At 42.2% G+C, this 115,343-nt stretch carries 107 protein-coding genes, 1 tRNA gene and 4 pseudogenes (1 of these 112 running past the window's edge); 64 read left to right on the top strand and 48 right to left on the bottom strand.

Going from position 1 to position 115,343, the window contains the following annotated elements; all coding sequences use genetic code 11:
- Window positions 1-627, bottom strand: the 5' portion of a protein-coding gene (locus CYLST_RS00530) for a hypothetical protein (protein ID WP_015205749.1). Its footprint begins 45 nt before the window's first position; 627 of the gene's 672 nt are visible here — the first part of the coding sequence; its start codon is at window positions 625-627; the stop codon falls past the left edge of the window.
- Window positions 628-662: 35 nt separating this feature from the next.
- Here CYLST_RS00530 and CYLST_RS00525 point away from each other — a divergent pair, with 35 nt between their 5' ends.
- Together CYLST_RS00525 and CYLST_RS00520 are read left to right on the top strand one after the other, a co-directional pair.
- The gene (locus CYLST_RS00525; RefSeq protein ID WP_015205748.1) at window positions 663-1,415 is read left to right on the top strand and encodes a TVP38/TMEM64 family protein; all 753 of its coding nucleotides are present in this window, start codon (window positions 663-665) and stop codon (window positions 1,413-1,415) included.
- Between the two features lie 219 nt (window positions 1,416-1,634).
- The gene (locus CYLST_RS00520) at window positions 1,635-3,182 is read left to right on the top strand and encodes a mercuric reductase (protein ID WP_015205747.1); all 1,548 of its coding nucleotides are present in this window, start codon (window positions 1,635-1,637) and stop codon (window positions 3,180-3,182) included.
- A 108-nt stretch (window positions 3,183-3,290) separates the two neighbouring features.
- Here CYLST_RS00520 and CYLST_RS00515 read toward each other — a convergent pair whose 3' ends face one another.
- Together CYLST_RS00515 and CYLST_RS00510 are read right to left on the bottom strand one after the other, a co-directional pair.
- Window positions 3,291-3,548 (bottom strand): hypothetical protein, encoded by a 258-nt coding sequence (locus CYLST_RS00515; RefSeq protein WP_015205746.1) that lies wholly within the window; start codon window positions 3,546-3,548, stop codon window positions 3,291-3,293.
- A gap of 213 nt (window positions 3,549-3,761) precedes the next feature.
- Window positions 3,762-4,619: an SDR family oxidoreductase gene (locus tag CYLST_RS00510; protein ID WP_015205745.1), complete on the bottom strand. Its 858-nt coding sequence runs from the start codon at window positions 4,617-4,619 to the stop codon at window positions 3,762-3,764.
- 680 nt (window positions 4,620-5,299) lie between these two features.
- Here CYLST_RS00510 and CYLST_RS00505 point away from each other — a divergent pair.
- Window positions 5,300-6,901 (top strand): peptide ligase PGM1-related protein, encoded by a 1,602-nt coding sequence (locus tag CYLST_RS00505; RefSeq protein ID WP_015205744.1) that lies wholly within the window; start codon window positions 5,300-5,302, stop codon window positions 6,899-6,901.
- A 295-nt stretch (window positions 6,902-7,196) separates the two neighbouring features.
- Here CYLST_RS00505 and CYLST_RS00500 read toward each other — a convergent pair whose 3' ends face one another.
- From CYLST_RS00500 to CYLST_RS32090, 3 genes are read right to left on the bottom strand one after another with little or no spacing between them, the layout of a single operon-like run.
- Entirely contained in the window at window positions 7,197-7,628 is a 432-nt protein-coding gene (locus CYLST_RS00500; RefSeq protein WP_041232898.1) for a hypothetical protein, read from the bottom strand.
- Window positions 7,629-7,639: 11 nt separating this feature from the next.
- Window positions 7,640-7,843 (bottom strand): hypothetical protein, encoded by a 204-nt coding sequence (locus CYLST_RS00495; protein WP_015205742.1) that lies wholly within the window; start codon window positions 7,841-7,843, stop codon window positions 7,640-7,642.
- Between the two features lie 20 nt (window positions 7,844-7,863).
- Window positions 7,864-8,280, bottom strand: a complete 417-nt coding sequence (locus CYLST_RS32090; protein WP_015205741.1) for a helix-turn-helix domain-containing protein — start codon at window positions 8,278-8,280, stop codon at window positions 7,864-7,866.
- A gap of 390 nt (window positions 8,281-8,670) precedes the next feature.
- Here CYLST_RS32090 and CYLST_RS00485 point away from each other — a divergent pair, with 390 nt between their 5' ends.
- Window positions 8,671-8,940, top strand: a complete 270-nt coding sequence (locus CYLST_RS00485) for a hypothetical protein (RefSeq protein WP_015205740.1) — start codon at window positions 8,671-8,673, stop codon at window positions 8,938-8,940.
- 136 nt (window positions 8,941-9,076) lie between these two features.
- Here the strand turns inward: CYLST_RS00485 and CYLST_RS35415 are convergent, their stop codons facing one another.
- Window positions 9,077-9,229: a hypothetical protein gene (locus CYLST_RS35415; protein WP_216595229.1), complete on the bottom strand. Its 153-nt coding sequence runs from the start codon at window positions 9,227-9,229 to the stop codon at window positions 9,077-9,079.
- Window positions 9,230-9,523: 294 nt separating this feature from the next.
- On the opposite strand from CYLST_RS35415, the gene CYLST_RS00475 reads away from it, so the two are divergent.
- The 3 genes from CYLST_RS00475 (at window position 9,524) to CYLST_RS00465 (ending at window position 13,506) form a co-directional block, all read left to right on the top strand.
- Entirely contained in the window at window positions 9,524-11,248 is a 1,725-nt protein-coding gene (locus tag CYLST_RS00475; protein WP_015205739.1) for a serine/threonine protein kinase, read from the top strand.
- A gap of 409 nt (window positions 11,249-11,657) precedes the next feature.
- Window positions 11,658-12,833 (top strand): M20 family metallopeptidase, encoded by a 1,176-nt coding sequence (locus CYLST_RS00470; RefSeq protein ID WP_015205738.1) that lies wholly within the window; start codon window positions 11,658-11,660, stop codon window positions 12,831-12,833.
- Window positions 12,834-13,185: 352 nt separating this feature from the next.
- Window positions 13,186-13,506, top strand: coding sequence for a hypothetical protein (locus CYLST_RS00465; RefSeq protein WP_015205737.1), 321 nt, complete (start codon window positions 13,186-13,188; stop codon window positions 13,504-13,506).
- 110 nt (window positions 13,507-13,616) lie between these two features.
- Here the strand turns inward: CYLST_RS00465 and CYLST_RS00460 are convergent, their stop codons facing one another.
- Complete coding sequence (locus CYLST_RS00460; protein ID WP_015205736.1) at window positions 13,617-14,672, bottom strand: hemerythrin domain-containing protein; 1,056 nt, start codon at window positions 14,670-14,672, stop codon at window positions 13,617-13,619.
- A gap of 256 nt (window positions 14,673-14,928) precedes the next feature.
- Here CYLST_RS00460 and CYLST_RS00455 point away from each other — a divergent pair, with 256 nt between their 5' ends.
- From CYLST_RS00455 to CYLST_RS00440, 4 genes are read left to right on the top strand one after another with little or no spacing between them, the layout of a single operon-like run.
- Window positions 14,929-15,669: an LmeA family phospholipid-binding protein gene (locus CYLST_RS00455; RefSeq protein ID WP_015205735.1), complete on the top strand. Its 741-nt coding sequence runs from the start codon at window positions 14,929-14,931 to the stop codon at window positions 15,667-15,669.
- A 16-nt stretch (window positions 15,670-15,685) separates the two neighbouring features.
- Window positions 15,686-16,228 carry a DUF2231 domain-containing protein gene (locus CYLST_RS00450; protein ID WP_015205734.1) on the top strand — a complete coding sequence of 181 codons (543 nt, stop codon included), beginning with the start codon at window positions 15,686-15,688 and terminating at the stop codon, window positions 16,226-16,228.
- A gap of 57 nt (window positions 16,229-16,285) precedes the next feature.
- Window positions 16,286-16,696, top strand: a complete 411-nt coding sequence (locus CYLST_RS00445; RefSeq protein WP_015205733.1) for a ribosomal maturation YjgA family protein — start codon at window positions 16,286-16,288, stop codon at window positions 16,694-16,696.
- On the top strand, window positions 16,680-16,907 hold the full coding sequence (locus CYLST_RS00440) for a DUF167 domain-containing protein (RefSeq protein ID WP_015205732.1): 228 nt from the start codon (window positions 16,680-16,682) through the stop codon (window positions 16,905-16,907). Before CYLST_RS00445 ends, CYLST_RS00440 begins: the two co-directional genes overlap by 17 nt.
- A 270-nt stretch (window positions 16,908-17,177) precedes the next feature.
- Here CYLST_RS00440 and CYLST_RS00435 read toward each other — a convergent pair whose 3' ends face one another.
- Window positions 17,178-17,792, bottom strand: a complete 615-nt coding sequence (locus CYLST_RS00435; protein WP_015205731.1) for a glutathione S-transferase family protein — start codon at window positions 17,790-17,792, stop codon at window positions 17,178-17,180.
- 174 nt (window positions 17,793-17,966) lie between these two features.
- Here CYLST_RS00435 and CYLST_RS00430 point away from each other — a divergent pair, with 174 nt between their 5' ends.
- The 3 genes from CYLST_RS00430 (at window position 17,967) to gatC (ending at window position 19,501) form a co-directional block, all read left to right on the top strand.
- Window positions 17,967-18,242, top strand: a complete 276-nt coding sequence (locus CYLST_RS00430) for a hypothetical protein (protein ID WP_015205730.1) — start codon at window positions 17,967-17,969, stop codon at window positions 18,240-18,242.
- A 373-nt stretch (window positions 18,243-18,615) separates the two neighbouring features.
- Window positions 18,616-19,137 carry a photosystem I assembly protein Ycf3 gene (locus tag CYLST_RS00425; RefSeq protein WP_015205729.1) on the top strand — a complete coding sequence of 174 codons (522 nt, stop codon included), beginning with the start codon at window positions 18,616-18,618 and terminating at the stop codon, window positions 19,135-19,137.
- 73 nt (window positions 19,138-19,210) lie between these two features.
- On the top strand, window positions 19,211-19,501 hold the full coding sequence (gene gatC / locus CYLST_RS00420) for an Asp-tRNA(Asn)/Glu-tRNA(Gln) amidotransferase subunit GatC (RefSeq protein WP_015205728.1): 291 nt from the start codon (window positions 19,211-19,213) through the stop codon (window positions 19,499-19,501).
- 121 nt (window positions 19,502-19,622) lie between these two features.
- Here gatC and CYLST_RS00415 read toward each other — a convergent pair whose 3' ends face one another.
- The 3 genes from CYLST_RS00415 to aroA form a co-directional block, all read right to left on the bottom strand.
- The gene (locus CYLST_RS00415; protein WP_015205727.1) at window positions 19,623-19,988 is read right to left on the bottom strand and encodes a sunset domain-containing protein; all 366 of its coding nucleotides are present in this window, start codon (window positions 19,986-19,988) and stop codon (window positions 19,623-19,625) included.
- 167 nt (window positions 19,989-20,155) lie between these two features.
- Window positions 20,156-20,506, bottom strand: coding sequence for a BON domain-containing protein (locus tag CYLST_RS00410; RefSeq protein WP_015205726.1), 351 nt, complete (start codon window positions 20,504-20,506; stop codon window positions 20,156-20,158).
- Between the two features lie 327 nt (window positions 20,507-20,833).
- Entirely contained in the window at window positions 20,834-22,183 is a 1,350-nt protein-coding gene (gene aroA / locus CYLST_RS00405; RefSeq protein ID WP_015205725.1) for a 3-phosphoshikimate 1-carboxyvinyltransferase, read from the bottom strand.
- Window positions 22,184-22,649: 466 nt separating this feature from the next.
- Between aroA and CYLST_RS00400 the strand changes: the two genes are divergently transcribed.
- Entirely contained in the window at window positions 22,650-23,162 is a 513-nt protein-coding gene (locus tag CYLST_RS00400; protein ID WP_015205724.1) for a hypothetical protein, read from the top strand.
- A gap of 381 nt (window positions 23,163-23,543) precedes the next feature.
- Here CYLST_RS00400 and CYLST_RS00395 read toward each other — a convergent pair whose 3' ends face one another.
- Window positions 23,544-24,734: a glycosyltransferase family 4 protein gene (locus CYLST_RS00395; protein WP_015205723.1), complete on the bottom strand. Its 1,191-nt coding sequence runs from the start codon at window positions 24,732-24,734 to the stop codon at window positions 23,544-23,546.
- A gap of 222 nt (window positions 24,735-24,956) precedes the next feature.
- The gene (locus CYLST_RS36495) at window positions 24,957-25,112 is read right to left on the bottom strand and encodes a hypothetical protein (RefSeq protein ID WP_157162500.1); all 156 of its coding nucleotides are present in this window, start codon (window positions 25,110-25,112) and stop codon (window positions 24,957-24,959) included.
- A gap of 954 nt (window positions 25,113-26,066) precedes the next feature.
- On the opposite strand from CYLST_RS36495, the gene CYLST_RS34000 reads away from it, so the two are divergent.
- The 3 genes from CYLST_RS34000 to CYLST_RS00385 all read left to right on the top strand — a co-directional run bounded on the left by CYLST_RS34000 (window position 26,067) and on the right by CYLST_RS00385 (window position 28,550).
- Entirely contained in the window at window positions 26,067-26,291 is a 225-nt protein-coding gene (locus tag CYLST_RS34000; protein WP_015205722.1) for a hypothetical protein, read from the top strand.
- 96 nt (window positions 26,292-26,387) lie between these two features.
- Window positions 26,388-26,765 carry a hypothetical protein gene (locus CYLST_RS00390; protein WP_015205721.1) on the top strand — a complete coding sequence of 126 codons (378 nt, stop codon included), beginning with the start codon at window positions 26,388-26,390 and terminating at the stop codon, window positions 26,763-26,765.
- Window positions 26,766-27,023: 258 nt separating this feature from the next.
- Window positions 27,024-28,550 (top strand): thymidylate synthase, encoded by a 1,527-nt coding sequence (locus CYLST_RS00385; protein WP_015205720.1) that lies wholly within the window; start codon window positions 27,024-27,026, stop codon window positions 28,548-28,550.
- Window positions 28,551-28,721: 171 nt separating this feature from the next.
- Here the strand turns inward: CYLST_RS00385 and CYLST_RS00380 are convergent, their stop codons facing one another.
- Window positions 28,722-29,291 carry a WD40 repeat domain-containing protein gene (locus CYLST_RS00380; protein ID WP_015205719.1) on the bottom strand — a complete coding sequence of 190 codons (570 nt, stop codon included), beginning with the start codon at window positions 29,289-29,291 and terminating at the stop codon, window positions 28,722-28,724.
- A 109-nt stretch (window positions 29,292-29,400) separates the two neighbouring features.
- Here CYLST_RS00380 and CYLST_RS00375 point away from each other — a divergent pair, with 109 nt between their 5' ends.
- Entirely contained in the window at window positions 29,401-29,781 is a 381-nt protein-coding gene (locus CYLST_RS00375; RefSeq protein WP_245587452.1) for an REP-associated tyrosine transposase, read from the top strand.
- 76 nt (window positions 29,782-29,857) lie between these two features.
- On the opposite strand, the gene CYLST_RS35655 is transcribed toward CYLST_RS00375, so the two are convergent.
- The 3 genes from CYLST_RS35655 to CYLST_RS32085 form a co-directional block, all read right to left on the bottom strand.
- Complete coding sequence (locus tag CYLST_RS35655; RefSeq protein WP_245587451.1) at window positions 29,858-30,013, bottom strand: hypothetical protein; 156 nt, start codon at window positions 30,011-30,013, stop codon at window positions 29,858-29,860.
- 390 nt (window positions 30,014-30,403) lie between these two features.
- Window positions 30,404-30,634, bottom strand: coding sequence for a hypothetical protein (locus CYLST_RS00370; protein ID WP_015205718.1), 231 nt, complete (start codon window positions 30,632-30,634; stop codon window positions 30,404-30,406).
- 3 nt (window positions 30,635-30,637) lie between these two features.
- Window positions 30,638-32,395, bottom strand: a complete 1,758-nt coding sequence (locus CYLST_RS32085) for an eCIS core domain-containing protein (protein ID WP_015205717.1) — start codon at window positions 32,393-32,395, stop codon at window positions 30,638-30,640.
- A gap of 245 nt (window positions 32,396-32,640) precedes the next feature.
- On the opposite strand from CYLST_RS32085, the gene CYLST_RS00360 reads away from it, so the two are divergent.
- Window positions 32,641-34,575 carry an ATP-binding protein gene (locus CYLST_RS00360; protein WP_015205716.1) on the top strand — a complete coding sequence of 645 codons (1,935 nt, stop codon included), beginning with the start codon at window positions 32,641-32,643 and terminating at the stop codon, window positions 34,573-34,575.
- 31 nt (window positions 34,576-34,606) lie between these two features.
- On the opposite strand, the pseudogene dcd (CYLST_RS35650) reads toward CYLST_RS00360, so the two are convergent.
- Window positions 34,607-34,747, bottom strand: a pseudogene (gene dcd / locus CYLST_RS35650) (dCTP deaminase); the annotation flags it as partial.
- Between dcd (CYLST_RS35650) and CYLST_RS00355 the strand changes: the two are divergent.
- Window positions 34,748-35,011, top strand: a pseudogene (locus tag CYLST_RS00355) (DUF4346 domain-containing protein); the annotation flags it as partial.
- A gap of 172 nt (window positions 35,012-35,183) precedes the next feature.
- Here CYLST_RS00355 and CYLST_RS00350 read toward each other — a convergent pair.
- From CYLST_RS00350 to CYLST_RS00335, 4 genes are all read right to left on the bottom strand, one after another.
- The gene (locus CYLST_RS00350; protein ID WP_015205715.1) at window positions 35,184-35,576 is read right to left on the bottom strand and encodes a hypothetical protein; all 393 of its coding nucleotides are present in this window, start codon (window positions 35,574-35,576) and stop codon (window positions 35,184-35,186) included.
- Window positions 35,569-35,916 (bottom strand): hypothetical protein, encoded by a 348-nt coding sequence (locus tag CYLST_RS00345; RefSeq protein ID WP_015205714.1) that lies wholly within the window; start codon window positions 35,914-35,916, stop codon window positions 35,569-35,571. Before CYLST_RS00345 ends, CYLST_RS00350 begins: the two co-directional genes overlap by 8 nt.
- A gap of 298 nt (window positions 35,917-36,214) precedes the next feature.
- Window positions 36,215-36,766, bottom strand: a complete 552-nt coding sequence (gene dcd / locus CYLST_RS00340; protein ID WP_216595240.1) for a dCTP deaminase — start codon at window positions 36,764-36,766, stop codon at window positions 36,215-36,217.
- Window positions 36,767-37,062: 296 nt separating this feature from the next.
- Window positions 37,063-37,599: a P-loop NTPase family protein gene (locus CYLST_RS00335; protein WP_015205711.1), complete on the bottom strand. Its 537-nt coding sequence runs from the start codon at window positions 37,597-37,599 to the stop codon at window positions 37,063-37,065.
- 347 nt (window positions 37,600-37,946) lie between these two features.
- Here CYLST_RS00335 and CYLST_RS00330 point away from each other — a divergent pair, with 347 nt between their 5' ends.
- The 6 genes from CYLST_RS00330 to CYLST_RS00300 all read left to right on the top strand — a co-directional run bounded on the left by CYLST_RS00330 (window position 37,947) and on the right by CYLST_RS00300 (window position 43,250).
- The gene (locus tag CYLST_RS00330; RefSeq protein WP_015205710.1) at window positions 37,947-38,528 is read left to right on the top strand and encodes an adenylate kinase family protein; all 582 of its coding nucleotides are present in this window, start codon (window positions 37,947-37,949) and stop codon (window positions 38,526-38,528) included.
- A 169-nt stretch (window positions 38,529-38,697) separates the two neighbouring features.
- Entirely contained in the window at window positions 38,698-39,441 is a 744-nt protein-coding gene (gene rph / locus CYLST_RS00325) for a ribonuclease PH (protein ID WP_015205709.1), read from the top strand.
- An 81-nt stretch (window positions 39,442-39,522) separates the two neighbouring features.
- A complete protein-coding gene (locus CYLST_RS00320) occupies window positions 39,523-40,308 on the top strand; it encodes an MlaE family ABC transporter permease (protein WP_015205708.1) in 786 nt (261 codons plus the stop codon).
- Window positions 40,309-40,528: 220 nt separating this feature from the next.
- Complete coding sequence (pgl, locus tag CYLST_RS00310) at window positions 40,529-41,251, top strand: 6-phosphogluconolactonase (RefSeq protein WP_015205707.1); 723 nt, start codon at window positions 40,529-40,531, stop codon at window positions 41,249-41,251.
- 97 nt (window positions 41,252-41,348) lie between these two features.
- Window positions 41,349-42,263, top strand: coding sequence for a double zinc ribbon and FHA domain-containing protein (locus CYLST_RS00305; protein WP_015205706.1), 915 nt, complete (start codon window positions 41,349-41,351; stop codon window positions 42,261-42,263).
- Window positions 42,264-42,506: 243 nt separating this feature from the next.
- Window positions 42,507-43,250 carry a M50 family metallopeptidase gene (locus tag CYLST_RS00300; RefSeq protein ID WP_015205705.1) on the top strand — a complete coding sequence of 248 codons (744 nt, stop codon included), beginning with the start codon at window positions 42,507-42,509 and terminating at the stop codon, window positions 43,248-43,250.
- Window positions 43,251-43,291: 41 nt separating this feature from the next.
- Here CYLST_RS00300 and CYLST_RS00295 read toward each other — a convergent pair whose 3' ends face one another.
- Window positions 43,292-44,671, bottom strand: coding sequence for a sensor histidine kinase (locus tag CYLST_RS00295; RefSeq protein ID WP_015205704.1), 1,380 nt, complete (start codon window positions 44,669-44,671; stop codon window positions 43,292-43,294).
- A gap of 180 nt (window positions 44,672-44,851) precedes the next feature.
- On the opposite strand from CYLST_RS00295, the gene CYLST_RS00290 reads away from it, so the two are divergent.
- From CYLST_RS00290 to CYLST_RS00270, 4 genes are all read left to right on the top strand, one after another.
- The gene (locus CYLST_RS00290; protein WP_015205703.1) at window positions 44,852-45,544 is read left to right on the top strand and encodes a response regulator transcription factor; all 693 of its coding nucleotides are present in this window, start codon (window positions 44,852-44,854) and stop codon (window positions 45,542-45,544) included.
- 225 nt (window positions 45,545-45,769) lie between these two features.
- The gene (locus tag CYLST_RS32915; protein WP_172642145.1) at window positions 45,770-46,162 is read left to right on the top strand and encodes a hypothetical protein; all 393 of its coding nucleotides are present in this window, start codon (window positions 45,770-45,772) and stop codon (window positions 46,160-46,162) included.
- A gap of 355 nt (window positions 46,163-46,517) precedes the next feature.
- A complete protein-coding gene (locus tag CYLST_RS00280; RefSeq protein ID WP_015205701.1) occupies window positions 46,518-46,898 on the top strand; it encodes a hypothetical protein in 381 nt (126 codons plus the stop codon).
- A 737-nt stretch (window positions 46,899-47,635) separates the two neighbouring features.
- A complete protein-coding gene (locus CYLST_RS00270) occupies window positions 47,636-48,796 on the top strand; it encodes an SIR2 family protein (RefSeq protein ID WP_015205700.1) in 1,161 nt (386 codons plus the stop codon).
- A 46-nt stretch (window positions 48,797-48,842) separates the two neighbouring features.
- Here the strand turns inward: CYLST_RS00270 and CYLST_RS00265 are convergent, their stop codons facing one another.
- The 3 genes from CYLST_RS00265 to CYLST_RS00255 form a co-directional block, all read right to left on the bottom strand.
- The gene (locus CYLST_RS00265) at window positions 48,843-50,135 is read right to left on the bottom strand and encodes an ATP-dependent DNA ligase (RefSeq protein WP_015205699.1); all 1,293 of its coding nucleotides are present in this window, start codon (window positions 50,133-50,135) and stop codon (window positions 48,843-48,845) included.
- A 249-nt stretch (window positions 50,136-50,384) separates the two neighbouring features.
- Entirely contained in the window at window positions 50,385-51,389 is a 1,005-nt protein-coding gene (locus CYLST_RS00260; protein WP_015205697.1) for a 2-hydroxyacid dehydrogenase, read from the bottom strand.
- A gap of 209 nt (window positions 51,390-51,598) precedes the next feature.
- Window positions 51,599-53,212: a tetratricopeptide repeat protein gene (locus tag CYLST_RS00255; RefSeq protein ID WP_015205696.1), complete on the bottom strand. Its 1,614-nt coding sequence runs from the start codon at window positions 53,210-53,212 to the stop codon at window positions 51,599-51,601.
- 384 nt (window positions 53,213-53,596) lie between these two features.
- Here CYLST_RS00255 and CYLST_RS00250 point away from each other — a divergent pair, with 384 nt between their 5' ends.
- On the top strand, window positions 53,597-54,325 hold the full coding sequence (locus CYLST_RS00250; protein ID WP_015205695.1) for a M15 family metallopeptidase: 729 nt from the start codon (window positions 53,597-53,599) through the stop codon (window positions 54,323-54,325).
- A gap of 404 nt (window positions 54,326-54,729) precedes the next feature.
- On the opposite strand, the gene CYLST_RS00245 is transcribed toward CYLST_RS00250, so the two are convergent.
- From CYLST_RS00245 to bchB, 6 genes are all read right to left on the bottom strand, one after another.
- Entirely contained in the window at window positions 54,730-57,858 is a 3,129-nt protein-coding gene (locus tag CYLST_RS00245; protein ID WP_015205694.1) for a plasmid replication protein, CyRepA1 family, read from the bottom strand.
- An 878-nt stretch (window positions 57,859-58,736) separates the two neighbouring features.
- On the bottom strand, window positions 58,737-59,078 hold the full coding sequence (locus CYLST_RS00240; protein WP_015205693.1) for a hypothetical protein: 342 nt from the start codon (window positions 59,076-59,078) through the stop codon (window positions 58,737-58,739).
- 20 nt (window positions 59,079-59,098) lie between these two features.
- Complete coding sequence (locus CYLST_RS00235; RefSeq protein WP_015205692.1) at window positions 59,099-59,398, bottom strand: Txe/YoeB family addiction module toxin; 300 nt, start codon at window positions 59,396-59,398, stop codon at window positions 59,099-59,101.
- Window positions 59,379-59,669, bottom strand: coding sequence for a type II toxin-antitoxin system Phd/YefM family antitoxin (locus CYLST_RS00230; RefSeq protein WP_015205691.1), 291 nt, complete (start codon window positions 59,667-59,669; stop codon window positions 59,379-59,381). The genes CYLST_RS00235 and CYLST_RS00230 overlap by 20 nt, the downstream gene beginning before the upstream one ends.
- A 178-nt stretch (window positions 59,670-59,847) precedes the next feature.
- Window positions 59,848-60,177 carry a Txe/YoeB family addiction module toxin gene (locus tag CYLST_RS00225; protein WP_015205689.1) on the bottom strand — a complete coding sequence of 110 codons (330 nt, stop codon included), beginning with the start codon at window positions 60,175-60,177 and terminating at the stop codon, window positions 59,848-59,850.
- Between the two features lie 153 nt (window positions 60,178-60,330).
- Window positions 60,331-61,857, bottom strand: coding sequence for a ferredoxin:protochlorophyllide reductase (ATP-dependent) subunit B (gene bchB, locus CYLST_RS00220; RefSeq protein WP_015205688.1), 1,527 nt, complete (start codon window positions 61,855-61,857; stop codon window positions 60,331-60,333).
- A gap of 359 nt (window positions 61,858-62,216) precedes the next feature.
- Between bchB and CYLST_RS00215 the strand changes: the two genes are divergently transcribed.
- Both CYLST_RS00215 and CYLST_RS00210 read left to right on the top strand, forming a co-directional pair.
- Window positions 62,217-62,435, top strand: coding sequence for a hypothetical protein (locus tag CYLST_RS00215; RefSeq protein ID WP_015205687.1), 219 nt, complete (start codon window positions 62,217-62,219; stop codon window positions 62,433-62,435).
- Complete coding sequence (locus tag CYLST_RS00210) at window positions 62,435-62,716, top strand: type II toxin-antitoxin system RelE/ParE family toxin (protein ID WP_015205686.1); 282 nt, start codon at window positions 62,435-62,437, stop codon at window positions 62,714-62,716. Before CYLST_RS00215 ends, CYLST_RS00210 begins: the two co-directional genes overlap by 1 nt.
- An 85-nt stretch (window positions 62,717-62,801) precedes the next feature.
- Here CYLST_RS00210 and CYLST_RS00205 read toward each other — a convergent pair whose 3' ends face one another.
- Window positions 62,802-64,292 (bottom strand): catalase, encoded by a 1,491-nt coding sequence (locus tag CYLST_RS00205; RefSeq protein WP_015205685.1) that lies wholly within the window; start codon window positions 64,290-64,292, stop codon window positions 62,802-62,804.
- A gap of 261 nt (window positions 64,293-64,553) precedes the next feature.
- On the opposite strand from CYLST_RS00205, the gene CYLST_RS00200 reads away from it, so the two are divergent.
- Both CYLST_RS00200 and CYLST_RS00195 read left to right on the top strand, forming a co-directional pair.
- The gene (locus CYLST_RS00200) at window positions 64,554-64,781 is read left to right on the top strand and encodes a hypothetical protein (RefSeq protein WP_015205684.1); all 228 of its coding nucleotides are present in this window, start codon (window positions 64,554-64,556) and stop codon (window positions 64,779-64,781) included.
- Window positions 64,782-64,786: 5 nt separating this feature from the next.
- Window positions 64,787-65,047, top strand: coding sequence for a hypothetical protein (locus CYLST_RS00195; protein WP_015205683.1), 261 nt, complete (start codon window positions 64,787-64,789; stop codon window positions 65,045-65,047).
- 220 nt (window positions 65,048-65,267) lie between these two features.
- Here CYLST_RS00195 and CYLST_RS00190 read toward each other — a convergent pair whose 3' ends face one another.
- The 5 genes from CYLST_RS00190 to CYLST_RS36305 form a co-directional block, all read right to left on the bottom strand.
- Complete coding sequence (locus tag CYLST_RS00190) at window positions 65,268-68,216, bottom strand: hypothetical protein (protein WP_172642144.1); 2,949 nt, start codon at window positions 68,214-68,216, stop codon at window positions 65,268-65,270.
- Between the two features lie 608 nt (window positions 68,217-68,824).
- Window positions 68,825-68,896 (bottom strand) — tRNA-Lys (locus CYLST_RS00185).
- 49 nt (window positions 68,897-68,945) lie between these two features.
- Window positions 68,946-69,824, bottom strand: coding sequence for an aldose epimerase family protein (locus tag CYLST_RS00180; RefSeq protein ID WP_015205681.1), 879 nt, complete (start codon window positions 69,822-69,824; stop codon window positions 68,946-68,948).
- Window positions 69,825-69,906: 82 nt separating this feature from the next.
- Window positions 69,907-70,944 (bottom strand): pyruvate dehydrogenase (acetyl-transferring) E1 component subunit alpha, encoded by a 1,038-nt coding sequence (gene pdhA / locus CYLST_RS00175; RefSeq protein ID WP_015205680.1) that lies wholly within the window; start codon window positions 70,942-70,944, stop codon window positions 69,907-69,909.
- A gap of 544 nt (window positions 70,945-71,488) precedes the next feature.
- Window positions 71,489-71,611: a hypothetical protein gene (locus CYLST_RS36305; RefSeq protein WP_281172804.1), complete on the bottom strand. Its 123-nt coding sequence runs from the start codon at window positions 71,609-71,611 to the stop codon at window positions 71,489-71,491.
- A 112-nt stretch (window positions 71,612-71,723) separates the two neighbouring features.
- Here CYLST_RS36305 and CYLST_RS00170 point away from each other — a divergent pair, with 112 nt between their 5' ends.
- The 6 genes from CYLST_RS00170 (at window position 71,724) to CYLST_RS00140 (ending at window position 80,036) form a co-directional block, all read left to right on the top strand.
- Entirely contained in the window at window positions 71,724-74,048 is a 2,325-nt protein-coding gene (locus CYLST_RS00170) for an IMS domain-containing protein (protein WP_015205679.1), read from the top strand.
- Window positions 74,049-74,670: 622 nt separating this feature from the next.
- Window positions 74,671-75,918: a DUF4912 domain-containing protein gene (locus tag CYLST_RS00165; protein WP_015205678.1), complete on the top strand. Its 1,248-nt coding sequence runs from the start codon at window positions 74,671-74,673 to the stop codon at window positions 75,916-75,918.
- 276 nt (window positions 75,919-76,194) lie between these two features.
- The gene (locus tag CYLST_RS00160) at window positions 76,195-77,082 is read left to right on the top strand and encodes a phosphodiester glycosidase family protein (RefSeq protein WP_051056083.1); all 888 of its coding nucleotides are present in this window, start codon (window positions 76,195-76,197) and stop codon (window positions 77,080-77,082) included.
- 705 nt (window positions 77,083-77,787) lie between these two features.
- Window positions 77,788-78,351, top strand: a complete 564-nt coding sequence (locus CYLST_RS00150; protein ID WP_015205675.1) for a DUF1821 domain-containing protein — start codon at window positions 77,788-77,790, stop codon at window positions 78,349-78,351.
- A 57-nt stretch (window positions 78,352-78,408) separates the two neighbouring features.
- Window positions 78,409-78,786 carry a C6orf136 family protein gene (locus tag CYLST_RS00145; RefSeq protein ID WP_015205674.1) on the top strand — a complete coding sequence of 126 codons (378 nt, stop codon included), beginning with the start codon at window positions 78,409-78,411 and terminating at the stop codon, window positions 78,784-78,786.
- Window positions 78,787-78,848: 62 nt separating this feature from the next.
- Window positions 78,849-80,036 (top strand): TRC40/GET3/ArsA family transport-energizing ATPase, encoded by a 1,188-nt coding sequence (locus CYLST_RS00140; protein WP_015205673.1) that lies wholly within the window; start codon window positions 78,849-78,851, stop codon window positions 80,034-80,036.
- A gap of 134 nt (window positions 80,037-80,170) precedes the next feature.
- On the opposite strand, the gene nifN is transcribed toward CYLST_RS00140, so the two are convergent.
- The 4 genes from nifN to CYLST_RS00120 all read right to left on the bottom strand — a co-directional run bounded on the left by nifN (window position 80,171) and on the right by CYLST_RS00120 (window position 85,816).
- Window positions 80,171-81,490 carry a nitrogenase iron-molybdenum cofactor biosynthesis protein NifN gene (gene nifN, locus CYLST_RS00135; protein ID WP_015205672.1) on the bottom strand — a complete coding sequence of 440 codons (1,320 nt, stop codon included), beginning with the start codon at window positions 81,488-81,490 and terminating at the stop codon, window positions 80,171-80,173.
- A 48-nt stretch (window positions 81,491-81,538) separates the two neighbouring features.
- Entirely contained in the window at window positions 81,539-82,879 is a 1,341-nt protein-coding gene (gene nifE, locus CYLST_RS00130; RefSeq protein WP_015205671.1) for a nitrogenase iron-molybdenum cofactor biosynthesis protein NifE, read from the bottom strand.
- A 463-nt stretch (window positions 82,880-83,342) separates the two neighbouring features.
- Entirely contained in the window at window positions 83,343-84,320 is a 978-nt protein-coding gene (nifH, locus tag CYLST_RS00125) for a nitrogenase iron protein (protein WP_015205670.1), read from the bottom strand.
- A 362-nt stretch (window positions 84,321-84,682) separates the two neighbouring features.
- Complete coding sequence (locus CYLST_RS00120; protein ID WP_015205669.1) at window positions 84,683-85,816, bottom strand: substrate-binding domain-containing protein; 1,134 nt, start codon at window positions 85,814-85,816, stop codon at window positions 84,683-84,685.
- A 491-nt stretch (window positions 85,817-86,307) separates the two neighbouring features.
- On the opposite strand from CYLST_RS00120, the gene CYLST_RS00115 reads away from it, so the two are divergent.
- The 17 genes and pseudogenes from CYLST_RS00115 (at window position 86,308) to CYLST_RS00050 (ending at window position 104,349) form a co-directional block, all read left to right on the top strand.
- Complete coding sequence (locus CYLST_RS00115; protein ID WP_041232893.1) at window positions 86,308-87,027, top strand: type I restriction endonuclease; 720 nt, start codon at window positions 86,308-86,310, stop codon at window positions 87,025-87,027.
- Window positions 87,024-87,170: a hypothetical protein gene (locus CYLST_RS33995; protein WP_157162498.1), complete on the top strand. Its 147-nt coding sequence runs from the start codon at window positions 87,024-87,026 to the stop codon at window positions 87,168-87,170. The genes CYLST_RS00115 and CYLST_RS33995 overlap by 4 nt, the downstream gene beginning before the upstream one ends.
- Before the next feature lie 350 nt (window positions 87,171-87,520).
- Window positions 87,521-87,730: pseudogene (locus CYLST_RS35645) on the top strand (AMP-binding protein); the annotation flags it as partial.
- A gap of 111 nt (window positions 87,731-87,841) precedes the next feature.
- A pseudogene (locus tag CYLST_RS32900) lies at window positions 87,842-87,952 on the top strand (chorismate-binding protein); the annotation flags it as partial.
- A gap of 32 nt (window positions 87,953-87,984) precedes the next feature.
- Window positions 87,985-88,119 carry a hypothetical protein gene (locus CYLST_RS36300; protein ID WP_281172803.1) on the top strand — a complete coding sequence of 45 codons (135 nt, stop codon included), beginning with the start codon at window positions 87,985-87,987 and terminating at the stop codon, window positions 88,117-88,119.
- 558 nt (window positions 88,120-88,677) lie between these two features.
- Window positions 88,678-91,992 (top strand): type I polyketide synthase, encoded by a 3,315-nt coding sequence (locus CYLST_RS00105; RefSeq protein WP_015205668.1) that lies wholly within the window; start codon window positions 88,678-88,680, stop codon window positions 91,990-91,992.
- Window positions 91,993-92,160: 168 nt separating this feature from the next.
- The gene (locus tag CYLST_RS00100; RefSeq protein WP_015205667.1) at window positions 92,161-92,919 is read left to right on the top strand and encodes a cyclase family protein; all 759 of its coding nucleotides are present in this window, start codon (window positions 92,161-92,163) and stop codon (window positions 92,917-92,919) included.
- A gap of 277 nt (window positions 92,920-93,196) precedes the next feature.
- Window positions 93,197-94,021 (top strand): SDR family NAD(P)-dependent oxidoreductase, encoded by an 825-nt coding sequence (locus tag CYLST_RS00095; protein WP_015205666.1) that lies wholly within the window; start codon window positions 93,197-93,199, stop codon window positions 94,019-94,021.
- A gap of 96 nt (window positions 94,022-94,117) precedes the next feature.
- Window positions 94,118-95,470 carry an FAD-dependent oxidoreductase gene (locus CYLST_RS00090; RefSeq protein WP_015205665.1) on the top strand — a complete coding sequence of 451 codons (1,353 nt, stop codon included), beginning with the start codon at window positions 94,118-94,120 and terminating at the stop codon, window positions 95,468-95,470.
- A gap of 247 nt (window positions 95,471-95,717) precedes the next feature.
- Window positions 95,718-96,992, top strand: coding sequence for an FAD-dependent oxidoreductase (locus CYLST_RS00085; RefSeq protein ID WP_015205664.1), 1,275 nt, complete (start codon window positions 95,718-95,720; stop codon window positions 96,990-96,992).
- Between the two features lie 29 nt (window positions 96,993-97,021).
- Window positions 97,022-97,810, top strand: coding sequence for a class I SAM-dependent methyltransferase (locus CYLST_RS00080; RefSeq protein ID WP_015205663.1), 789 nt, complete (start codon window positions 97,022-97,024; stop codon window positions 97,808-97,810).
- Between the two features lie 152 nt (window positions 97,811-97,962).
- The gene (locus CYLST_RS00075) at window positions 97,963-99,411 is read left to right on the top strand and encodes an MFS transporter (RefSeq protein WP_015205662.1); all 1,449 of its coding nucleotides are present in this window, start codon (window positions 97,963-97,965) and stop codon (window positions 99,409-99,411) included.
- Between the two features lie 45 nt (window positions 99,412-99,456).
- Window positions 99,457-101,004, top strand: coding sequence for a class I adenylate-forming enzyme family protein (locus CYLST_RS00070; protein ID WP_015205661.1), 1,548 nt, complete (start codon window positions 99,457-99,459; stop codon window positions 101,002-101,004).
- A 10-nt stretch (window positions 101,005-101,014) separates the two neighbouring features.
- Window positions 101,015-101,488 (top strand): aromatase/cyclase, encoded by a 474-nt coding sequence (locus CYLST_RS00065; protein ID WP_015205660.1) that lies wholly within the window; start codon window positions 101,015-101,017, stop codon window positions 101,486-101,488.
- Window positions 101,489-101,502: 14 nt separating this feature from the next.
- Window positions 101,503-102,462 carry an SRPBCC family protein gene (locus tag CYLST_RS00060; RefSeq protein WP_015205659.1) on the top strand — a complete coding sequence of 320 codons (960 nt, stop codon included), beginning with the start codon at window positions 101,503-101,505 and terminating at the stop codon, window positions 102,460-102,462.
- A 3-nt stretch (window positions 102,463-102,465) separates the two neighbouring features.
- A complete protein-coding gene (locus CYLST_RS00055; protein ID WP_015205658.1) occupies window positions 102,466-103,593 on the top strand; it encodes an alpha/beta hydrolase family protein in 1,128 nt (375 codons plus the stop codon).
- Between the two features lie 15 nt (window positions 103,594-103,608).
- Entirely contained in the window at window positions 103,609-104,349 is a 741-nt protein-coding gene (locus tag CYLST_RS00050) for an SDR family oxidoreductase (RefSeq protein WP_015205657.1), read from the top strand.
- A 5-nt stretch (window positions 104,350-104,354) separates the two neighbouring features.
- Here the strand turns inward: CYLST_RS00050 and CYLST_RS33990 are convergent, their stop codons facing one another.
- Window positions 104,355-104,522, bottom strand: a complete 168-nt coding sequence (locus tag CYLST_RS33990; protein WP_157162497.1) for a hypothetical protein — start codon at window positions 104,520-104,522, stop codon at window positions 104,355-104,357.
- Window positions 104,523-104,574: 52 nt separating this feature from the next.
- On the opposite strand from CYLST_RS33990, the gene CYLST_RS00040 reads away from it, so the two are divergent.
- The gene (locus CYLST_RS00040) at window positions 104,575-105,852 is read left to right on the top strand and encodes a phthiocerol/phthiodiolone dimycocerosyl transferase family protein (protein WP_015205656.1); all 1,278 of its coding nucleotides are present in this window, start codon (window positions 104,575-104,577) and stop codon (window positions 105,850-105,852) included.
- A 180-nt stretch (window positions 105,853-106,032) separates the two neighbouring features.
- On the opposite strand, the gene CYLST_RS00035 is transcribed toward CYLST_RS00040, so the two are convergent.
- Entirely contained in the window at window positions 106,033-106,866 is an 834-nt protein-coding gene (locus tag CYLST_RS00035; protein WP_015205655.1) for a PEP-CTERM sorting domain-containing protein, read from the bottom strand.
- 233 nt (window positions 106,867-107,099) lie between these two features.
- On the bottom strand, window positions 107,100-107,975 hold the full coding sequence (gene modA / locus CYLST_RS00030) for a molybdate ABC transporter substrate-binding protein (protein ID WP_041232891.1): 876 nt from the start codon (window positions 107,973-107,975) through the stop codon (window positions 107,100-107,102).
- Between the two features lie 678 nt (window positions 107,976-108,653).
- Between modA and CYLST_RS00025 the strand changes: the two genes are divergently transcribed.
- The 3 genes from CYLST_RS00025 to CYLST_RS00015 all read left to right on the top strand — a co-directional run bounded on the left by CYLST_RS00025 (window position 108,654) and on the right by CYLST_RS00015 (window position 112,324).
- Window positions 108,654-108,899, top strand: coding sequence for a DUF7219 family protein (locus CYLST_RS00025; RefSeq protein ID WP_015205653.1), 246 nt, complete (start codon window positions 108,654-108,656; stop codon window positions 108,897-108,899).
- Window positions 108,900-109,027: 128 nt separating this feature from the next.
- Window positions 109,028-109,417: a response regulator gene (locus tag CYLST_RS35410; protein ID WP_051056082.1), complete on the top strand. Its 390-nt coding sequence runs from the start codon at window positions 109,028-109,030 to the stop codon at window positions 109,415-109,417.
- Window positions 109,418-109,540: 123 nt separating this feature from the next.
- Entirely contained in the window at window positions 109,541-112,324 is a 2,784-nt protein-coding gene (locus CYLST_RS00015) for a GAF domain-containing sensor histidine kinase (RefSeq protein ID WP_015205651.1), read from the top strand.
- On the opposite strand, the gene dnaN is transcribed toward CYLST_RS00015, so the two are convergent.
- Window positions 112,314-113,474 (bottom strand): DNA polymerase III subunit beta, encoded by a 1,161-nt coding sequence (gene dnaN / locus CYLST_RS00010; protein WP_015205650.1) that lies wholly within the window; start codon window positions 113,472-113,474, stop codon window positions 112,314-112,316. The genes CYLST_RS00015 and dnaN overlap by 11 nt on opposite strands.
- A 16-nt stretch (window positions 113,475-113,490) precedes the next feature.
- Between dnaN and CYLST_RS33985 the strand changes: the two genes are divergently transcribed.
- Complete coding sequence (locus CYLST_RS33985) at window positions 113,491-113,655, top strand: hypothetical protein (RefSeq protein ID WP_157162496.1); 165 nt, start codon at window positions 113,491-113,493, stop codon at window positions 113,653-113,655.
- 249 nt (window positions 113,656-113,904) lie between these two features.
- Here the strand turns inward: CYLST_RS33985 and dnaA are convergent, their stop codons facing one another.
- Window positions 113,905-115,311, bottom strand: a complete 1,407-nt coding sequence (gene dnaA, locus CYLST_RS00005; protein ID WP_041232890.1) for a chromosomal replication initiator protein DnaA — start codon at window positions 115,309-115,311, stop codon at window positions 113,905-113,907.
- Window positions 115,312-115,343 lie beyond the last annotated feature (32 nt).

Raw genomic sequence — 115,343 nt, 5'->3', positions numbered from 1 at the left:
TCCGGTAAGCGTAGAATATATAGCTAAACCTCCCACAAACAAAATAGTCTTTTCATCAAATCCCCCATTAAAAATCGTATAAAAATCTCCAAAATCCAAAAAGGGAAAGCTCATTATCATACTCAATGGACTTACCAACACCCAGACAAAAGAGACTGTTTTCCACCGAGAATCTTCAGGAAACTGAGCAATTAGGGCAAACCATTGTACAATTCCAGCTATAGTTCCAACTACTAAACCACTGATAATGCTTTGCCAAAAAGTCTCTTGAACCGTAATAAATTTATCATTTCTTAACCAGAAGTGCCGGCTCTGAACAATCAACTGAAAACTGATAGTACTATAGAAGATACTTGCTATTATCCAGTAACGAATTCGCGGGAAATATTTTCTGAGAACTAATCCTTGTGAGATACCGATAATTGTCCCAATTAAAGCTCCCCCTAGAAGTGAACCTACCAGAATCCCCTCTTGACCAGGTTCTAAAAAGTGCCTAGGTATAGCAGTCCCACATAACGCAATTATAAAGCCTCCAACAAAACCAGATACTATACCTACCAAACTACTTGCTGTTGTTACAGGTATCCATAGCCATAAAAACTTCCCAGTTTTAGCATGGTATTTCATAAAATTAATTACCCAAAAATCTATCCTAAAAAATCATGACAAATCGATTTTTTGAGAAAATACTGAGAAACTTTTTCCAGTTGAGTATCTCCACATTATTTATACTCAGCATAGATTTTATATTAAATACAAAATTTGCCTGGGCGGAAGAATCTGTGAAGACAAATTCTTTCAACCTCCAAGCCATTTTACACAATGCTTTGCAGTGGATTGATAGCTTAGGAACAGTGGGAGCAATTGCTTTTATTACCATCTATATTATTGCAACTGTGGCATTTTTACCAGGCTCAATTCTCACCTTGGGAGCTGGTGTTATTTTTGGTGTATTTTGGGGTTCTGTCTATGTATTTATTGGTGCAACTCTCGGTGCTACAGCGGCGTTTTTGGTGGGACGTTATTTAGCTAGGGGTTGGGTTGCCAATAAAATTGCCGATAACAAAAAGTTTGCTGCTATTGACGAAGCTGTGGGGAGAGAAGGATTAAAAATTGTCTTGTTAACCCGACTTTCCCCAATATTTCCGTTCAACTTATTAAACTACGCTTTTGGAATTACAGGAGTTACACTCAAAGACTATTTCATCGGTTCTTTAGGGATGATTCCAGGAACAATTATGTATGTTTACATCGGTTCCCTAGCTGGAAATTTAGCGCTGATTGGGACTGAGACTCAACCTACCAACCCTACCCTACAATGGGCAATTCGCATTCTGGGTTTTATAGCGTCAGTCGCCGTAACAATTTATGTTACCCGTATAGCGCAAAAAGCTTTAGAAGAAGAAGTTTTGTAAACATTTAAAATTCTCCTGTAGAACAGGCAAGATGCCTGTTCCCCAATATTTAAACAGTAATATTTTTTGATAATCTGTCAATTAACAAACGGACAAAATATTGCCGAGGCTATATTCATTAGTAAAGACAAAATTTCCAGTTTTGCTTTCTCTTAGCAAATAAACTGAAGACCAAGATAAAAAACATACTTCATACTTCACCCTTCAGAGGAACTACTAATGTCCAATTCAGAATTCGAGAGAGTCACAGTTCGTCCAATGGATGAGTATAATCAAACCTTGGTTTCTCACGTCCATCCGCCAAATTGGGTTAATCCCCAACCTGCTGATGAATACGACTTGGTAGTAATTGGTGCAGGTACGGCGGGATTAGTCGTGGCTGCGGGTGCTGCGGGTTTAGATTTGGGTTTAAAAGTGGCTTTAATTGAAAAGCATCTCATGGGTGGAGATTGCTTAAATTTTGGTTGTGTACCGTCCAAATCTATCATCCGGTCTTCTCGCGTAGTTGGCGAAATGTGGGGTGCGAAGGAATTAGGAATTAATATTTCTAAGCATATTGAAGTTGATTTTTCCACAGTTATGGCACGGATGCGACGAATCAGGGCTGGTATGAGTGATCATGATTCGGCGGAACGTTTCTCATCTTTGGGGGTAGATGTTTTCTTGGGTAACGGTCGATTTGCGAGTAACAATACTGTGGAAGTTGGCGATAAAACTCTAAAGTTTAAAAAAGCTGTGATTGCTACCGGCGCTAGGGCGATGCAACCGGCGATTCCGGGTCTGGAAAAAGCGGGTTATTTGACTAATGAGACGATTTTTTCCCTCATTCAACGACCAGAACGTTTGGCGGTGATTGGTGGGGGGCCGATTGGTTGCGAATTGGCGCAAGCATTTCGCCGCTTGGGTTGTGAGGTGGTGCTGTTCCATCGCGGTTCTCACATCCTGAATAAAGAAGATGCTGACGCGGCGGAAATTCTGCAAAAGGTTTTGCTAGATGAGGGTATTCGCTTGGTGCTAAATTGCCAGTTAGAAGAAGTGGTGACAGTCACCGAGGGTAAGCGACTTTATTTTTCTGTGAATGGTCATCGAGATTCGGTGACTGTTGATGAAATTTTAGCCAGTGCGGGACGTGTACCAAATGTGGAAAATCTCAATTTAGCCGCAGTCGGGGTTGAATATGACCAGCAATCGGGTGTGAAGGTGAATGATTACCTCCAAACTACGAACCCCAAGATATATGCTGCTGGGGATATCTGCATGAATTGGAAGTTTACCCATGCGGCGGATGCGGCGGCGCGAATTGTGATTAAGAATGCGCTGTTTTCGCCCTTTGGGTTGGGACGCAGTAGACTTAGCAGTTTGGTGATGCCTTGGGTGACTTATACTGTCCCAGAAATTGCCCATGTGGGGATGTATGAACAGGAGGCGCAAGCCTTGGGGCTGGATGTGGCGACGATTAAGATTCCTTTTAGTAGTGTAGATCGAGCGATCGCAGATGGTGAAGAGTTGGGATTTGTGAAAATCCACCACAAAAAGGGGTCTGACCAGATTCTCGGTGCAACCATCGTCGCCAGTCATGGGGGGGAAATGATTTCTGAAATCACCACGGCAATTATGAATAAGATCGGTTTGAGTAAGTTAAGTAGTGTGATTCATCCTTATCCCACTCAGGCTGAAGCGATTAAAAAAGCAGCGGATACTTATCGCCGGACACTGTTAACAGCGAACACCAAAAAACTCTTGGGATTTCTGACAAAGTTATCTTGATTGGGGATTGGTAATTGGGCGCAAGATTCTCAGATTAAAGGATTAAGATGATTGATTTGAGGATAATAAACATTAATCCTGTTCATCCATTTATCCTTAAATCCTGATTTAAAGTTGTGTCGCTGTCTCCGGAGCAACAATTTCACCAGTTCCCAATTCCAAGATCATATCTTGATCGGTAATCAGTTCGTTGAGTTCTTTAACTTGCAAATTCATTTTTTCGCAAGCTTGCCTTAGTTCTCGTGTAAATGTGTTGATATCATCACTATAGCCACATTGATAAGCAGCAGTTTCAATTCCTTGCTTGGCATTTGCTCTAGCACAATCTACTAGATCAGTGCCATACAATGGTGTTGGGGATGCCATAGATTTAGAAGTTATTTGTTAGGTGTTCTTTGCTAGACAGATTATCACCTATTCAATATCAACTCATCTACCTAATGGAGGACGCAGGGAGATATTTAGGAGATAAATTCACAATTTCCCTGTATCCTTCAGATTACAGCAGTATCTTTCTTAAGGGCACAGCATTGCTGTGCCCCTACCTCACTATTTATCTGAAAATAGCTGTAAAAAAAATCAGCCGTTGACTACTTCTCCGCCATTGGGATGTAATACTTGACCAGACATATAAGAAGCGTCATCAGAAGCGAGAAATACATAACTAGGTGCAACTTCTTCTGGTTGTCCGGCTCGTTGCATTGGTGCCTGCTGTCCAAAAGTAGCAACTTTCTCTTCGGGAAAAGTTGAGGGAATTAAAGGTGTCCAAATTGGACCTGGTGCTACAGCGTTAACACGAATTCCCTTACCTAGCAAATTTTGTGATAAGGAACGAGTAAACGCGACAATTGCACCTTTTGTCGAAGAGTAATCCAATAATTGCGGACTACCTTTATAAGCTGTGACTGATGTAGTATTGATGATAGAACTACCAGGTTGCAAGTGCTTAACCGCCGCCTTGGTCAGATAAAACATCGAGAAAATATTAGTGCGAAAAGTTCGCTCTAATTGCTCTTTGCTAATATCCTCAATATTCTCTTGTGGATGCTGTTCAGCGGCGTTGTTGATCAGAATATCAAGTTTGCCAAACTCATCTACTGTTTGTTGGATAACTTGCTGACAAAAGCCTTCATCGGTAATGTCACCTGCTATTGGTACCGCCCTTCGTCCTTGTTTTTCTACTAAATCTTGCGTTTCTTTGGCGTCTCCGTGTTCTTTGAGGTAGACTATCGCTACATCTGCACCTTCTTTAGCAAATGCGATCGCTACAGCCCGACCAATCCCACTATCGCCACCTGTAATCACTGCCACCTTATTTTTTAGCTTACCACTACCCCGATATTGTTCATCATCTGCTTTGGGTTTTGGTTGCATTTCTGATTCCACACCTGGTGGTTTTTGTTGCTGTGGCGGTTGTAATTTTTTTTCTCTTGGCATCGGTTCTTTCCTAGAAATTGAATCGTAACAAATAGCAAAAGTAAACCTTGGATCGAAAAACCAACCCAAGGTTTGCTTTTAAATTTGGCTCCCACTTGCACAAGGCAAGTTTAGGCTTTTCTACCCCGGATGTTCGCCAAATGTAGTAAATTCCCGGTAACTGTACACGACTAACATTATCTCTCCCCACACCTACCACAAGTTCTTAATTCAACCACTGAAAACAAGTTGACAACTATGATCTGATGAAGCATGTATCCGTTTCATCATTCATGTTTTAAAGTTAACTGTTCTCTGGCTGGTTTTTATCGTCCACTAGAAATAAACAACCAGTAAAATTAATCAACCTTAAGGCGTAAAAGTAATTCAGATAAATTACGACATTTGAAGCATGAAAGCTGAAGCATCAGGTTTCTTGATGAGACTTTAATTATTCCTCTCAAAAGCCTGCTTTTGGCTAATATTAAAAAAGACTTGCGGACTCGCTGAAGAAAGAACATCCCAAATCACGACTAGACCTTGTTTGATCAAGTAGCTATCCGGGTAATCTGCAAGTATAGAGTTTTATATCCTACTGAAGAACATTAGGGAAAAGTTACAAAAAAATACAGCCATCTGATTGCGACTTGGGATATACCTAAGTAGTAAAGCAATATTGGGATTAATACAGGGCATGCGTTATGGCTACGCTGAATATTTCCGAATTAGAGCAGGTTGATAAGTTTCGCAATTTACAATTAACTCTGCGCGACCGCTGGAAAACTAGCGAGTTATTTGACAATAGTGAAGCGGATATTTTAATTATTCCCTCTTTGAGTATCGACCAGCGAGAACTCCAGAAAATCGAAGGTTGTGAGCATTATGAAGAAAGATTGCTATTTAGTTTAATTCGCTTGCGGAATCCCCGCACTAGGCTAATTTATGTAACGTCAATGCCACTGCATCCCAGCATCATTGATTACTATCTACAACTGTTACCAGGAATTCCATTTTCTCATGCTCGCAACCGTTTGCTGCTGCTTTCTACTTATGATTCTTCTTTAAAACCGCTGAGTCAAAAAATTTTAGAACGTCCCCGATTGCTAGAGAGAATTCGTCAAGCTTTGCGGCTAGATAAATCATTTATGGCTTGTTACAATTCTTCATTCTGGGAAGCGGAATTATCGATTCAATTGGGTGTACCTTTGTATGCGGCTGCGCCAGATTTGCAGATTTGGGGGACAAAAAGTGGTAGCCGGAAAATCTTTAAAGAAAGTGGTGTACCCCTTCCGGATGGTAGCGAACAGAAATGGAGCGCCGCAGATTTGGCGGTTGCTGCGGGTGATTTGTGGGAACGTCAACCGACATTACAACGAATGGTGGTGAAACTCAACGAAGGTATTTCGGGAGAAGGAAATGCACTGTTGGATCTCAAACCTTTGATGGATGTTGCGCCAGGGAAAGGTTCTCATGATCAACGGGTAGCGGCGATTAGCGATCGCTTTTCCCATCTGCGTTTTCAAGCCCCAAAAGAGAATTGGGAGAATTTTTCATCCCGTATACCAGAGATGGGGGCTATCGTTGAGGCATTTGTAGAAGGGGAAAAAAAGCGATCGCCAAGTGTGCAAGGACGCATCACACCCACCGGGGAAGTAGAAATCCTCTCCACCCACGACCAAATTCTCGGAGGCCCAGACGGACAAATTTATCTCGGTTGCCGATTTCCCGCAGATGAACGCTATCGTTTGGAATTACAGCAATTAGGCTTACAAGTTGGCAATCATCTGGCAAAAAAAGGCGTATTAGAGAGATTTGGTGTTGATTTTATCGCCGTTGACCAAGGTAATGGTCAATGGGATATTCAAGCGATTGAAATCAACCTCCGTAAAGGTGGCACAACTCATCCTTTCATGACTCTAAAATTATTAACCAATGGACGCTATGACCTCTCCACCGGTTTATTTTACAGTCAGCAAGGACGCCCTAAATACTACATTGCCACAGACAACTTGCAAAAAGACCGCTATCGGGGATTATTACCCAACGATTTAATGGATATTATCGCCCATCACAGATTACATTTTGATAGTGGAACGGAGACAAGCACAGTTTTCCATCTTATGGGTTGTCTTTCTCAATTTGGCAAATTAGGTTTAACCAGCATTGGCGATTCACCCCAACAAGCAGAAGACCTTTATAACAAAGTCGTCAAAGTTTTAGATGAAGAAACCCGCAGCGACAATAATCGTTACGCCTTGTTTTCAGATTACGCTTTTCCTATCGCTGGAGATGGCTACAGTTAAGTAATTCAGCTTTGGTGGTGCATCGAGAATATCCAAAAGCTGTGATGCAAACAGGATGCATTCAGGGCTAATAGCTAAAGTTAAAACTGATATCTTGCACCTAGCCCTAACGACTGGAAGTCGCGGCTACACAAACAAAGTCCACCTCCGTGGACTGAGGAAAGATAAAGGATTTTGGAGCCTGCGTAGGCAGGCTTTGTTCTGGTAGCCGCGATTTTAATCGTCTGGTGCTTTCTATTAGATTCAGAATTCATTCTGAGGCGGTTGTTGAGAATGAAATAGCCCTGAGTATGCATCATACCTTAGCCGTTTCTTTCTCAGATTCTAACCAGCGTTCATAAGTTTCTTTATCACCACCAAAGGAATCAAGTAATACTTGACGTTCTGGCATTGGCTGGAGTGGTGCATTAATAGGTGAATAATTGCAATAGCAAATTACAATCATATCAAAACCCATACCTACTGCAATATCAGGTGTGTAGGTTTCAACATGGGTTACTTCCCAATCACTTTGGCGATAATGGGTTTTAGCTTCTGGATACTGTGATTCAGCGAACTGTTCAACTCGGATAAATTCTGGTGGACGATACCCAGGTTCAGGTAATGGCTTGTCTGAACAATCATAATGTTCAGCTAGAGTTTTAGTCAGAGAACCTGTGTGGGCATATTTTCTCTCTTCCCAACCGGGTTGACGTTTCTCAGCACGGAAAACAATCCACTTACGCATCATTAATTCTCCTAATCAGTATTGGTTTCGTAATACGACTCTGGAAATTCAGTTTTGCCATCAAACACGCAATCGACTGGCAAAATATCGTTGCCTGTTTTCTCTGTATCAACCAGTCGCCAGCCGTATTTTTCTGCCATTTCTTCACAACAGTCCTCGTCCGCTGCTGCATGACGCGATTTATCTTCTTTTTCGTCATATCTTGGTTTTGTCACTATTATATTACTCCTTCTAACTAAAATTTAGGTTCTTCAGCGCTGTCTTCGCATTTGCTAGCGGAATCATTAGTATCATCAGAAGACTTTACTTCTTCTTTGGACTTGTTTTGTTTTTCTTTTAGCTCTTTTCGTTCTCGGAGTTTTCCAGACTGAAGCCTCTTTCTAAAAGTTTCATGGTCAGGAAGACGGTAAGTATCTGGACGCCCAGGATTGTTTTCTTTTAACACAAGACCTTCTTCAACTAAGAACTTGAGAGTCTTTTGAATAGTGCGAACTGACATTTCTGTGGTGTCAGCAATCTTTGCAAGGCGGGAAAAACATACTCCACGCCTGGCAAAGTGACAGATTAAGCGGAATTCGTTAGGCGTTAGTCCTGCATCGTCAACCGATGAGTGGACAAATAGCAAATTGGTTTTTTTATTTTCAGTCATCATAGCTTAAATTATAATATAGGCAAGCAAATACTGCATACCGGTAAGTAAAATTTGCGTACCTTTGCTAAAATAAATCTCCTATAACTCTTGTTTAGCAGTAATTTTCAGTGTCTGGCTTATTTGCAAATAATACAATAAAGGATATCCTTCTAAAGGTATCCCCTTTTAAATGACAAAATATGCGCCAAAGCACCGGAAAATCTTTGCTAATTAGAAATCTCGGTGCTAGACTGGAAACAGCCAACGCTGGTAACACAAAATTATGGAGGGATGCGTGGACAATAAGTGCAGAAATGCAAAAAACGCCCCTGGACTTGCACTCCAGAAGCGTTTCTCTATAATTTCGTACATCCAGCATTGGTGAAAATCCAATCAACAGGATGAATTTCTGTGAAAAAAGTAGATTTTGACTTCCCTAATTCTAGCGCAATTCAGAAAAAACTACCAGTACAAGAGACTTTTCAAGTTTTTTGTACCTGTAGAACTTGGATTAAGAATAACCGCTCTGTAATCCAAGCTTTTTTTTTGATATCTCAGCTAGGGATAGGCATCAGTGGAATAGAACCAAAAGAAGCAACAAATTGTACACAAAATACTGTGGTAAATATAGTACAGTACAACCAGATTTATGTTGAAGAAGCCAAGATTGTGAATAAATAACTAAAAATAAACACTTAGAATAAAGGAATTTATTCAATAGACTAGGTGTTTTGATGGTTATGTTAGGGCAAGCAATGTTGTATATACAACCTTACTTGCCTTTTATTTTTTTTAGCCAGTAGGGTGTGTTATGGCTTTAGCTTAAAGCATTATATTGCATAGCGAATAACTCACTCAACACATCTTCCCCAGCAACTTCTCCGCTGCTAATAAATCTTTCGACCTCAACCGAACCATCTGCAAAAAATTCAACTTCCCATCTTTGCCCAGGTATAGCCACATTCACCATAACGGTTTCATCGCGATTATGGGTTAAAGAATAACTGATTTTATCTTGTTCTAATTAATTGAGAAAGGCAATTAACTTACCAAATACATTATTTTTCATTTATCAAACCTTTTATCACTTAAAGCATTCAAAGCTGACCAATTTTGCAGAGGAGACAAACTGCGATGATCGCACACAGCACCCCCACAAAAGGGCGCATCTCATCTGTAAGGTTGAAAGACAGGTTAAATGCAACATTTAGAACTTAAGTAAAATAAGCGCTAAAATCAACTCAGCCTTTGTCCTCTAGCGGTTTTGTCCCACATTACTCAGAGCGCGGTTCACTGCATAAACCCTGACTGTCAACGACCTTACCCCCAACCTTGGGGAAACAAATTTTGTAACAGCTGTGGCGCACCGCTACAGTTGTTAGACCGCTATTTGCCCATCGAGCCGTTGGGTTCGGGTGGATTTGCCCAAATTTACACGATTTGGGATGAAAAGACCCAAACCGAGAAGGTGCTGAAAGTGTTGGTAGAAACTTCACCAAAAGCACTGGAATTGTTTACCCAAGAAGCGGCGGTTTTAATTGGTTTGCGGAATACCGGTGTTCCCAGAGTCGAGGCTGAAGGGTATTTTCAAATAAATTTGCCGCAACCTAAACCGCACCAGTTGGCTTGTCTGGTGATGGAAAAAATTAATGGGCAGAACCTAGAGGAAATACGCAGAAGTTATCCTCAAGGGTGTCCAGAAGATTTGGTGTTGAACTGGTTTCTCCAAGCTGTGAAGATTTTGCAGGAATTGCACAAAAGCCAGATTATTCACCGGGATATTAAACCTTCTAATTTAATGCTGCGTAATTCGGGGGGGACAAGCACAAATCAGTTGGTGCTGATTGATTTTGGTGGGGCCAAACAATTCAGCGGCGCAATTTTGCGTTATCCATCTAGTTCTACGCGGTTATATTCTTCTGGGTACAGTCCACCAGAACAAGTGACTGGGGGTAATGTGGGGCCTGCGGCTGATTTTTATGCCCTAGGACGGACGATGATTGAACTACTCACGGGTAAGTATCCGCCGGAGTTGGAAGATCCCGTAACTGGTCAGTTGCGCTGGCGAAATCAGGGTAATTTTAACCCGCGTCTAGCAGATTTGATTGATGAGATGGTGCAGGAGGATGTGCGATCGCGCCCCGCAAATGCAGCTATCATTCAAAAACGGTTAGTCAAAATCTCTCAAGCCGCATCAAAGCAGGGTTTATTTGCCCCAGTAAAGAACGCGTTTAAGCAAATATCCCAGCAATTTAATTTGCTAATCCAAGCAATTGAACAAGCTTTAGACGACCTGAATCAAGGGATTGCGGACACTAGTCTTTTTATTATTAAAGCGATCGCCAAATTACTCCTAGCTTGTCTAGCAACGGTTTGGTCCATGGTTCTCGCCGGGATCGGTGCTGCCATTGGGGCGATCGCCGGCTTTCTCTTAGCATATCGCACAAACTTAGGCGATCGGCTAGTGGAATTTATGTTGTATCAAGTACCGGAATTATTACCAAATACTCAACCTGTGGTAGGTGCAGAAATCATAGTTTTTGCCGTAGCTGGTTTGGGAACCGCCTGGGGACTCACCTTATCCGGGAGTTTTGGTCAAAAGCGGCGGTTTTTAGTAGCATCCCTGATGGGGATGATTAGCTACGGCTTAGGCTGGATAATTTACCAATTAATCACCCCACAAAATAGCGGTGAAGGGTTGACGGGATGGATTTTAGTGGCAATTTCCCTACTCACCTTGAGTTTAGGCATTCGTAGTCATCACCTAGTTTATGCCTTTATTGCTGCCTTTGGCAGTGCCAGCTTCTTTGCCGTGTTGATTTTTTTCGGGTTTCCCGCTGCACTCTTCCAATTTTCTAGTCAACCCACCTGGTTGGAGTTAGCGGTGCCAATTGCTTTCTTTAGTTTTGTCGGTGTCTTAATCAGCTTTTGGTTGGGAGTGAGTCACTACCTGATTGTCCCAGGGTTGCGCTGGTTAGGCTGGCGTTAAAAGATTACCACATCAAAATCCAGCCCAAATTGTAGAACAGGCGTCCCGCCTGTTAGACAGGCGGGACGCCTGTCCTACGGGATGATTTATTTCTTTGGGTGCCTGAAACAAATACCCAAAAACAAGATCCCCCTAGCCGCCTTTTTGCATTGGGCTAGGGGGATCACATACTTGGTAGTCTATAGATGGTTCAGTATAGTGTCCGACTAAGCTTATTATAGGGTCTCTATTTCATTTTGTGTAGTTCCTCCATCAGGATTAATCAAATTTTTATATTTTCTTCATCACCTTTAGACAGATGTTATTTTTTCAATTAAGTGGGGTGGGTCTGCTTGCTGTAGAGTGAGAGCATTTTGTTGATTGACACTTCTTTATCATGAAAGCAGAGCCTGTCAACTGAAATCAATCGATGCTTACCCGTATTAAAGACTTAGCCAAAACACTAGCACCCCGCTTAATTGAAATTCGCCGCCATCTCCACTCACACCCAGAACTCAGCGGTCAAGAGTACCAAACAGCCGCCTTTGTTGCTGGTGTGTTATCTTCTAGCGGTTTACATGTGCAAGAGGGAGTTGGCAAAACCGGCGTCATCGGCGAACTCCAAGGCACTAACCAAAATGACCGTTTATTGGCAATTCGCACCGACATGGATGCCTTGCCGATTCAAGAACGTACTGGGTTAGAATATGCCTCTCGCACAGCAGGGGTGATGCATGCTTGCGGTCACGATATCCACACCACAGTCGGGTTAGGAACGGCAATGATCCTGTCCGAACTGGCAGAAGAGTTGGGTGGTAAGGTGCGATTTTTATTTCAGCCAGCGGAAGAACTTGCCCAAGGGGCCGCATGGATGGTGAAAGATGGGGCGATGGAAAACGTCTCAGCAATATTAGGGTTGCATGTTTTCCCTTCTATCCCCGCAGGTTCAATTGGTATCCGTTACGGAGCATTAACGGCAGCAGCTGATGATTTAGAGATTATGATTATCGGCGAATCTGGACATGGGGCCCGTCCCCATGAGGCAATTGATGCCATTTGGATTGCTGCCCAAGTCATTACCTCACTGCAACAAGCGATTAGCCGGACACAGAATCCCTTGCGTCCAGTAGTGTTGAGCATAGGGCAGATTAATGGTGGCAGAGCGCCAAATGTGATTGCCGATCAGGTGCAGTTATTGGGTACTGTGCGATCGCTCCATCCAGAAAGTCGTGCCAATCTCCCCAGCTGGATTGAAAACATTGTCGCTAATGTCTGCCATGCCTACGGCGGGCGTTATCAAGTTAATTATCGCCAAGGCGTGCCCAGTGTGCAAAACGATTACACCCTCACCCAATTGTGCCAATCAGCAGCGGAAGAAGCTTGGAGTTGCGATCGCGTTCAAGTACTACCCGAACCCTCCCTTGGTGCTGAAGATTTTTCCGTGTATTTAGAACACGCCCCCGGTTCCATGTTTCGCTTGGGAGTAGGCTACAAAGAAAGAATCATTAATCACCCATTACACCATCCCCAATTTGAAGTCGATGAATCTGCCATTCTTACCGGCGTTGTAACAATGGCTTATGCCGCTTATAAATTTTGGTTGTAAAAATCAACCATGAGGCAGGCAATAGACCGTCTCACGAATGATTTAGGATTGCTATAGTGGTGCAGTGGTAGTCAATATAACTCACCAGCAGCAATTCCTAGAGATGAATAACCGAGAAAATTACTGCTATACTATTTTGGTTAATAGCTAGTCAAAAAAATCCTTCTTAGCCGCGATTCATCAACCTAATTTTGACTTTGACTACTAACAGATAAAAGTCAAAATTTAAATTTGATAGAATCAACTTCATTATTTTCTCGTATGATTAAACCCAAATTCTTTACTGAAAAATCTTAAAAGAATTTTGGATGGTTTAATATTGTGATCAAATCTAACCTTAGTACCGCGAACTATGCCCCCCATACAACCAGTAGAACCCTCATTACAACCGCCTGTTAATGGTAATTGGTACTTGCTTAGTGTGCGTTCTAAAAAACGCGAGTTATTTCTGAAATATTTGGAACTTGCTATTACCCAAAATAATCTAAGAGAATTAATTTTGCAGGTACAAATTCCCCAAGAATCAGTATATGAAGATATTGTTCTAGTTAATTTAAGTAATTTTAAAACAGCATATACTTTTCTGCAAAAAGTTGATTGCTTCCAGAATATAGAACGCAAACCATTGCAGTCAGAACAAGTCACTCGGATGTTAGCCAGCAAGCAAAAGTAGAAACAATACCTGCAACATCTCTACTCAATGAACCATAGATAGTCGTAGTAGGGACACAGCATTGCTGTGTCCCTACAGTATGAGCTAATTATTTTAAAACCGCTGCAATGCTAGACATTTGCTCCGGTCTTAGCGCCCCCGAATCTCTGCTGAATTCTACTCTTAGCAGATTTGAACTGTGTAGATAGTTCCTCACTCTGCACAGTGCTTAAATTATTGCGAATTGCCGCAAACAATGTGTTTTCTTCTTGACGAACATGATCCGTAACGATGTCCGACAATTGTCTGACTCTATCTTTAAATTCAGATGCAGAAGGGTTAATATTCCTAATTTCGTCTAACAGCCGTTTCATCTCAGCTTGTTCATCATAAAGCTCTTGGGTATCTTCCTCACCGTAGAAAGCACGGACTCGTGGATAAACTATTTCTTCTTCCGCTTCAGCGTGGGCAGTTAAATCCTTGTAGATTTGACCAAAATACTCTTGGATCTTTTGCGGATCATTGCTTTGTAACAGTTCAGTAAACAGGACATTAACCTTATTGTGATCCATACGGAGCACATCCTGGATGTTCAAATCCTGTTTATCACTGGTTTGAGTAACAGCACTACCTACTACGCCAGTAAATGCTGCCACGGCATCCTGAACTCGCGCCCAAATACCTTGATCTGCATCTTGTCCGGTGAGTTCGCGCACACCCAAAATCTCCAGAATACCTTTGAGTTGCTCTTGGTGGGCGCGGTTCTCAAAGTTAATTGTATTTAAAGGGCCAATTGCCGCCATTACATCAGCACCAACTCTTTGAGCAGCCTTGTGAATTAACAAGCCGGTCATTACTTGTTGGTGCTTCAGCAATTCATGCTTAAATACTTTTTCATACAAGCTCAATTCAGAACCTTGCATCAGTTCCCGAACCTTTTCCACCTCTTGTTGAACCGTTCTATTTGGTTCTTTGTGGATGCCATACTGAACGATTACAGTATCCAGCACGCCCAGATTTTTTTGGTCATCATTAAGCATATCTTGGATGCGTTGAGAGATTTCACTATCAGTGGATTCTCTCAAAAATAGTTGCTCATTCTCAATGAGCAACTGTTGGAGTAATTTCATGTCTCCCAATTTAGTAGCGATTGCATTGCGTTTAGTATCATCTAAAGTGTATACCATCTTTAGTTCTCCTCGGAAAAGTATTCGTAACTATTGCCAATTTCAATTTGCCATAGATATTAGTAATAATCCATCTTTCTTTTGAGCGATTACCTAGGTAACTCAGGATAGAGAAAGCATTTTTTTGTGGCTTGTTTATTACCTCCACTATTAGACAGATAAGTTAAAAACTTTTACTCTTTCGCCAGATAGATAAATTTTTAATGCCAATCTTCTAGATTGACTCCAAGATAGTCGAACAGGAGATGAAGTCATAATGCCAGATAGTCCTGGATTAGGAGAGCAAGCGCTGAATAAAGCGGCAGAAATTGGCTTATCTAGCCAGCTAGATGCAGTAGAAAATTTGGATGTCAGTATTAAAACTGATCCGCTCAAACTGGTTCAGGGACAAGTTGACACAGTAACCATTGAAGGCGAAGGTTTGGTAATGCAAAAAGACCTCCGCATGGAGGAAATAGAAATGCAAATAAATAGCGTTGCTATTAATCCTCTCAGTGCTGCCTTTGGAAAAATTGAACTTACCAAACCAACTGTAGGCAGTGCGCGAGTTGTCTTAACCGAAGCCGATATAAATCGCGCCTTCAACTCCGAATATGTAAGGTCAAAACTCCAAAGTCAGAAAATAGATATCCAGGGACAACCGATGACAATCTCACCCCAAAATGTAGAGTTTCGCCTACCTGGTGAGGGAAAAGTTGCACTCAATGCCAGCATCGTGTTAGTCGAAAACGGCGAAACTCACCAAATTGCTTTTTCAGCGATACCTCGTGTTAGTACTAACGGAACAACTGTGTCTCTGGAAAATGTTGAGTATGGCGAAGATGAGGAAATCTCACCAGAATTAACACAAGCTTTAATAGATCAAACCAGCGAGATTTTGAATTTGAGTAACTTTGATTTAGAAGGAATGAGCCTGCGAGTTAAGCGACTAGAAGTAGAAGTAGGCAAACTAACGCTGCAAGCTGAAGCTTACGTTGAACAAATTCCTGACGCTTAAAATTAGGATACTAATAATGGAAACTACAGAAACAAATTCGACACCTTTCCCAAATCTCCCCCCAATTATTGAAAGTGACGACAGAGAGTATCTTGATAGCGGCGTACCCAGCACAGTAGCGATCGCCGGACATCCTCTACACCCCCTAACAGTCATCTTTCCCATAGCCTTTTTAGCCGCCGCTTTAGGCAGCGACTTCGGCTACTGGTTAACCAATGATTTCTTCTGGGCTAGGGCTTCGTTATGGCTAATCGGACTCGGTTTAGTTGGAGGTGTCATAGCAGCGCTAACCGGCATGAGCGACTTTTTGAAAATTGAAAGAGTCCGCAAACGCACTGCCGGCTGGGCGCATCTGATTCTTAACGTTTCTATCCTCGTCTTGAGTGCCCTCAACTTCATCCTCCGTCTGGGGAATCCTGAATCACGAATCCTACCTTGGGGACTGTTCCTCTCCCTTGTTGTCGGTACGCTGACTAGTATTACCGGCTGGTTTGGTGCGGAACTCTCCTATCGCCACAAAATCGGTGTGGTGGGTGCTGGTAGCAGAAGATATCCATAAAGAGAGAAAACGGCGGGGTAAAAGCTAAAATTTTCTTTAGTCTCAAGCAGAAAGAAAATGCTCCGAAACCGTAATCAAAAAATATTTATTATCCTTTCTATGCTCATCGTTGTGGCGATGGGCTTTTTCTTTAAGTACTACACTGGGATTAGCCAACAGTGGTTTAATAACTACGTTGCAGCTATATTTTACGAGATATTTTGGTGTTTATTCGCCTTTTGGTTTTTCAGAAATCGGGCAGCAGTGCAGCAAATTCCTTTAGGGGTTTTTGTCATCACCTGTATACTAGAATTCTTGCAGCTTTGGCATCCACCACTATTAGAGGCAATTCGCGCCACCTTGATAGGTAAATTGTTGCTTGGTACTACCTTTGCTTGGTGGGATTTTCCTCATTATCTCTTGGGTTGTGTTTTGGGTTGGTTGTGGCTGAGACAATTACAAGGAATAGGCAATGCAAAAAAAAGTTAAAGTTAAACCTAATTCAAAAAAGCAAAAGATTGCAGAACAACTAGACGGGAGTTTGACTGTACATTTAAAATCACCGCCAGTAGATGGTAAAGCTAATGAAGAGTTAATTAAACTACTAGCTGAAAAATTTGCTGTACCCAAATCTTATGTCAGAATTAAGTCCGGTTTATCCTCCCGGCAAAAGCTAGTTGAAATTGACATAGATATCTAAGCTCTAAAATATTTAATTTGCTCATTTATGCTGATGGGCAACTCGGAAATTTCACGTGAATAAAAGTAGTCAATCTTCGCGCACTTGTATGGACATTAGGGGAAACAAATTGGCACTTTTTTCTGAAAGTCAAAAATCAGCCAGTTAAAGAAAGCAATTCTCTTAGTGCTGCTAATTTTATCGTAACTGGGCTGCCGTCTGCTTTCTGAATGTGCAGCATCGCTTCAGATAATATATTCCCTAGTAGAGTCAGGGAGCGAGAAACAAAAGTTAAACTTCCTGAGTAATAGTGATATGTCTCGACTCAGCTTTGACTCGTTCTATCCAAGCTTGAATAGCGGGAAATTGTGTCAAATCAAATCCACCCTCATCGGCTACATGAGTGTAAGCAAACAAGGCGATATCGGCGATAGTATAACGCTCCGCCACAAAAAAAGTGTGAGATTTTAAATGGTTTTCCATCACTTTAAGTGCTGCATAACCCGGTTCACTTTTTTGCTTGATGGCTTCATGATATTCTTCAGCCTTACCTAAAATAGAAATCCAAAATCTTGATGTAGCGATGAAAGGTTCATGGCTGTACTGCTCAAAAAATAACCATTGCAATACTTGCGCTCGTAAAAAGCGGTCATAGGGTAAAAATTCGGTGCCTTCACTCAGATACACCAAAATAGCGTTGGATTCTGCCAAGTATTGCCCTGGTTCAATTTCCAACAGGGGAACTTTCCCGTTGGGATTTTTGCTGAAAAATTCTGTTGTTCGAGTCTCGCCGTTGATGATGTTAACTTCTACCCTCTCAAAGGGCATACCCATTTGTGTCAATAGAAGACGTATTTTATAACAATTACCTGAAAGTAAAAAATCGTACAAGCGCAGCGTTTCCATGCCCAAATAATTATGGTGAGGGAGGTGTTGAGAATAAAGAGTTTAAGATAAAATATTCTACCAAATTATTTCCCTAAAACCGGAGACATTTTTCTTCATATTTGACCTTATTCTGACAATATAAACTCCAAAAGCATTATTTATTTCTAGTATTTTTACATTAAACTTTAGTCAGTGGTTGAGAATAAAAATACCTGTGCAATATTTACTTTAAACCAGTCAGCAGCAGCTTTTGCCCAATTTTTCCATATCCAGGAAGTGCCGGTTTTTCCCACCGGACATAACATCGCACCTAGGCAAATAGTGGCAACAGTGTTACATATTTCTGCAAGCAAAGAGTGTGAATTTCATCATCTAGGTTCGGGGTTAACTTTTTCGCATCTTTCTCTCTCAACCTTTCGCGTTATAGTAGCGGCATATCAGGCGGGTGAAGACGTAGCTGTAGACTAGCGAGGGCATGAGATAGTTGAGGAGTAGGGCATCTCTGGTGTTGTTAGCCGACCAATCTAGTTTTTAACCAAGTGCAAACGCCTGAACCACTACCAACCCTATTGTGTTCCGATCCAGACCCAGTTCACACCGGGGTGAACTACTTTTAGCACGATAGTCTCGTCGAATGTATCATCTAAGTGAGTATAATCAAGAATGCAAATCAGTTAAATTAACTATTGAGAATACTAATTGCAAAAATACCAGAAAGAGTGAGAATTCGCGGCTAAACAAAGCCTGCTTCAGCGGAATTTAGAGAGTCTGCTTTGTGAGCCAGTGACTGACAGTCCAAAGGCATTTTTTGCGTTAATCGCTGTAAAACCATAGAGGCAATATGCCAAGAACACAAAAAAACGATAACTTTGTTGACAAATCCTTTACAGTGATGGCCGATATCATCCTGAAGATATTGCCAACGAATAAAAAAGCCAAAGAAGCGTTTGTTTATTACCGAGATGGCATGTCGGCCCAGGCAGAAGGAGAATATGCCGAAGCTTTAGAGTACTACGAAGAAGCTTTAACCCTAGAGGAAGACTCGAACGATCGCGGTTATATTCTCTACAATATGGGGCTGATCTATGCCAGTAACGGCGACCACGACAAGGCTTTAGAATTGTATCACCAGGCAATTGAGTTAAATCCCCGGCTACCCCAAGCCTTAAACAACATCGCTGTGATTTTTCACTACCAAGGCGAAAAGGCTAAAGAAGCTGGAGATCACGATGGCGGTGAAGCGCTGTTTGATCAAGCCGCAGACTATTGGATTAGAGCGATTCGCATGGCTCCCAATAACTACATCGAAGCCCAAAACTGGTTAAAAACCACTGGGCGATCGCAAATCGACGTATTCTTCTAGCTGAATTAGTCATTGGTCATTGGTCAAAGGTCATTTACTATTGACTAATGACTAGTGACTAAATGACTAAATTATGATTGATCGTGAGCAAGTTCGCAAAGTAGCTCTTCTGGCTCGTTTAGAATTGACACCAGAAGAAGAGGCACAATTCACCACCCAGCTAGGAAGCATTCTGGATTATATTCAACAGCTGAGTGAACTTGATGTCAGCGATGTGCCCCCGACAACAAGGGCCATTGATGTCAGTAATGTGACGCGAGAAGATGAGTTGCAACCCTATCCTGACCGAGAAGCGATCCTTCAAAGTGCGCCTGAACAAGAAGGGGAATTTTTTAAAGTCCCAAAAATCCTCAACGCCGAGTAGTAGCTTGGAGTAACTCCAGAGCATAAGTTAACTGCTTGAAAGAAGAATCCCACCCCTTTCAGAAATTGTCGGGGTGGGAGCGGCAATTATTACCCCTAATCAGGGGAGAAGTTAATTAACTTTATTTTGGCGCACGAAAGCCAGCTTTTTCTGCCGTTGCTGTATCTTTAAAGCAAATTTCTGGCTTGACTTTGGCGTAATCAGCCGACTTAGCAATGTGGTAGATGTTGCCTCGTTTGGCAGTGATTTTGCCCTTCACAGGTGCGCTGGTGGGACAGGCTGTTTCGCTTTGAGGTTTAACCCCTAGCTTTTGTGCTGCTGCTGGAATAGCGGCGCTAGGAGACGGCTTACCTTGAGAAACAGGAGCGGGATTTTCAGGCTTGTTACTAACAGGTTCTTCAGGCTTGTTACCACAACTTGCCAGCATTAAAACAGCTAATAATGTGAGACCAAGGCTCAATTGACGAGGTTTAACTTGAGTATTCATTGAAATTTGTACTACCGATAAAAGGATGTTGAGCCAATATTTAGGGAACACTTACACAAGGTGCTGCCCAAAAGAATTGGCTATTAAAAATTCGAGATGCTACTGGATTCTATAATGGGGAAGCCTAGTCAACGAATAAATCTCCTTTCTGATTGAAGTAAACTATTTTAGCCGACTGTGACTTCGTCGGTGACGACATCAGTAGCACCGTTAACAACTCTTGCAATCTCGACCAACTGATCCAGAATGTCTTGACTGGGGACTTGCCCTTTTAAAACCACTGTAGTTCCCAACTGAGCGACATAGAGGGAATTAATCTCATCAAACCGGGAGTCTTCGTCAAAAGCAAGGGCGACTCTTTTTGCCAGACCACTTTGGTCATATTCCCCACTCAGTCCCACTCGCTCAATAGGGATAGTTTCGCCGTCTGAAGAGTTATCAGCAACTAAAGTTGTATCAGGATTCACTTGAGCATCTGCTGGTTTTTCTAAACCAAATAGTCTTTGTAGCCAAGCCATAAAAGTAAGTTCTCCAACGCAAAATATTGAAATTACACAAGTAGTCTATCGTGGCTTGTAGTGAGATAATGGTGGACAAAATAACAGAGGCAAAGTCCGAAAGCAATAGATATCTATAGAAGCTGAATGATCTGAGTTATATCAGCAGGGAAAAGGAAACCGTTAGAGTCTGTAAACAATAGATACAAAATGACTGGTAATAAATAATAGATCATGGGTAATTGGGGTATCACTCTGATGGCCGAAAAGTGAACTGGAAGAGAAGGGGAAATTATTGAATTCGTCTCTCCCAAGTCTTTTCTCAATACCGATTACCCATGACCAAATTTACTGACAAACTTCTGCGAGAGTGGCGGTAAAGTTTGGGTATGAGATGGCAGCTGCTTCGGCACGGTGAATGGTGGTGGTGCCGGTGGCGACTAGAGATGCGATCGCTAAACTCATGGCAATGCGATGATCTGTATGGCTATCTAGATCAGTACCCACAAGGGTTGTACCGCCAGTAATTTCCATACCATCAGGTAATTCGGTGACTTTGGCGCCCATTTTATTGAGTTGCTGGGCCATGACAGTAATGCGATCGCTTTCTTTGACCCGCAACTCTTCTGCATCCCGAATAATGGTTGTCCCTTCGGCAAATGCCGCCGCCACCGCCAAAATCGGAATTTCATCAATCAATCTCGGGATAATATCCCCGGCTATGGTGCAGCAATGCATTGCACTAGAACGCACTCGCAAATCAGCTACTGGTTCACCAGCAACTTCTCGCTCATTTTCCCGTTGGATATCTGCTCCCATCAGCGCCAAAGCTTCTAAAATACCAGTGCGGGTAGGATTAACGCCGACATTTTCAATTACCAAGTCAGAACCTGGGACAATTGCCCCTGCGACTAACCAAAAGGCAGCTGAACTGATATCTCCTGGTACAATTACTTTCTGCCCATACAGTCGAGCCGGGCCAGTAACGGTAACGCTATTGGTTTCCGGGTCGATGCTGAGTTCTGCCCCAAAAGCCCGGAACATCCGTTCACTGTGATCTCGCGATAAGGCGGGTTCGGTAACGGTAGTTTGTCCCTCAGTCATTAAACCCGCCAGCAGGATGCAGGATTTAACTTGGGCTGAGGCGATAGGCGAGTGATAATGAATCGGTTTGAGGGCTTGTCCTTGAATTGCCAAGGGTGCTAAAGCACTGCCATTACGTCCCCAAATTTGGCCCCCCATTTGTTGCAAAGGTTTAACAACACGGGACATGGGACGCGATCGCAAAGAACTATCGCCTGTTACAGTAAAAAAGCGCCCTGGATGAGATGCCAAAAGTCCTAACATCAGTCGCAGTGTCGTGCCAGAGTTACCAGCATTTAACACATCAACCGGTTCAGAGAAATTTCCCAGACCAATACCTTTAACCCGCACAAATTCTGGATTTAATTCCGAAATGTCCGCACCCATAGCTCGAAAACAGCTAGCAGTGCTGCGGGGGTCTTCTCCCAAAAGAAGTCCTTGAATCTGAGTGTCACCTCCAGCCATAGCACCCAACATGAGAGCACGGTGGGAAATAGATTTATCCCCAGGAACCCGGATGCGACCTTGTAGGGACAGCCCAAAAGGAGGTCGCTGAATAACTAACTTCTGAGAAAGGTTTTCTTGAGTTTCTACGGTTATGACAGCAGCCGACATTAGGATACACTGGCTTTTGAATACACTGGAAGTTCATCAGCGACTTCATTCGCCGCCGTTAGTCACTTCCGCCTAGTATCTTATCGCTTTTCGTGATCTGAAGATTACTCAAATCTACCCAAAGTAAATCTTAATATTCAATTTTTCTACCCGCTCTACCATCATCTAAGCAGCCCTGAAGAAAAAATTTTGCATCTATCCCGACTACCACTATATTGAATCGGTAACCTAAGAGTCTTCACACAAGTATTACAAGCTGAATTTTCGGGTAACCTTTCTGGAGAAAAAGCCTAATTTTCACTGTTTAACCCAGCACATTACCAGTTTGTGTCCTAATTTGTCTATCTTAATCAATCAGCAGATTCAGTTAACATGAAAGATGTTTTACTATTTATTTGCTTAAGCAGACAAGCCAAAGAGTGTTCATTTCATTTTATTCAATAGCTTCTAGCTCTTAATCGCTCCCATGCTGACTCATCACCGCAAGCCCGTGTGCTTATCAATTATTTCCACTGACCTGCCAGTCTGGTCTGTTGTCGAAACTGCCGGGACATTGTATCAAAAAGATACTGACCGATTCCATTTACTGTTGACCGCACCGCCCCTTATTAGCTGTGAAGTAGCGAGTTTATCAAGTTCAGAGGACACGCTAGCTCAAAACAGGAACAATGCTTATGCCCCCAACAGCCCCAGAATTTTGTGGTTGGAGATTTCCCCTTACCGAGTAATTATGACCATGCAAGGTAATGCTCAAGTGAGTTATCGGCACTTCTGGGAACAGGGCGTTTATGGTGTGAGTCGTTATTGGTTACCAACAGAGTCATTGCAATCTAAAGAGCCAATTCGCTTACGAAATTTTACTAAAAGTTTAACCCTCAGTGGTCACCCCTTGCCAGCACATCTGCGGCTAGAATATGAATTGTGGGCAGAAAAAGTTCAACTGGGACGCTACATCTTAAATTTGGAAATTCAGCACTGATAGTCAACTCTTTTACGAAAATTGAAGCAGAAAGCCCAGTAGTACAAGACTAGTTAAGCTAGTCTTGTATGTTCTTTATAGGTAGGATGAATATGTAGGTAGCTTTAGCTAATGTTTAAAGTCATTAACTATATAGCTGTTTAATCACAAAAATATTTCGATTCTATTAGTCCCTTGTATCTAGGTTGGCTCAATCCAAACTCTACTAAGACTTACCTGAAAATATCACTAGTGAGTATCGCTTTCTCGGAATTAACAATTAACAATTAAAAAAGTAGATTCCACAAGCTTTTGAGTTGAACCTCACTGGTTAGTTATTTTTGCCCCGATGCACTAGTTATTCTGCCGAACCAAATAGTCAATAGCAGCAACGTAGGTGCTCTAAACTTCCAGCTTCTTACTTATTTCTGTGTAACTTATATCAACAAAGTCAGCAGCCACCTCTGCCCAATCCCTTGGCTGAAAATTTTGATAAATTCTCCACACCATTTGCACTAAATCTTGTCTATGTTGATCGCACCACATCAAGCGCTCTACAAAGCTTTCGGGGCTACGAATTGGCAATATCCAACCGGTTTCTCCTTCAACGACGATATCTAGACTAGCACAGTTTGTAGTAGAAAGAATTGGTATTCCGGCAGCTTGAGCTTGGGCTAAAACTACAGCATAACCATCTTCAATAGTTGTAAAAATGAATATATCTGCCCAAGCGTAAAATTCGGGTAATTCATATTGAGGCTGCTTGGGAATAAATTCAATATTACCACTACTATTTTGGACTAGTTGACTAACTTCGCTGTTAACATTACCAACGAATTTAAATTGGAAATGATTACCTCCTAATTCAGCTATTTTACTAAAATCTATCGCACCTTTGCGATATGAATAAGTACCAACCATTAAGACACGAAGTGGGTTTTTAGAGCTAATTCTGTGACACCGCTCTTTAATAACCTGCCGAACTGGGTAAAATTTTTCTAATTGAGTGCCTAAAGGTAGAACTTTAAGTTTCTCTTGGACAATACCTTGATCAATAAAAGATCGTTTAGCAAAGGTCGAGAGTACTATAACTAGATCAGAAATTTGATATTCTCGCTCTTCCCTAGCAATGATCCAGTTACTTGGTTTATCAACGGATACCCTAGCCCGTTTCTCTTCTGCTGAAAGAATTTGAAATTGAGTCCGAATATGAGCAGAACCTCTGACAACAGCTTTAAGTACATGCTTATTTGATAGGGCTTGAAAAATCTCTTCGGCAACTCCACTAAAAGCATAGACCACATCATATTCTTGTTTGACGATAATTTGAGTAGCCCAGCTAGAAAATTTAGTATGAAGCAAAGCTTCTAAATTAACCTGATCTAGAATTCTCTGAACTTTACCCGAAATCCGAGCAAAGATACCATGTATTAAAAACGATTTAACATGTTTTTTGTTAATCCCGAATTTCTCGACGATGTTCTTGGGATAATTCGTAAATAGAGTAACATCATTTCCCTGCTTAATTAATTCCCGTGCCAAATCGAATGCATGGAAGCGACCATGAACCACAATAGCAATTTTAAGTTTCATGGGTTAATATTTTGAGGGTAACAATAATGTCATGTTATGAGATAAACCAGATAAACATCCTAAGGCGCATTTAAACCCAAGTTCCGTAGCCATTAACTTTAATAACTCTGGTACATCATCAGGGTAGTTTTTCGCATCATTCATTGGCATTGAAGGTAACAATCTCCAAATAACTTGTGCTGTAATCTGTGGCTAACAGCGCTAACTCTGCTTGGATATGCTTCACAAAAAAGCAATGCCGACAAATAAACATTGCCAAGAGTGATTTTTTAGCTGCAAAAGTCGAGAGGTGATTTTTTTTGCAGATACCACCTTAGATAGATGCAAATATTGTGGTTGAGTGGTTAAAGGCAAGGTTGTGGAAGTAGTTAAAGCCATAGCTCCTCCAATAAATTCTGCATCTCTTGCTATTATTAGCTGTTAAAATAACATAATTTTCCCTAAATTCATATACAGTAAATTTACCGAGTTCCCATTTTTTATTTTTCCTTCAGCTACAAAAAATAAATTGGTTTTTATCTAGCAATCTTATCTGATTTGTAAAAATTAATTTTTTGTCTCACGCAGAGTCACAGAGAGGAGGAAAGAAGGAGAGTTTTCATAAATGATTTAGGATTGATTTAGATTCGCCAAAACACCAAAGATGCTATGTCCTATAAAGAGGTCTAATCTTATGAGAGAGACCAAAATAGTCATCTCTGAACGACTGTTGAGCAGTTCTGCATAGGGTGTCAAGCTGGTGCGTAGACGAGTAGCCGCATAATATAAAATATATAACCTGTCTCCATCCGCTGCGGATGAAGTTTGATGCAGAGGTAGTGGGTTGAGTTAGTCTCCGCTCTCAATTGGTACACGCTCTCAGTCATTATTCAATTCAAGCTTGTCGTCACAACTCCGGAAATAACTTAATAATAACTTTTATTTATCAATTCAAGAATTAAAAATATTTGCTCTTATCAACGAGACTTCCTAACATATTGTTATACGAACTTACCTAGCCAGTACAAGGTTAGATTTCGATTTCTAGCCTAAAGCCAAAAAACATAGTGAAAACACACCATAACTATGCAGAGGTGAGCAAGCACATTTTTTAGAAGTGCTTGCGACCAAAGGATTTTATGCAGGTCATCTCTGCTTTCTCTGAATTGCTATTGACTAAACTTCCTACAAACTCCCAATTTCTCAAATTTGGGTGAATTGAAACCGCCCATTTGGATGAAGCAAAAAACACCCAAGTAGTCTAAATGGAAAAAGTTGAAATTGAGCAAAAAGTTGACCATAGATAGTAATAAAGAGTAGTGATTAAACTTCGTTCTAGTTAAGGATAACTCCATGAAACTTACAACATTAAAATCTACTGCACAGTTATTTGCTTTTGTCACACTCTTCTGTGGAATGACTAGGAATAAAGTGGTTGATAATAGCAATACTAATCCATCAATAGACACAGCAATCAAGCCTAAGACTTTATCTAGTTATTCCCCGAATATCAATTACCTCAAACCCTTTGATACTGCTTTTCTTGCTTATCACATGATGGGTCTTAACAAGTTTTGAATCTCCTAAGCTACATTAGCACTATCGAGTTGATCAAAAGAAAAATTTCTTACCAAAAAACGTTAATTACACCTACTTCTAGTTGATCATAAATCTATGAAACTCACAACTTTGATAAAGTCTGCACTCATGATCGCTTCTATTGCACTTTTACAAGGAATCGCTAGCGCTCAAACACCTACTAGCAACAATATTGCTCAAGCAATAAACCCAGCCGGCAACTCCCTTAATGTCAACCATCTCAAACCATTTAATGTTGCTTTTCTTGCTTATCAAGGCTATCTGAAAGAGCAAGGTATTCCCAGTGCAAGCGCTTTGATATTTGAATATCAAACAGGAAAGCTTACAGCAGAAGATGTGGTAAAGGCTGCTATCAAAGCGAACAAGTTACCAGCACAAGTTTTGAATGATCAAAGTTATCTCAACGCTGTTGAGTCGCAGCTTGCATCATTCGCTGATGATTCATCTAACTAAATACTGGTTTATTGTCAAAATAAACAAAACCCCTCTTAAAGAGCTTTTTCCCCCCTTGGAAAGGGGAGCAAGGAGGGATCTCGATCAATTCTGATACGAATCAGACATCCTCTTAATATAGAGGGGTTTTTAGTTGGTAGGATAATTGGAACTTTTGGTTGTACTGTGGATGTAAAAAAGTAAATTAATATTTGTAAAAATAGAATCTGTTAATTGTCATTGGATGTTAGGGTATTTAAGTTTGACTTTTAGCCAAAGATGATAGAAACAAGTCAAGCAACTCAATTTCGCTACGCAGCGCAGCATAAGCCCAACCAGTTGATTTATGGAACTGGACAAACAGCAGTGATTACAGGGTGGACTGTGAGAGATGCGATCGCAAAACACCTTCAACCGTCAGAGTATGCTGTAATAGGGCAGTTGTATTCACCCACTAGGGGGATAAACTTACTAATTCGCAATTTGCTACATAACCCCCATGTACGCTTTTTAGTGGTTCTCAACGCTACTAAGGAAGACAAAAACGCTGGTGCGTGCCAATGTTTACTAGATTTTTTCCGTAATGGAGTTGAAGAAAGCATCAGCGACACAGGGCGGAAATCTTGGGTAATTCGCTCTGCTATTCCCGGTTATATTGATATTGATATTGATATTAATGCTTTAGAAAAACTGCGGCATTCTGTAAACTGGCAAGAAGCTAAATCAATTACAGAAGCAGTTAATCAAGTTAAATCTTATGCCCAAAAAGCAGCAATTCAACCTTGGGGCGTTCCCCTAGACTTTCCCATGTCTGCTGTTGAACCAACAGTTTTACCAGGGCCACGCTACGGACACAGAATCGAAGGTAAGACTATAGCAGAAACTTGGGTAAAAATCATTCATCGAATTAAGACAACGGGAACAATTCGCCCAACTGGCTATGATGGACAATGGCAAGAATTAATAGATTTGATAGCGATTGTTACAGATGAGCCTGCTGATTTCTACTTTCCTGAACCGAATTATTTACCAATTGACCGCAGTTTTATTCAAGAATATATTTCACAAATTTTAGATGATGCTCCTCAACAAGAAGGAGTTAAATATACTTATGGTCAACGTTTACGTTCTTGGTTTGGGCGTGACCAAATTCAGGAAGTTATTGATAAATTAGTGGCTGATATTGATTCTGCTAGGGCTGTAATGTCTTTATGGGATGCTAGCCATGATGCTAATGACAGTCCCCCATGCCTTAACCATATTTGGGTAAGAATTGTTGATCATCAGTTATCTTTAACGGCAACTTTCCGCAGTAATGATATGTTTTCGGCATGGCCTGCAAATGCTATGGGGTTGCGGGAGTTACAACGATATATTTGTGATGCTATTACTCAAAAGTCTAACCATGTTTTGAAGATGGGCCCGTTAATTACTATTAGTCAAAGCGCCCATATTTATGATGACTGTTTTGAAAATACTGAAAATGTGATTACTTCCCAATATACCAAAATTTGCCAGCAACGAGATTACGCAGATCCTGCGGGTAGTTTTGTAATTACTGTCCAGGATAGCAGCATTTTTGTAGAACACATGACTCCAGGTTCTGGAGAAGTGGTTAATTGTTATTCTGGTAAATCTGCAAGTCAACTTTCGCGGCAAATTGTAGCAGATTGTCCTGGTTTGCAAGTTGAACACGCGATATATTTGGGATCTGAGTTGCAAAAGGCAGAGATTGCTTTATCGAACAAACAAGAGTTGATTTATGAGCAAGATAAACAGCTAAAAATACATTTTATTGAAAACTAATTATCGTAAAAAGTGATATGGGGTAGGCCGCACAGCCACCAGCAATTTCCTAGGAATTTATCAGGAATCACATCTATTTGCCCACCCTACAAGAGCAGCGATCAAACTTATTAATCCCTTAATTTTTAAGCTGATATCCGTGATCGCACCACAAAATCTCTTTAGCAGTGGTCAATCGACGAATTTTCGGACATCCAGAAGAATTACTCGATCTCCGCAGAGGCTTACGGATAAAAAGGCATTATTGGGACTCCACGAGACATGCCAGACAAACTTTTCCTCAAAGTTAAAACGATACACTTCTCGTCCAGTCTCTGCGTGCCAGAGCCGTAATGTCTGATCGTCTCCGCCTGTTGCCAGGATACGCCCATCTCGACTCCACCGCACACAATTGACTTCTCCTTCGTGGCCTAAACAGCAAACCAGTTCATCCAGGGTATCTACCCGAAATACCGATACCCGACCATTTCCACAACCTACAGCCAGCAGATTATCTCTATTCCACCAGGATACGGAGAGTGGCTTACTCTGAAAATCTATACAACGCATTTCCGTACCATTAACGGCATTCCAAAAACGTAATGTGGCATCGTTGGAGCCAGATACAAGGCTCAGTCCATCTGGAGACCAAGCGACAGTGACCACCCATGCATCATGTCCTTTGCAACTGACAATGTGATTCTTCGTTTCGATTGAGCGGCTGTAAGATATTTGAACTGCCGTTTCCTGCTGCCGCTGCACTATTTCCGGAAAGGATATTTATATTTTTATTAAATCATAGGATAGGTATAGTATTAAAATATCAATAAATATAAAATAGCCAATATAAAATTCCCTCTCTACTTGCAATATGTCTCAATATTGCCGTTCCTATATACTAGGAGGAACCTACTTTCTCACCTTAGTGACTTATCAGAGAAATCCTATTTTTTCTGAACCAGAAAATGTATCTCTTTTACGCGCTGCTATAACTCAAACTCGGAAAGAAAGACCATTTGAAATTACCGCAGCTGTAGTTTTACCTGAACATCTTTATTTTCTCTGGACTTTACCACCAAACGACGCTGATTATTCGCAGCGAATTTTACGTTTCAAGGTGTTGTTTACACGTTCTTTACAGGGGAAAGGCTCTTTACCTGTAAATGTTTCTGCTTCCCGTCGTAAGCACCGGGAAAGTGATGTTTGGCAGCGCCGATTTTGGGAACATACAATCCAAGATGAGAATGATTGACACAGGCATTTAGATTATATTCATTACAACCCGGTTAAGCATGGGTTGGTTTTTTGTCCTCATTTGTGGACATATTCTAGTTTTCATCGTTGGGTAGAAAGGGATAAGTATCAATTAAGTTGGGGTTGTTGTTGTGATGGAAGACAAACTTCAGCCCCTGATTTTGCAGGGATGTCATTTGGTGAATAATGGTGTGGTGGGCATTGATTTTAATGCTCTGTTGTTTTGACATTTTTTGAATTCAAAATGCACTCATAGAGCCTACGGCTCCCGTAAGGGATACAAAATTCTGTTAGGAAGAGAAGAATGGAAATAATTTTGAATTAATTAATTCTGGGTACAAGCCCCCGCCACAATCTTTGATTTGGCGGTCAACAAGAAAGTGGTGAGTCCAAGCTCCCACTAATTGTCTTTAATTTTGAATTTTGAATTTTGAATTTTGAATTGGAGCGAAGCGACTTGACATATTTTTCGGTGCAATGCCCACCCTACAAGATAGGCGATCGCACTATTTCAAATGCCTCGCCCTCTCGACATGAGATCCTTTAGCACTACGCGCCCTCTCCTACCTACTGCACTAAGTGTTTTTCTTTCTAACATTATTTCGACACGCTCTATCCATTTATCGTGGGAGGTACAAACTTAAGTCGTCGTCATCTTCTATATCTTCCCCTTCACTGAACTGCTCTGCCAATCTCTCTTCCAGGTATTGCCGCCTCTCCACTGACATTTGTTCTGGGATGGGCGGCATGGTCGTCTCTTCCGTAGTCATAAGTTCACTAACTGTTGCCTCTTCCCTATTGGGTGGATTATCGTCTCGTTCCGGCTTCGGTGTCGCATTCTGTTTGTGCATGGTTCAGTCCAGATATTCCTCTTCCTGTTTCTTTTCTATTGTCGAATCTTGCAACTTATTTATCTCCTCTTTGCCTTGTATAACTTTTTTGAGCGTTTCCAGGAGTTGGCCTCGTTCATATCCTAGTACTTCCGCCAATTCTTCACTAATTATCTTTTCAATCTCCTCCAGATCACTTGTCAATTTTTTCTTTTTATATACTGCTATTAATTTCTCTTGTCTCAGATCTAATTGTATGTATATTTTGTCCTTCCCGCTTCGTGCTACAACAGTAAACGTGTTATATGCTAACAGAGCCGATTTTGTGATAGCCTCATCGGGGTTGAGTATCTGTTGCGGTTGAAATGTTACTACATGTTCATCATTTGCTCCGTAGCTCTTTATGGATCCTGATTCGTCAAGTTTGTAAGTACTAGAGCGAACTTTCGCTGGAATTTCCTTGGTTACCACGATGGGATGGTTGACATTGAATCCTGGATCCATCAAGATGTATCCTGCATCTTTCTCGTCTTTTGCGTTCTTGAACGCGATCATTGCGGCACCGTGACCGTAGTACTCCTTCCCGGCGAAGGTCGCGGCACACGGATAGGCAGGCAACTTCGTCATTTGCCGCACTTGATCCGCAAACTGAATGCCCTGTCCGACACATTGGGAGCCTTTGGCCTTTTCAATTGACAAGGTGGATTGATAGCTGAAACTCTGAAAGGCTTTTTGCGGTGTCATCCCTTTGTCCTCTTTCCGCTTCTCGTTCAAATGGTCTAGGTACGCCGCAGCATCTTCAAGCGAATTGTACCGTACGACAGCGAGATATTCGGTGAGCAAGGGCTGTACCGCTTCACATATCTCATTTGATCCCACATTGGCATATTGAGTCGCATCTAGCTCTTGAAAGACTGCCTGCGGAAGAATCACTGTGCCTCGTTCATTCTGCTTCGTTTCTTCCTTCGGTTTTTCTTCCTCGTTTTCGGATACGCGCTGTACCGCCCCCCCATTCTGCTGCACCACATGGGTCAACTCATGGGCAATTAACTCCTGACCCCCGCTACTCCCAGGCTCATAGGCCCCCTGCCGGAAGAACACATCCTGCCCGGTTGTAAACGCCTTCGCCTGTATCGACTGACTCATCTCATCTGCCCCAGAGTCAGTATGTACCCGCACACCACTAAAATCTGCACCCATTACCGGCTCTATCTTGGCGCGAAAGGCTGCATCTAATGCTCCTCCTCCACCCCTGGCTTGATTTAATTTAGTTTCAAAATCTGCTTGCACATCCGGTACATGGCTGGCTCTCAACCCGTTCTGACGCATCAAGGGCATTTCCACACCAGGGCTAAGTCTGCTCGCAAGTATGGGGATAACTGGCTTTCGCTGTAGACTCTTGTCGAATCCATCCTCTCTTGGGGGTGCTGTAATGCCCGGTGCTGCTGGTGCATTCATTTTTTGCACTACTTCCGCTGCCACTCTGTCCGCTTCTTGTTCGTATTGATCCCCTGGTTCACCGATGGTCAGCTTGGCTTGCACTCCCACTATTCCCGCATTACTCACCGCAGGTATGGAGTTTTTTGACATCGAACGATTAATATTTTCAATAATACTTCCTCTTCTATTTACGGGTTGGGCGGCTTTTTCCCCGTTACCTGCCGTTTCCTGCTCCCGCTGCACTATTTCGGGAAACGGTCTTGATGTAAATATGCTTTTACTTGCAGCCTGGGTTGTGGGTTGCCATGCCGCCGCATTTGTCTTACCACCCGATTTAGACATATTTTCCCTTCTTTTATTCTAATATTTTTAATCTGCTTCACTATTGTATAATATGTACTATGTCTTTAGATAGATGCTCATCATTAAACTAACTTAAGATTCCTGCCAAAAAATTATGCCGAGCGCTATGGTTCATGCTCTAATCTACAATCCTACTAACATTGTCAATGATGTAGTGTAGTCCGTGGAATTTCCATAATACTCGATTTAAAAAATACATAAGCGGAAAACGCTTAAAACCGTCTATGAAAACTACTGCCATCTCAAACTCTTATCAATCCAACTTGCAATCTCTGCAATCAGAAATAGAGCGCATCAGGCACTTATTAGAATGTTATATTGAGGGAAAATCATCAAATTATCAGGCTAATTCTGCTATCTCTCCACCCGTGGCTCTTGGGCAATTAAGCAGTAAATTTAATCTCCAAAAGTTTGAACGGGATATACTCTTGCTCTGTCTGTCCAGGGAAATAGACCCCAGCGTTGCAGACTTGTGTGCCCAAGCTGCTGGCAACCCCAATCAAGATTATCCTACCCTCAGTTTAGCTCTGGGAGCATTTCCCGACGCTAATTGGTTTGTTGTCTCTCCCCAAAACCCATTACAACGATGGAAAATGATCGAGTTTGCCCCTGGTTTTACTCTCACCCAAGCAGCGATGAGAATAGACCAGCGCATTCTCTGTTATTTGTTAGGGGTGCCTGCTGTTGATCAGCATTTATCAGGAATAGCCAGTTTTCCCAATTTAGACAATACTGCCATTATTCTGCCACCATCCCAACAAGTTATAGCCGATCAACTAATTGCCACTTGGTCAAATGCCCCAAACCAATTGCCACAACTGCAACTCTGTGGGATTGATTATTCTAGTAAATATCATATTTATTCTCATTTGTGCGATCGCCTCAACTACAACTTAGGCATTATTTCCACCGCATCACTACCCACCAGCCCCAATGATATCTATCAACTCACCCAAAGGTGGGAACGAGAAGCCATATTAAGCGATCGCGTGTTATTCTTAGTTTGTGACCACTCCACAGATGACCCTCACCAGAAAGCCGCTATTTCCCTATTTATCGAAAATATCAACACAGCTTTAATCATCAGTTCTAGAGAACGTCTCCAAAATCAACAACGAGCTTTAATCAATTTTGACGTGACCCCTCTGAGTTTTGAAGAGCAAACAGCAATTTGGTCAACTCACTTGGAAGAAGAGGCGATCAATCTGAAGGTCGAAATTACGATACTTGCATCCCAATTCAATCTTAACTACATCACAATACAAGCCGCTTGTCAACAAACCAAAAGTGCAGAATCCTCTTCTCTGGAGAGACTTTGGAATTTCTGCCGCACTCAAGCCCGTCCCCAACTGGATAACCTAGCCCAACGCATAGATACAACAGCCCAGTGGACAGACTTAGTTTTACCAGAAAGACCAGTCCAAGTTCTCAAAGACATTGCTGACCAACTGCAACAACGTCACAAAGTTTACCGTGATTGGGGCTTTGCTAAAAAAAGTGGTCGCGGCTTAGGAATCACAGCCCTATTTTACGGTGATAGCGGTACTGGTAAAACTATGGCAGCAGAGTTACTTGCTAATCAATTTGGTTTGGATCTTTACCGCATCGACCTGAGTGCAGTAGTCAGTAAATATATTGGTGAGACAGAAAAGAATTTAGCACGCATTTTCGATGCTGCGGAAACCGGAGGAGCGATTTTACTGTTTGATGAAGCCGATGCTTTATTTGGAAAACGTTCGGAAGTTAAAGACAGTCACGATCGCCATGCTAATGTGGAAGTCAGTTATCTACTCCAACGGATGGAAGCATACCAAGGTTTAGCCATCTTGACAACTAACCTCAAAGATGCTTTAGATAATGCCTTTATGCGGCGTATCCGCTTCATGGTAGAGTTTCCATTCCCCGCAGCAGAATCCCGCGCCCAAATTTGGCAACGTATCTTCCCAACTTTAACACCAACCCAAGAACTCGACTATGTGAAACTGGGACAACTGCAAGTAGCTGGGGGTAATATCCGCAACATAGCCATGATATCTGCTTTTTTAGCGGCTAATCAGAATGAACCTGTAATGATGAAACACATCAAAACAGCAGCACAACGGGAGTGTGTGAAATTGAAAAAGATATTGACTGATAAAGAAGTGCAAGGCTGGACATAATCAATTTATGTACTTTTACAAAATTAGTTACATATTTTTTGCCAAAATCTCGGTGTAGTGCTGTTGGTTCTAGATTTTGAGGATTAAATTTTTTGGGATCTACTACAGTTCCGGGAATGTGGCGAAATATGCGGAACTCAGCAGGAGAAAGGCGTATATCGTAGCCATAGGAATCACTGTGCAGGATGGCAGCATTATTGTAGAACATACAATTTCTGGTTCTGGAGAAGTAGTTAATTGTTATTCTCGTAAATCTGCAAGTCAACTTTCTCGGCAAATTGTAGCAGATTGTCCTGGGTTGCAAGTTGAACACGCGATTTACTTGGGTGGGGAGTTGCAAAAAGCAGAATTTGCTTTATCGAGTAAACAAGAGTTGATTTATGAGCAAGATAAACCTTTGAAAATTAAGACATATTTATACTTGTCAAATGTATAAAGTTGTCCGGTTGCAATCAATATAGCAATTCCCATTCAAGTGAGGTACAGAAAGAATTAACCGCAGATGGACGCAGATAAACACAGATAATTTTGTACTTCATTAGACTGGGAAACGCTATAATACTATAACGATTGAATTGATAATAGTTATAGAATTTTATCTTTAGCTTTTAAGCAGACTGCAAATATTCTAACAATAACAATCTCAAGTAATCCAACATTCTAATATAATCCTTCATCTGTTCATATTTACCATTACTGCTAAAATAAAATTTTCCAATTGGGGATACACTAAATACTCGCATTGCTTGTAATTGAGAAATTACCTGCTCCTGATTAACTATTTGACCTGTAGCTGCAATTTGACTGGCATAACCTCTTAAATTTACTGTTAAAAGTTCAATTTCTTCTAATAGTGAAAATTCCTCATTTTCTGGTGGAAACTTAGTAGCAATTTCTTTTCTTTCGCTGCGGGTGTTTTGATATGCCTTTGTCAATTGTGACAATAATTGAGCAATATTTATCTTTGTCAATTCCTGCTCATTTAAAATTGCTTCAGTCATCGTTAACTCCATAAGTAACTATCTTTTCGCTACCATATTTGTCTGGTCTGACAATCAGATATTCATTACCTTTCCGATATACTGCTGAACTATCTCCACGATATCCAGTTTTTGGAACTCTGATTGCTCCTTTTTTATTAAAGTTATGAGCTTTGCGTAAATATTTTAAAGGGTCAATATTTTTTCTAGCTGCATGGTCTAATATACTCTGAGCAACACTGCTATAAGTAGCAGCATCCCACTCGGTCATATATTTTTCAATCTCAACTACCTCTGTTAAATTATACCCTTCTAATAGTTGAATCAAAAATGGATCTGAGATTGCTTCTTCTCCTGGCATGATGACCTAAGTATATAACGGCAAGCCTGACGTAACCTAATTTCTAATTAATGAGGTACAACTTATAATTCAGTGTATAATTAGTCGGCAGTAATTTTTGATTTGGTAAAACTTATGAGTGTTATCCCATTCATATTGGATGGTAGCAATAAAACAGTTGTCGAAACTGAAGCAGGTGATTGAAGTCATTATTTTTATAACCAGCATAGATACAGAATATAGCTTTAAACAAGCTATTTTTTCAGAATATGTTCCATGTGCTGGTTTAAATGTAGTGCCTATGTTATTGTTCTTGTGTTTAAACTTTAGCTAGAGTTACAACTCCTAACTGATCTTGATATTTACCCTGACGTGCTTCGTAATTCACTGCACAGGGCGCTCCTTCTAAAAACATCAACTGTACTATGCCTTCGTTGGCGTAAATGCGACAGTCGGCACTAGAAGCGTTGGATAACTCTAAGGTTAAGTAACCGCGCCAAGCTGCCTCCGCAGGAGTTACGTTTGCAATTATACCACACCTTGCGTAGGAGCTTTTACCTATGCAAATTACTGTAATATTATTTGGTATTTCTAGCCTTTCAAGAGCAACCCCAAGTCCATAGGAATGTGCTGGAAGGATGAAGTAACTACCATTTTCATCTGTATGGAGTTTTGTTTGCTCCAAGTTTTCAGGATTAAAATTCTTGGGATCAACTACTGTGCCTGGAATATGCTTAAAAATACGGAAATCGTTGGGTGATAGTCTGATGTCATAGCCAAAGCTGCTAAGACCAAATGAAATTATAGGTAATTCTGCAAGACGGCGTATTAAACTTGGCTCAAAAGGCGAAATCATACCCTTTTGAGCCATTTCAGCAATCCAAATATCGTTTTTAATCACAATTTCACGGGTAACTCAAACGAATTACTAGGATATCTTGAAGTGGTGCATTATTCACAAATATAGTTTAGTTAGCTTTTTGATCTCGTGAAGATTCTCCCAAGCCTGCTTAAAAAGCTACTGTGTACACACAAATTATCTAATCACCGCAAATCCTGTTTTGTCGGGTGTGTTCTGAGGTTTTGGCTAATGCACCATTCTAGACTTGTGGTGTTATGTCGGGGAAACGGTGCGTTGGGAACGCACCCTACATGAAGTTGTGCATTTTAGGGACGATGACTGCGACGGATTTCGGTGATTTGGTCTGCTGCATCTAGGAGAGATTTTGGCATTTCTGGACCGGTGAGAATGATATCGACGTTGGGGGGACGTTTTGCGAGAAACTCTAAAACCTCTGATTCGGGAATTAAGCCGAAGTTAATTGCCAAACTTAACTCATCTAAGACCACGAGAGAATACTTACCTTCACATACTAGCTTTTGTGTATGCTGCCACAGTTGTTGTAGGGCTTGGTTTTCAGAATCGTCTAACTGTGGTGTATCAATACAGCGCGGCAAATCACAACGAATCCAATCTAAATGTTGTCCTAGTTGCATCGGTCGATCTTGTCCTTGGTGAATGCCACCTTTGAGGAATTGCACAACTAAGACTGGCGTACCTTGACCGGCAATTCTCAGTGATTGAGCCATGACACTGGTGAAAAAGTTACGATGGGAGCTAGTGAAAACTTGCACTAGTCCTTCGACGGGATATGGTAAGCTGAGAGTCGAATTTACACTTGGGGTTTCTAGCTGGGCAACCATAGGGCGTAGTTTAAAAAATCACTATAGAATAAAAAACTTTTGCTGGGAGTAGCGATCGCATTCTCCACCTACATAATCTATCTGTTTTCCACAGGTGTAGTTGATAGGAGCGATCGGCATTCTTAGTCAAACACTAGGTTTGTCCTCAAGTCAAGAGTTATTTTGCTTGACAAAATCATTTTTTATATGCGAGCTAACGCCAAAATAAGAACACACAATTGGCATTTTTCATAACTTAAAAAAGCTGGAGTAGCAGATAAAAATCATTCTTGCGTTAGATTTCCCGTTTATTTGGGCAAAAACGAGTTATAAAATAGTGAATTTGACAGAATGAGGGGTAAATAGTTGTGAAATTAGTGATTTTGGGAGGTTCAGGATCGGGTAAAAGCAGTCAAGCACAAAGGCTTTGCAGATACTTTGATATTTCTCTGATTTCCACAGGCGAGACTTTACGGCAGGCGATGTCTAACGAAGATTTGCTAGACGGACACAGCGAATTGAGTGATTTAGGTCGCTACACCCAGCCTTATGTAGAAGCGGGGGAATTAGTCCCAGACGAAATGATGATTGAATTGATCAGAGTTCACCTCAAAAAGTTCGATGTCAACTCTAGCTGGGTGTTAGAGGGCTATCCCCGGACTGCATTCCAAGCCGAGGAGTTAGATTTTTTGTTAGACGATTTAGGGCAAAAGCTAGATTGGGCAATTTATCTCCAAGTTCCAGAAGCAGTAATGGTTAGCCGTTCTTTGGGGCGATCGCTTCCAGATGACCAACCGGAAATCGTCCAGCGCCGTGTAGAACTATTTTACGATCGCACAATTCCCATCTTAGAATATTACGACCGTCGTCGCCGCCTATTGACAATCAACGGCGATCAGTCGCCAGAACTTGTACAGCAAAACATTCTCACTCTGCTCTCCATCCCTTAGCGGGTTTGTGATTCTGCTGATAAGTGTCAAAGAAAATGCTAGTTTTCGGATATCATGGCAAATAAGTTTCTGGGCACATAATTAAGCAAATCCTGAAAGTGCCTCTGTGACTGGCATTGAAACACCTGAATGCATACGTATTTTCAATAAAAATTTTGAGGCAACTCCAATGGTTTGGCAGCGCCCAGACGGTAGGCAATCCTACGAACTGCGTCCGATTAGCTTTTACCCCGGTTTCACCCACTATGCAGCCGGTTCCGTTCTCGCCAAATGCGGTGATACTCAGGTACTTTGTACCGCCACCGTAGCTGAGGGAGTACCCAAGTTTTTAGCAGGAACCGGCAAAGGTTGGTTAACTGCTGAGTACCGAATGTTGCCATCTGCCACACAACAACGGCAAGAAAGAGAATTATTGAAATTATCGGGGCGGACGCAAGAAATTCAACGTTTAATTGGCCGCAGCCTGCGAGCAGCATTAGATTTTGAGGCGTTGGGAGAACGGACGCTGACTGTAGATGCTGATGTGTTGCAGGCGGATGCTGGCACGCGCACAACGGCGATTACAGGCGGATTTGTCGCCTTGTGCCATGCAATATCTCAATTATTGCAACAAGGAGTAATCAAGCGATCGCCACTGCGCGGACAAATAGCCGCAGTTTCTGTCGGTTTATTGCAGGGAGAGCCTTTTTTGGATCTCAACTATATCGAAGACGTAACTGCATCAGTCGATTTCAATGTGGTGATGAATCAACACCTAGAAATCATCGAAGTCCAGGGAACAGCGGAATCCGGCAGCTTTAGCCGTAGCCAATTAAATCAACTACTGGATTTCTCAGAAAAAGGCATTCAGCAATTATTAATCGCCCAACGGGAAGCTGTCCCCGGCTGGGAAACGCTATTTGTGGGGAATTAAGGTCGCTCAATGCCAGGATTTTAGATTGACCCATGCGTTAAAACAGGAGATTGGTGTGAGGATTTTGGATTGTCAGTATTAATGGCGCTAAAATTGCAACCAAAAAGAAAAATAGAGCAATTGTGGATTGCACGTTGTTTTGCCGCAGTACTGCTCTTCGGTCAAATTTGCCTACATTTTCTGCAAGGAAAGACTTATTACCGGAAAATTCTGGAACACATGGTAAGTGCCGGGCCTGGTTCTATGTCTCCCGTGCTGATGGTGAGTGGTTTTGCTGGGATGATTTTTACCATTCAAACGGCCAGAGAATTAGTGCGATTTGGTGCTGTTAATTCTGTGGGAGGTGCGTTTGCTTTAGCCTTTTGCAGAGAATTAGCACCAATTTTAACTGCTAGTATTATTGCTGGACAAGTCGGCTCGGCTTTTGCCGCCGAAATAGGTGCTATGCAAGTCACAGAGCAAATTGATGCACTTTATATGCTCAAAACCGATCCGATTGATTATCTCGTTTTGCCGAGAGTCATTGCTTGCTGTTTGATGATGCCCTTGATGATGATTTTTGCTTTAGTTACGGGCATCACTGGGGGAGCTTTTGCCGCGTCACAATTTTACCGAGTTGAGCCAGAGACCTTTTTAGAGTCAGTTAGAGATTTTTTAGAACCCTCAGATTTGTGGATTATTCTCCTCAAAGGCTTGATTTTTGGAACTATAGTCGCTGTCAATGGCTGTAGTTGGGGGCTAACTACTCAGGGAGGAGCCAAGGAAGTAGGAGAATCAGCCACAACAGCAGTTGTGACTACTTGGGTGTCAATTTTTATCATGGATTTTGTGCTTTCTTTGCTGATGTTTGAGCACCCCACACTTTAAACCCAAGCGTCAAATTATATCTGCCCATTGCCTCTTGCAAGAGTGCTTTCTTGATTAGCGGTTAGTACAACTGACTACTGACAACTGACCACTAATAATGATAAAGAACATCTAGGTTAATTTTTCCCACCTAATTGATGATGTTAAAAGTTTCAAAAGTTAAAAAGGGAGCAGGTCAGAAGTTCGGTATGGTATTGCTGGAAGCAGGCAATATGAAGCTATGAACAAAACGGTTGAAATTTTATCAGATCAGCCAGCGCTGGTAGCGCGAGCACTGGAGTTGATCTTGTCCAGGTTGAAAACTGCTATCGAGCAGCGGGGAAAATTTACTATTGCTTTAGCCGGTGGCAGCACACCTAAGCCATTGTACGAAGCGATTGCTAATCAAAATTTGCCTTGGGATAAAATTCATGTATTCTGGGGTGATGAACGCTACGTACCACCAGATCATCCCGATAGTAATGAACTAATGGCGCGTCGTGCTTGGCTAGATCGTGTAGCTATGCCAGCGGCTAATATTCACGCTATACCAACTTTAGAAGGAAATCCAGAGCAGTCGGCTGTTAAATATGAACAGCATCTGCAAGAATTTTTTAATTCTGCACCTGGAAAGTTTCCCGCAATGGATGTGGTATTGCTGGGAATAGGTGATGATGCACACACCGCATCTTTGTTTCCTCACACCGCAGCGCTCAAAGTAAGCGATCGCTTAATTACTGTGGGTAACAAAGACGCTCACCCCCGGATAACCTTCACATACCCATTTATCAATGCTGCTCGGAGTGTAATTTTCCTCGTCGCTGGTGCGAATAAACGACCAGCACTAGCGCAAATATTCGCACCCGTAGCGGATGACTTGACATATCCATCCCGGTTAATTCAACCCCAAGGAGAACTTTGGTGGTTGCTAGACGCAGCAGCAGGTTTGGAACTCAAACCTTAAATTTTCCATCAGGAGTAATTGTTAGAATCGAAAGCTATATCTGCTCCTCTGCTTGCCAGTAATATTTTACGATGATCTTGAACAAAGGCTTAAATCCATGATCGTCTGTCCTAATTGCAATCATCCCAACCCAGACGGCGCTGTCCAGTGTGAAGCTTGCTACACGCCGTTACCAGCGACTACTAACTGTCCCAGTTGTGGGGCAACTGTGCAGGCAGATGCTGCTTTCTGTGGTCAGTGTGGCTATAACCTGCACTCAAATGTCGTCGCTCCCACCATCGCTCCCGACATCGCCGTAGAAGTACCGGCATTAGTTTCCCCTGACCCAATTTTAGAACTTTTAAAACCAGATCCCTTGGGACTGGCCGCGCCTGCTGCCCCTGCCGTTACTTCAACCTTACCACCGACAGTAATGGCAGTTGCGCCAGCGCCAGTACCAATAGCAGCCCCAGATCAGCAAACCATCGCTATTGCACCCGTAGCCACAGGCCAGGAAATTCCGACTCCACCAGCACCAGCACCAGCACCAGCACTGGAACCAATAGCAGCTGCTGAACCAGCACCGGAACCAATAGCAGCGCCAGCACCGGAACCAATAGTAGCGGCTGAACCAGCACCGGAGCCAATAGCAGCACCAGCACCGGAAGTACCCGCAGTAAATGCCGCTAGAACGCAATTGCAGCAGGTGACGGCGCGGTTATTCCACGTCCAAAGCGACCGAGAAATTGAATTACCGCAAAATCTTTCTGTAATTCATATCGGCAAGCCCAATGACCGGATTCCCCCTGATATAGATGTTTCAGGATTTCCCAATTCGGAAATTGTCTCGCGGATTCATGCAGATATTCGCGTTGAGGGAGATGCTCATTATATAGAAGATGTGGGTAGTTCCAACGGCACTTATATTAATAATTTGCCGCTATTACCGGGAAACAGACACCGCTTGCGTCCAGGCGATCGCATCAGTCTAGGTAAAGGAGATATGGTGACATTCCTTTTTCAACTCTCTTAGCCGATGCTGACTCTTTCTTAGAGACCAGCCTTATGATTACACCCCCTTATTGCTGTTTATAGCGTCATCTATCCTGGTAGAAAGTTGGACTTTGGACGGGCGACGGTTGACTGTAGTTTTCCGTCGTCACGTCTAGGCTTAATTCCTCCTATTGCTGACTAACTCCACTGTGATTAAAAGTCGATTAGGATGGATGAAACAACACCAAGGCAGTTGTGGTAATTACCTGAAGGAAAGTAACCTATGAGGGAACCAGGAAAAGAGTTTCAGCCCTTGCTAACCAAAGAAGCCCCGCCAGAAGTTGAACGTATGGGGCTAACTTGGCTAATAGCAGCTGCGATCGCCACGACTATCTTGTGGCAATTACCAACAGGCAATTACATTTTATACCCATTCACGATCCTAGCAACTTGGTTCCATGAAATGGGTCACGGCTTGATGGCTCTGATGTTGGGAGGAAACTTTCAGAAATTAGAGATTTTTGGCAATGGTTCAGGTGTAGCAACTTATGCCATCCGCACATCATTGGGGCCAATTGGCCCGGGGTTAGTTGCCGCAGCTGGGCCGATGGGCCCCCCAATTGCCGGTGCATTTTTGCTGTTAGCTTCCCGCAGTTTTACAGCAGCCTCCCTGAGTTTGAAAATTTTAGGGGGTTTTTTGCTGCTGTCAACATTAATTTGGGTGCGTTCTTCGTTTGGATTTGTGGCAATTCCCTTGCTGGGTTTAATTATCCTCTTAATTGCTTTGAGAACTCCCCGTTGGCTACAGGGGTTTGCCGTTCAATTTCTCGGTGTGCAAGCTTGTGTGAGTACTTACCATCAACTCGATTATCTATTTAGCTACAGTGCAGGCCCCCTGGGACTCTCGGATACGGCGCAAATGCAGCGATATTTGCTGTTACCTTACTGGTTTTGGGGTGGGTTAATGGCGATCGCATCCCTAATAATTCTAGTCCAAAGTCTCCGCGTCGCTTATCGTTCTCAGTAATGGAGAAGCAAAAATTCAAAAAAATAATATCTAAACTCCAGTTAAACCACCGCTAAATTTTGGTGAGGAATCTTCACAGTAAACGTTGTTCCACAACCCAATTCACTTTCCACAAAAATTTCTCCTTGGTGGCGTTCCACACTTTTCTTAACAACGGCTAAACCCAGCCCAGTACCAACGATATTCTCAATATTTTGACATCGATAAAAAGGCTCATAAATTTTTTGCTGTTCTGCTGGTGGAATACCTAGGCCTTTATCTATCACCTGAAAAACTAAAGCTTCTGGCTCAGAATTTAAAATCAAGTAAATTTTATTATTTCCAGCAGATGAATATTTGATTGCATTTAAAAGCAAATTACTGAGGATGGAGTAAAGCAGCTTTTCATCTAAACTGGCCCGAAAACACTGACCATTATTCATAAATTCTATCAGATGTGGTGTGGTGCCAAATAGCTGCAAATCTTCCACCAAATTTAAACAAAAATTTTCAACATTGATCAATTGAGGTTTGTAATCTAGCTTACCTGCCTCAGCTCTAGTTAAAGTCAATATATCTGTTAGCAGATGATTCATTAACTTTGCTGAAGATTGAATGCGGTAGAGATTTTTTAATCGCTTTTCGTCCACCAATTCTTCAAGAATCTCCCGTAATAATTGAGATGAAAGTAAAATTACACTCAAAGGTGTACGAAATTCATGAGAAATCATCGAAAACAACTGGAGTTTTAATTCACCAATTTCTTTTTCTTTAGCTAGAGAAAATTTTAAAGACTCAATTTGCTGACGTTTCACCCATTGACTATCAAGTACAATACATAAACTAGAAATTACTATAATACTTAAAATAATCCCCGTTATTTCCATCAAGATTCTTAAGTGAATACTCTTCTCAGATTCCTCTAACGAGCTTAGTAGGTAACGTTGTTCTTCAGATCTAATCTCAGCCATTACGGTGATAATTTCTTCTCGCAGCTTAACACTGCGTTCAGTAATATTAGTTTGCACCTGTAATGCTGTTTTATCTTTTTGATAAAGTTCCATTGATTGCTTGAGAAGAGCTAATCTTTGATTTACCAATGAGTTCAACCGTTCAAATCGCCGTTGCTGACTCGAGCTAGGACGTATCTGCTTCTTTAACAGCATAAGTTCAGACTGCATATTTGTCACTTCACTTGGATAACGATTTAAATCTTGCTTACTCCCCAAAAAGATAGACCCTCGCCGCGTCGATTCTACAACCGTCATTGCCGCAAAGAAATTTGACAAAGTATTCAGGGTTTGATAAGTATGCTGCACCCTATTAGCACTCTGTTCGATTTCATTTGTGTTCTTAAATGAAGCAAAGGTGATTAATCCAATGAGCAAGAGAGTTAACCCAAAACCTCCCGCAATCCATTTTCTTTGGAGCGACAATTTCATAAATTACCTACTAGCAATAATTCTGATTGTTTTTGATTTTAATACAGCTTGTTTTTCATCGTGTTTCTTAAAAATTATCTTCACTATGATTCAGTATGAAACTCATGTTTTGATGTAAAAAAAGTTTTATGATATTCTTTTCCCATAGAATATTACTATTTCGGTGATGTCTAAGAGATTATGCGAATTTTAGTAGTTGAAGATGATACTCAATTGGCGGAGGTACTAACAGAAGCTTTAAGCAGACGTCAGTATGTAGTAGATGTTGCCAAAAATGGAGAATTAGCTTGGAATTCAGCAGAATCAATGAAGTATGACTTAGTGGTGTTAGATGTAACGCTGCCAAAACTAGATGGGATCAAGTTTTGTCAACGCTTACGTAGCACTAGCGCCAGTAATTCAGCATATCGGAACGCTGGCGCACCTGTGCTGATGTTAACAGCCCGTGATACCGTAGCCGATAAGATTGCTGGGTTAGATGCAGGAGCAGATGATTATGTAGCAAAGCCATTTGACTTAGAAGAATTAATGGCTCGGATACGTGCTTTACTCAGACGCGGTAGTTCTGCAACTACAGTGAGTTTGTCTTGGGGAAAACTGCACTTGAATCCAAGTACTTACGAGGTTATTTACGATAGTTATCCTCTGTCATTAACCCCAAAAGAATATACTATTTTGGAATTGCTGGTTGCCAATGGCAGAAGAGTATTGAGCCGTTCTAGCATTATTGAGCAGGTTTGGTCAGTAGACGACTCTCCGGTAGAAGAAACCGTGAGGTCTCACATTAGATGTCTTCGACAAAAGCTGAGAGCTTTAGGTGCACCGGAAGATTTTATTGAAACAGTTCATGGACTGGGCTATCGCCTCAAATAGAAATAATATCGATTTGGGTTTCATTAAAGTTAGCCAAAATTGGCGGTTCCTGAGCTAAAATCTATGGGTTAGATGCCTAAACTCGGAAGCGCAAGGCGGCATCACCCAATATCTTGTGTGAAAATGAGATTATCAAAGCCGCGCTCAAGCGTTGGCTTACCAATTTTGTCCAGGTTTTTCTTAAGGGTGAAATCATCTGCACAAATTCTGCACAAATTCTGCACAGTGATTGCATATATAGGTTATATCCTCTTGTTTAGACGTGAGGAAAAAAGACTAAAGATTTCAATCACTGAACAAAGAGGGGAATTGTGGATGAAGGAGAAAAATACATATCATGGTTGGGTGATTGAATTAATACCATTATCTAAAGGTTACGCATTTAAATGTTGGATGCCAGACGAGCAAATAGGGATTAGTAATAACCATATTTATCCTGGGACGCATCAAGCTATCAGGGCAGCCAGGAAAAGGGTAAAACTGGAATCTGCAAGTTTGGCACTTATCCGTTTCTTAAATGAATCCTACAAAAATTGCCATCTTAGTCCCAAAGAATATTTGGCTTTGGCTAGTTCCATTTCTGATTTTATTACCTCAGCCAGTAAACCTAAAACTTAAGACTCTTAAGCTTAACGGATGAATAACCAAATTCTTTAGGCAAGAGGCAATTGGGTTTTAGACTATTTCAAATTTCTTTAGACAGTTATCTTTATTTATGCCTTTTTACTTAGTGCGTGATTGAAATTACAGATGTTTGAGAAAATGGCATTAGAAGTTTTTGTGAACATTAAAAACTCTTATCGCGGCAGCGGTAGATTTTACTACATCCAACTGACAGTAGATCGAAATTACTTCAGGTGATATTTGTAACAATTCCCATCCTGTCACTGCATCTAAATAATTTTTTGTCCAAAAGTGTCCGGATATACAAAAAACAGGGCGTCTATTGTTACACCAAAGAGCTAAAACATTTATGAATATCAAACTTGACAATAACACCCCGAACTTTCTGGCAACATTATTTATCTCTCTAATTAAAGAGGGCATCACCGCAAATCAAATCATGGTAGGCATTGTTCAACTAGCAACAGACACCCAAGATTTAGACGGTATGACTGCTTCAGTTGATTGTCTCCGGTGCCTGCTTGGGGCATTGCCTATAGATACCAGTGCTGAGGGGGTTTCAAATTTTGTATCGTCCCTAGCAATAGAGGGTGTTACCACTTTAATGTTGCTGGATGCCTTGGGTTTTGCCTGTAATCAGTGCTCTTTGACAGAATGTGCGGCTATTATCCATTTGACTTATCAGCGATTGGAAGCAGACAAATTAATATCGAAAGTGTTAGGCGACTAATAAGTAATGACTAGCAAATTTAAGTTGTCTGTCAAATCTAACCAGTCGATAGAATTATCAAGTATTATGTATTTTTTGTCGCATTTATAGCCAGTTGTAGTGAAGCGGTAACCGAGCGCTGCAAGTTAACTCTTTCACCCAAATAGGGCCGTTATACAGCACTCTGTTAACAACTGGCGATGGGGTGGGAGTACTGAGGCATGGGGGCAAACCATTCCTCGTCTAACTTTTTTACTATCCCGTTATCCCTCTCGATATCTCATTTAAACTGCAATTGAGAAATTTGTAATGCCAAATTGCCAAAACTTTTTTGTCTTCAATTAGAGCGATTTTCAACTGGATGGACTTGTTGCATAAATCTTTTTTTGTTTCGCGCACCAGCGAAGCGTATCCCTTCGGGACACTACGGCTAACGCCACGCTCCGCGAACGTGAACGCGGAGCGTGCCGGAGGCTCTAGTACGAAGTAAAGGTGCCGAAACTGAACCTTGAGCGATGGTTTGATATTTGCCAGCAGTGCTTCTACCAACCTTATATACTTAGCAATATCCTTCCTTCGATAGCAACCCACACCTGCTATTTGTGGCGACTGTGGGAGTATGTGGCAGGAAAATGGGAGAACGTGCGATGTGCCATCGCACTCAACTTTAATAGCCAACAAAATAAGTGTTTTTTGATACAGTGAAACTGTGGTGATTTTTTACCGCTAGTTTTCTGTAAATCAAGAGACATCCCATAATGAACTCGAAAAATTCTGCCCAAGCTTTTTATGAAGTTGTTACCAAATCTGCTGATAGAGGTAGAGATATACTGACAAATATTACATTTTTTGTCGGGGCAGGCTTCTCAAAAAGTTGGGATATAAACTCTCCCACGGGTAATGAGCTTTTTACTTTTCCGAAAAAATTTATTGAAAATTCCCCATCAGAAATTAAAGATTTATTGACACAGCCAGGTTACCCAAGTATTCAAGATACGTCTCCTGAGAAGTTTAAGGAGTTAGTTTATCAATTAAATATGCAGCTTAAGTATCCTGGCATTAGAACACGTTATATGGATGAAAATAGTATTAATATTGCACTTGATGAACTTAAAGCACTGACACAGAAAAGATTTGAAGAAATTACATCAATTAATTATTTTGATGACCAAACAGGTTGTTTCCCCTTACCGACACAACTAACTGAAGCTCAAGAGAATATCCTAAAATTCTTTAAATGGTTAAGAATCCAACAAAAAGAATGTTCTGGTTTTTCTACTGGGGTTCATGTTGATTTTATATCAACTAACTACGATTATGTGATCGAGACCATTTTAGATAATATTATCAATTCAACAGGTGTCCTAAGAAATAGCTATCGGGGCATAACTCCTAATATGATTTGTGGTATTAAAAATAAAAATGTTATTCACGATCATTGGGCAATTGATAATATTCTCAAGATAAATGGCGGTTTTGAAATTCTAAATACTCAAAACAATTATCATTTAGATTACCGCCAACGTTCATTTGAGGAGATTAAGCTGAAGCCACCAGAACTGATGATGCCATCAAAGGAGCAGAATTACACTAATCATTATTTTTCATCGGTGTTTCCCAAAGCAGTTCGCCTGCTTCACGAAAGTCGTGTTTTAGTTATTGTTGGGTATAGCCTTTCTGAAGAAGATGCTTTATTGAGCTTTCTCATCAGACAATTTGCCGAAGATTTACGAGATGTCCACGGCAAGTATATTTTTTATATAGATTACTCAAATGAAGATTATTTGGTTCAAAAGTTGCGGAATTGTTTTAAGTATATAAATTTTATAGATGTTGATAATGTATTTGCTTATTCAGGGGGGTTTACAGACTGGATTGAGCAGGTGCTTGCATATAACAAGGACGGCTTAAACAATTAAAAATCAAAAACCAGGTTTTAATTTTTAATTGTTAATTGTTAATTTTTTAAGGCTCATTCTCCTCACAGAACCCGACATATCGCCCATGCCACAATTTTCCGCTTTCTGTTAGTCCTTGCGATCGCACCGTGATTTTCACGCCTCCGGGGTTGGCTGCATGACGACGGGCTATTTCTAGCATATCTTGCTGTGTAAAGCCTGTTCCCACTAACCCCATTGGCACTAACTTTCCTTCCTTTTCTTGGGCTACCATGATGGCGCTAAAAGGTCGGCTAGGGTCGTTTTTGGAAGTTAAGCCGATAATTACTAAGTCTAATTCGAGGCAGTACTTTGTCCGGACTATTGCCAATGTTCGGGTATCTTTGCCACCTATATAAGTACAGTTTTTCAGTACCCAAATTTCCCCCTCTCTAGCTTCCAACTGCTGTTTAGATGCCAGTTCGGCTTTTTCCTGGCTAGTACGGGCTGTAGGCACTACCTCAAAAAAGTCGGTTTGCAGATACTTGCCAATTTCTTCGCCCGCTGCAATCCTTTCTGCCTCTGTGACGGTTGTCAAGTCTTTTCCTGAAAACCACAAACTTTTAAATATGGCGTAAACGGGCGTTGGGGGAATATTTGCTGCCCCTGCGGCTATATTGACGGTGGCTGCTTGAGAACCTGTACGATGTTCGCTGAGAGTGACTGAACGGTAGTACAATTCGCCATCTAGTACGAAAGATCCTAATTGGGTTGCAGCTTCTAATAGTGCTTGGTTGATTTCTATTGAGGGTTGCTCTTTAATTCTCGTAGAACGTGATTGGTAATAAATCTGTTTTTTGGTAGCAATGACAATTAACCTATTACCATCGCGTTTCGGCTGTCCCCAGTAGTCGGGTGAGTTAATGTAGTAGGTGCGTTCGCTTCCAGCGGGGCGTAGCCCATTGCTTGATGCATCTACCGGCTGCATGGTGACAATGTGTCCTGGCTGCAAATGGGGTGGTAAATCCTTGACAAGAATCAGGTTTTTGGGCGTTTTTGGGGGATTTGAAGTTGCTGTGGTGACAGAACCAGTATTTGCTGGCTGTGCTGGTGTTTTTTCTCCTGTTTCTAGCTCAAATGCTTTATTCCAAAACCCCAAAGCCATTTCTGGGTAACCTTCTGATTCGGCGCAGATTGCCAAGTTAACAACTTTAGGTAGAGCAATTCCCCGTCCATAATCTGCAAGATATTGGATAGCTCCCGCAGTACCCATCAGGTGTAATGAGCGTTGAAGAATGCGATTATTCCAGCGTTCCCGGATTTCTGCGGGAATTCTCTTGTTGGTATTTCGTTTTGATTCAATGTATACAGTGATATTCATAAATTTTTATCAGGGTGAGAGGGATGGTGTTGACTGCTGGTATCAAAGGGATAACTCACTCTGGAACAGTATATAGTATGTATGTACTGCTTAATTTAATTATCGAGATGATTTTTAATATATTTGTACTATCTAGAGGCAGCAGTCAACTCCTCGTTTCCAGGTATAACCTGGAAATGCTCTTCAGGGGGGCAGAGCCTCCTAATGGGCATTCCCAGTCAGAGACTGGGAACGAGAGAACGAGAGAACTTAAGGTTGGGGTTGGGCGCGGATTTCGTTGGCACAGGGACGAGCTTGTTCAAAGTCGGTCATGTTAGCCAAGGTTGTATCGGCGATATTGCGGAGTGCGTCTGCTGTAAAGAAGGCTTGATGTCCGGTGATGAGTACGTTGGGGAAGGTTGTCAGGTGCTGGAAAACGTCATCTTGAATGATTTCATCGGACAAATCCTCAAAGAATAATTCCGATTCTTGCTCGTAAACATCTACACCGAGATAACCAATTTGACCGGACTTTAACCCCTCAATGACTGCTTGGGTGTTAATCAGCGCGCCTCGGCTAGTGTTAATGATCATCATACCGGGCTTCATTTGCGCGATCGCATCACTGCCGATCAAATGATGAGTTTCTGGAGTCAGAGGACAATGGAGGGAGATAATATCAGACTTAGCAAATATCTCCCCTAGTTCTACATAAGAACCACCCAGCGCTTCTAATTCTGGGTTGTGATAAACATCATAAGCGAGGATGTTACAACCAAACCCTTTCATGATATTTCCCAAAATCAGACCGATTTTGCCGGTACCGATAATCCCTACTGTACGCCCATACAAGTTAAATCCCAACAGTCCCTCTAGAGAGAAATTGCCTTCCCGGACGCGGTTATAAGCACGATGAATTTTGCGATTTAAACTCAAAATCAATCCGACAGCGTGTTCTGCTACGCCATAGGGTGAGTATGCAGGTACACGGACAACGGTAATTCCTAACTCTGCGGCGGCTGTTAAGTCTACGTTGTTAAATCCGGCACAGCGAAGGACTATTAGCCGAGTTCCCCCTGAAGCGAGAATTTTTAAAGTTGGGGCGTCAACTTGGTCATGGACAAATACGCAAACCGCCGGAAAGCCTGCTGCTAAGATGGCGGTGTCCCGATTGAGACGGGGTTCAAAAAAGACTAACTCGTGTTGAATGGGGGAATTTGCAGCTGACAAAAACTGCCGGTCGTAGGTTTTTGTGCTGAAAACTGCTACTTTCATGGCAAAACCTCTGGCTTAAAGCTGCATATTTTCTTGTAAATGATAGCTTGAGGTTTTGAGGTGCTGATGCATCTGCTATCATTGCCAGTCTTGGAGATTGGCGTTGTTGGGGAATTGTGGAATTAAAGCAAATATTTAGGATTTAGGGAATGGGTAATGGGTAATTGGGAAAAAGGTAATTGGAGGAGACAAAGGAGAGATCCAATCCTCTAATATTCTTGAAGTTCTGCGATTAGGTTGAGGATTTGGCGGTAATACTGTGTATTTCCTTGTTGGTGATAGAGTTCGGCTGCTTGCTGAAAATCAGCGATCGCATTTTCTTCCTGACCCAAATTCCGGTGAACATCCGCCCGCAAAATGTAAGCTGTAGCCCAGTCAGGTTGTAGCTGCAAGGCTTGATTTAAGTCTGTTAACGCTCCTTCTAAGTTTCCCAACAAAGAACGGCTACGACCCCGGTTAAACCAGTCTTCAGCACAGCTTTGGTCAAGGACAATTGCTTGATTGTAATCTGCTATTGCTGCTGGATAATCTTCTAAGGCATAGTAAGCATTGGCGCGATCGCTATAAAATGGGGCTGAGTCGGGATTAATCTGCAATGCTTGGGTGAAATCTGCGATCGCACCTTCATATTCTTCTAAAGCATAGCGGGTAGAACCTCGGTTGTAATAAGCCTCTATCAAATCGGGATTAATCTGCAATGCTTGGCTATAATCGGCAATTGCTCCTTGTTCATCTCCTAGCAAGCGGCGAGCATTACCCCGATTGCAGTATGCTGGAGCAAACTCAGGGGCAATTTCTATGGCTAGAGTGTTATCTTCAATTGCACCCTGAAAATCTTTCAAAGCCTCGCGGGCAATTCCTCGCCCATAATAGGCAAAAGCTAAGTTAACATTAATCTGCAATGCTCGATTATAATCTTGAATTGCGCCTTGATAATCTCCGAGAGCACGACGAGCCGCAGCGCGATCGCAATATCCCTCAGCTAAATTAGGATTAAGTTGCAATAATCGGTTGCTATCTGCAATTGCACCTTGGTAGTCTCCTAGTCGGTGACGCGCATTCGCCCGAAAGCCGTAAACTAAAGCCAGGGTAGGATTTTCTTGCAATGCTTGGTTATAATCGGCGATCGCTTTTTGATCATCTCCCAAAGCGCTGTAAACCAATCCCCGCTCATAGTATGCTTGCACATCATCAGGATTTAATTTCAGCGCGGCGTTAAAGTCAGCGATCGCTTTTTCATATTTTTTGAGGTGAGAAAAAAACAAACCTCGGCTATAATAAGCTTCGCCAAAGTTGGGGTTAATCTCCAGTGAACGGTTATAATCAGCGATCGCACCTGGATAATCTTCAAGAGCGTAGCGGGTATTTCCCCGGTTATGATAAGCAGGCGCGAAGTTAGGATTTAACCGTATTGCTTGATCATAATCAGCGATCGCGTCTGAGTACTTCCCTAAAATATAGAAAATATTCCCGCGATTGCTGTAAGCCGCGACAAAATTAGGATACCACTCCAAAGAAGAATCAAAATCGGCGATCGCACCTTGATGATCACCGCGATCAAAACGCCCTAAACCCCGGCTGTGATAAGCTTTAGCGATATCAAAATTGATATTTTGAGTTAATTTGTGTTCTATTGCTTGGCGATAATTTGCGATCGCTTCGGAGTACTCAGACAAAGCAAAGTAGGCTTGACCCCGATGGTAGAAAGCTAAGGCCAGACAGGGATTGAGCCGTAATGCCTCATTATAAAGTGCGATCGCCCCTAAATAATCCCCTTGCAAATCTTTATTTAATCCCTGATTGATCAAATCTTCAGCATTCATATAACTTATTTAGGTTATGAGTTTCCAGTGCTTACTCATCCGTTAGCCAAAAACAGAAGATAAATATAGATAAATGCGGGAAATTTCCTTGATTATCATCAATTTTTCTTTATCCCTAGTTTTCAGATCGGCTCTCAAATGCATATCATAATTTATAAGACTTACGCACCGTACAAACTTACCCTTTTTTCCAGCTTTTTTCATGCATCTTTTTACCCATCCTAACCGTAGTGTGCGTTGCCTAACGCACAATCTATAGAGCTTTCAATGAATAAACTCGATAATCATATTTACCATTTTTTGTCAATGCGTAAGTCCTAATTTAGACCACTGGTGTCAAGTGAGATTACACCCTCAGCCATCAACATTATCCAGGCATAAGCAATGAAATATCCTTGGCTAAAATTTATAACATTGATCATATTGACACTATTCTTCAATCTTACCTACCATCAGGTTACATTAGCCAGCACAAATCCGCAGTCAACCACTAAAACCATATCTGAATTAGTCCTTTATTCCAGCTATTCACCAGCAGTTCCAGCTACTGATAACTCTCAGCTAGTTGATATCCAATCAATCAACAAAAAGATTATGCTTGATATCCGCTACGCCACACCCAACAACTTTCTCAAAAAAAAGCTATACACAGACAGCAGATGCATATTGCGAAATCTAGTAGCCAAAAAGCTCTCGCAAGTCCAAGAAGAATTAGCAAAAAATAACCTAAAATTAAAAGTCTACGATTGCTATAGACCCTTGTCAGTGCAAAAACTAATGTGGAAGATACTACCAGATGAGAATTATATTGCTAATCCTAGCAGAGGTTCTCGACATAATCGCGGTGCAGCAGTAGATTTGACACTGGTAGATAGTAAAGGTAAAGAACTAAAAATGCCAAGTGAATTTGATACTTTTACCCCAGCTTCCAATAGAAACTATAGCGGTGGCACACGCGAATCTCGAAAAAATCGGCAGTTACTACAAGACGCCATGCAAAAATATGGATTTGTCGGACTACCAACAGAATGGTGGCACTTTGATGCATCAGGTTGGGAAAAATTCCCAGTAATTGATGCATCATTTAGTGCAATTCCCCGTCCTGTAAATTAGGTCTTAATATTAAAGCGTAGGTTGGGGAGCCACTGCGTTGGGCGGGTTTCCCGACTTAAAGCAAGTGGCGTTTGAGGAACGAAACCCAACAAAAATCCTGTTGGTACTAATACCATTTCTTTATGAGGCTGCACCGAATTTCCTAACCTTGTCTTTTCCAACTCTCATGTCGCGCCAGTTGCTACAACGGGGGGAACCCCACGCCAGTTTGCTCAAGTCGGGAAACCCGCCCACGCAACTGGCTCCGCAACGCACTGGCTTCTCTGCGTCTGGAGTGGTTTGTTTATCTTTAAATTGAGCGCATCTTTCTACAGAATTGGTATAACTAACCCTCCTGTGCTCTACCCAACCTACAATTTTTTCAACTAAAATTCACTCTCTGACACTAATAATGTACAACCTCTTTAACCCGCGTAGGCGGGTTTTGCTTGTGTAGCCGCGACTTCTAGTCGCCCTTCAAAACGCCCAAACTTCAATTCTAAATCACCAACACCCTTGATATGATTCAACATCAACTCATCTCGTTGATGCCAAACTGCAAATATCTTTTTCCTACCATCATCTAACATTTCTGAATCAATTTGATAAACCTCATTTACCTGCTTCAGCTTCAAACCCAGCAAACTTAACAGTCGTCCGAGAATTTTGATACCCGAAACACCTTCCTTACCCCTCACCAAATCAATTCCCAGCGCCCTTTTAATGTGTTTACTACTCTGAACAGCAGCATTTTTTAGCCAAATTAAATCAGCATCATCTTCGCTAAATAATCGTTTTGGTTCAAGAATCTGTAGCATTCCTAGAGCTATCATTGCCTCAACTTTCAGAGTATAAGTTTTTAAATCTGGCAGAAAAACCTTACCCTCACCCCAAGACAATTGCTGATACCATTCTTGTTGATCTCTAACATAAAAATACTCGCTTTCGTGTGTTAGATAATAGTGAGTTAACAATTGTCCATAATAACCCTTATCATCCTGCAACTTCAGCAAAGGACTAACTTCAACGCCATACCTTTGTCTCAGGATATATTTATTAATTTGGTTGCGTTCTCCATCACTGAGAGAATGTTTAGCTAATAACTGCTCATATTCCACATAATCAATATCCCTAGCCTTAGCCACAGCAGATGCTGCCGTCAATTGATTTTGCTGCTTAATATCTTTGATTTTGCGTTTAATATCTTTAGCTTTTTGTCTGTTTTCTGCCCAATCTTTTTGGACTTTAACAATTTCCAATATTAACCTTTTGCGGGTTGCTAAATCCTGGGGGTCAGCCGCAAAAAATGCCAGTCGTAAATCTCTAATAATATTATTATGGACAGCATTACTCCGCATCCAAATTTGATGCCCGTCTGCAATTAAACCATCTTGCATCGATTGACGGTAAAGGCGAATAGAAGCATTTACCCTAGCTGATAACTTTGCCCAGGTTCGTAAATGAATTGGGTCATAAACCAAAGGTAAATCTACATCTATTTTATGTAGAGGACTGAGCAAAGCCAAATTTTCTTTTTGATTTTCTTGATACCAATAAGATAGCAAGCGATAATTTGTACTACCACTACCAATTAAACCAATACCACGTTTAGCACACCAGACAACACGCGGCACGTCATCCCTTACTCTCGCTAAAGCTTGACGTGCTTCAGAGTCAGGAATTACCCCTTGAAAAATCCCATAAACCCGGTCAAAATGTTGGACATCAATACTAATTCCCGTACCCAAGCTAGGAGTAACAAAAACGGTATTATATTCAGTAATTTTTTGATTAATAGCTGCTATAAAATCAACCGCAGCATGACCAGGTGTATTAGTAGTGTGGCTACTAACTACCAGAGTGTTGGGAAACTCCCGTCGCAACTTTTGTAAACGCTCCTTTAAATAACTTTCAATAGTTTCACAACTGTATCTTCCAGTGCGACTATCGGTAGTTACATAACATTTACGTCCTGCAAGTAAATCCAATTCAAGTTGATGAATTAGCGGCGTCGGATTTGGGGAATCATAAAACGTCACATCCCAACCTTGCTGAGGTTTCCACTGATTAATAAGTACCCAAGGCGTTAATTTAATTCCTGCTAAACCCTGCAAATATTCTAGAGAAACATCTGATAAATCAGCATCTTGGGCAATCACTAACCCCCCAGTTGTCAAAACTGTAGAAATTAGTTGTTGGAATACTCTGAGAATTTTGACCCGCTTCTGTTTACAAGTCTCACTATTGAGCAAATGCCACAAAGATTGCTCAACTTCATCTAAAATTACTATCGCCCCCTGCCAATCTTCCGGGTTAAGTCTCCAAATCGAATCAACGCACAAACCAAAAGATTTAGTAATGGGTAATTGAAATTTTGTAATCGGTAATGTGGGTTCATCTTCCAAAAACCATTCTTCTTTACCTATTCCCCAATTAATCCCGATTTTTTCACACAAAAATCTCCCCAACAGAATTCTGTGAGTAATTAATAAAACAGGCTGATTTCTGCCTTTTGCTTGCTTAACAACGGTTTGCAGTCCTGTGGTTTTGCCTGTTCCTTTAGCTGATTTAACTCCCACTAATCCAGATGTAGGGAAAGGAATCTCTTCTAAATAAGGACAGTTGACGGTAAGCGCCGCCGGAATTGTTAACTCATTATGGGGTTTAGTTTGAGCAAGATAAATTTCTAAATCAACGCTTTGGCGATAAAGTTTATCAAAATTACTTGCCCCTTTGGTAACAATAAATTCATCAACACCTTTTTCCATCCCTGGAAGTTCAATAACTTTAACAGGGCAATTTTGCTGCTGAAATAAACAACCCAGTTGGGAAATGGCATTATTGACAGCGGCAATTTTCTTAGCTTGAGTTTCAAAGTCAAAGCAGATATAAAAGCTACGGTTAGTTGTGGCGAAAACTGCTAAATCAGGAATTAGTTGACGACGGGTAACTTTGCCAAATTCATCTTTAACAACTCGGTAACCGCTGGTAATTCCGGGAATAGCAATTGCTGCATATCCTTGTGTTAGCAGTGTTGCCGCTTTTTTCACACCTTCGCAGATGATGAGGGAGATGTTATTTTCCATCACCCATTGCCAAAAACCTTCCGCTTCCCCATCCGCAGAAACGGTGATATTTTCAGGTATGGCTAAATTGTAACGTTGGGCAACTTGCTGCCAAATTTGCAGCGTTACCCGCAGACAAAACACCCGTGTTGGTGTGCTGGGGGGATGTTCGTATTTAATAGATTTGCCATTTTGATTTTGTCGGGGTTGACTTGGTTTAAAGCATCCCCATTCCATGATTTGCCAATTTTTCAGGGGGTCTAGTCCAGAACACCACCAACCACCTTCTGTAATATGAGCATAACGCTGCAACCACCCACTTTTCACCATTCCGGTGTTGGTGCGGGGGAGTTGTTCAGAAATTAGTAAGTATTCATAAGCGTTTTCACCTTGGAGCGATTTAAAATTAAGCTGGCACAAGTGTAAATCTATACCGCTGCTCTTGACTAATTCTTCAAGGTGTTGGGGGTGTAAATAATGCAGATGCATGGGCTGAGGCGCTATGGGAAGACAACGAAGTTAAAACCTTAGCATGCATATTCTGATTTTTTATTAAAGAATTGGTCATATTGGCTGGATATTTTTGTTACATCGTTATGTGAGATACTTCGGTTAACACAGAAATAGGTAATTTCGGCTGTTGAATGGCGGATGTGATGGGTTTGGATTGTGATATTTATGCTCTATAAATTTTTATTTATCAGTAATTTTCCCTTTTAGGAAATAGTAGAAATGTACTGCTAGCTTTAGACAGCAGATTTTGTCAAGGTGTAATAGCCATCTGTATAAATGTAATAAAAATAACTAAATCTTTTTAGAAGTATTACAAATATATATCGCTGGTCTGATTTTAATCTGAGATAATAAAGTATCCTCAAGATTGTGTTATTGTCCACATCTTTTCAATGCTTTGTTGTCGTCTCACCTCAAAATAGATCGCATTTTGGGTTTTCTCGCTTCGTTGAGCATTTTTTTAACTAACCGCGAAGAACGCGTTCGCGAAGCGTCTCGAAGAGATAGGACACGAAGGGAAGAGAGAAATTCCTGTAGGGTGCGTTCCCTAACGCACGAATTAATAATTTCAATTTTTATGACTTAAATGGGCGATTAGAAATCGCGTCTACACAAACAAAACCCACCTGGGTTAAAAAACCTCAATTTTTCATTAGTTTATAAATCTCAATCCTGTAGGGTGCGTTCCCTAACGCACAAATTAATATTTTCAATTTTTATTACTTAAATGGGCGATTGGAAATCGCGGCTACACAGACAAAACCCACCTTCGTGGGTTGAAAGCCCTTGATTTTTCATTAGTTTATAAACCTAAATCCTGTAGGGTGCGTTCCCTAACGCACAAATTAATATTTTTAATGATTTACAACTTTGCGTAATGACTCACTGAAATAAACAATTTCATAATTAGGTGCAAGTTCTATTTGCAGTTGCTTCCAAAGACTAATTCCTTCTTCCTCAAAAGCCGCTTCTTCTTCAGCACTAAAACCTGGTGAGTTAGCAGGATCTTCCCAGTTCAATTTTGCATCATAAACGTCTGCCCATTTTTCTAAACGGGTAATTGTTTCTTTACTTAATGACAATGTTTCCGGGTCAATATCACCAGCTTTATCAGAACTATCCCACCATAGCGGATAACATCCATAATCAGCCATGAGTTTGATTTTTTCTGCTTTAAGCTGTCTGTCTTGTATCATGTTCTGCACTTCCCCAGGTTTCAGTAGTGATATCGAGCTTGCAGAAAGTCGATGCGGTCGTCACTTACTAGATAAACAATGCGATGTTCTTGGGTAAGCCGCCGCGACCATGCATTTGAATCTAAGTATTTTAAAGGTTCAGGTTTGCCAATACCTGTAAAAGGATCTCGCATAATCGCTTCAATTAGATTCAACGCACGCAGCGCAGTTTTGCGGTTTGTTTCTACCCAAAAGGTGAGGTCTTCCCGAAATTCTGGATGAAAGACAGCATCTCGAACTTTATTTTCCTGGGGTTGGGGTTCATCCTTCTTCTTCGTCAATTCCCAACTCCTGACGTAGTTCGTTGATATTTTGAGGTTTTAAAGTTCTAGATTTAGCTCTTTCTAAAGCAGTTAACAAACGTGCTGCATTTTTAGGTGAGCGAAGTAAATAAGTTGTTTCCAATAAACTATCTAGTTCATCAGCAGCAATAAGGGCGACGTTTTCACCGTCTTGTCGGGTAATAATCACTACTTCTCTATCTGCAATTACTTGTTCGCAGAGTTCAGATAGGTTATTACGAGCATCAGTCAAGTTTGTCTGGTTGGACATGGTGGTATTTTTCCTAATGCCGTACCTGACATCTTGCACCATTCTCAGTGAGCTAACTAACTCGCCTGGGAATTGATTCTGAGGCGGTTATTGGGGTTGATACAAGATGTAAGGTACGCTTTCCACTACATCATAGCTTGACTGGTTAGAGGCTCGCGTATTAACTGAAATAATGATTTCAATAGTGATATCGAGCTTGCAGAAAATCAATTCGGTCATCACTTACTCGATAAACAATACGATGTTCTTTGGTAAGTCGTCGTGACCATGTATTTGAATCTAGGTATTTTAAAGGTTCAGGTTTACCAATGCCTGTAAAAGGATCTCGCATAATCGCTTCAATCAGCTTAAACACGTGAAGAGCTGTTTTGCGGTTTGTGTCTACCCAATAGGTGAGGTCTTCCAGAAATTCTGGATGACATACAGCATAAGGCGCAACTTTTTCTTGACTGTGCTTAATGCCAGCATCAGGAACTGCCGCAAATAACGCCGCTGTGTCTTGATTCATATTTAATTTGGTTATTTTAAATAGTAATTTACATAATAGATTCCATATTAGTTCAGACTTCAGTTGTTTGTCAAGCCTTTTAGTGAATAAAATTGAGGGGTAAAGATCCTCAATAAATCCTTACCCCTGAATCTTCTCAATTAACCCCCGAAACTATGCCCCGACGGATTCCTTCGCGGCGTAAAGTACCTCAGTTGTAATTTCTTTAAACCCACGTTCACGGGCAAACTTTTCAGTGTTGCGCTTCACTTTACCGCGCACGAAACCAGGGATTTTGTTCAGTTCTGCTTGACCATCTTTGCTCCAACTCAAATCAGAATCAGCAGAAATTCCTCTACTAATTACTTCCTTGGTATCGTGACCACCAAAGATTTCTAAGAGGTGATCTTCCATTCCTAAAGTGAAGGAATTGTAGATTAAATCTGTGATTTGATTTGTGCCTTCGTAACCCATAAATGGTTTGTAACCAATGGGGAAGTTTTGCACGTGAATTGGTGCTGCAATGACGCCGCAGGGAATGTCCAAACGCTTACCAACGTGGCGTTCCATTTGGGTTCCGAAGATGGCGGAGGGTTCAACGCGAGCGATCGCATCCCCAATTGCGCCATGATCATCTGTAATCAGCACTTCATCGCAATATTCGCTCACCTGTTCGCGGAACCAGTCTGCATCATATTTGCAGTAAGTCCCAGCCCAAACTACATGAATCCCCATCTCCCGCGCTAAAATCTTGGTCATCGCCGCAGCGTGGGTATTATCCCCAAAAACCACTGCTTTCTTACCCGTCAAGTTCTGACAGTCGATAGAACGAGAGAACCAAGCCGCTTGAGATACGTGCAGAGTTTGCTCATTGATGAACTCTTCATAGTCCACTTCCGCACCTTGGGCGTTAACCACCTGCTGAATCTTGCGAATACAACGGGCAGTTTCTACCACACCCATCGGGGTAATATCTATATAAGGTGTGCCAAATTGTTCCTCTAGATATTGGGCTGTGGCTAAACCGAGTTCACGGTAAGGAATCAAGTTAAACCAAGCTTTCGGCATTTTCTTCAAATCGTTCACCGAAGCACCTTCAGGAATTAAGGTATTTACCTCAATCCCCAAATCAGCCATCAGCCGTTTGAGTTCGGTGCAGTCGTGATTGTTGTGAAAACCGAGGGTGGAAGTACCGATGATGTTAACCGAGGGCTTTTCGGTCTTACCTTCTGGTAGTTCCCCCCGCTTCCGGGCTTTCTCAATGTAGTATTGGACAATTTGGTGTAAAGTGCGATCGGCGGCTTGCAGTTCGTTATAGCGGTAGTGGTTCACATCCGCCAGCATTACGTCCCCTTTCGCCTCCAGCTGCGCCCGTTCGACAAAGTTGTGCAAGTCTTCTTGCAAAATGCTAGAGGTGCAGGTGGGAGTTAAAACAATCAAATCTGGGTGTTCCTCGGCATCTTTGCGGGTGATGTTGTCTACCACCTTTTCTTGGGAACCACGGGCTAAAACGTTGCGGTCAACGACGCTGGTTGTCACTGGGGTAAAGTTTCTCTCCCGCGATAACATGGAGCGCATGACGTTAAAGTAGTCGTCACCAATGGGAGCGTGCATGATTGCATGCACGTTTTTAAATGAACTAGCAATCCGCAAAGTGCCGATGTGGGCTGGCCCTGCATACATCCAGTAAGCTAATTTCATGTTTGTGTTCTCCCGTTTCAACTGAAATAACTATAAGTGCTTGATTAATTAAATCGTTTCTGATTTTCTCAAACCTACTGGCTAGGAATAAATAAGGTTTGTTGCGGGTTTAGCTGGTGTGGGATATCGCTCAAACCTCGTTACTGCTTGGGATTTGGCATCTGTTTAAACAATATTCATGTTGTTTATGTAAATAAATCTTAATGATTTGACAAATATTTTTATAAATTTGGCATCAAGCACTTGCCATATAAGAATACTTAAAATTTACAGTTATTTTTCGATACTATTGATACCTAGCTTAACCATTGACCTAGTAAGTACTAAAATATAATTAGAATCAGACTTACTAACTAATCATGCTAGAAAAAACATCTACATTACAGCAAGCTATAGAAGTTGTAGAAGCACTCGATCCAGAAGATCAAGTTATTCTTATAGATATTATCCAAAACCGTCTCAAACAACAGCGACGAGATGCCTTATTAAAAGCAGTTGCAGAAGCTCGTGAAGCTTATTCTAAAGGCGAAGTGCGTAGTGGAACTGTTGCTGATTTAGTGGCGGAGTTGGATAGTTGATGCAACTATTATGGAGTACAGGGTTTGTACGAGATTTTAAGCGTCTAGCTCGTTGGAATCCGCAATTACGCTCTTTGGTTGAGCAAACATTACAAAACCTGGCTGAAGATCCGTTTTATCCTAGCTTGCATACTCATAAATTAAAGGGGGATTTATCGGGTACATGGGCTTGTTCCATTGACTATAACAACCGTATATTATTTGAGTTTGTTCCTAATCCTGATTCTGGGGAATTAGCAATTTCTTTGTTGACTTTAGGTTCTCATGATGATGTGTATTAAGCTGAAAAGTGGAAAGTCAACAGCTAGTGAAACCAGAAGCCAACGCTGTACCTGCAATCAGTCCAGCGTTGGGTAGTTCAAACTTCTAGACGGCTACAGATTTACCAGTAGCAGGAAACATTGAAGGATCAATTGAAATCCCTAACCCCTCAGCTACACGCCGACCATAGGAAACATCTGCCCGGAAAAAGTGGCAAATTTGACGCATTTGGATATCTTGCCTGGCTTGACTGAGACTGCCAAGGATGTTTTTAACCAGGCGCTCCTGTTGCTCAGGATTTAGTAACCGATAGAGATCACCAGCCTGGGTGTAATCGTCGTTTCCTGGACGATGATTGTAACGATCAATGGCAACATCACCTAGATGTAGGGGTGGCTCTGCATAAGATGAAGTTTCTTTGGGCGTACCCTCAGCACTATTCGGTTCATAGTTGAGAGCGCTACCGCCATTGTTTCCTGATGCCATCAAGCCATCTCGCTGGTTATGCATGACTGGACATTTGGGCTGATTGACGGGTAGTTGCTGATAGTTACCACCCAAGCGATACCGTTGAGCATCTGGGTAAGAAAAGAGGCGGGCTTGAAGAACTTTGTCTGGAGAGAAACTAACGCCGGGAACTACTGCACTAGGGCTAAAAGCGGCTTGCTCAACTTCGGCGAAATAATTCTCAGGGTTGCGGTTTAGCTCTAAAATTCCGACTTCGATTAAGGGATATTCTTTTTGCTTCCAAACTTTTGTTAAATCGAAGGGGTTGTCTGGATGTTTTGCGGCTTGCTCTTCTGTCATCACCTGAAGGCACATCCGCCATTTGGGATAGTCTTTTTGAGCGATCGCATTAAACAAGTCACGCGTTGCATGGTCGGGGTCTTCTCCCTTCAACTTAGACGATTCCTCATTGGTTAAGGTTTGGTGTCCTTGCAGTGTCTTGAAGTGAAATTTGCACCAAACGCGATCGCCTTGAGCATTAATCAAACTGAATGTATGGCTACCGAAACCGTCCATGTGTCGATAGTTTTTCGGAATTCCCCGATCTGAAAACAGAATCGTCACCTGGTGGAGTGATTCAGGACTGAGTGACCAGAAATCCCACATGGCATTATGGTCTTTGCAATTGGTTTGGGGATTGCGCTTTTGGGTATGGACGAAATCAGGAAACTTGAGGGGGTCGCGAATAAAGAAAACAGGGGTGTTGTTGCCTGTAATATCCCAGTTGCCTTCTTCAGTATAAAACTTGAGGGCAAAGCCTCTAGGGTCACGCTCGGCATCGGCTGAACCCTTTTCTCCTCCGACTGTCGAAAGACGCAGCAGAACTTCGGTTTTTTTGCCAATCTCTGAAAAAAGTTTGGCTTTGCTGTAGCGGGTAATGTCGTTGGTTACTGTAAAAGTACCGAAAGCCGCCGCACCTTTAGCATGGACAACTCTCTCAGGGATTCGTTCTCGGTTGAAATGAGCCAGCTTTTCTATCAGGTGGAAATCTTGGATTAATACAGGGCCACGCGCTCCAGCGGTGAGTGAGTTCTGGTTATCAGCAACGGGGATACCGTCAGCAGTTGTCAATTTTTGGGGTTCAGTCATGGGTAAACAAGCTCTCAATTAATTTACTTAGATGGCCAAAAGTGTACTTTGGGCAGGTGACATACAGGCGCTCATTTATAGAACGAATTAATTCATAGTCATATCGAGTTCGTATATAAATCATACTCGATATGACTATGAATATGCAACAAAGTAGTTTTGGATGCGATGGGCTACGCCCCGCCAAAGGCGATCGCACTGCGAAAACATCAAGAGTAGGCGAAACCATTGGTAAAATGTAAAGGTGGAGACGCCCACAACATGAGGCATTTGTGGCAATATGTGGGTGCATCTGGCAACTTTATGGGCAATAAAAACCACAGAAAAGCAATTCGCTCACTGAATGCACGTATTGCTGAACATCAAGAAAAGATTAGACTAGAGTACGAAAAGAACTTTCCCGATGAAGGTTTAATCAGACATTGGGAAAATGAAATTTGTGCTTTTGACAAAGGCATTCAGCAAGCACTCAAACGATTGGGGAAGTAATTATTATGCAGATTCGCAATCGCTCCCTTCCTGTTGCCAATTCTACTTTAAGTACATTAATTACTGAGTTAGGCTCAGAATGCCAAACTGTCACTGCTTTAATTTATCAGCTTCAGTCACCTCACCTGAATGCTAGACAACAAGCTGAAATTCTGGCAGAGTTGCTGGCTGCTGCAATTCATTTGCATGTTCATTGTGGAGATGATTTTCAGTCGCTAATTGCCCAGGAGATGGAAAATTTGCCGGATGAGGACGAAAAGGAATAAATATCGCACTTAGAGCAATCACAAAAATGCGATGGCGCAAAGCGCCCGCTGTTCGCGATCGCACTTTCCACATTTTCAAAATCTCAATTCCAACAAAAAGGCGATGTCTACAACGGGCTATGTCTAAGCACGTTGAGAAGGTAATTTAGCTAAAGCGTAATGCATCCTACTGGCTAAGTATCTTGGGGATATTCTTCTAACTTTGGGATCAAACATGATGTTACGAGATAAAGTTATCTAAATTAGAAGAATCTTGATTAGATAATTTTATTAAATACCCCTGAAAGTCTTGATGTTTCTCAAACTGAAATGTTTGAGAAATTTCGATTTGAACCTTTTGCTCTAAATAATCTTTTTGTTGGACTTGATCACCCAAATTGGTTAAGCAGTCTGGTGGATTCTGTAGCAAATTATTCATTAGTTCTTGATTTTCTGAAAAAGACTGAACACTGATATGAAATATACCTGTCAATTCTTCCCTCTTTATCTCACTATTAGGTGAATACTGAACTAATTTACCGAGTCTAGACTTATCAAGGATTAAAATTCTCTCGTTAATAGTATTGTCACGCACCCGAAAAACTGGAATATCCCACTCTCCAAATTTATAGCAACCCTCAAAGCCTCGCACTTTCATTTGTGGATAATCTTTTTGCCATTTAGCATTAAACTTACCTGTATTTTTGTTGAATCTATGAGCGGAGTTAATTGCAATAATAATTAATTCATCTAAATTGTTTCTAAATAGCTCAATTGTTGTATCCAATTTAATATTATCAATCTCTTGGCACAAATTGGCTATTTCATCTATAATTATTAAATTTTCGTTTCTTGCTAAATCCCTACCGTAGGTAAAACCCATATCAGAATATGAGGAGTACCATTCTTCAAAAAAAGCAGCTTTGTCCTGTATTTTAGAAAATGGACTAATTCTATCTTCTAAAACCTCATGAATTCTCTCTTCGTACAACTCATAATAACTAAGAATATTTCTGATGATTGTTGATTTATTAAAATTCTCAGTTAAATCTTTTTTAAATTCATCGACTTTATCAGAACTGATACGTTGGATTTTTAATAAACTCTTTATCTGCTTTTCAATTTTTGGTTTCAAACTCTCCAAAAATGGAATTAACGCAGATTCAATATCATCGTCAATACTAGCAATATTAAATCCAATCGTTCTTAAACTGTCCGTATCATCTTTGATTTTATTAGCCAGTTCGATAAAGCTGTCTACTGAGTCACGTATATTAATTAATTCGCGGGAATCTAGAGTATCAGATAACCTAAATTGATCAATCGTTTTTTGGCAATTATTTTTTTGAAATTCTCGAAGCAACAGCAACAAAAAATATTTTTTATAGTAGATTTCACTTCCGTGATGATCCTCCCAAATAAAAGAATAATCTTTTGGTCTTTGATTAAAATAAAAATTTATCAAAACTCCAAGTGTGTTAGGAACAATATCATTATTTAACCAGGTTGCATTTGAATCAGATGGTTGATTGTAATTCCATAGATACTCAATATAGTCATATTTTTGTTTGAAAATACAGTATGCTCCAGCCCCAAACATAATATCTATAAGGTTGTTAAACTTTAAATTAGAAGTAATATCTTCTCTAAGTTTATCTTCTTTTTGTTTAGCTTCCTGTTTTTGAACTTCACCAAAGCAAGGTTGTAGTAACTTTACTACTTCATTAACAATTCCTAGACAACTCTCTTGCTGCTTTATTGTACGAATATATTGACTTTGTTCTTTTAAAGTTTTTATTTTACTATTTATCTGATATATTTCATCTATTTCTTTGTATTTTTGATAATTGCAATCACTGACAAATGATACATAATCCTCAATATTTTCATATCCTGAACCCTGGAGTTGTATAGATCTTGTAACAAAAGTACCTACTAAACTCTTAAACAGAGAAGTTTGAGCTTTAGATATGATGTCTTTAATACAAGAAAAAAAGTATCTATCAAATAGCTCTAAATATGAAATATCAAACAATTTATTAAAAACTATATATTTGTACCAGCTTATGGTAACATCATATGCTGAATCATCTTGGTTTTGTTTAATGCTTCTTCTGATTTCAGCAAGACTTTTAAGCAGTTGTTCGACCAATAAAGGATTATTAGGTATTTGTGATATATCTTTAAGTAAATAGATAATATTATAAGTTGCCAAAAGCCCAATCTCAATATTGTTTACTTCTAAAGCAGCTTCGCGGATTCTCAAAAGTTGATTGACTGCTGCTGTAAATGAAACAAGATGTTTTTCAGTATTCAATGCCAATAGTATTTGAGCATTAGTTTTATCCTTCTCATATATATCAAAAAAATCTTGAGATAAAAGTAACCGCTCAAATTCTTCAGGTCTACTTTTTTGCATTTCAAGAAATTGCCCCATTTTCTCCCCAATTCTCTTTAGCCCTTCTTTAATTTTTTCTTCTCCTTTCTTATTTTTTGTTTCAAATACTAAAATGTCACCAGTAGCTTCAAGAGCCTCAACGAATTGTTTTTGTTTTGATTTTAAAACTTTTTTATCTACTTTTTTATTTTGGGTTTGGGGATTAAGTAATTCCTCCATATCCTTGAAAAGCTCATCTAATAGGAAAGTCGTATCAGTTATATAACGTCGAAGAATATCAAAGAATAATTTTAGTAAAACTACCGTAATTAAAAATAATCCAAATGTAATCCATGCAATGATTTTGCCGAGAGTAGAAGAAACTGAATCATTATAAACAAAAAATTTGAGGCTAATAGCACTGATAATATCTATTACTAAAATAATAGGCAGTCGCTTTATTACCCATTCTTGGCTAAATTTCTTTGTAATAACTCCTGATTGATACCGCTCAGATATTCTAGAAATAATTTCCAAACTGAGAGGTATAGCAATAGCAATTATTGCTCCTTGAAAAGCTACGACATCTGAGAGAAAGCCTGTGCTAGGCGTTATTGAAATAATCCAGTTAAAACAATCTTTTACCCAGGATAATTTAGAAATAATTAAATCCCAATTAATCGCTGTAGTTTTGAAAGTAATCATAGCTAATTTATTGATAATAATTACATGAGCCTTAACTAATCCCAAAACATATCCCAGACTCATACCACCTACAAAGTTAACTCCATACCAAATTACTTTTTTATTCACTAAACTCCGCAGATTCCCAGCCTGAAATACTTGCAGGTGTTTCAATCTACCTGACAAATTGTTTTTGAATTTTTTCAAAATCATATTTCTTATAATCAACCCAAAATTTAAAGACGCACTAAAGCTGCTAGTAAGTAGATGGGCTGAATTAAATATAAGACCTCTCTCCAAACCTCTCCCCTGCTCTTGGGTGAGGCTTTAATCTTACTCCCCTTCCCTTGCAGGGAAGGGGTTGGGGGTTAGGTCTATCTTATATTTTTTTACGCCCACCTACTTACCAGGATGATTATAACTTATACTATTTTAATATACAACAAACTAAGTATTTACACGTAAGACAGCTATTTTCTATCTTGAATTAAATTTTGTACAGTGATAATTGTTTTGAAATGGTTATAAGCTATTGGACTTTTTAATTTGAACATCAAGGGCAGGCAGGATGCCCACCCTACAAGAGTTAGATTGAATGATGGTATGCAAATTATAGGATTGTCAGCTTATCTCCCCCCCACTCAAGCGCACCGTCCCTGTTTCAATCTCCCCAAACACAACAATGCTCGCCTCTGCCTTCATCTTCGTGGCATCAGCGAGCATCTATTCCTAAAAAATGGGTCGCCCGGGATTCGAACCCGGAACTAATCGGTTAAAAGCCGAGTACTCTACCGTTGAGTTAGCGACCCTTTTGCGTTTTTCAACTTTCCCATTGTACCATCATGAGATGGGAGTATGTCAAGGGGCTGAGAAAAGATTTGCTGTTAACCGCACAGAAGCAGTGCAGCTAGCTCCAGGAGCCAACACAGTCAGGTTTTCACCAGTGTTCAGGGAGTTACGAGGAGCAGTCCACGGCTCTAGACAGTAGAATTCTTTGCCCTTAAGCGTCCAAAACACCAGCCAAGGATAAATCTCATCGTAATCTAGGGTGAGTTTTAGCTTGCGGCGATGATCGACGACAGCGGCAGATTGACCCGTTAGCTGTCCAAAGGCAAAATCCATTTCATCCCGGCTAAAGTCGAAATTGCCGTTAAAGGGGTGAACTTCTTTGGTTTGCTGGTCTAAATACTGCCCAGAGGGAATTTCAAACTCTAGCTGAGTTTTATCACCCACTGCAAAATAGGGATGGAAACCAGCCGAAAACGGCATTGGTGTGGATGACAGATTTTGATACTCTTGGCGAATTTCTAAGGTATTACCTTGGAGTTCGTAGGTGAAAGCCAGTTGAAAGTCAAAGGGATAAACTGCCTTTGTTTGCTCGTTGCTCTTGAGGACGACAGTGAGACTAGCTTGATCTTTGGTTACTTGGTCAGTTACTTCCCAAGGTAATTCACGAGCAAAACCGTGTTGTTTGAGAGTATACTGCTGCCCGTTATGGGTGTAAGTATTATCCGGTAAGTTGCCGCAGATGGGAAATAAAATCGGCACTCCACCCCTGACGCTCAAATCAGGATGGGTAAAGCGTTCAGCGTCTAAATAGAGCATTTCTTGCCCTTGGACACGCCAACGGGTGATGATACCGCCGCGTTCTGGCACAACTTCTAGTTGGGCGCGAGAAGCGTTATCAGAAAGGATGTAGGTTTTGTACTGTTGCTGTTGAAGTGCGATCGCAAACACAAATTTGTTCCTAATTGGTAATTGGTAATTGGTAATTGGTAATTGGGAAAAAACTATTACCCATTACCCATTACCTGATTATTTACTCGTCTTCGGCAAACACAAAGCGATACAACTCGCTGGGGTCTGGTTCGGGGCTGCTTTCAGCGAACTTAACAGCTTCGTCAATTACAGCCTGAATTTTCCGCTCAATCGCTTTGAGTTCTGCCTCATCTACCAGCTTTTTCTCCAACAAATCAGCAGCCAGCTTCTTAATTGGGTCACGGGCAAACCAGAAGTCTTTCTCAGCCTTGCTCCGCAGTTCATCCGGGTCTGCCAAAGAGTGACCCCGGAAGCGGTAGGTCATAGCTTCGATTAAGGTTGGTCCTTCACCTGCACGGGCACGGGCGACAGCTTCTTGGGCTACGGCTCGCACCGCCAGCACATCCATACCATCTACTTCCACACCCGCCATGTTAAACACACTGGCTTTTTTGTAAATCTCAGGCTGGGAAGTTGCCCGTTCGTGAGCCATACCAATTGCCCACTTATTATTTTCTACCACAAAAAGAATTGGCAGTTTCCAAAGAGCCGCCATATTTAATGTTTCAAAAAATTGACCGTTGTTAGCAGCACCATCGCCAAAAAAGCAAGCTGTCACTTGGTCAGCGTTTTTGTCTCCCAAGACTTCGCGGCGGTATTTGCTTTGGAATGCTGCACCAGCTGCGACAGGAATACCTTCAGCTACGAAAGCATAACCACCTAACAAGCGATGCTCCGCAGAAAACATATGCATCGAACCACCGCGCCCTTTGCTGCAACCGGTAGCTTTGCCAAATAATTCTGCCATCACCTCTCTTGCTGGTACTCCCGCACTTAGAGCATGAACGTGGTCGCGGTAGGTGCTAGAAACATAATCTTCACCCGGTCGCATGGCTCCTCTAATAATGCCGCTAGAAACGGCTTCTTGACCGTTGTAGAGGTGGACAAAACCAAACATTTTGCCCCTGTAGTACATTTCAGCGCATTTATCTTCAAAAAAGCGCCCTAAAGTCATGTCTTCGTACAACCGCAACCCTTCTTCCTTGGTAATCTGGACGGTGGCAGTATTAAATTTGGGTAACGTGCGTTCTTGTACCATGATTTTGGAATATCCCTGTTGTACGACTTAAAACTACTGTTTTAAATGAAGTTGGTCTCATTTAACGTTAGCTTTTAACAAGCTAGCGTTGGCAAGAGTCCACAATCAAGTTTTATTTATGCACCAAAAAAGGAACATAGGGAACGGGTGATTTTTGAATTTTTGCTTTTTGATTTTTTTTGTCCTAAAGGTAAAATCCGCTACTTTTTGTGTTCCCCATGCACTTCCTTCAATAGGGTAGCAGTCAGGATAGCTGGCTTTCTGCATATCCATAAACAATTTAAAGGAAATGGATGCAAAAATATTTATACCTACCTAAATAATTGTCATTAAAGGAAAATCATGATATATTCTTTCTCTCTAGTTACTAAGATTAGCCAGCGTTAGTGGTGTTTCGCTCACCGCATACCTGTCCAAGTCCCAAAAAGAGAATAAATCGTCGATTCGGGCGAGTGCAATACTTATGCCACCACCAAGAGCAGTTGTTGTGTTTGCAGGTGTTCAAAGCTGATGGTGGTTGTGTTCAACTAAAAAATCCTAAGAATTAACACAAAAAACTGCCGCGATCGCGGCGATCGCCAAAAATTAATCTTAAAATGATGACTAAAATTTCGGGAAAGCACAAAAAGCGCTGTGGCAATATACACTTATAGTGTAAATTCGACACGGTATTATTAAAGTTATTTTTATGGCACGGTTGTACATGCCTGGAACGCTCTAGGTGAATTATGTCGATCTCTACGAGATGCTACGCGAACACGGTGCAGGGGAAGTAGGCTGTGCGAATTCCGCTAGATTACTACCGAATTTTAGGACTACCGTTAGCGGCAAGTGAAGAACAATTGCGGCAGGCATACAGCGATCGCATTGTACAATTGCCAAGACGTGAATATTCAACCGCAGCAATCTCTTCTCGTAAACAACTTATAGAAGAAGCTTTCGTAGTTTTATCAGAGCCAAAAGACCGCAGCAAGTACGATCAGCTGTACCTTGCTCATGCCTATGATCCTGATAGATCTGCTGCTACAGTGGCAACGGAAAATCACACAGAAAGCAACCACAGGGAGCATGATGCCCAGAGTCTGAGCATCGAAATCGCCCAAGAGGAATTAGTTGGGGCGCTATTAATTCTCCAAGAGCTAGGGGAATACGAACTTGTGCTGAAACTAGGTCGTCCCTATTTGGTGAATAAAAATGTTGCAGTCGATGCCAAAGCGGGCAATGGTCTGGCCAGCGAGTCCGTCCTCAACAGTGCTGAACTACCAGACATTATTCTCACCGTTGCCCTAGCTTGCCTAGAACTCGGTCGTGAACAATGGCAGCAAGGTCACTACGAAAATACCGCCATATCCCTAGAAACTGGTGAGGAATTGTTGTCACGGTACGGGCTATTCTCCGGCGTCCAAGCGGAAATGGCGGCGGATCTGAACAAGCTGCGACCATACCGAATTTTGGAGTTACTGGCACTACCTCAAGAAAAGACTGCTGAACGCCGCCAAGGTTTAGAATTATTGCAGAACATTTTAGAAGACCGTGGCGGCATTGATGGCACTGGCAATGATGAATCGGGTTTAAACGTAGATGATTTTCTGCGATTTATCCAGCAGTTACGCAACTATTTAACAGTCGCAGAACAGCACAAGCTCTTTGAAGCCGAAAGCAAGCGTCCCTCAGCTGTCGCTACATATTTAGCTGTCTATGCTTTGATAGCACGGGGATTTGCCCAACGCCAACCAGCATTAATTCGGCAAGCAAAGCAAATGCTGATGCGTCTGGGTAAGCGCCAAGATGTGCATTTAGAACAATCCCTATGTGCCCTTTTACTGGGGCAAACAGAAGAAGCCACCCGTGTTTTAGAAATGAGTCAGGAATATGAAGCTTTAGCTTTTATTCGCGAGAAATCTCAAGACTCACCAGACTTACTACCAGGACTGTGTCTCTATGGCGAACAGTGGTTGCAACAAGAAGTGTTTCCCCACTTCCGCGATTTAACAAGACAGCAAGCTTCCCTCAAAGATTATTTTGCTGACCAACAGGTGCAAGCTTATTTAGAAGCGCTGCCAACGGATGCAGAAACAACTAATGAATGGGCTGTGATTAACCGCCAGCCATTTCCCCAACCACAGGCAAATCATCCCCGGCGTCGCCGTAGCAATTCGACTGGGGTAGCTCAACAATTTAACCACAGTTCTACACCTGACCCTGAGTTGCCAGAAGCAGCAATCACAGAAAAACCTGAAAATTCTCACCCATCGCCACCCAGAGGCAATGCTTCACCTACAGCTACATCTGGGAGTAAAAAACCTGAAATACCTGTGGCACAGTTTCCGACCCTTGAATCTCTGGACAGAGGAATTAAGCACCACACGAATGGGTCTAAATCATCTGCTGCACCTATTCCAACCCAAAAGCGGCGGCGGCGCAAGTCTACCCAAACTAACATCCAAGAGCAAGTTTTGGAGCGCCAGCGTTATCCCCAGCGACGGCGAACTTTCGCCCAGACACTAGAAGGAAAAACGCGGCTGGTTTGGACAGTGTTTATCTCATTGGCAGGTATATTAGTTTTCTGGTTATTAGTTTCCACAACTTTTGGCTGGATTAGCAGTTTGTTTTCCCCCAAACCATCTTTGCAAGGGGAACAGTTGGCTGTACAACTTAATCAACCACCAATCGCCATTCCTGACCGCAACAGCAAACCGCAACCACCAGAGGGAGCGCTGACAACTGCAACGGCAGAAGAAGTTATTCAAACTTGGCTATCTACCAAAGCCACAGCCCTAGGCCCGAGCCATGAAATTGATAGCTTAGAGCAGATTTTAGCAGGTTCAGCCTTATCTCAATGGCGGCTAATTGCCCAGCAGAATCGGGTAGAAAACCACTATCGGAAGTATGACCATAGCCTGAAGGTAGAATCTGTTGATAAAACTGAGTCAGACCCGAATCGTGTTGCGGTAAAGGCTACGGTGAAGGAAATTACAAAATTCTATGAAAATGGTCAATTGAAAAAGTCCTCTGAGGAAAATTTGCGCGTCCGGTATGATTTAATTCGTCGGGAAGGTGTGTGGCGAATTCAGGGTATGTCAGTCGTTAATCAGATCATTTGACATTCCCCGATTGCTGTGACCAACTCCTACCCTTGGGAAAAACCTGAACTTTCATTGGTAAGCCAACGCTTGTTGGCGGCTTTCACCATCTCGTTTTCACCCAAGATATGGGGTTATGCCGCGCTGCGCGCCGAGTCTATGCATCTAACGACTAGATTTTGGATCAGGCTGACCAATGAAAGGATAACTTTAATGAAACCCTTGTAGATTGGGGGATTTAGCTCACCCACCGCTTAATGTGATGGAACTATGACATTAGGGCTGGGCTGATAGCTGCTTATCAGCCCTAATGTCATGAAAACGTGACAAATTGATCCCCAAAGAGCTTATAACTTCGTAACATAGGCAAAAAAGCGCCTTGAGACCCCTTGATCCCTAAGGTGGGTTAGTGGTTAATATTTATTTAACAAACGCACTCCGCCAACGCTAAAGAAATGCTGATTCTGGCAAGACTGGGAATTGAATGGAGTAACGCTCAATTTAAAAACAAACTAAAAAACTTAAAAACTGGGCAAAACCAGGAGTCGGGAATAAGAAATTCATCTGGGGTGGATGACATTTTATAAAGCATTCTATAACCCGGGTAAATCATTTACCTTTTAAACTACTGGAGGCCAAATAAATGGCAAAAGAACGCCCGCCGCTAGAGGAGATGACATTACGACAACTACGCAAAGTTGCTAGTGAATATGCTATCTCTCGCTACAGTCGAATGCGTAAATCACAATTGTTGGCATCGATCCAAGAAGTTCAGCGCAGTAAATTTTCTCTTAGTCCATCTCGTTCACTAGAGGCACAAGAAACCGTGGAAGCCGCAAAATTTGAATTAGGTCAAGAAGATCGCACTGGTGGCTCTTTTGCTGATGTTGATGAAGCACTCGCAGATTTACCAGGTGGTTACGGTGACAGCCGCATTGTCCTTTTACCCCGTGATCCTCAGTGGGCTTACACTTACTGGGATGTTCCCAATGAACAAAAAGAAGAACTGCGCCGCCAAGGTGGACAACAACTAGCGCTACGAATTTATGATGTCACCGACATCAATGGCGAATACCAAAGTCCCCACAGCATCCAGGAATATCCTGCTGACGAACTAGCAAGAGAGTGGTATCTACCGATTCCCGTGAGCGATCGCGATTATGTAATCGATATCGGCTACCGCACTGCTGATGGTCGTTGGTTAGTACTCGCTAGTTCTGCTAGAGTACACATCCCTCCCGTCTATCCTTCTGACTGGATTGAAGACGTCTTCATCACTGTCGACTTTGAGCAAGAACTGCGCGGTAAGACTCAGTACGAACTCATTCCCCCAGCCAAGAAGATTGCCACCACTGCCGCTGCTGCCAATGGCAACCCCATTTACGAACAAATCTTTGGCTTGGCAGAATCTGCTGAAGCGCAACGGGTTGCTGGTTCTCTGTTCGGTTCCATGCAGCAAGTACCTGGTTCCGCACGCCCCGAACAAGCTATCAGTTCCTACGTTTTCCCCTCTGGCGTTGGTTTGTGGGCAGTTCCCACCGTATCTGGTTTAACCATGTCCGGTGTTGGGATGTCTGGTGTTGGTTTCTCAGCTTCCGCTGTTCCAGTCCGTCCACGCAAATTCTGGTTAATTGCTGATGCTGAGTTAATTGTCTACGGTGCAACTGAACCTGACGCTACCGTAACCATTGGTGGTCGTCCAATTAAGCTGAATCCAGATGGTACATTCCGGTTCCAAATGTCCTTCCAAGATGGTGTAATTGATTACCCAATTTTGGCAGTTGCTGCTGATGGTGAGCAAACCCGCTCAATTCACATGAACTTTGAACGTGAAACACCATCTCGGAACACCAACACCAAGGAAGATGCTGTTCTCGAATGGCTTGCATAAATTTTGGATTTGATTGGATTTAACATTACGCCATAACTGCAATTTTTAATTGTTCCCCGCTATAGTAATGCTGTAGCGGGTTTTTTATATCGTATGTTCACAAGAAAATTGTTTTTGTTAAGCAACGCAATTAAATTAAATTTAGAACCTCTCTCCTACAAATGTAGAGACGTTGCATGCAACGTCTCTACACTCTCCTTCTCTAGTAGGGAAGGGGGTAGGGGTTTTAGGTCTGTTTTATCTTTTTCAAGGTTGATATATTTATCTATCTTGATTATGGCTACAGGCTTATTATCAGGTTGCAAAGAAATGGCAGCCAATTCAGCACCTAAACCATCTCAAACTTGTCCTGGTAAGGATGCCAACTTCAGTATTGAATTTTTTAAAACCAATAATCGAGGTGAAAAATCTGCCAAAGGCATTAATCATGTAATTATTTTTAATCCCAAATCAGCAGCATTAGATTTTAAAGTTAATGTGGGTTTATCTCATCAACTCTATGCTAAAAATACTAGAGGTAAACTGCGTCAAGAATACGTGCCAAAACAGTTTCATCAAATTATCTCTGATAGCAATTCAAAATTAGCAGGTAAAACACCAATTGCGGCGATTAATGCTGATTATATAGATACTGTTAATAAACCCCAAGGCTTAAATATTTCTCGTGGAGTTGAATATTCAGGAGCATTTAAAACCAAGCGTTCTTCTTTTGGAATATCGGGAGGTAAACCCCAGCAGAGAAGAGCTACTATTCAGAATGGTAGAAGAAATGCTGATATTCTTAATTATAATTTGGTGGGAGGTAATGGCAGATTTTATAGTCAGGGTAAGTTTAAAGATATTTGTAAAGCTTTAGGAGAATTTGCCTGTAAAGGTGCGACTAATCGTTCTATGGCAGCTATCACAAATCAAGGTTATGTTATTTTGCTGGTGAATGATGTAAAAGCCAATTCAAGTATTGAGTTTTCTTCAGTTAATCAAGAGTTGCTACCAAGTGAGTTTGATGATGTTTTAGAAGGTATTGCTCGCAAGAATTGTTTAGGTAATATTCAAGAAGGCATATTATTTGATGGTGGTCAGTCTCCGGGGTTGTATTACAACAATAAAATCTATGTACAAAACCTTGGGCCAATTGGTTCAGTTTTTTTAATTTATAAAAAATAAAATAATCTGGCGTTAAAGGTAAATCAAATAGCCTTTTAACAAGAGAATCAGGATTTTAGCGTCTTTAGCAGGTACTGACCAAGTTTCGCAAAAGTTTGATTTGCTATCTCAACGCCTTGTCCGTCATTCAATTTGGTTGCACAAGTTTGCAACATAAAGCTTTTGAGCCAGTCCTGCACTTCTTTCCCCCACCAGTACTACTAGTTGCAAACCGTACCCATCCCTTTTCACGAGGGCATTTTCCCTTACAAAAGGGAGCTGTTCCACGCCACTCACACTGCTCTATTTTACCTTGGTCTATCAGCCTTTGCACATCTGGAGGGATTTGTGCATTAACTGGTGGGATGCTGCTACTGATAATTAGGATGACAAAACTTGTTATTAGTAAAAGTATTACAAAAAGTTTTTTAGACTGCATTTTTATACCTCCAACACTTTACACTCGTCAATGAAATATGGGTAGAAAAAATTTAGATATATTTATCCTGAGTAGTTTCTGCAAACTACTGTCAGCAAAGATTTTTTACAACTTAAATTTGCAGAAAGACTTAGCTTTTAAAGTACAAGATAAGTAGGGTTTCTTTACGACCCACTAATAGTAGATTATTAAATGCAGTGTTCTAGTCCCTTTGGCAGATGCGCTTTTACTGATGCGCCTAGTGAACCTGAAAGGGTTACGCTAGAGGGTGAAGCTTAAAAAAGACTATGACACTGGAAGAAATAGCGAGCACGCTGACAGAATTATTTGGTGCGGAAACTGTAGATGCTATCGCACCTGGATCGTGGCAAGTAGAAACTTCGGCTTTTCGGCTGTTAGTGCTGCTGTCGGAAGATCACGCTTGGCTGCGAGTCCTACTGCCTATTCTACCCGTCCAAGAAGCCCAACCTTTTTTAGAGCAGTTCCTAGAAGCTAACTTTGATGACACTCAGGAAGTACGCTACGCTGTGCATGATGGGGTAGTTTGGGGCGTATTTCAACACAACAGCGGTACTTTAACCAGTGCAGACTTGAGTAATGCGATCGCACGGCTGGTTTCTCTCCATCAAGTAGGCTTAGACGATGTCTTCAATCGATTGGTTGAAACCCGCATCCAGCAAATTATCACAGCCGCAAAACAGCAAGGACAATCACTCCCAGCCACAATGCAAACCCTAGAACGCTTTTATGCAGAAGGTATGCTTGGGGGATTAGAGCAAACCCCAGAAGCGCGAGAACAAACCCTAGCTGCTTGGCGGCGTCGCTTAGAAAGCCTTTGGAACGGAATATAGCATTTGGTAAATAGGGAAATTTACCAATTACCAATTACCAATTACCCATTACCTATTATGGATATAATTCAAATTCTTAAAGACGATTATCAAAGATTTCCTGTTAATCAAACTTACAGTATTTACGCTCCTGATGTTTATTTTCAAGATCCGCTGAATCAATTTCGTGGTGTTAAACGCTATCAAAAGATGATTAATTTCATCCAAACTTGGTTTATAAATCCCAAAATGGACTTGCATAACATTCAACAATTGGGAGACAAAATTAAAACTGAGTGGACACTCGGCTGGAATACCCCCCTCCCTTGGAAACCACGCATCTCCATTTCTGGCTGGAGTGAATTAGGTCTTAACTCAGACGGATTCATTGTTTCCCACATTGATTATTGGCATTGTTCTCGCCTAGACGTGCTAAAGCAGCATTTTTTCCCTTAAACCATCGATAATATAAATAATGTAAATATATGTAAACAATCCTCAGGTAGGAAAAAGCAGCGATGCGTGTAATTTTAATGACAGGGAAAGGCGGCGTGGGCAAAACCTCCGTAGCCGCAGCGACTGGACTGCGTTGTGCCGAACTAGGCCATCGCACACTGGTTTTGAGCACAGATCCTGCTCACTCTCTAGCAGACAGTTTTGATCTAGAGTTAGGACACGCAGCAAAACAAATTCGCCCTAATTTATGGGGTGCAGAACTGGATGCGCTACAAGAACTAGAAGGCAATTGGGGTGCGGTGAAGCGCTATATTACCCAAGTTTTACAAGCCAGAGGTTTAGACGGGATACAAGCGGAAGAATTGGCAATTTTACCAGGCATGGATGAGATTTTTGGCTTGGTAAGGATGAAACGCCATTACGATGAAGGGGAGTATGATGTCTTGATTATCGACTCAGCCCCCACCGGCACAGCATTACGGTTGTTGAGTTTACCAGAAGTCGGTGGCTGGTACATGCGCCGGTTCTACAAACCATTTCAAAACATTTCGGTAGCACTTCGACCTCTGGTTGAACCTTTTTTTAGACCAATTGCTGGTTTTTCTTTACCAGACAGAGAGGTGATGGATGCACCTTACGAGTTTTATGAGCAAATAGAAGCTCTGGAAAAAGTATTAACTGACAATACGCAAACTTCAGTGCGTCTGGTCACCAATCCAGAAAAGATGGTGATTAAAGAATCTCTCCGCGCTCATGCTTATCTGAGTTTATATAACGTCGCCACTGATTTAGTTATAGCTAATCGCATTATTCCTGCCGAAGTCACAGATCCATTTTTCCAACGGTGGAAAGAAAGTCAGGAGCAATATCGCCAAGAGATTCATGACAATTTCCATCCTCTGCCGGTGAAGGAGGTACCACTTTACTCTGAGGAAATGTGTGGTTTGGCAGCTTTAGAACGGCTGAAAGAAACTCTTTACAAAGATGAAGATCCATCTCAGGTTTATTACAAAGAAACAACTCTCAGGGTAGTTCAAGAGAACAACCAATATAGTTTGGAACTTTATTTACCGGGTATTCCCAAAAATCAAGTTCAACTCAGTAAAACCGGGGATGAATTAAACATTACCATTGGCAACCACCGCCGTAACTTAGTATTGCCACAAGCCTTGGCAGCACTCCAACCCGCAGGAGCAAAGATGGAAGATGATTATCTAAAAATCCGCTTTGCTGAGATTGCGAAGGTTTAATTATTTCGCGTAATTCCCCGGTCTTCTACAAGCCGGGGATGTCAGCGAGTCAAATCGCTAGTTCCATGCTGGGTTTCCAAACTCCCACTCAGTCTAGAGATTCTATCTGAGAGACTTGAGAATATTCACCTATTCTAATTGGAATACTCAACTTTCACCTCCTCTTCTGCTAAAAGCAAGTTACCAATCTCAAATAAAAGCTGCATAGTACCTTGGTAGCCAATTTTACTGGACTGACTATTACCCAAGCGGTCAAAAATAGGAATGCCTTGACGACACAGAGGAATATTCAGGCGTTTAGCAATCGGACTCACGAAAGAATTGCCGATCAGCAGATCAGACCCAACCGCCAGTTGCTCAAAATCTTCCAAATCACCAATAGTCACACTAGTAATCGGCAGTTTGTCTAGCAGCGGAGAGCGTGTGGACGTAACCGCCGCGTGAATTTGCACACCTAGCGATCGCAAAAAACAAACTGTTGACCACAGCAAATCCGGTTCTAGTGCTAAAGAGACTCGCTTACCACCAAAATAAAAGTGAGTATCTAACAAGACCCGTTGCAGCTGGCAGCGTTGGCGGCGGTATTTCTCTGATACCCTCGTGCCACTCATATCTGCTAAAGCTTGGAGGAATTTGTCTGTTGCTTCTAATCCAGTTAACTCACCAAACACCTCATAGGGTATGCAGAATTTCTGCGATAAAATTTGCGCGGCACCCCGCATACTCTCCCCTAATGCCAAAGTAAACCCACAGCGGCTGATTTCTTGTAATTGTGTCAGAGTAGTGCCATTGGCTGTAATTACCCTAGAGGAATCAACTAAATGACCTTCTAGTAAAGTAGAAAGGTCAGGAACAACAATCGGCTGTAATCCAAAAGAAGTAACAATATCTTTGATTTCTTGGATATCTCCTGGAGTGAAAGCAGAACTCGCCAAAATTGTCACTAACTGAGGATTGTAAGCTCCCCTGCCGCCTTTTTGAGGAATTTCCTTAACTATGCTCTCTACCGCAGCCGCAAAACCATCCTGCAAAGTACCTTTAAAATCCGGTGTCGAGACTAAAAAAATCGGCAAATTATCTAATTCTGGGTGACGTTGGCGAATCTCTTTAATAAACCGCCCCATGTCATCACCTCTGGTTTCTGTCAGTCCTGTGGTAAACAAACCAATCATTTCTGGCTGATAATTTTGCACCAAGGTCATAACTGCCCGTTCCACCTTTTCCTCACCACCCAAAATAGTTGAAACCTCGGTCATAGCTGTACTTGAAAGAGGAATCGTCTCACGCAAATGCTCTACTATTGGGAACTTAGTAAAGGCACTACAGCCAGGAGAACCATGTAACAAAGGCTTCATTCCCTGAAATCCTAAAAAAGCTAAAGTTGCACCCACAGCTTGACTTTGCTTAAGGGGATTAACTGCAACTGATGTGCTAGTAACGCTAACAATTGCCATAGTTTAACTTCCAACAATAAGAGAAAATTCAAATCAATCAAATTTTGCTTAGTCCCAAGGTGCAGGCTGGCTTACTTGATACCAAATGGGATTGTAGAGAGTCGCATATAATTCTCGTGCCAGTTCTAAAATACCTGCATAGCCTGTATATGGATGATGTTGTTTCTGGTTCATATCTAAGAAAGGAATTTTGGCAATCATGGCAGTAGATTGATAGCAATCCCCCGCAATTAACATATCAGCTTGATTCTCATTAATTACCTGTAAAATTTCCTGAGAACTCTTCAGTTCCCAAATCATGGCATCTTGATTTAGCAACTGTTTAATTCTGGCTTTATCCTCTCCACTAATTTTTCTAGTACTAATAGAGATAACTTCTATACCTAAGTTTTTAGCTACGGAGATAATTGACCAACTCTTGAGACTTTCAATAGAAATTACAACCCGCTTACCTTGGAGGTAGCTACGATAAGAAACAAGTTTTTGATCTAAAGCTGCTGTTTCTTCAGCAATTAACTTTTCTGTACGTGCTTGTAAGTTAGAATTGCCTAATTTTGCGGCAATATTCCTTAAACAGCGGTTCAAGTCTTCAACACCAGAAAAAGACTCTTCAATGTAGGGAATACCGAAACGCTCCTCCATCTTTTTTGCCATTTTCACCAATGGTTTAGCAGAAATCAGCACATTGAGCTTGGCTCGATGTGCATAGCAGATTTCTTCGTAACGAGCATCACCCGTAATTTTTGCCAAAACTCGGATACCTAATTTCGCCAACAGCGGCATTACCTGCCACAATCCACCCGCAACATTGTATTCACCAATCAAGTTAATGTCGTAGGGAGTAGTAATATCTGGTTCGGCTGTACCAATAACATATTCCAGCAAAGCTTCACCAGCAAGGCTAGAGCCGAAATTTTTATGCCCCACAAATCCGGGGGCATTTACAGGGATAATCGGTATTCCTGTTTGCTCAGTAGCAGCTTTGCAGACTCCACTAATGTCATCACCAATTAAAGCCGAAACGCAGGTAGAGTAAACAAATACAGCCGCAGGTTTATAGCGTCTTGTTAATTCTTGAATGCCTCTCTTCAGCTTTTTAGCTCCACCAAAAATGATATCGCTCTCTTCCATATCTGTAGTAAAACGGACTTTGTACAGCATGGAACCAGAAGAGAGACTACCGCGACTTCCCCAAGAGTTATGGATACAGCCACTAGGCCCGTGGACTAAATGAGCAGCATCGGTAATTGGTATTAGGGTAAACATTGCACCATCAAAGGCACAATCATCTTGAGTTTCTGGTTGAATGAATTGTGTACAAGACTGATCTCCGTTGTCGGATTTTGGCTGAATGGGCTGGTCGTTAATTTCCCCTTGGCTAGTTTTCATTTTTCTGCTGATGATGGGTAAAATTTGTGAGGATTCATCGTTTTTAGTTTCCTGGGTGGTTGCAATTTCTACGAATCTGCATCAGATTTCCCTAGAAATGTGAGATAAAAGGGAATGGAAAAAAGAGAGAGATTTCCCATCCCCTAAATAGCCAACCAACACAAAGGGAAAACAGAAAACAGACAACTTAATTATTAATTTCGTCGCCTAAACTAGGCGATATCGATATATCTGTGCATCAGGATAAGGGAGGGAAGGTGGACTGCACAGCCCACCACTGACCCCTTAGTAGAAACTTCTGCGGCTTCTTTTTTAGGACTTACGCAAGTGTCTCAGTCAATGTAAGATTGTCGGGTGCGTCAGATGCCGAAAATCTGTTGATTGTTATCGAATTACTGAGTCTGACGCACCCTACAAAGCCATGCTAGTTGCGTAAGTCCTGTTTTTTGAAGCTGCACAAGCTTTACTTCTTTTTCTCACCAGCAACTATTTCTACGTTGCCTTTTGCCAGTGCTTCCAACGCTTCACCTTCAGCGTCTTCTAGCTTCTTACCAGCATCGGCTTGAGCATTAGCTGCACCTATCAGTTTTGCAGCATTTTCTTCGCTTTCGAGAATACCGAATTCAATCAGTAAATCTTCTAGCTCATCCATCTCAATAGGTGTGGGAATGGCAAGATTTGTATTGTTGATAATCTTGTCGGCTAATGTCCGGTATTCATTAGCTTGGTTGCTATCAGGTGCGTACTCGTTAACAGTCATCCGCCGCAATTCAGCGTGTTGCACGATGTTGTCACGAGGGACGAAGTGAATCATTTGGGTATTCAATCTGGCTGCCAGAGTTTCGATCAGTTCGTCTTCCCGGTCAGTATTGCGGCTATTACAAATCAAACCACCCAAGCGCACACCGCCAGTATGGGCGTACTTGAGAACACCGCGAGAGATGTTGTTAGCAGCAAACATCGCCATCATTTCACCGGAGGTAACGATATAGATTTCTTGCGCTTTGCCCTCACGAATTGGCATGGCGAAACCACCACAGACAACGTCACCCAACACGTCATAGGATACGAAATCTACGTCTTGGTATGCACCGTTTTCTTCTAAGAAGTTGATGGCGGTAATGATACCGCGACCGGCGCAACCTACACCGGGTTCAGGTCCACCAGATTCTACGCATCTGATATCCCGGAAACCAGTGATTACAACTTCTTCTAGTTCGATATCTTCGACAGCACCCCGTTCGGCGGCGAGGTGCAACACGGTGGTTTGGGCTTTACAGTGCAATATCAATCGGGTGGAGTCGGCTTTGGGGTCGCATCCCACAATCAAGATGCGTTTACCTACTTCTGCCATTGCCGCTAGGGTATTTTGGGAGGTGGTAGATTTACCAATACCGCCTTTACCGTAGAAAGCAATTTGTCTAATTTTTTCGTCGGACATGATGTTCTAGCTCCTAGTATTTGTTAGCTTTGGTGGGTCTGCGATGATGAGGAGTTTGCACTGTAGTGTTACAGCAGCGCATGTAGAACTTCGCCGGAGGTGCGCGTTCTACCGCAAAAAGGGTAAATATCCCGAACATATTCAGAGTTTTGGTAAGTTTCTCTTGCTCATTAGTCGGTGTCTTTTATTCCCACGAATGACTAATGACTAATGACTAATGACTAATAAAAAATGTAAGGACGAGTTTAACTAAATTGACGCGGGTTAACCCGGCCTTACAAAAATCGAAAAATGGCTACAGAAGAAATAGAAATTTAGGCAGAGTTTTTCCCTGAAGCACACACCAAAATCGTAGTTAAAATTTAAACGGTTGCTACAACTTCCCCAATTTTACTGATGTCGTAGCCGCCGAGAATTTCTAATTGTGAGTGAACCAGCCGATGTCCTAAGGTACTGAGCAATTGCTGTACTGGCGTTTCTTCTAGATATTTTTTGAGAATTACTAAGTCATATCGTGATTGACGCAGGGGGATAAATCCCAGCCCAAAGGCTGCCGCTACAGATGCTGTACTGATACCTGCATCTGCAACTCCTGAGGCGATCGCACCAGCAACATCTTGATGACTGGTGATAATCCGCTCAAAGCCTTGAAGAGCATCGAATGGCACTTGTTCCTTTTCTAAGGTTTGTTCTAAAAGCAAACGACTGCCAGAACCTACTTCTCGGTTAACAATGGTTGCTTTCATTTGCACTAAGTCGGTCAAAGTTCTGATTCCTTTCGGGTTCCCAGGCTGCACCATCAGTCCCTCCTCCCAGACTCCAAGAGTAATCAAAACAGCTTCTCTCCCAGCTAGAACTTTACGGACAAAGGGAATATTGTATTCCCCCGAAACCGGGTCGTATAGGTGCATTCCCGCAATGTGAGCCTCACCTCTGCATAGACTATGTAATGCAGCCATACTGTTGGCAAAGTTATATTGAACTCGTAGTTGGGGATGCCAGCGTTCGGTAGCTCTGGCCCAGAGAGAAATCACAGGGGAACAACCAGCAATGACAACTGTGTTATAAAGTGTGTCCATATTATCGTCGAGGAGTCGGACACGAACTTTATCTGTGTTAGTCTGCTTCTCACCCTCACCATCAGCCGGAATCATATCTTGGCGAAAGGCATCTTTGCCAATCAGGGGATAAGCTATCCATTGACCTCCCACCCGCGCTAGACTGACTCTTAGTGGTTGCAAGCAAGAAACAGGTTTGGCGAGAACTGCTTCAATTTCAGGTAAATCTCGCTCAAGCCAGAATAGATGCTCAACTTGACAGCCAAGCGCCTTGGCTAGGCGCAGTGTAATCTCAACCGAGGGAGCATATTGTCCCGACTCTACACCACTAATTGTTTGACGAGTTACACCAGCTAGGTTAGCCAAGTCTTGTTGACTCATAGCTAAACGGGTTCTGATTGACTTCAAGTTATTACGGAGGTTACTATCCTGCTTCATTGGCTTTATCTCTCAGTTTATCAAAGCCGTAGCGGATTTAACTCGCATCTACCAAAGGCGATCGCGAAGGGCTGCTGCTTTGGTGCAGATCGCACAATCTACTAATGCATATCATTTTGGTTTGCAGACTTTCTGTGCTTTCGCTCTCTTGATTCCCCATACAAAAACAATATCACAGAAATTGCCAGTTTGCTTGCGAAGCGCAATTTTTTTTGCTCTGAATGAAATATTACCTGCTGCTAGTTGCTCAAAAGCCTTCAAATATAAGGAACTCAGGTCTTTTAATCTCTAAAAATTCGTTGAGCAATTTACCAACCTATTTTCTGATTTAGTACCAACTAATTTGGTAAATGCAGCAAACGATACAGTTTTAGCAACTAATTTCAGTTTTGATGGTTGCTATACAAGCAGTATCAATCATGGAGAATATACCAACCCCAACGCCATTTAGGCAAGTTTTGCTTTGATTAAAAATTACCGCTTCTACAGAAATGAATCCTGGACTGCCGACAAGAGCATCAGTCAAATCAAGTGGCATTTCTCAAACCCTTGACTTAACAACAACTGTTCCTATATCTCCCTTAATCACTTGGTTTGAGGTCATCGGCTACACAGTTTTGTTAGATTCACCGACTGTCAACAGGCAGCATCAGATAGAGCACAGCAATCAGACTGAGGTACTTTTGCCAGTACGCTTGTGCAGTGCCTTACAGCGAATTAATCCCAGATTATCATCTGAGGCAATTGCCCAAGCTATTCGCCAAGTCACAAGTCTTGAGAGTCTCAACCTGCTATCAAATAACCATCACTTTCATAAACTCTTGACTACAGGGGTTGATGTCGCCTACCAGTTTAATGGTCAAACAGTCCGAGAGAACGTATCGCTAGTAGACCTATCTAACTTGCTGAATAATGATTGGTTGGTAATTAATCCATTTACCGTTGTGAAAGGCAATTGTACTCATAGTTTGGATGTAGTTGTCTTCGTTAACGGCTTACCATTGGCAGTGATGGTCTGGACTCACCCCCAGGATGAAAACGCTACTCTCAAAGCTGCCTATCAGCGACTTCAGACATACTTGCAAAAGATACCACAGTTATTTATCTACAATGCTTTCCTCATTATTGCTTGTGGTAACCGAGCGCGGGTCGGGACGTTAACTTCTGACTGGCAAGAATTTTTACCTTGGCAAGTTATCAGAATATCATGATCACGATTCCACATTTAGCTAAAAAGTTACAACGCTTTGCGAATAAAGCTAGAATTAGCGTCAGTTCTCCAGTTGATCAAGGTATTCCGTGGATAATCAACATAGAAGAAATCTTGCCTGAAGGGGATTTGCCTAGCACCTGATATGAGAAAAATTTGACGCAGCTGTCGAAGAAATCTATCCTTGTCTGATCTGTGGTGCAACGCTAGTGTTGCGTACTGCCGAGATGCTGAGTTCTGTCTCTACATTTATACAGAAGTGCTGGGAGTGGCGGCTAACAGTATTGATGGTGAGAACAGCGTACTGGAATCAGTTAATTTCTGAATTAACAACAACTTTTCAAACCCTACCGACTTCAGTACGACTGTTGCCTATTGGGTTAGAAAAATGGCTACCATAAAAATTGAAACTGTGGCAACAGTGTATAGACGAGCGATCGCGTCTCCATAATTTAAAAGAACCACCGCTATTGATTAACTGATACGGCGCTACAGAAGCAACGATATTCACAACAGTGTATAACTTATCGCATTTAGTGCTAGACGATACACGACCACAGCAACTGATCGGTAGACCTATTGGTAATGCACAAACCTATATTCTAGATAGCGAACTGCAACTCGTTCCCATTGGTGTACCAGGCGAATTGCACATTGGCGGTGTGGGTTGGGCAGGAGTTTATGTTGCATCATTACTCGAATGACTACCAAAAAATGGGGGTTTACCACGGACAGGAATCATACGATATATATGATGACAATCTTTCTTTAGATGCCGTTAAGTAAGCTTTAAAACTTCTGGTAGAAAAACACCCAATTTGGCGATCGCTTGTTCATCTCCAGAGCGATTTCTACGCATCGATCGCCAAGGTTGGATGGAAACAAAGCCCATCAAAGGGACTCTACCACGAGGAAAAACACCAGAATAAGATTTTAATTTATTGGATTTCATGAACAGTTGCCAATACTTTTTGAGCGGGTAGACGATTGGATTCTCCATGAGTTAAGTCCAGCAGCAAAGGTTTTACTAAAAGCTGTAGAAGAACGGTTCCGGGAAAGTAATTTGATTGATATCCTGCAAAATGTTGATTAAAGACTCAGCGATGCCTGCGGCGAGCGTTCGCGTAGTGTCTCGAAGAGAAGCTATCGCAGGCGGTGAACAACTATAACAATCCTAAATCATTTGTGAAACCTGCGACCTCACTCTTTATTCTCTTTTCCTTGGTGCTAAGAACGCCAAGGCAGTTCGTTAAAAAAATATTTTTACAAATAAAATAGGATTGTTTTTTTTAATTAAAATTTCTGCTGTTAAACCATAGAAAGTATCAAATAACTCTGAATAAAAAAAAAATATTCTCAATAGATTGTTACTTGCTATTGGTTTGCCAACTGATTATTATGGAACTTATGGATTGACAGAAACTATCAAACATGTAATTTAGTTTCAGAGATTGCAAATTGAGTTCTTAACGATTGCCTACGGCACTGCGCTCCGCGCCATCACTATTTATCTGAAATTAATCACTACTACTACGGAAGCAACCGAATTTTCTTCATACATAAGATGGTCAATTTGTAGAGTGCATAAGTTCTATCCTAATTTCGAGGTTTTCCTGTAAATTGCTTAACCAAATATTAATCTTAATTAACGATGAATAAATTTGAATACAACTCGAACCTCCCTTCTGCCTTGGAAAACTCAGATTTTGTAATTCAGCAGCTCGAAAGTCAATTAGATAAGCTAGAGAAATATCAGACTGAACCTATTGCGATTATTGGCATGAGTTGCCGATTTCCTGGAGCCAACGATCCAGAGAGCTTTTGGAAATTACTGCGCTCTGGTACTAATTCGGCTACAGAAATTCCGGAAGCGCGTTGGGCACTCAACAACTATTATGATCCAGATCCCAGCGTTACTGGCAAAATGCCGTTGCGTTATGGCTACTTTTTAACAGATATCGACCAATTCGACCCAGATTTTTTTAGAATTTCGCCTCGAGAGGCAGGTGCAATTGACCCGCAACATCGCTTGCTTTTAGAAGTCAGTTGGGAGGCTTTGGAAAGAGCGGGGTATGTACCAGATAGATTGGCAGGTAGTCCCACTGGTGTTTTCATTGGTCTAACTTCTGAAGATTACAATGATGTCGTACAAAAACGACCATTTGAACTGAATAAACAACACGAGTTGTTTTTTGTGACCGGAGTTAAATCCTACGCTGCATCCGGACGAATCTCCTACACTTGGGGGCTAACCGGGCCAGCTTTAACTATTGATACAGCTTGCTCTGCTTCGTCAGTGGCTATCCACCAAGCCTGTACCAGCTTGCGTCAACGCGAATGCGAAATGGCTCTGGCTGGAGGAGTTAACCTAACACTTGATCCGACTGTCCACCTCTACACCTACAAAGGCAGAATACTGACTTTGAATAGCCATTGCAAAGTCTTTGATGCCAGTGCGGATGGGTATGTCAGGGCTGAAGGCTGCGGTATTGTGGTTCTCAAACGTCTATCTGATGCGATCGCTGATCGAGACAATATCTTAGCAGTCATTCGCGGTAGTGGTGTCAATCAAGACGGCGCGAGTTACAGTTTTTCTGCACCTAATGGGGAATCGCAGCAAGCATTATTGCGTCGCGTCTTAGCTCAAGCTAAAGTTAATCCTGCTGAGGTGAGCTATTTTGAGGCTCATGGTACAGGAACGGCAATTGGTGATGCCACAGAATTGACAACTGTTGAACAAGTTTTTGGACCTTCCCACTCTAAAGAATCTCCCATATTAGTCGGTTCATGCAAAGCTAATATTGGACATCCAGAACCAGCGAGCGGTATTGCATCTTTAATCAAGTTGGTCTTATCTCTTCAAAATCAGGAAATTGCACCTCAGATCAATATCAAGAAAATCAATCCCTGCCTTGACTGGGAAAAAACATCAGTTCAAATTCCCACTCAGCTCACACCTTGGACTAGCTCCCAGCGGCGCATGGCAGCCCTAAATTGCTTTGGTATCAGTGGCACCAATTCCTGTATGCTGGTGCAAGAAGCTCCCGAACTTGAATCTGTTAATTCCGAGTGGGAACGTCCAGAGCATATTCTAGTCATATCTGCAAAGACTTCTGTTGCACTCAAGCAGTTAGTAGAACTGTATCTTCAGCATTTAAGTAATCATCCAGAACAAGCATTAACTGATATTTGCTTTACGGCTAATACAGGACGGCTGCACTTACACCACCGCTTGAGTATAGTAGGAGCTTCAGCAGAAGAAATTAAGGGCAAATTGGCAGCCTTCCATCAAAATGAAGAAGCGGTGGGATTTAGCAGTGGGGAAATAAATAATTCAGAGCCAGCTAAAATTGCTTTCTTGTTCACCGGACAGGGTTCTCAATATGTTGAGATGGGACGACAACTCTACGAAACACAGCCAACTTTTAGAAAGGCTCTCGAACGGTGCAATGAAATTTTACAGCCCTATTTAGAGAAATCCTTGCTTGAGGTTATCTATCCTCGACCAGGGGAAAACTCGCCGCTAGATGAAACCGCTTACACTCAACCCTGTCTATTTGCGCTTGAATATGCTTTGTATTGTTTGTGGCAGTCTTGGGGAATAACTCCGTCCGCTGTCATGGGTCACAGTGTCGGAGAATATATTGCTGCTTGTGTCGCCGGAGTTTTCTCCCTTGAAGACGCTTTGAAATTAATTGTAGCCCGAGGAAAGCTAATACAGCAATTACCGAAGGGGGGCATGATGGTAGCACTAATGGCGAACCAACAGCAGGTTACTGCTGTCATAGAAGAGTCTGCCGCAAAAGTGGTGATTGCTGCCATCAATAGTCCAGAAAGCACAGTTATTTCTGGAGATGAGCAAGCAGTAAAAGCGGTGGTGGCGAGGTTTGAAATTGAGGGAATTAAGAGCAAGCAGTTGCAGGTTTCTCATGCCTTCCACTCGCCGCTAATGGAGCCAATAATCGCCGAGTTTAAACAAGTTGCTAGGGAAATATCTTATTCGCCTCCAAAAATTAGCATGATCTCTAATCTGACTGGAGAAGCGGTCACCCACGAGCTGACAACGCCTGAATACTGGTGCCGTCACATCCTTTCACCCGTCAACTTTTTAGCGGGCATAAACACACTACATAGCCTCGGCTATGAAGTATTTCTAGAGTGTGGGTCTAAGCCAATTTTGTTAGGAACGGGACGTCAGTGTTTGCCAGAAGGATTTGGCACTTGGCTACCTAGTTTATATCCCGGAAAAAACGATTGGCAAGTCCTATTACAGAGTTTGGGACAGTTGTATGTAGGTGGGGCGAAAGTAGATTGGGCTGGCTTTGACAAGGATTATCTGCGACGCCGAGTAGTTTTACCGACCTATCCATTCCAAAGGCAACGCTACTGGCTGGAAACTGAAAAAGACAACGATCATCCAACCACATCTGTTCAACTTGTTACTCAAGTGAAGCAAAATCAGGTTGATTCTAAAAAGGGTAATAAAATGCATTCTCAAAAATTAGTGAAACTTTTAGAACAGCAGCGCTTACAGATTATTGAGTTGCTGCTGGAAGACACAGAACAACAGAGCGAGCTGCGTGACAAATCTACTCAAATAAATGAACAGCAATATTTCAAGCAAAGTGAAGAATCAATCCCCGAAAGATATCCGAACAAGGTGTTCACACAGGCTAATATTTTACAACAGTTGAAAGTAGATGCTGGCAATCGCCGTTCAATCTTAATCAACTATCTTCAAACTCAGATAGCGAAAATTCTTGGTAGATCTCCGAATCAATTGCGAGTAGATAACACCCTGACTGAGTTGGGACTAGAATCGCTTTCAGCAATAGAGTTCAGGGAGAAAATCAAACAAGAACTGGATATCGATGTGCATGGGAAAAACTTACTTCAAGGAATCAGCATTATTCGCCTTACTGATGAAATTCTTGACGAACTTAGCCAAAAAATCCTGAGCAATTAAATTGACAAACTGAGGGGAAAATTCAGCTTTTGTTTAACTTGAAAACTGCTTTATTTCCCCAAAGGTGAGATGAAGGTGTGAGACCCCAATGTCCAACATCAAGCAAGAGATTAGGAGTAAAAACCCATGGGGTTTGGAAAAATATCCCCTTAGAGAAAATGATCAGTTATGCAACTAATTGACCTTAGCGTGACGATGGAACCCACAGAGGGCGAACCTGTTCCTGTTCAAATTGAGTATGTGAATCATCAGGAAGGAGCTGACTTACTAGGCAAACCAGCCGGAATTGATCACACGGCATTTCCGGATGGAATAGGGTTATCCATTGAGTTTGTTAAATTAACAACTCATTCAGGAACCCACATAGATGCTCCTGCTCATTATGGTCCTTTATCTGAAGGAAAAACGGCTAAAACAATTGAAGATTTGCCCCTTGATTGGTTTTTTCATGATGGGGTGCTAATCGACTGTTCAGAATGTCCAGCCGATGAAACGATAACTTCTGCGGAAATCGAGCAAAAGTTAGCAACTATGAAATATGATATTAAACCTTATGATATCGTATTGTTGAGGACTGGAGCCGACAAGTATTGGGGAAAAGCTGAATACTTTACCAAATTCCGTGGTGTGACTCGTGAGGCAACTGAGTGGTTGGTTTTACGAGGCGTGAAAGTCATCGGCATAGATAGTTTCGGTTTTGATGCGCCGTTTCATAGAATGTTGTCAGAATATCAAGAAAAGCAGCAGTCGGATGTTTTGTGGCCTGCTCACTTATATGGGAGAGAAAAGGAATACTGCCAGATTGAAAGACTTGCTAATCTTGACAAGATTCCTGTAAATACGGGTTTTACTGTAGCTTGTTTCCCCATCAAGGTTCGTAATTGTGGAGCAGGTTGGAGTCGGGTTGTCGCCATGATTAAAAATTGAATAAGGAGTTGCATAGCAATAAGTTATCTGGGATAAAGTCATCAGAACTTATATGCCGATGAACCTACTTTCTGGTGATGAATCTGAGGAAAAAAAGAGTTTTTGAATTACTCAAGCAAAGTTTTAGCAGAAAATAAAAAGACGAAACATACGACTTGGTTGTGCCACGAAAAGTCTTCTTAGCCAAAAAGAGGCTAATTCTTTGAGCTTTCAAAAAAGCCGCAGTAATGCCACCTGTGATTTAAGTAAAAGCAACTCAAAATAGAGAGAGATTTAAATGACTTCGCAATTACCCTTAAAAGAAAAAGTAGCATTGATTACCGGAGGTAGTCGGGGAATTGGATTGGCGATTGCCCAGGGTTTTTTGACTGCCGGGTCTCATGTAGTCATCGCTGCCAGAGAACAAGGAAACCTGAATGATTCAATATCTATATTGAAGGATCTCGCTAATACTATTGATGCCAATAATGGTACAAAAATTCAAGTTTCTGGAGTCGTAGCAGATGTGCGCGATCAAGCCCTAGTAGATGGGATGGTGGAAGATGTGATGCAACTCCACAACCGCATTGACATTTTGGTTAACACTGCTGGACGCGGGGGGGGTGGTCCAACTGTTGCCACCGATCCTGATCTTTGGTACGACATCATTGACACCAATCTTCACGGTGTTTACCGAGTTACACGTGCAGTTCTAACGCGATCGGGTATGTTAGACCGACGCTGGGGACGCATTATTAATATGGCTTCTACTGGGGGTAAGCAAGGGGTTTTGTTTGCCGCTGCCTATACAGCCTCTAAACATGGAGTAGTTGGCTTTACAAAATCCCTGGGACTCGAACTAGCTAAAACAGGGGTGACAGTTAATGCTATTTGCCCTGGCTTTGTCGAAACAGATTTGGCGGTAAAGGCTCGGCAGGTGTATGGAGATGTGTGGGGGATAACACCTGAGGAAGTATTAAAACGTTTTGAAACGCGCATCCCTTTGGGGCGCTATGTGGTTCCAGAAGAAGTGGCGCCGATGGCAGTCTACTTGGCATCAGATATAGCTGCCCCCGTACTGGCGCAGGCTATTAATATCTGCGGCGGGTTGGGGAATTATTAAAATCAGGCATTGACAGAATAGTGGTGAATCCGGGATTTAATCAGAACTTCATACCTGCTCTAAGACTTGATTGACAAAATTATTCGGAGAATTGGCGTGTCTCAATCTGTAGAACAAACTCCCATAACTAATAAAGAATCTTCAACTCCCGATGTCATTCTTGACGTGCAGCAAACAAGCTGTTGTATTGTAGGCGGTGGACCGACAGGGGCGGTTCTGGCATTGCTGTTGGCACGTCAAGGCATTCCCGTGACGCTGATTGAGGCCCAGAAGAACTTCAACCGTGACTTTCGGGGTGATGTCCTTCACGCTGGGGCGATGGGACTACTCGACGAAATGGGTTTAAGCGATCGCTTGTTGGCTGAACTTCCCTACTCTACGACTGAAACAATTAAATTCCTCGTGGGCGGGAAAAACATTACATTTGCGGATGTAAGTGGTTTGATGCAAACTCGATATCCTTACATGACAATTATTCCCCAGGGAAAGCTGCTAGATTTTCTGACTATTGAGGCGAAACGCTACCCAAACTTTCAGTTGCTCATGGGTGCAAACGTGCAACAACTGATCGAAGAAGACGGAATGATTCGCGGTGTTCGCTATCGGGGACAGGGGGGCTGGCACGAAGTGCGATCGCACCTGACTGTAGCCGCAGACGGGCGGTTCTCTAATATCCGTAAATTAGCAGGCATGGAATTTAACAAAATGGCCATGCCCCTTGAGCTATTTTGGTTCCGCCTACCGCGATATTCTCATGAAGCAGAGGGGGTAATCTCGCATTTTGGTAAAAAGCGCATTTTAGTTAAATTCAATACCTATGATGGAAATTGGCAGATTGCCTACTATATTCCCAAAGCTGACTTTCGCCAGATTCAGGCAGCGGGTATAGAGGCAATGCAGCAGTCTATTGTTGGGGTAGTTCCAGAGTTTAGCGATCGCGTACACCATTTGCAAGATTGGAAGCAGACAGCGCGAATTTCCCTCGAATTGGGCAGACTCTCCCGATGGTATCGCCCTGGCTTGTTGGTGATTGGTGACGCCGCCCACGTCATGTTGCCTTTGGGTGGAGTTGGCATCAACTATGCGATTCAGGATGCTGTAACGGCTGCAAACATCTTGATTGAGCCGCTCAAGCGCGGTAAATTGCAGCTACATCATCTAGCAAAAGTCCAGCGTCAGCGCGAGTTGCCGATTAAAGTTATCCAGTCGTTTCAGGCTTTTCTGCAAAAGAATGTTACAGCCAAAGCAATCCGAGCCGAAAACACTTATCATCTGCCGCCATATTGGGGTTTGCCATTTTTGCGTAATATCGTTGCCGAAATCCTAGCGTTTGGCGTTTTCCCACCTCATCTGAAAACCGAATATGCGTTGCCGGATGCTGAGTATGAGACTGGTGACAAGTCATCTCAAAAAGCATCAACAATAGCTGAGAACCTATCCGCAAAATAACTAATCAGTCAAAAACAGCTGCGTTTATCTGCGGTCTAAAACCTGAAAAAAGACTTTTTCCATCAGATTTTGCGCTCCCAGAATTGATTCTACAAGAACAGGACTTACGCAACTGGCACGGCTTTGTCGGGTGGGTCAGATGTCAAAAATCTGTTTATTTGCCAGATTTATCGAGTCTGACGCAGCCGACAATCGATGTTTATTGTGATACGCAGCTTTAGTCCTAAAGAATATTCTGAAAATCTATATGTCTGAACCCAAAGAACAAACAACCAGAATTATCAAAGAAACCCCAACTCCCGACACCATTCTCGACGTACAGCAAACAAACTGCTGTATCGTAGGGGGCGGGCCGACAGGGGTAGTTTTGGCACTGCTGTTGGCGCGTCAAGGCATTCCTGTGATCTTGCTGGAAGCACACAAAACCTTTGAGCGCGACTTCCGAGGAGACTTAATTCAAGCCGGGGCGATGGAAATTATGGACGAATTGGGGCTGACGGATCGCTTGCTCAAGCAGGTTCCCCACTCCAAGACGGGCAAAATGGAATTTAGCATCGGCGGACAAACTGTAACCTTTGCAGACTTTAGCCAGTTGCAGACTCGGCATCCTTATATCACAATTATTCCCCAGGTAAAGTTGATTGAATTCCTCACGAATGAGGCGAAACGCTATTCCAACTTTCAGTTAGTCGCGGGTGCGAATGTGCAACAACTGATTGAAGAAGACGGAATCATTCGCGGTGTCCGCTATCGAGGACAGGGAGGCTGGCACGAAGTGCGATCGCACTTGACTGTAGCCGCAGACGGGCGCTTCTCACCAATCCGTAAATTAGCAGGTATGGAACTAATAGAGACGGCAGCACCAATGGATCTGCTTTGGTTTCGCCTACCTCGACACTCCTCGGAGTCAGAAGGTTTGAGGGTGCGCTATGGCAGCAAGCGCGTCTTAGTTACATACAACACCTTTGATGGAAATTGGCAGATTGCCGCAGTCATTCCTAAGGGTTCCTACCGCCAGATGCAGGCAGAGGGAATAAAGACCCTGCAACAGTCGATTGTCGAGGTAATTCCAGAGTTTAGCGATCGCGTCGAACATCTAAAAGATTGGCAGCAGACATCGCTCCTCTCAGTCCAAATGGGCAGACTCTCCCAGTGGTATCGCCCTGGTTTGCTGTTGCTGGGTGACGCTGCCCATGTGATGTCGCCTCTGGGTGGGGTTGGCATCACCTATGCAATTCAGGATGCTGTGGCGGCGGCGAACGTCCTTTCAGAACCCCTGAAGCGCGACGAACTACAGCTCGGTCATTTGGCGGCAGTGCAGCGCCAGCGCGAGTTGGCAATCAAAGTCATCCAAGGATTTCAGTCATTTACGCAGAAGCGGATTACCGCCAAAGCAGTGCAAGCGGATAACTCGTTAAAGCTGCCGATATATTTGCGTCTGCCACTGTTGAGTGATATTCGGGCGCGACTGTTTGCGTTTGGGGCTTTTCCGCCTCATGTCAAGGTCAAATTTAGCTTGTAGAATGCCGGCGAGCAAAGGAGTCGAGTAAAATGTTTGAATCCGAAGAGCTAATTAAAATGAGAGCTAAACTGGCTGGGGAAGCAGGGGCTGCCTATCCTCAGTCGAGAAAACATGACTTTAAAGTGATGTTTCAATACCTCAATCCCCAACCGGGAGAACATATCTTAGGATTTTGGGAAGGAAATGGCGTTTTTTGTAAAGCGATCGCACAAGCAGTTGGTCCCCAGGGAAAATATTTAGTTAGCGATCCTTCAGCGTATCTACTCGAACGCCTGAAAGCAAGAGTTAATCTGCCACAGGTTGAAGTTTTAGTTAGTAGTTCTGAAGACTTAAATCTCCCCCCAGAATCGTTTGATAAAGCTTGGAGTTTTGGCACATTCCATGACGCTTTAAGTCAAACCCAAGTGGTGGCAAATATTTACAAGGCATTAAAACCGGGCGGATTATTATTCATCGGTGATGTTTTTCAAGGAAGTTCAGCATCCAGATATTTCGACTCTATAGTTAGTAAATACCGCGAAGGTGGGCATGAGGCGAAATTTTTAACGGCAGAATTTGCTGATTCTTTATGCTTCATCAATGGATTTAAAAGCGAAAAAGTTCAAGTAGTAGAATTACTCCAGAAATGGGACTTCCCCTCAGAAAATGATATTGCCACATTTCTCTATAAGATTTTAGCAATGAATCTATTTCCTGGAGAAGAACCAGAAAGAATAGAACAAACTCGTAAAGGACTCAGAGATTTTTTTGAAATAGAACACAGCGAGGGAATATACAAATTAAACTGGCCGATGAAAGCCCTAATTGCTGAAAAGTGAAATATCTTTTCATTTTGGGAGTTCATTAGTCTTTACCTCACTTCTATAGCACTCCTAAATCATTCGTGAAAAATTTTATTGCCTATTGCCTACCAGCAAGTTCACAAATCAAATAGGACTGCATATCTAAGTCATCTATCAAAAATAGTCCAATGACATTTAATGTTCCTCCTGAAGAAACTTCCGCCACGCAAAAATGGTGGGCGCTGCTAGGAGTTGGGCTGGGCTTACTAATGTTCACCCTAGATGGCAGCATCGTCAATCTCGCCTTGCCTACTCTTGTTAACACGCTCCATACGACCTTTGCGACTATCCAATGGGTAGTAGTTAGTTATCTGCTTGTGGTCACAGCGTTGGTACTCGGTGCGGCAAGGTTGGGTGATATGTTTGGCAAAAAACTGTTATACCTCTGGGGTCTAATTCTGTTTACAATCGCCTCCTTGCTGTGCGGACTTGCTCCTAGTGTAGAGTGGCTGATTGCGTTTCGGACACTTCAAGGACTAGGAGGTTTGTTTATAGCCGCCCTAACCGTAGCGATCGCCACAGAAGTTTTCCCCCCATCGGAACGCGGAAAGACCCTAGGCATAATTAGTGCCATTGTCTCCCTAGGAATCTGCCTAGGTCCGACATTGGGAGGGCTGCTAATTGCGATCGCTGGCTGGCGTTTGATCTTCTTGGTAAACATACCCTTCGGCATATTTGCAAGTTTTATTATTGTTCGGTTTGTACCGCAGGAGGCAATCGCCAATCGTACCCAACAATTTGACGCTTTGGGTTCGGCAACCATTACGATATCTCTCCTTAGTTTCACCCTCAGCATGACACAGGGGCAGATTGAAAGCTTTACCAGTATTAAAACTCTAACCCTGCTTGCTATTGCAGTACTAAGTTTTGCGGCTTTTTTATTCCTTGAAGCTCGCATAAATCAGCCAATGCTCGATTTAAGGATGTTTGAAAATTGGGAATTTAGCCTCAGCTTATTGATGGGAGTTTTAGTGTTTTTTGCTATTAGCGGCATAATCTTTATTCTCCCATTTTTCTTTCAACTAGTCTTGTACTATCCCGCCCAAAAGATTGGCTTACTATTAGCAGTTTCCCCAGTTTTAACGGGAATCGTTGCCCCATTTTCTGGAGCAATGTCTGACCGTTTTGGTTCTCGGATAATTAGTTTAATAGGATTAGTTTTAATGTTCTGTAGTTGTCTGCTAATGAGTACCTTTGATGCCCAGTTGAAAGATTTAGTCTATATTGCCTGGATTGCACCATTAGGTATTGGTTTTGGCATGTTTCAGTCACCCAACAATAGCGCCATTATGGGCAGTGTACCCAAAGAAAGACTAGGAATTGCTTCTGGGTTATTATCACTATCGCGCACATTAGGTCAGACAATAGCTTTACCCTTGATGGGCGCTATTTTTGCAGCTTTGACGCTCAGAAGTGCCAACTTAGAACAAAATGCTAATGTCACAGCAGCCTCACCTGAAGCCTTGATCTATGGGGTTAAAGGCACTTTTAATTTTGCAGCACTAATCCTTGGTATTGCGGCTGCATTGGCAGTAGTTGTTTGGAGAATGGAACAAAAAGCACGCCAAGTTTCCTAGTAGTTGATCAGCAGCGAAAATTAGCTCGGCTATAACAGTTTTGCCATGAAAATTTTATCATTTCTCAACTGTTCAGATGAATCAATCTGGAAAAAACCCGCATTTGTCACTTCAAAACAAATCTACACCTATCAAGATGTTCGCGATCGCATCGCGGCAATGGTCAATTTTCTACGGGACAAAGGTGTAATACCTGGACAGCGCGTTTTGATGATTGCAGATCACGATGAATATGCAGTTTTCTTTTTTCTCGCTGCCAGTGCTATTGGCATTCAAGTTCTGATTCCTTACAATCTCAAAGAAGCTGCTTTTAACGAATGGCTTAATATTCTTGAAATCGCCCAACCAGAACATATTATTTACCTCAAAAAAACAGATATAACGCTGGAAAAATCGCGGATATCAGGTGTTAATCTTGTTGAAATTGACCGGACTCAAATCGAGATAATAGATAAAACAAATACCAATATTATCGTCGAAGACCCCAATCCAGTTGAAAATTTCTTAGTTCTCTTTACTAGCGGCACCACGGGCAAGCCAAAAGCTATCAGTCTTCAAGAAAGACTTATCGCCCTGCGCGTTCTCAAGGTATCTACGACCCTGAAGTTCCACTCTGACGCACACATAATGATGTCAGGGCTAATGAGCAATACCACCGGGATTATTAATTCCTTGGGGTCCCTGGCACATAACGCTACTCTATTTTTTCCCAACAGTCCAGATGTTGCAGATTGGGCACCACAGATTCAACAGCATCGGCTAACTCATATTATGATGCGCCCAGTCTCTATGAAAAATTTCCTTGAAGATTCACGCACAGTCAAAGCAGATTTGAGTAGCCTAGAAATTGTTGCTTATGGTGCTGCACCATTGCCCGTAAAAGACCTAGAAAAAGGGCGGAAACTAATGCCTTGTGAATGGATTCAAGGCTATGGTTTGAGTGAAACTTTCGGACCTTTCTGCTGGCTGACGGAGGAAGATCACAAAGCCGAAATTTACGCTCAGTATGTACATTGCATTGGACGACCAGATGATACGGTTGATGTCGCTGTTTTCGATCCGAGTGGTAATAAGTTGCCCCCTAATGAAATCGGTGAGATTGTCGTTCATAGTTTAGGGGTGATGGCAGGTTATTGCAACTTCCCAAAAAATATTATTGAGTCAGTTGGTGAATGGTTTCACACAGGTGACTTCGGAATGTTTTCCAGCGAAGGCTATCTTGTTCTCAAAGGACGAGAAGCTGAAACCGTTCTCACACCAAATGGTTACAAAATTTATCCTAGCGAGATCGAACATCTTCTTTACCAAATTCCAGGTGTTGAGGAGGCAGTGCTTGTCAGTTGGTCATCATCAGAAACAGCAATCGAATATCCCGTGGTCTGCATCTATACAATCAGCGGACAAGGCGACCCTGTTGCTCTGAGAGATGCTTTATCTGAAAGCTTCCGTAACATGTTTAGCCCTGAAAAATGGCCTAATTTTCTTTACATATCCCCTGAACCTTTGCCCAAAAACCAAAATGGCAAAATTGCGAAGCGGGATATTCTTCCCTTCATCAAACCTGAAAACGTGATCAAATTTTCTGTAAATTAAGAGCAAAATCGTGAAGGCAACAATACATTCTATCTTCTGCCACGCTCCAGCTAATGCTGTTTATGGAATCATTTCCAACAGTGTGCGATGGCCCGACATTTTTGAGCCATGTATCAACGTCGAATCCCTGGAAAAAAGTGAAGGCTACGAAGTCATCCGCGTGACTGCGGAAGTAAACGGTGTGGAAATGCAGTGGGTTTCTCACCGGGTTTTATTAGAGGAGATTTACGGCATTAATTTTGAAACAAACCCGCCAATGTCCCTACTTCAATCTATGCAAGGTCGCTGGCGGGTGATATCGATGGCAGAGGGGGGAAGTCTGCTTTCCCTCGAACACAATTTTCAGGTGAAGGAAGAGGTGAGCGGTTTAGTAGATGGTGTTAACACACCTGATGAAGCGGTTGATTTTATGATGCAAGCAATCCACCGCAACAGCCTCAAAGAACTCAACTCGATCAAAAAACTAGCAGAACAGAATAACTAGCAGGAAAACAAATAATGAAAAATACATTTCATTCGATCATCTGCCATGCCCCGGTAGAGGCTGTTTATCAAATTATCTCCGACACCTCCCAATGGCCTGATCTGTTTGAGACTTGCGTCAGAACGGAAGTTCTGGAAAAAGGTAACGATTACCAACTGGTTCGCATTACTGCCCAGGAAAATGGCAGAGAAATGATATGGGACACGCACCGGACGTTTTTGCCCCAGATCAATGGAGTTGATTTCTACCTACCCGTACCCATGCCACTGTTGACCGATATGCAAGGGCGCTGGCGGGTTGTGCCCCTTGACAGTGGTGGAAGTCTGCTCTTTGTTGAGCGTAGCTTTGTAGTCAAGGAAGACGTAACTGGTTTAGTAGCGGGCGTAACTACACCAGAAGCAGCCGTCGATTTCATGATCAATTTCATCGAGCGCAACGGCGGTTCGGAAATGATCGCGATTAAAAGCATAGTGGAAGGGAAAGACCAGCAGGAGGATGAACTTTCTTTGTCCTTTGAATCAAGTCGCGTTCTGCCCTTTCCGGGGGCAGACATTTACACTCTTCTGGCTGATGCTGCCAACTGGTCTTTGCTTCTTCCCCATTGTCAGGCTGTGGATATGCTTTACGATGACGGCAGCAATCAGGAATTCATTATGGAGGTGAAAACAGCCTATGGTAGTGAGCGCATTCGCAGCATCCGTCGGTGTCGCCGAGATCTCCTGACAATTGAGTATTTTCAGCCAGAACCGCCTCCAGTGATGAGCAGACATACTGGTTGTTGGAAGCTCAACAGTATACCTGGTGGAACGGCGGTTTTTGCCCGCCACGAGTTCCAAATTGAGCCGAATGCCTGCCGCAATTTATTCGGAGAGGGTGACATAGCATTCTACAAACAACGGCTCCATCATGCCCTGGAAAAAAACTCTCTAACTACCATCGAAGCTTGTGAACGTCGTTTAGCTGGGAAGAAATAGCCCATGAATCCTGCTTCTATGCCATTGAGTGTACCAGAAGAAATATATTTGGCTTGTCGGTATTTTCTGCCGCGTCTTCTGTTTTGGCAATCCCAGTGGGGCGATTTAGCGATCGCTCTGGGTGATTTTCCCTCTGATTGCACAGATATAAGTACCCCGGAGTTTTGGGAACACTGGATGAAGGGTTGGTCTAAACTTGGCGATCGCTATGTTGCACAAGCCGAAACCTGCTCCTATAAAATGGGGCAGCGTCTCCTCTTTCGCAGTGCGACTAGCTGCTACCACTGGGCGGAGTTTATGTATTTCGCCGATTCTAACCATAAGTCCGTATTGCGACAGCTCATCAAGGATTGCTTTCTCAAAAGCTGGGACGAAAATGTCCGCCCCCTGAATACAGGTAAAATCGAGTGGAACGGGGTGGAAATTCCCTACTATTTGCTATTACCTGACAACGTTGACCCCCATCAACCCTTACCCTGTGTAATTCTCTCCAACGGTCTTGATTCAGTTACGGAAGTTGAGGTTATTGCTTTCGCTGAACATTTTGTCAACCGAGGATTTGCGGCTTTCTTGTTCGACGGACCGGGGCAAGGAATCAATCTCGGTCGTTCTCCAATTCCTGTAAATTTTGAAGAAGTAATTGCCAGTATTGTTGATACTTTGTCTGCTGACGCACGCATTGATCAAAAGCGGCTTGGTTTCTTCGGAGTCAGCTTTGGCGGCTATATTGCTCTGCGGGTAGCGAAACATTTGGGTCATAAATTCAAGGCAGTTGTCAATCTGTCAGGTGGACCATCTATTACACCGTTTGAGAAAATGAAGCGCCGTCTCAAAGAAGATTTCCAGTATGCCTTTATGGAACCTGAAAAAACTGCTATGCCTGACCTTTTTGAGCGCCTGGCACTGGATCTATCTGGTGGTTGCAAAACCAATGTTTTGTCAATTCACGGCACTCTCGACGACATTTTTCCCATTGGCGGTATTCAGGCTCTCAATCATAAATGGGGCGATCGTCACCAGGCGCTCATCTATGAACAGGAGGTTCATGTTTGCCTGAACCAAATCAACCAGTACATAGTAGTAATAACCGACTGGATGGGGTCGCAGCTTGCCCCTAATAACACAGTTTAAGTATGACTATATAATATGACAATGCAAAAGGTAACTAGGATCAAAAAAATAGCAGTTGTAACGGGTGCTAATCGCGGATTGGGGTTTGAAACTTGCCGCCAACTGGCACAACAAGATATCAAGGTCATTCTCACCAGCCGCGATCAAGCCAAGGGTCAAGCAGCAGCAGAGAAATTGCAAGCCGAGAAATTGGATGTTAAATATTACCCACTTGATGTAACAAATACAGATAGTATTCAACATCTGGCTGAATTTATTTGCAATGAATTTGGATATTTAGATATTCTGGTGAATAATGCAGGCATTCTTTTAGATTATTTAGATAATCCAGATAGAAGTATATTCAACGTGAAGGTTGACACTTTACGTCAAACAATAGAAACCAATGTTTATGGATCATTGCAATTGAGCCAGACCTTAATTCCGCTGATGCAAGTTCATAATTATGGACGAATTGTGAATGTATCTTCAAAACATGGGCAATTATCAGCAAATATGAATTCTACTCAATTTCCCATATATGGAGTTTCAAAAACTGCTCTGAATGCACTCACAATACTCTTTGCTAATACCTTAAAAAACACAAATATTTTGGTGAATTCAGTCAATCCAGGCTGGGTTAAAACTGATATGGGTGGACCCAATGCTATCAACACAATTAACGAAGGGGTTGATTCGATAGTCTGGGTAGCAACATTGCCAGATGGTGGTCCTACAGGTAAATTTTTCCAAGAGAGGAATTTAATTCCTTGGTAGAGGCATTAGACCTCTTGCATGTCTTGAATCGCTAAAACTACCCCATGTTGTTTGATTCTTTGAATTGTCCTTTTGATGTGGGTATTCCGGATATCTGATGGCTGAAAATATGGTGACTTCCAAAAATCATCGGCTGCACTTGTCGCTGCTATGTCTCCACAGACTCGTGGCATGCTACTAGCTGGCAGACATATTGACCTATTTGAACTAGGGAAAAATTTAGAAATGAACCGATTACTAGGAGTGTCCGAACATCTTAGGTGGCTGCTAGACCAAAGATGGTCGTTTAATTTTACTTTAAATGCGCGTGTCAGAGGGGCGATCACTGTCCAACAGCTAACAGATGCCTTAACTTGGGTTCAGCGTCGGCATCCCTTACTAGCTGTGAGAATAGCGACTGAAGATGGTCAACCGCCACGATTTGTATCAGAAGGTGTTGCCAACATCCCACTGCGAGTAGTTAAGCGACAAGGAGACGAGCACTGGTGTCAGGAGGCTGAAGCTGAACTGTCACTTCCTTTCTCTTGGAACTCTGGACCGTTGTTGCGTGTAGTGTTTCTCCAAGGTGCGGTTGTTTCTGAACTGATTATTACCTGTCACCACTCTATCGGCGACGGTTTATCGGCGCTCTACCTACTACGGGACATCCTACTGGAGATTAGCACTCCAGGCACCACTCGCGAGATATTGCCAGAACTTCCCTCTTGGGAAGAACTTATTTTCCTTTCTCAGGGCAACATCAGTCATAATGCTATTGCCGCAGTAGCACCAACTCAGCAGAAAATCGGCGTATCTGATGCAGACATAGTTTTGAATCGTGTCAGCGACCAGGAAGCAATTTCAGGAAACAAGCGCTCAAGTATACTTCACTGGTGCCTTTCTCCAGAGGAGACTGCTATGCTTGTTTCACGCTGCTCTGAAAAGCAATCTAGCGTTCAAGGTGCTATCTGTGCTGCCTTTCTCCTGTCAATGGCAGAAGAGATGAATTCATCAGAAGATGCGATTCACAAGTGTGTCTCTCCCTGTAATGTGAGAAATTACCTTGTTCCAGCAATTGGGGAAGATTTTGGTCTATACATATCTGGTTTATTCACTTCGCACACTCTGAAGCCAGAAACCAGCTTCTGGGGATTGGCACAAGAAGTCAAACACCAAATTAATGATTTGATAGTGCCAGAAAAAATATTTCAGTATATTCGACCAACTAAGGCTTTTCTCTCCACCCAACCCGACCCACAGATGGTGTATCAGCAAATGGCGCAAAAGGGGGATCTGTGTGTTACCAATCTAGGTCGCTTAAATATACCACAGCAATTTGGTTCACTATCTCTAGAGGCAATCTATGGGCCAATAGTTCAGTCTTCTGAAAATATAAAGATTGTAAGTGTAGCAACGCTGGGGGGTAAAATATTCTTTACTTTTACTTTTTCAGAATCAGTATTGTCACGATCACTGGCAGAGAAAATTAAGGCAGGAGCGATGCAACGGATTGCTGTAGGGTAACAATTTATGATGACGTACTTTACCGCAATACCTGACGGGTTTTACTCGACTTCCAAACCATGACAATTCTTATGCTTTTAGAGAGTGAGTTGGCAATAAAGTAATCCACTTGTTTTAAAAAAATGTGCCCCGTCTAGTAATTCACAATTGAACTGACATTGACAGGGCTGATATTAGTTATTAACCATTTTTATGGACTAGTTGCTTTCTCTTCAGCCACATTCCTATCAACCCTACAACTGCTATTCCGCTAAAGGTTGATGGTTCAGGCACAGGCTTGACGCTCACATCATCTGCTATTCTGCTGAGGTGTGATGGTTTCACAGCCTTGACCTTCACATCATCCAAGTTTAAATAGTCATATCTAACCTGGCTACCAAACTTTAACTCTGTGGTTGCTGATGTCGCCACAAAAGTGTATTCATATTTTGTGAAAGGTTGGAAGGAGACATCTGTTTTCGTATCAATCAAGTTGCCACCTACAAATGTCTGAAATAGGTTTTGGAGACGAGGAGCTTCCTCTACAGAAGCTAAGAAGTAACTCAGTTGATATTCCTGATCAATAACTGTATCGAGAATCTGTGACAGAAAAGCAGTACCACCACTCTGAGGCGTAGCAGCCAGACGTAGACTCAAAAGACCAGTATTGGCATAATTGTCTAGGCGATCGCTATAAGAACCAGCAGAAAACGAACTATTATTAGTCCATCCTGTCAGGAAAGGATTGCGCTTGCCAGAAGTTGCATCTATGAAAGGGTCGTCCTCAAAATCTCCATTGACAACAAGATTACTAGGATCTACAAAATAGTTAGAATCTAATGTGGGATCTCCTGGTAGATTGGGGGTTATTGGTGTTGCTGGCACTTGTGGAGCAGAAGGGTCTACAGGATTTACATATGTGATGATAGGTTCTGCTTGCGCTGCTGGAATATAAGCACTAGTAGTCACAGCACTACTCACAACACCACTGGTAATACCAAAAACAAAAAGTCCGAGTTTTTTAGCTGATTTCATGACCCTACACTCCAAATGGTTCAAAGTTGACAATAGTGTTTAGCTGAAAGTTAGAAAACAAGCGGTTGGATATCAGCTATCAAGGATTTAAGGTTCCACTCGACTTGCATAAATATCAGGCTTTCAGTAGAGGAAAAGCTTATCCCTAAATCCCCTGAAAAAAGCCAGGCTATCTTAATATCCTGATGGCACTACACCCCAAAGAGTGCAGCACTTTCACCCTTGAAGCCTTATTAGGGAACACCAAATCCCAGGTCAGTAAATTTATCTCGGGCTGTGCTACTGCTAAGGTAGTTAGCAAAACTAGCTGCTGCCGTACCATTAGTAGTTCTGCTGAGTACAGCCGCTGGATAGACAATAGCGCTATGACAGTTTTGCGCGGCAGTTGCTACGAGGCTTACCTGGCTAGAAGTATCTTTATCAGTCGTGTAAACGATACCTGCATCGATGGTTTGACTGCTGAGGGTTTTATTTTCAACTGCCGACAAGACATCCCGAACATTGTTAGCAAATACCAATTTGCTGTTATTCAGGAGTGTAGTGTAAATATTTCCTCCGCAACCGCTGACGGTACTTTCTAGAACTTGTTTGCCGTAATTCCCCGCAGGCACAGTTGTGGGTGTACCGATAGCAATGCCTCTAACGCTGGCATTTGTCAAAGTACTAAAACCACTAAAACTCGGAGTTGGAGAACCAGCAGCAAATGTAGTTGGTTTAATCAAGACTAAACGGTTTGTGGCGACTGTCACAGGCCAACCCGAAGCCAATTTACTTGCGCTCTGCAAGGTATTCATTTGAGTTGTAGCAGCAGAAATAAATATGTCTGGTATACCTGCTGACTCGTTTGTTGGATTTTGTATCTGGGTCAGCAAGGCACCTGAAGAGTCCAAAGTATTGATAAAGCTGATCTGTGCGCCAGGGTTATCGGTATTGTAGGCATTCTCAATATCTTGTATCACTTCGGTTAAGCTAACGGCAGCATACACTCGCAGCGTGGTTGTTGCCTGTGCTACTTGATCATGTAGTGAAGTGACAAACGGTAAGCCGATGACTAGCATCAAACTGGTAACTGCGGCAGCAATCGCAGTAATAAGTCGTCTTTTTGTCATAATAAACATGTTTGAGCAAAATTCCTTAGAGAGATTGACTACGTTGTGTGATGTTGCTAGTCTTGATGTCTTATACCAATAAAGTTGGTATAAAAATTGACAAAAAGCATTTTGAAAATCTATTAGGACTTCGCAGTATCCTAGGGTAGCGGTTGCCTACGGCACTGCCTCTGCGTAATTGCCCCAATAGAAAATCTTGTTTTGTGATGGCTGTTGAGTAAATTATCTGACAACCATACTTATTTATTGATTTTGGTGAACGTTTAAACCTCTCTAGCTATTAACCTTTACAGGCTGGTTCTGATATATGCGTGTTTTCTCGGTTAAAGCCATATTACCAACTAAGTTGGAAAAAATCAATTTAACTATGTAATCAAACGTTGACTTGATAAAAATTTGACGTTGGGAAGTAAGTCTATGTGGGCTGTCAGCCTTTAACGAGAGGCGCTTTGCAATTACACGGAGCACTCTGGATTAAGGAATCGCACCAATGTATATCATCACCTCAGGTCTGGCATCTTCAGATTTTGGAAATGTGAAAAATGTAACTATTGATACAGTTAATCGAGTTTGGTTGGTATAAGTTATTTACCAACTTAGTTGGAAGAATAAAATGGAATTCTGAGGCAAATATTTAGTTTATTACTGAATTTTTTCCGTTAATGGTTGTAAATAGTAATGGTACAAGACTCTAATTTTTTAGCTGATCTATCTGATTTTCTCTATCCTCACAGTAGTTATTACGGTCAGTTCAAGCCAGAGTATTTGGCTTTTAATTCTCATCTCCAGGAGTTTTCTCAACGAGTGAGCTATGTCTGCAACCTACAAACTAGCGGCAAGCTTTCTCCGGAAGATGCTTACACCCAAATTAAAATGCTCTGGAAGCAATTAAAAACTGCTAAAAAGCAAATAGAAATTAGCTAAGTCCTGAGAAACTCGCTTGAGTGACGAAAATATTGTCATTCCTCATATCATTGATTTCCCACTTCCGGAAGGGCCGACAATCGCTAGAAATGCCCCCGGTTCTGCATGGAGGTTAAGATTACTGAGGATTGGCTGTCCCTTGGACGAGTAGCGAAAGCTTAATTGGCCAGGATTTTGCTTGGTTATGTCAGATTCACTCCGGCGTGCAAATGCCTTCTGCCCAAAAGCCGCTGCCAACATTACCAATTCTAGCTGCCACAGTAAAGCGCGATGGCGCCAACGCGAACAGCGTGTCCGAAGGACTCCAAGATATATATATATATTCCATTCACATTTCAAGTGCTGTAAAGGCTAACCTTGCGACTAAGACAATTCTAGTAATTTTATCAACAGTCAAACTTCAGCAATCAGATCGAGAAAATTTTTCTGATTTGGATCTTGCAGCTGTCTTTGCCAAGCCTTTTTGCCCCTTGAGACTGGCAGATCAAATCAGTACAGCACTAGGCTGGGCGCTCTAAAAATTATTTATTATTAAGTAGACCGTAGTTATACTGAGGACAAGGGGAGCAATTAAATTACAAAATTTTTTTAAATTTAATTGTCACTTTCGGCAGCTGTAACAATTTATTTTCCTAAAAGCAATGACCTCTATCCCTAAACAAGACTTGCGGGTGAGTCGTGATGACGAAGGTTTACTGCACCGAATCACAAACCGCATCCGTCGAACCTTAGAGTTTGAAGAGATTATCACGGTGAGTGCGGCGGAATTGCGGTCATTACTGGGAACCGACCGAGTGATGATTTACAAATTTCATCCTGATGGTAGTGGTCAAGTTATTGCTGAGTCAATTTATGAAAATCGGTTACCATCGTTGCTAGGGCTAAATTTTCCCGCTGATGACATTCCCGCCGATGCCCGTGAACTATTTATCAAGTCGCGGGTGCGTTCTGTGATCAATGTTGATACTCAAGAAATTGGCCACACTTCCTTACGTGATTTACAAACAGGAGAGATCATCTCCGAGGATATCTGTTACCGTCCTGTAGACCCATGTCATTTAGAATATATGAATGCAATGGGGGTAAAGTCTTCTTTAGTCACACCCATTTTGCATCAAGATCAACTCTGGGGGCTGCTAGTATCTCATAACGCGGAAACCCGTTTTGTTACAGAACAGGAACTGCAAGCAGTGCAGATGGTGGTTGATCATTTGTCAGTGGCGATCGCCCAAAGTAACCTCTTCACCAAAGCGCAGCAAAAAGCTGCGAGGGAAGCGATTATTAACCGCATCGCCACAGAGTTGCATTCACTGTCCGCCATCGAATTAAAGTCAGCTTTAGAAGAAACCGTTGCTGCCTTCTCTGGTTCTGGTGGTAGATTATGCATTAGAAATCAATTATTTAATCTCCACAACAGCAGATTCAGGAGTTTAACAGACTGCCTACAAGCTGCCAGAGATGGCATCAAACTATATACTTGCGGTCTACAACCTGTGATTCCAGAGTTAGCAAAATATCCACTGATCGAGCAAGATAGCCTCTGGCAGGAGCATTATCAATCAGGTGAGTATGATATTTGGGCGATCGCCGATATCTATCAAGATTCTAGCTGGCGAAATCTGCAAGTTGCTTTTCGCTCAACGAAAATTCGCTCTGTCTTGGTGATTCCACTGCATTACCGACAGGAGTTGTTAGGATACTTAAGTATTTTCCGGGACGAAATAGACACAGAAACCCTGTGGGCTGGGCGATTTGACCCTGATCAACGGCAACTTTACCCCCGTCTATCCTTTGAAGTCTGGCGAGAATCTAAAACAGCGCAAGCTCGCGAGTGGAGTGCTGAAGAGATGGAACTGGCGCAAGAACTGGGTAAACAATTTGCTTTAGCAATTCAGCAATATGAGCTTTACCAACAAGTAAATGCCTTCAATGCCAACTTAGAATATCAAGTTCAAGAGCGCACATCTAAGCTGCAACAGGCAACTGAACAACAGCGAATATTGTTTGAAGTTGTCGCCAAAATGCGGCAATCTCTTGACATCGACACAATTTTTAGCACTACCTGTAGAGAAGTTCGCCTGGCCTTGAATGCTGACCGGGTTGGCTTTTATCGCTTTGACCCCAGTTCTAATTTTAATCAAGGAGAAATCGTTGCCGAAGATGTGCTGCCAGGTTTTGTTTCTGCTCTGGCGGTGAAAACTAGCGATCGCTGTTTTGCAGACAATTATGCCACCAAATATCACATGGGGCGAGTAAATGCAGTTTCAGACATCCACAATGCTCTTTTGCGGGAATGCCATATCGCTATGCTCGATCAATTTCAGGTAAAGGCAAATATCACTGCACCAGTGATGGAAGGTGATCACCTCTGGGGCTTGCTTTGCATTCACCAGTGTAGCCAAACCCGCGAATGGCAAACCTCAGAAATCCAATTTGTGACCCAAATCGCCGCTCAAATGAGTGTAGCCCGTGAACAAGCTGAATTGCTTAACCAGACAAAAAAGCAGTCTCAAAAGCTAACTCAAGCCTTACGTGATTTAAAAGCAACTCAAACCCAACTCGTCCAAACTGAAAAAATGTCTTCATTGGGTCAATTAGTGGCAGGTATAGCCCACGAAATTAACAACCCAGTCAACTTCATCTACGGCAACCTTGTCCATGTCAATGAATATGCCGAAGATTTACTCAGTATGCTAGAGCTTTATCAGCAACAAGGCCTCACCAGTCCTGATATTTACGAGCGAGCAGTAGAAATTGACTTAGAATTTATTAGCCAAGATTTGCCTAAAACTCTATCCTCCATGAAGGTAGGAGTCGACCGCATCCGGCAGATTGTCTCAGGTTTACGGAATTTCTCTCGCCTTGATGAAGCCGAAGTTAAAGCTGTGGATATTCACGAGGGCATTGATAGTACCTTGCTGATTTTGCAGCATCGTTTCAAAGCCAGGCCAGACAGTCCCAGCATTCACCTAGTCAAAGAGTACGGTGAGCTGCCCTTGGTAGAGTGTTATGCCGGACAACTCAATCAGGTATTTATGAATGTTTTGAGCAATGCCATCGATGCCTTAGAACATCACAAAGATGCAAAATTAGAACATCATCAAAGTCAAATTACGATCAACACTGCCGTCGGTGAACTTAAAGGCAATGTGAAAAGTGTAGTGATTTGCATTACCGACAACGGTTCAGGAATTCCAAAAGCCGTTAGACAACAAGTATTTGATCCATTTTTCACCACTAAGCCAATAGGCAAAGGTACTGGCTTGGGTTTATCAATTAGTTACCAGATTATAGTCGAGAAGCACGGTGGTGTCTTGAAATGTGATTCACAGCCAGGTTTAGGCACCCAATTCTGGATTGAAATTCCGATTAGCCAACCGCAAAAACCCCAGGGAAAGCTCACCAAGCCTGTGACTAATTTCTAAGTTGCACCGGCATAGCTAAATAAGTCATTTTCAGCCCACCCAATGGTGTAAAAATCACTGGGGTTAAGCTTTGATTTAAATGCATTTGAATTTCTGAAGATGGTAACTCTTTCAAGCCTTCCATTAAATATTTAACATTAAAAGCAATATCGATGTTTTCCCCAGATATCATTGCTGGCATTGACTCTCTACCACTCCCCACATCTTGAGCTTCACAAGATAAGGTAATTTCTTGAGCTGCTTGATCAATGCTAACTTTGACAATGTTATTCTTTTGATCGGCGAGGACAGCAATCCGCTCTAAGGTGCTAATGAATTGACGCCGCTCAACGGTCACTTGTCGCTCAAATTGGCGGGGAATCAGTTGTCGATAAGCGGGATATTGCCCTTCTAAAGTCCGACTAGCCAAGCGTTGATTTTGCCAGGCAAATACAACTTGACCTTGATCAAAATATAAAGCTACAGTTTCTTCTGATGCCGAGCTATGAGCCAACATCCGCTGTAGTTCGCGCAAGGCTCTAGCGGGTACTGTCACCTCTAGCTGACCACTCCCACCCAGAGGACGCTCGTTAGTAGTTTCTACCACTGCTAGACGGTGTCCATCGGTGGCGGCAAATTCTAGGGTGTCTTGTTTAACTGTTAAATGGACTCCAGTCAGGACTTGCTTTGTTTCGTCACCACTGGTGGCAAATAATGAACCCCTTAATCCTTCAATTAATGCTGCGGTGGTGAGATGAAGCGCTTCGGCATTTTCGATTATTGGTAGTTCGGGAAACTCTTCTGCTCCCATTGCCCGCACCTGATAACGCCCACTTTTGGGGGTGAGGGTGACGATTAAGCCTTCCCCAGCATTTTCAGGGTCGGTGGCTGATTCAACTTCTAAGGTGATTTCGCCCTCTGGTAGACGAGAGGTGATATCTACAAGCAGTTTAGCAGGAAGTGCGATCGCTCCCCCAACCCATACCTCGGCATTAAAGCTGGTACGGATACCCAAGCTCAGATCAAAGGCTGTTAAGCTTACTTGGTTAGTTTGAGCATCCGCTTGCAGCAGCACATTGGCAAGTATTGGATGAGTTGGTCGTGACGGTACTGCACGGCTGACGAGTGAGAGATTTGTACTGAGATCGCTTTGGGCGCAAACTAATTTCATAAAACAGATTCAGCTAGTGAAGCATATCCTAGCATTCTTAGGGTTTATCCGTGGTTGCGATCGCCTACTTGACGAGTGGGATATCTTGATCTACGTAACTACTACCAAAGATATATTTTTCCTATATATAGCTGTGGAAATTGTGGAAAACCTGTCACAAGACCGCTTGACAAATGTTTAAGCGGTTAACTTAATTGTGGAAAACTTGTGGAAAAACTCCCTACTTTTTCCACAGAGTAATTCTACTTAACGGAATTTACTGTGAACGCTCTCAAGTTTTCCACAGTTTTTTCCCCAAAAGGTGCATGCTTTTCCACAATTAAAGTTAAATTTAATTAATTTTTATACTTAACTTAATATTCTCGGTTAACTGCTCGGATGTCAAGGTAATAATCAAGATGCTGGTTGTGGAAAAGTCTCAACTCAATTTTCAAGGTGATTTTTGGCTACGACTTGCCATATTAATGCGATCGCTCAGTTGACGCAAGGTTTGAACCAAAGCGCGTTCACTTTCAGTGCCCCGTAAGCCTTCCCTTGCCCGGAGTTGGGCAATTTTATCACAACTATAAATCACAGTCGTATGGTCTTTACCCCCAAACTCTTCTCCTATCCTCGGTAAACTCAGACTCGTATGTTGCCGCATTAAATACATTCCTATTTGCCGCGCCCAGCTAATTTCCCGCCGCCGCGAACTGCTTTTGAGGTCTTCAATCGGGATATTAAACGCCTCGGCAATCACCGTCAAAATTATCTCTGCTGTTGCTTCCACCTTCTCATTTTGGGTAACTAAAACTGGTGTGATACTTTCCACCGTCATCGGTAAACCCCAAATGGAGATATAAGCCAGCGCCCGAATTAAAGCTCCTTCCAATTCTCGAATATTATTCGTATAATTAGAAGCGATATACTCGATTACATCTCTAGACAGACGAATATTTTCATACTCAGCCTTTTTTTGTAAAATTGCCATTCTAGTTTCTAAATCTGGTGGTTGAATATCGGCAATTAAACCCATAGAAAACCGGGAACAAAGACGTTCTTGCAGGCGAGGAATTTGCTGAGGAGGGCGGTCGGAAGCAATAACAACTTGCTTACCTGCCTCATGTAAAGTATTAAAAGTATGAAAAAATTCTTCTTGGGTGTACTCTTTACCCTCAAGAAATTGAATATCATCGACTAACAAAACATCAGCCGCCCGGAAATGCTCCCGGAAACTTTGCATACTATCCTTACGAATGGCGGTAATTAAATCATTTGTAAACTGTTCAGTAGAAACATAAAAAATTTTGGAATCAGGACAAATTTCCCAGCGATAATGACCAATAGCTTGCATTAAATGGGTTTTACCCAAACCCACACCACCACATAAAAACAAGGGATTGAATTCCCTACCTGGAGATTCGGCCACCGCTAAAGAAGCAGCATGAGCCATGCGATTATTAGCACCTACTACAAACCGCGAAAACACATATTTAGAGTTTAATTCTGTAGTGTTTTGGTTTTTCTTCGCAAGACTTGGATCAATATTATTGGTCGCTGGTAATTGCCAAGAAACCTCTCGTTCATTGATTTGAGAAACTTCATCACCTTTAGCAACGGTAATATAAATTTCTACCGGATAACCCAAAATATCTTGCACTACACGAGCAATAGTATTGATGTAATACTTTTGTAGCCAATTGCGGGCAAAGGGGTTAGGCGTACGAATCACCAAGCAATTGCTTTCTAACCGTTCTGCACTAGCAGTTTTGATCCAAGTTTCAAAGGTGGGACGGGACAGTTCTAGCTGTAAGCGATCCAGTACTTGACTCCACAGACTGTCTAAGGGAATTTCCATCATTTACCACCAATGAGCGAATCGTCAAAATA

Origin of the sequence: Cylindrospermum stagnale PCC 7417, assembly GCF_000317535.1 — a bacterium.
Taxonomy (GTDB): domain Bacteria; phylum Cyanobacteriota; class Cyanobacteriia; order Cyanobacteriales; family Nostocaceae; genus Cylindrospermum; species Cylindrospermum stagnale.
This window is presented reverse-complemented; position numbering and strand designations above follow the sequence as displayed.

Excerpts from the sequence above, each read along its gene's own strand:
- CYLST_RS00525 (WP_015205748.1), top strand. The coding sequence starts at position 663 with ATGACAAATCGATTTTTTGAGAAAATACTGAGAAACTTTTTCCAGTTG.
- CYLST_RS00520 (WP_015205747.1), top strand. The coding sequence starts at position 1,635 with ATGTCCAATTCAGAATTCGAGAGAGTCACAGTTCGTCCAATGGATGAG.
- CYLST_RS00515 (WP_015205746.1), bottom strand. The coding sequence starts at position 3,548 with ATGGCATCCCCAACACCATTGTATGGCACTGATCTAGTAGATTGTGCT.
- CYLST_RS00510 (WP_015205745.1), bottom strand. The coding sequence starts at position 4,619 with ATGCCAAGAGAAAAAAAATTACAACCGCCACAGCAACAAAAACCACCA.
- CYLST_RS00505 (WP_015205744.1), top strand. The coding sequence starts at position 5,300 with ATGGCTACGCTGAATATTTCCGAATTAGAGCAGGTTGATAAGTTTCGC.
- CYLST_RS00500 (WP_041232898.1), bottom strand. The coding sequence starts at position 7,628 with ATGCGTAAGTGGATTGTTTTCCGTGCTGAGAAACGTCAACCCGGTTGG.
- CYLST_RS32090 (WP_015205741.1), bottom strand. The coding sequence starts at position 8,280 with ATGATGACTGAAAATAAAAAAACCAATTTGCTATTTGTCCACTCATCG.
- CYLST_RS35415 (WP_216595229.1), bottom strand. The coding sequence starts at position 9,229 with ATGGTGAATGTGGCTATACCTGGGCAAAGATGGGAAGTTGAATTTTTT.
- CYLST_RS00470 (WP_015205738.1), top strand. The coding sequence starts at position 11,658 with ATGCTTACCCGTATTAAAGACTTAGCCAAAACACTAGCACCCCGCTTA.
- CYLST_RS00465 (WP_015205737.1), top strand. The coding sequence starts at position 13,186 with ATGCCCCCCATACAACCAGTAGAACCCTCATTACAACCGCCTGTTAAT.
- CYLST_RS00460 (WP_015205736.1), bottom strand. The coding sequence starts at position 14,672 with ATGGTATACACTTTAGATGATACTAAACGCAATGCAATCGCTACTAAA.
- CYLST_RS00455 (WP_015205735.1), top strand. The coding sequence starts at position 14,929 with ATGCCAGATAGTCCTGGATTAGGAGAGCAAGCGCTGAATAAAGCGGCA.
- CYLST_RS00450 (WP_015205734.1), top strand. The coding sequence starts at position 15,686 with ATGGAAACTACAGAAACAAATTCGACACCTTTCCCAAATCTCCCCCCA.
- CYLST_RS00445 (WP_015205733.1), top strand. The coding sequence starts at position 16,286 with ATGCTCCGAAACCGTAATCAAAAAATATTTATTATCCTTTCTATGCTC.
- CYLST_RS00440 (WP_015205732.1), top strand. The coding sequence starts at position 16,680 with ATGCAAAAAAAAGTTAAAGTTAAACCTAATTCAAAAAAGCAAAAGATT.
- CYLST_RS00435 (WP_015205731.1), bottom strand. The coding sequence starts at position 17,792 with ATGGAAACGCTGCGCTTGTACGATTTTTTACTTTCAGGTAATTGTTAT.
- CYLST_RS00425 (WP_015205729.1), top strand. The coding sequence starts at position 18,616 with ATGCCAAGAACACAAAAAAACGATAACTTTGTTGACAAATCCTTTACA.
- gatC (WP_015205728.1), top strand. The coding sequence starts at position 19,211 with ATGATTGATCGTGAGCAAGTTCGCAAAGTAGCTCTTCTGGCTCGTTTA.
- CYLST_RS00415 (WP_015205727.1), bottom strand. The coding sequence starts at position 19,988 with ATGAATACTCAAGTTAAACCTCGTCAATTGAGCCTTGGTCTCACATTA.
- CYLST_RS00410 (WP_015205726.1), bottom strand. The coding sequence starts at position 20,506 with ATGGCTTGGCTACAAAGACTATTTGGTTTAGAAAAACCAGCAGATGCT.
- aroA (WP_015205725.1), bottom strand. The coding sequence starts at position 22,183 with ATGTCGGCTGCTGTCATAACCGTAGAAACTCAAGAAAACCTTTCTCAG.
- CYLST_RS00400 (WP_015205724.1), top strand. The coding sequence starts at position 22,650 with ATGCTGACTCATCACCGCAAGCCCGTGTGCTTATCAATTATTTCCACT.
- CYLST_RS00395 (WP_015205723.1), bottom strand. The coding sequence starts at position 24,734 with ATGAAACTTAAAATTGCTATTGTGGTTCATGGTCGCTTCCATGCATTC.
- CYLST_RS36495 (WP_157162500.1), bottom strand. The coding sequence starts at position 25,112 with ATGGCTTTAACTACTTCCACAACCTTGCCTTTAACCACTCAACCACAA.
- CYLST_RS34000 (WP_015205722.1), top strand. The coding sequence starts at position 26,067 with ATGAAACTTACAACATTAAAATCTACTGCACAGTTATTTGCTTTTGTC.
- CYLST_RS00390 (WP_015205721.1), top strand. The coding sequence starts at position 26,388 with ATGAAACTCACAACTTTGATAAAGTCTGCACTCATGATCGCTTCTATT.
- CYLST_RS00385 (WP_015205720.1), top strand. The coding sequence starts at position 27,024 with ATGATAGAAACAAGTCAAGCAACTCAATTTCGCTACGCAGCGCAGCAT.
- CYLST_RS00375 (WP_245587452.1), top strand. The coding sequence starts at position 29,401 with ATGTCTCAATATTGCCGTTCCTATATACTAGGAGGAACCTACTTTCTC.
- CYLST_RS35655 (WP_245587451.1), bottom strand. The coding sequence starts at position 30,013 with ATGTCAAAACAACAGAGCATTAAAATCAATGCCCACCACACCATTATT.
- CYLST_RS00370 (WP_015205718.1), bottom strand. The coding sequence starts at position 30,634 with ATGCACAAACAGAATGCGACACCGAAGCCGGAACGAGACGATAATCCA.
- CYLST_RS32085 (WP_015205717.1), bottom strand. The coding sequence starts at position 32,395 with ATGTCTAAATCGGGTGGTAAGACAAATGCGGCGGCATGGCAACCCACA.
- CYLST_RS00360 (WP_015205716.1), top strand. The coding sequence starts at position 32,641 with ATGAAAACTACTGCCATCTCAAACTCTTATCAATCCAACTTGCAATCT.
- CYLST_RS00350 (WP_015205715.1), bottom strand. The coding sequence starts at position 35,576 with ATGACTGAAGCAATTTTAAATGAGCAGGAATTGACAAAGATAAATATT.
- CYLST_RS00345 (WP_015205714.1), bottom strand. The coding sequence starts at position 35,916 with ATGCCAGGAGAAGAAGCAATCTCAGATCCATTTTTGATTCAACTATTA.
- dcd (WP_216595240.1), bottom strand. The coding sequence starts at position 36,766 with ATGGCTCAAAAGGGTATGATTTCGCCTTTTGAGCCAAGTTTAATACGC.
- CYLST_RS00335 (WP_015205711.1), bottom strand. The coding sequence starts at position 37,599 with ATGGTTGCCCAGCTAGAAACCCCAAGTGTAAATTCGACTCTCAGCTTA.
- rph (WP_015205709.1), top strand. The coding sequence starts at position 38,698 with ATGGTTTGGCAGCGCCCAGACGGTAGGCAATCCTACGAACTGCGTCCG.
- CYLST_RS00320 (WP_015205708.1), top strand. The coding sequence starts at position 39,523 with ATGGCGCTAAAATTGCAACCAAAAAGAAAAATAGAGCAATTGTGGATT.
- pgl (WP_015205707.1), top strand. The coding sequence starts at position 40,529 with ATGAACAAAACGGTTGAAATTTTATCAGATCAGCCAGCGCTGGTAGCG.
- CYLST_RS00305 (WP_015205706.1), top strand. The coding sequence starts at position 41,349 with ATGATCGTCTGTCCTAATTGCAATCATCCCAACCCAGACGGCGCTGTC.
- CYLST_RS00300 (WP_015205705.1), top strand. The coding sequence starts at position 42,507 with ATGAGGGAACCAGGAAAAGAGTTTCAGCCCTTGCTAACCAAAGAAGCC.
- CYLST_RS00295 (WP_015205704.1), bottom strand. The coding sequence starts at position 44,671 with ATGAAATTGTCGCTCCAAAGAAAATGGATTGCGGGAGGTTTTGGGTTA.
- CYLST_RS00290 (WP_015205703.1), top strand. The coding sequence starts at position 44,852 with ATGCGAATTTTAGTAGTTGAAGATGATACTCAATTGGCGGAGGTACTA.
- CYLST_RS00280 (WP_015205701.1), top strand. The coding sequence starts at position 46,518 with ATGAATATCAAACTTGACAATAACACCCCGAACTTTCTGGCAACATTA.
- CYLST_RS00270 (WP_015205700.1), top strand. The coding sequence starts at position 47,636 with ATGAACTCGAAAAATTCTGCCCAAGCTTTTTATGAAGTTGTTACCAAA.
- CYLST_RS00265 (WP_015205699.1), bottom strand. The coding sequence starts at position 50,135 with ATGAATATCACTGTATACATTGAATCAAAACGAAATACCAACAAGAGA.
- CYLST_RS00260 (WP_015205697.1), bottom strand. The coding sequence starts at position 51,389 with ATGAAAGTAGCAGTTTTCAGCACAAAAACCTACGACCGGCAGTTTTTG.
- CYLST_RS00255 (WP_015205696.1), bottom strand. The coding sequence starts at position 53,212 with ATGAATGCTGAAGATTTGATCAATCAGGGATTAAATAAAGATTTGCAA.
- CYLST_RS00250 (WP_015205695.1), top strand. The coding sequence starts at position 53,597 with ATGAAATATCCTTGGCTAAAATTTATAACATTGATCATATTGACACTA.
- CYLST_RS00245 (WP_015205694.1), bottom strand. The coding sequence starts at position 57,858 with ATGCATCTGCATTATTTACACCCCCAACACCTTGAAGAATTAGTCAAG.
- CYLST_RS00240 (WP_015205693.1), bottom strand. The coding sequence starts at position 59,078 with ATGATACAAGACAGACAGCTTAAAGCAGAAAAAATCAAACTCATGGCT.
- CYLST_RS00230 (WP_015205691.1), bottom strand. The coding sequence starts at position 59,669 with ATGTCCAACCAGACAAACTTGACTGATGCTCGTAATAACCTATCTGAA.
- CYLST_RS00225 (WP_015205689.1), bottom strand. The coding sequence starts at position 60,177 with ATGAATCAAGACACAGCGGCGTTATTTGCGGCAGTTCCTGATGCTGGC.
- bchB (WP_015205688.1), bottom strand. The coding sequence starts at position 61,857 with ATGAAATTAGCTTACTGGATGTATGCAGGGCCAGCCCACATCGGCACT.
- CYLST_RS00215 (WP_015205687.1), top strand. The coding sequence starts at position 62,217 with ATGCTAGAAAAAACATCTACATTACAGCAAGCTATAGAAGTTGTAGAA.
- CYLST_RS00210 (WP_015205686.1), top strand. The coding sequence starts at position 62,435 with ATGCAACTATTATGGAGTACAGGGTTTGTACGAGATTTTAAGCGTCTA.
- CYLST_RS00205 (WP_015205685.1), bottom strand. The coding sequence starts at position 64,292 with ATGACTGAACCCCAAAAATTGACAACTGCTGACGGTATCCCCGTTGCT.
- CYLST_RS00200 (WP_015205684.1), top strand. The coding sequence starts at position 64,554 with ATGAGGCATTTGTGGCAATATGTGGGTGCATCTGGCAACTTTATGGGC.
- CYLST_RS00195 (WP_015205683.1), top strand. The coding sequence starts at position 64,787 with ATGCAGATTCGCAATCGCTCCCTTCCTGTTGCCAATTCTACTTTAAGT.
- pdhA (WP_015205680.1), bottom strand. The coding sequence starts at position 70,944 with ATGGTACAAGAACGCACGTTACCCAAATTTAATACTGCCACCGTCCAG.
- CYLST_RS00165 (WP_015205678.1), top strand. The coding sequence starts at position 74,671 with ATGGCAAAAGAACGCCCGCCGCTAGAGGAGATGACATTACGACAACTA.
- CYLST_RS00160 (WP_051056083.1), top strand. The coding sequence starts at position 76,195 with ATGGCTACAGGCTTATTATCAGGTTGCAAAGAAATGGCAGCCAATTCA.
- CYLST_RS00150 (WP_015205675.1), top strand. The coding sequence starts at position 77,788 with ATGACACTGGAAGAAATAGCGAGCACGCTGACAGAATTATTTGGTGCG.
- CYLST_RS00145 (WP_015205674.1), top strand. The coding sequence starts at position 78,409 with ATGGATATAATTCAAATTCTTAAAGACGATTATCAAAGATTTCCTGTT.
- CYLST_RS00140 (WP_015205673.1), top strand. The coding sequence starts at position 78,849 with ATGCGTGTAATTTTAATGACAGGGAAAGGCGGCGTGGGCAAAACCTCC.
- nifN (WP_015205672.1), bottom strand. The coding sequence starts at position 81,490 with ATGGCAATTGTTAGCGTTACTAGCACATCAGTTGCAGTTAATCCCCTT.
- nifE (WP_015205671.1), bottom strand. The coding sequence starts at position 82,879 with ATGAAAACTAGCCAAGGGGAAATTAACGACCAGCCCATTCAGCCAAAA.
- nifH (WP_015205670.1), bottom strand. The coding sequence starts at position 84,320 with ATGTCCGACGAAAAAATTAGACAAATTGCTTTCTACGGTAAAGGCGGT.
- CYLST_RS00120 (WP_015205669.1), bottom strand. The coding sequence starts at position 85,816 with ATGAAGCAGGATAGTAACCTCCGTAATAACTTGAAGTCAATCAGAACC.
- CYLST_RS00115 (WP_041232893.1), top strand. The coding sequence starts at position 86,308 with ATGAATCCTGGACTGCCGACAAGAGCATCAGTCAAATCAAGTGGCATT.
- CYLST_RS33995 (WP_157162498.1), top strand. The coding sequence starts at position 87,024 with ATGATCACGATTCCACATTTAGCTAAAAAGTTACAACGCTTTGCGAAT.
- CYLST_RS00105 (WP_015205668.1), top strand. The coding sequence starts at position 88,678 with ATGAATAAATTTGAATACAACTCGAACCTCCCTTCTGCCTTGGAAAAC.
- CYLST_RS00100 (WP_015205667.1), top strand. The coding sequence starts at position 92,161 with ATGCAACTAATTGACCTTAGCGTGACGATGGAACCCACAGAGGGCGAA.
- CYLST_RS00095 (WP_015205666.1), top strand. The coding sequence starts at position 93,197 with ATGACTTCGCAATTACCCTTAAAAGAAAAAGTAGCATTGATTACCGGA.
- CYLST_RS00085 (WP_015205664.1), top strand. The coding sequence starts at position 95,718 with ATGTCTGAACCCAAAGAACAAACAACCAGAATTATCAAAGAAACCCCA.
- CYLST_RS00080 (WP_015205663.1), top strand. The coding sequence starts at position 97,022 with ATGTTTGAATCCGAAGAGCTAATTAAAATGAGAGCTAAACTGGCTGGG.
- CYLST_RS00075 (WP_015205662.1), top strand. The coding sequence starts at position 97,963 with ATGACATTTAATGTTCCTCCTGAAGAAACTTCCGCCACGCAAAAATGG.
- CYLST_RS00070 (WP_015205661.1), top strand. The coding sequence starts at position 99,457 with ATGAAAATTTTATCATTTCTCAACTGTTCAGATGAATCAATCTGGAAA.
- CYLST_RS00060 (WP_015205659.1), top strand. The coding sequence starts at position 101,503 with ATGAAAAATACATTTCATTCGATCATCTGCCATGCCCCGGTAGAGGCT.
- CYLST_RS00055 (WP_015205658.1), top strand. The coding sequence starts at position 102,466 with ATGAATCCTGCTTCTATGCCATTGAGTGTACCAGAAGAAATATATTTG.
- CYLST_RS00050 (WP_015205657.1), top strand. The coding sequence starts at position 103,609 with ATGACAATGCAAAAGGTAACTAGGATCAAAAAAATAGCAGTTGTAACG.
- CYLST_RS33990 (WP_157162497.1), bottom strand. The coding sequence starts at position 104,522 with ATGCCACGAGTCTGTGGAGACATAGCAGCGACAAGTGCAGCCGATGAT.
- CYLST_RS00040 (WP_015205656.1), top strand. The coding sequence starts at position 104,575 with ATGAACCGATTACTAGGAGTGTCCGAACATCTTAGGTGGCTGCTAGAC.
- CYLST_RS00035 (WP_015205655.1), bottom strand. The coding sequence starts at position 106,866 with ATGAAATCAGCTAAAAAACTCGGACTTTTTGTTTTTGGTATTACCAGT.
- modA (WP_041232891.1), bottom strand. The coding sequence starts at position 107,975 with ATGACAAAAAGACGACTTATTACTGCGATTGCTGCCGCAGTTACCAGT.
- CYLST_RS00025 (WP_015205653.1), top strand. The coding sequence starts at position 108,654 with ATGGTACAAGACTCTAATTTTTTAGCTGATCTATCTGATTTTCTCTAT.
- CYLST_RS00015 (WP_015205651.1), top strand. The coding sequence starts at position 109,541 with ATGACCTCTATCCCTAAACAAGACTTGCGGGTGAGTCGTGATGACGAA.
- dnaN (WP_015205650.1), bottom strand. The coding sequence starts at position 113,474 with ATGAAATTAGTTTGCGCCCAAAGCGATCTCAGTACAAATCTCTCACTC.
- dnaA (WP_041232890.1), bottom strand. The coding sequence starts at position 115,311 with ATGGAAATTCCCTTAGACAGTCTGTGGAGTCAAGTACTGGATCGCTTA.